Source organism: Serratia sp. CoH_122_TC_1 (genome assembly GCF_058191755.1).
The window spans coordinates 1-114,919 of the sequence record NZ_JBXWLA010000019.1 but is presented as its reverse complement, the minus strand read 5'-3'; the positions used below and the strand labels follow the sequence as shown (position 1 = coordinate 114,919).

The window sequence follows — 114,919 nt, the reverse complement described above, 5'->3', positions numbered from 1 at the left end:
AAAGCTGAAGCGAAACCTAAACCTCGTCTGTCGCCGGAAGAAGAATTGGCGAAGTTGGAAAATGATGAACGTCTGGATGCACTGCTGGATCGCATTGATGACGGTGAGACGCTGAATGCTGAAGATCAGTCCTACGTTGATCAGACACTGGACCGTATCGATGCCCTGATGGAGCAGCTGGGTATTGAGTTGGGCGACGACGATGAAGAAGAAGAAGAGAAGCGGGAAGATATCCTTAAACTGCTGAAAGGCGGTAACCCAAAAGACGTAATTTAACGCGTCATGTGGTTGATCCTGACAATAGCCCTACTCTTGATGTGTTATCTGCTGTGGTTATTCGGTAAACTATGGCGGCTGTCTAAACGTAAATCACGTTACCGCAGCGCTTCCGCGGCCAGACAGCGTAGACAACTGCCCATTTCCCGGCCCGGTAGGAAAAAATATCGGAAGGAGTGAGCATGTCAGAACAGGCAATTGTCTGGGATCTGGCCCTGATCCAGAAATATAACTATTCAGGGCCGCGTTACACCTCATACCCCACAGCGCTGGAGTTTAACCAGGACTACGACGAAGCGGCGTTTCAACGCGCCGCGGTGCGTTATCCTGAGCGCTCTCTGTCGCTGTATGTACATATCCCTTTCTGCCACAAGCTCTGCTATTTCTGTGGCTGTAATAAGCTGGTGACGCGTCAGACACACAAGGCGGATGAGTATCTGGCGGTGCTGGCACAGGAGATCGCCCAGCGCGCCCCCCTGTTTGCCGGGCGTAAGGTTGGCCAGTTACACTGGGGCGGCGGCACACCGACCTACCTAAGCAAAACGCAAATCAGCACGCTGGTAGCGCTGTTACGGCAACACTTTGATTTTCTCCCCGATCTTGAAATGTCGATCGAAGTCGATCCGCGTGAGATTGAGCTGGATGTGCTCGATCATTTACGCAGCGAGGGCTTTAACCGTCTGAGCATGGGTGTGCAGGACTTCAATAAAGACGTGCAGCGGTTGGTGAACCGCGAGCAGGATGAAGCCTTCATCTTTGCGCTGATTGCCCGCGCTAAAGCGCTAGGCTTTAATTCCACCAATATCGATCTGATCTATGGATTGCCAAAGCAGACACCAGAGAGCTTTGCTTACACCCTGCAGCGGGTGGCAGAGCTAAATCCGGATCGTCTGAGCGTATTTAACTACGCTCATATGCCGAATTTATTCGCGGCCCAGCGCAAAATCAAAGACGTGGATTTGCCGACGGCACAGCAGAAGCTGGATATCCTGCAACAGACCATCGCCTCCCTGACCGAATCGGGTTACCAGTTTATTGGCATGGACCACTTTGCACGCCCAGATGATGAACTGGCGGTGGCGCAACGTGAAGGAAAGCTACACCGTAATTTCCAGGGGTATACCACCCAGGGCGACAGTGATCTCTTGGGGCTGGGGGTTTCGGCCATCAGCATGCTGGGTGACAGCTATGCGCAGAACCAGAAAGAGCTGAAAACCTATTACAGCCGCGTTGAAGCGCAGGGCAATGCACTGTGGCGCGGCCTGGCTATGACGGAAGACGATTGTTTGCGGCGTGAGGTGATCAAAACGTTGATTTGTAACTTTAAGCTGGACTACCTGGCAATAGAACAGCCGTTCGGCATCAGTTTCGCCAGCTATTTTGCTGAAGATTTGCAACTGCTGGCACCGTTTGAACGTGACGGGTTGGTGGAACGCAACGAGCAGGGTATCCGTGTTACGCCACGTGGCCGGTTACTGATCCGCAATATCTGCATGTGCTTTGATATCTACCTGCGTCAGCAGGCGCGCACGCAGCAATTCTCTCGGGTTATTTGAGGAATAAAAAAACAGCCGCATTAGCGGCTGTTTTTTCGATTAACTATTTAACTCAAAAAATTAATCAGTGCTGCGCACAGCACCGCAGCCACGGCTGCCTGTGGCGTGTGGCTGGCAGCGGAGCCAAGCGCTGCACCTTGGGAAATGAATGCGACAAATGAGTCCAGCATCGAGAGCCTCCAGAGTGTGCGCTTCGATCATACTGCTGCCTTACTGGCTGTAAAGCCTGACATAGCGGTTTTTTTGTGCGCCAGATTGCGTTTTCTATAATCAATCACGCAAACTATTCCATTCCCAACTCTTTTAATTTACGCGTTAACGTATTGCGGCCCCAGCCCAGCAAACGTGCGGCCTCCTGCTTATGCCCTTGGGTATGACGCAGTGCCGTGGTGAGCAGCGTGCGTTCCATTTCAGGCTGTGCTTCTGACAGCAAGTTTTGATGACCGGAGCGCAGTGCGCGGTCGGCCCACTGTGCCAGCAATGTGGCCCAGCTGTCTGGCAGACTGTGGCTGGTGGTTTCTGGCGCAGAGGTCTCAAACAACTCACTCGGCAGATCCTGAATCAGCACCTCTTGCCCGGCGGCCATCACGGTTAACCAGCGGCAGGTGTTCTCCAATTGACGCACGTTGCCTGGCCACGGCAGACGAGTCAGAGCCGTTTCGGTCTCTGGATGCAAATTCTTCGCCTCAACGCCCAGCTCTTTTGCTGCCACCTGCAGGAAGTAGCGCGCCAGGCGCGGAATGTCCTCACGACGCTCACGCAACGGCGGCAGGTGTACACGTATCACATTGAGACGATGGAACAGATCCTCACGGAATTTGCCTTCTTGTACGCGTAATTCCAGGTTCTGGTGTGTCGCGGCGATGATACGAACGTCTACCTTAACCGGGGCATAACCGCCGACCCGATAGAATTGGCCATCTGCCAGTACCCGCAGCAAACGGGTTTGAACATCCAGCGGCATATCGCCGATTTCATCCAGGAACAAGGTTCCGCCGTCAGCCTGCTCAAAGCGGCCCTGACGGATCTGATTGGCACCGGTAAAGGCCCCCTTTTCGTGACCGAACAGTTCAGATTCGATCAGATCTTTGGGAATAGCGGCCATATTCAATGCGATAAAAGGCGATTTGACGCGCGGGCTGTGGCGGTGCAGAGCATGAGCCACCAGTTCTTTACCTGTGCCGGATTCACCGTTGATCAACACGCTGATCGACGAGCGTGATAGACGTCCGATAATACGGAACACATCCTGCATTGCCGGGGCTTCGCCGATAATATCCGCTACCGGATCGTTAGCTGGCTGGCTGCGCGCCGGCTGTTGTTGTTCCTGATAATGACTGATAGCACGTTCGACCAGTGCGACAGCTTCATCGATATCAAAAGGTTTTGGCAGGTAATCAAATGCCCCTTGTTGATATGCGCTGACAGCGGCGTCCAAATCCGAATGTGCCGTCATTATGATGACCGGAAGCATAGGGTGGCGCTGCTTTATCTGCTTGAGTAATGCAAGACCATCCATGCCGGGCATGCGGATGTCAGACAGCAACACGTCAGGTGTTTGCGTGGACAGGGCTTCCAACACCTCATTGCCACTCTCGAAGGTCACGCAGCTCACACCCGCCCCAGTGAGTGCGCGTTCAAGCACCCAGCGGATGGAGCTATCGTCATCGACGATCCAGACTATCCCTCGTTGCATAGAAAACCTCACTGACGAATAGGCAGGTACACCGAGAATTCGGTATGTCCTGGCCAACTGTTAAATTCAATTTTTCCGCAATGTTGATCAATAAGATTACGGGCGATGGATAAACCCAAGCCGGTTCCGCCTTCGCGGCCACTGACCATTGGGTAAAACAGCGTGTCTTGTAACTGCGCCGGCACGCCGGGGCCGTCATCCTCTATATCGATACGTGCTGCCAGCCGGTAACGACTGCCATGCAGGGTGATCTGGAACGCGGTGCGGGTACGCAGCGTGATGGTGCCGCCAGCCGGCCCCAGTGCCTGCAGAGCGTTACGGGTAATGTTCAGCAGAACCTGTTCGATTTGATCCGGATCGTGTGCCATTTCTGGCAGGCTGGGGTCGTAATCACGGACCAGCGTCACGTTATCGGGTTTCTCGAGAGCCACCAGTTGGCAAACGCGTTCTGCGACCTGATGAATACTTTGGGTAATGTGCTGGCCAGGCCGTTGTGGGCCCAGCAGGCGATCAACCAGGTTGCGCAGGCGGTCGGCCTGTTCAATGATGACCTTGGTGTATTCGGTCAGTGATGGATCAGGCAGCGCTTTGGCCAGCAACTGTGCCGCGCCCCGTAAACCACCCAATGGGTTTTTGATCTCGTGTGCGAGACCACGGACCAAATCACGCGCGGCAACTTGTTGTGCGTGTTGTAACTGTTCCTGACTCAGGCGGCGTTGGTTATCCATCGGCGCCAGCTCGACCAAGATGTAGCCTTCAGGCAGCGCCTGGGCGGTCAAAGAGAGGATGTGCGCACGCCCGTCAACCACCAGGGTCACTTCGTTATCGGTAAAGCCCTGACCGGCGTGCAGGCTCTCACGCATCAAATCGACGTTCAGTGAGAAGTAGCCGAGCAGATCGGGTAACGGCGTACCGAAAAGTTTACGGGAGCTCTGTGCCAGCAGTTGTTGTGCTGCCGGATTGGCGTAATGAACCGCCAGTGAGTCATCCAACAGCAGAATGCTGTTAATGAGCGAATTGAGGATCTGCCCTGCGTCGGGCAGCTTGCCAGTTGCCATATATGCCCTTCATCTTTCAAGACGCAGCGTTGTTGGCTGCTCTTACTCACACCAGTCACTTGGCAGACCAAGCTCCTGTCGGTTGGCTCGGTTGCCGCCTAGCTGCACCTTGAAATTCATTGGGCATAGCAGACGACTGCACCTTTTTAGTGCATTTATCCTACTCCATCCGTCATGTACGCGGTATGGAATAGTTTTGCAGAAAATATGGTGGAGAAAAAAACCCATCCGAAGATGGGCAGAAAGTTTCCACGGCAACAAAAAAGACAACTAAATCTGGGCGCCGTCCGCAGACGGCGCGGTAAAACTTAAACGCTGTAGTAGAGTTCGAATTCAACCGGGTGTGGCGTCATGCGAACACGATCCATTTCTTCTTTACGCAGGTCGATATAAGCGTCGATCGCGTCGTCGGTGAAGACGCCGCCACGGGTCAGGAACTCGCGGTCTTCGCTTAATGCAGCCAGCGCTTCATCCAGGGAGCCTGCAACTTTTGGAATTTCAGCTTCTTCTTCCGGTGGCAGGTCATACAGGTTTTTATCCATGGCATCGCCAGGGTGGATTTTATTAATCACACCGTCCAGGCCTGCCATCAGCAGAGCTGCGAAGCACAGGTATGGGTTAGCTGCTGGATCCGGGAAGCGAGCTTCGATACGACGCGCTTTCGGGCTAGCAACTACCGGAATACGGATAGAAGCGGAGCGGTTACGGGCTGAGTAAGCCAGCATGACCGGGGCTTCGTAGCCTGGGACCAGACGCTTGTAAGAGTTGGTGGTCGGGTTGGCCAGGGCATTGATTGCTTTAGCATGCTTGATGATACCGCCGATATAGAACAGGGCAGTTTCAGACAGGCCGCCGTATTTGTCGCCAGCGAACAGGTTCGTGCCGTTCTTGGACAGAGACATGTGGCAGTGCATACCAGAACCGTTATCACCGAACATTGGCTTCGGCATGAAGGTCGCTGTTTTACCAAATGCGTGAGCCACGTTGTGAACCACGTATTTGTAGATTTGGATTTCGTCAGCTTTTTTGGTCATGGTGTTGAAGCGGGTTGCCACTTCGTTCTGACCTGCAGTTGCCACTTCATGGTGGTGCGCTTCAACAACCAGACCCATTTCTTCCATGGTCAAACACATGGTAGAACGGATGTCTTGTGAAGAGTCGACCGGAGGAACTGGGAAGTAGCCGCCTTTCACTGCCGGACGGTGGCCTTTGTTGCCGCCATCGTATTGGGTGCCTGAGTTCCATGCGCCTTCGATATCGTCGATAGCCACGTGGGAACCACGGATGCTGCTGCCGAAACGAATGTCATCGAACAGGAAGAATTCTGGCTCTGGCCCGAACAATACGGTGTCCGCAATGCCGGATGAACGCAGGAAGTCTTCTGCACGCTTGGAAATGGAGCGTGGGTCACGGTCATAGCCTTGCATGGTGCCTGGCTCAAGGATGTCGCAACGAATAATCAGGGTAGATTCTTCGAAGAACGGGTCCAATACCGCCGTGCTGGCGTCTGGCATCAGCACCATGTCAGATTCGTTGATACCTTTCCAACCGCCGATCGAGGAGCCGTCAAACATTTTACCTTCTTCGAAGAAGTCGGCATTCACCTGGTGAGCAGGGATGGTGACGTGTTGTTCTTTACCCTTGGTGTCAGTGAAACGCAGGTCTACGAATTTCACTTCATGCTCATTCAGCATCGTCAAAACGTGTTCAGCGGACATACTTAACTCTCCCGGATTTATCATTGTCGTCGTCGTGGAACGAATCTGTGAAACTGGCTTTTTTTGCCTTGAAAAGACTAAAGCGAAAACTGTGCCAACTTTGCGAAAGCGTGTTAAACGCCTTTCTGTGCGGGTTTTGCACAGAATGAGTATGCACCATTAGTGACGTATTGCACTTAAATGGTGCAATCAGTGCGAGGTGGGGCACTGTAATGGTGCAAAAGTGCACCAGATGATGCTTTTTGCACCGTGAAAGGGATCACATACTGACCTGTACACAGTTGTTTATAAGAGACTGTTGTGATCTTGTTTAGTCCCTCGCTTAATACGTGTACAATAGCGCGCTATTTCTAATGCCTGAGGCAAAGCTGTGATCGAAAATTTGCGTAACATCGCCATTATTGCCCACGTTGACCATGGTAAAACCACCCTGGTTGATAAGCTGCTGCAACAATCCGGTACTTTCGGAGAGCGTGTAGAAGCCACCGAACGCGTAATGGACTCCAACGATTTGGAGAAAGAGCGTGGGATTACCATCCTCGCAAAAAACACCGCCATTAATTGGAAAGACTACCGCATCAACATCGTGGATACCCCAGGACACGCCGACTTCGGCGGTGAGGTTGAGCGTGTGATGTCAATGGTTGACTCGGTGCTGCTGGTTGTGGACGCAATGGATGGCCCAATGCCGCAAACCCGCTTTGTGACCAAAAAAGCGTTTGCTAATGGTCTGAAGCCGATCGTGGTAATCAACAAGGTTGACCGTCCAGGCGCACGTCCTGATTGGGTTGTTGATCAGGTCTTCGACCTGTTCGTTAACCTCGACGCGACCGACGAGCAGCTCGACTTCCCAATCATCTATGCTTCTGCACTGATGGGGATCGCGGGTACTGACCACAATGAGATGGCGGAAGACATGACCCCGCTGTATCAAGCGATCGTGGACCACGTGTCTGCACCGCAGGTTGAGCTCGAAGCACCGTTCCAGATGCAGATCTCTCAGCTGGACTACAACAACTACCTGGGCGTGATCGGCATCGGCCGTATCAAGCGCGGTAAAGTGAAGCCAAACCAGCAGGTCACTATCATCGATAGCGAAGGTAAAACTCGCAGCGGTAAAGTGGGCAAAGTGCTGGGCCACATGGGTCTGGAGCGTATCGAGTCGACCCTGGCTGAAGCGGGCGACATCATCGCTATCACCGGTCTGGGCGAGCTGAACATTTCCGACACCATCTGTGACACCTCTGCAGTGGAAGCACTGCCAGCGCTGTCTGTCGATGAGCCAACCGTAACCATGTTCTTCAACGTCAACACCTCACCTTTCTGCGGTAAAGAAGGTAAGTTCGTGACTTCACGTCAAATCCTTGAGCGTCTGAACAAGGAATTGGTGCACAACGTTGCGTTGCGTGTTGAAGAAACTGAAGATGCTGACGCATTCCGCGTATCTGGCCGTGGTGAACTTCACCTGTCGGTTCTGATCGAAAACATGCGTCGTGAAGGTTTCGAACTGGCGGTATCCCGTCCGAAAGTTATCTTCCGTGAAATCGATGGTCGTAAACAAGAGCCGTTTGAGAACGTGACCTTGGACATCGAAGAACAGCACCAGGGTTCAGTCATGCAAGCCATGGGTGAGCGTAAAGCTGACCTGAAAAACATGGATCCAGACGGTAAAGGCCGTGTGCGTCTCGACTACGTGATCCCAAGCCGTGGCTTGATTGGCTTCCGTAACGAGTTCATGACCATGACCTCTGGTACCGGTCTGCTGTACTCCACCTTCAGCCACTACGACGATGTGCGTCCGGGTGAAGTTGGCCAGCGCCAGAACGGCGTGCTGATCTCTAACGGCCAAGGCAAAGCGGTAGCATTCGCCCTGTTTGGTCTGCAAGATCGCGGCAAGTTGTTCCTGGGCCACGGTGCGGAAGTGTATGAAGGCCAGATCATCGGTATTCACTCACGTTCTAACGACCTGACAGTGAACTGCTTGACCGGTAAGAAGCTGACCAACATGCGTGCTTCTGGTACTGACGAAGCAACTACCCTGGTCCCAGCTATCAAGATGACCCTGGAGCAAGCTCTGGAGTTCATCGATGATGACGAACTGGTAGAAGTGACGCCAACCTCGATCCGTATCCGTAAGCGTCACCTGACGGAAAACGATCGTAAACGTGCAAGCCGCGGTCCTAAAGACGCTTAATCGCTGATTTAGTCTGCAACACTTAGGGCGCGTCCAGCGCCCTGAGTTTTTTCCTCTGTCTTTTCTCATTTCTGCCGCGTGCTATACGCTTTTCCTCCTGCTCTCTATTCAGCCTCTGTTTTTCCCGCTACAGTAAAATCTCACCGGCCCATCAGGAGAGGACTATGCTGTATATCTTTGATTTAGGTAATGTGATCGTCGATATCGATTTCAAACGTGTACTGGGTGTATGGAGCAATTTAAGTGGTACGCCGCTGGCCGTATTGTCTGAGCGTTTCACTATGGGCGAACTGTTCCAACAGCATGAGCGTGGTGAGATCAGCGACGAAGACTTTGCTGAACGGCTGAGTGATGAAATGGGTGTCGCCCTCAGTTTTGAACAATTTGCTACCGGCTGGCAGGCGGTGTTTGTTGCACTGCGCCCGGAAGTGATCGACATCATGAAGCGCCTGCGCAGTGAAGGCCATCGGGTCGTCGTCTTGTCAAATACCAACCGTTTGCACTGCAACTATTGGCCACAGCACTACCCTCAGGTTGCTGAAGCTGCCGATCATCTGTACTTGTCGCAGGACATCGGCATGCGTAAACCGGATGCCAACATCTATCTGCATGTACTCAACGCAGAAAATACTGCACCCGATCAGGCCGTATTTTTTGATGACGTGGAGGCGAATGTGGCAGCGGCTGAAGCGCTAGGGATTCAGGTCGTACACGTTACCGATCGTGACGTGGTGCCTGCGTATTTTGCCCAATGACCACGAAGCGTTAAGCTTAAGGCGTATATGCCTGTCGTCTTTCAAGCCGCAGTGTTGTTTGCTGCACGTACTTACCCCGGTGACTTATTAAGGTAAGGCTCTGGGGATCCCTACGCTTGCTGCCTGGCTGCAACTTGAAACCCATCGGGTAAAAAACTGACATCAAGGGGTACCCATGTCATTTTTCCGCCGTAAGAAGCTGCCTTCTGCGATCAAACCTAGCGTCACCTTTGGGCGGTTGTTGATTAAACGCATCGACAGTGATGGACTTACCATGCTGGCGGGTCACTTGGCTTACGTCTCTTTGTTGTCACTGGTACCCCTTGTGACGGTGGTGTTCGCGTTGTTTGCCGCATTCCCGATGTTCTCTGACATTAGCGTCCAACTGAAAAGCTTTATCTTCTCTAACTTTATGCCCGCTGCCGGCAATATCATTCAAAGTTATTTGGAGCAGTTTGTCGCCAATTCCAACAAGATGACGGCCGTCGGTACCTGTGGGCTGATTGTCACTGCATTGTTGCTGATTTCTTCGGTAGACAGCGTGCTGAACACCATCTGGCGCAGCAAGAACCAGCGGCCGATAGTCTTCTCCTTTGCTGTGTATTGGATGGTGCTAACCCTGGGGCCACTGTTGGTTGGCGCCAGCATGGCCATCAGTTCTTATCTGTTGTCACTCAACTGGTTGGCGCAGACCGGGGTCAACAGCCTGGTGGATCAGGTGCTGCGTATTTTCCCGTTGATCCTGTCGTGGATATCGTTCTGGCTGCTGTATTGCATCGTGCCGACGGTACGCGTGCCACCTAAAGATGCGCTGATTGGCGCGCTGGTCGCGGGGCTGCTGTTTGAGTTGGGCAAAAAGGGGTTTGCCCTGTATGTCACCATGTTCCCGTCTTATCAGTTGATCTATGGCGTGCTGGCCGTGATCCCCATTTTATTCCTGTGGGTCTACTGGAGCTGGTGTATCGTGTTACTTGGCGCGGAAATCACAGTGACAATAGGGGAATACCGCGACTACCGCCAACAGAAGGCGGAACAACAGGATCAGCCACCAGAAGGGCAGTTATGATTGCGTTAATTCAACGGGTGTTAAATGCCAGCGTTACGGTCGATGGACAGACGGTAGGCAACATAGGCCCCGGTTTGTTAGTGTTATTGGGCGTGGAGCAGGATGATAACGAACAGAAAGCCGTGCGCCTGTGTGAACGTGTGTTGGGGTACCGCATCTTTGGCGATGAGAACGACAAGATGAATCTCAATGTCCAACAGGCAGGAGGTAGCCTGTTGGTCGTGTCGCAGTTCACGTTGGTGGCGGACACGCAAAAGGGCATGCGTCCGAGCTTCTCACGCGGTGCGGTACCGCAGGAAGCCGATCGGTTATACCAATATTTTGTTGGCCAGTGCCGTGAGCGCGGTATAGAAACCCAAACCGGTGAATTTGCGGCCGACATGAAAGTCGCGCTGGTGAATGACGGGCCGGTGACGTTTTGGCTTCAAGTCTAAGAGTGTTGGGAGAGAAGGCGTCTATGTATCACCTACGAGTACCGGTAACAGAACAAGAACTGAAGGATTATTACCAGTTCCGCTGGGAAATGCTGCGCAAGCCGCTGCACCAGCCGGTGGGGTCGGAAAAGGATGCCTATGACGCCATGGCGCATCACCAAATGGTGGTGGACGAAGGCGGTAAAATTGTCGCTATCGGGCGGTTGTATATCAACGCCGATAATGAGGCAGCCATTCGTTTTCTGGCTGTCGATCCCACGGTGCAGGACAAAGGCTTGGGGACGCTGGTGGCCATGACCCTGGAGTCGGTTGCGCGCCAGGAAAGTGTGAAGCGTGTGGTCTGTAGCGCCCGTGAGGACGCGGTGGATTTCTTTGCCAAACTTGGCTTTGTTAATCAGGGTGAGATTACCGCACCGCAAACCACGCCGATTCGCCACTTTCTGATGATTAAACCCGTGGCGACGCTGGACGATATTTTGCATCGCCCGGATTGGTGCGGCCAGTTGCAGCAAGCCTGGTACGATCATATTCCGCTTAGCGAGAAGATGGGGGTGCGCATCAGTCAATATACTGGCCAGCGTTTTGTCACCACCATGCCAGAGATTGGCAACCAGAACCCGCACCATACGCTGTTTGCCGGCAGCCTGTTTTCCCTTGCTACGCTGACGGCCTGGGGGCTGATCTGGTTGTTACTGCGTGAACGCCATCTGGGTGGCACCATTATTCTGGCGGATGCTCATATCCGTTACAGCAAACCTATCACCGGCCGACCGCGAGCGGTGGCGGACCTTAGCTCATTGAGCGGTGATCTGGCGCGTTTGGCACGCGGTCGCCGTGCGCGCGTACAGGCAGAAGTTCATCTGTTTGGTGACGATGACCGAGGTGCGGTGTTTGAGGGTACTTACATGGTATTGCCTGCCGAACCCGAAGTGCCCCTGGATCAGGGGGGATGCGAGGCAATAGATAATTGATATTGTGGCCCTCTCAACGCAACCCAGAGAGGGCCAATCAACCATTAAGGCAGTTGCTGGTTCACCGTCTGGCCGTCGCGGGCGGTAGCTTGCAAATGGCCCTGCAATGAAGCCTTAAACGGTCCATCGCTGTTCAACAAGCCTTTCAACTGTAGTTGCAGATTACCGTCACCCTCCAGTGGAACAGGTTGCCATCCCCATTGCTGCAGAGTATTTACCGGTACTGAACGCCCATTCAGCGATAGCGCAAAGGGTTTGCCCGGTAGCTGTTCTATGGTGGCTTTGGCTTCCAGTAGCCCCTGCGGCATAAAAGCGCTGAGATCGGTAACGTTGATCTGCCCGTCATTGGCGTTCAGAGCCAGTGATGGACGGCGAACGTCGATCTTATTGAAGGTGGCTTCACTGCCGTTCAGGTTGAGTGTACCGGACCAGATGCCCCATTGGTGGTCGCGTGCCAACAGCAGATTGCTGCCGTAACCGTCCAGTGCGGTTACCTGGAATGGGAAGGCAGGGTTGATATCGATGATCAGATTGCGGTTGGTGGTCAACTTACTGACGTATACCTCTGCCAACCAGTGTGGCAGCGGTTGCAACCACAGTGCACGCCAGTTACTCGGTAAGGTGTACTCCAGTGCGGCGACAGCCACTTCATCCAGTTGCAGACGGTTGTTGGTACGCAGCCAATTGCCGGAGGTGCGCAACAGCCCGCCTTCCCAGCGGGTGGTGAACTGCTGAATAGCGATGCCAGCGGGTGAGAGTCGCATATTCATGATCGGATCAATCAGGTGGACGCCACCGTTGATCAGGTCACTGGCGTTGAAGTTGAGCGAGCCGTCCGGGCTGCTCCAGTCGCCTTGTTGGAAGGTGACGTTTTGCAGCGACAGGTCGAGATCGTTGAATGCCCACTCTTTTCCTTCCAGCCGCGCATCGATCAAATCAAAACGTTTAAGTGTGATTGGCGGCATGGCGGTGAAGCGCTGCCAGAACTGCTCCAGCGTGAGTGGCGTCTGTAAACGCACGCCGCTCAGACGCAGTCGTTCCACCTGCCAACTGCCGTCGGCACCCCGAGTGGCTACCCCCGTCAAATCACCTTGCGCCAGATCGGCACCGAAGTCGCTGAGCTGCAACTGATTCTGTTTAAGTTCGCCCTGCACCAAGACTTTTGAGGCGGGGATGCCGTTGAGTGTCATTGAGCCCGCACTGAACTGGAACTGATTATCTTCACCCAATGGGTGGCCCGCTTTGGGTTGCCATGGTGTGATGCCAGCATTGACTTGTTGCGCGTTGAGCTGCCAGGTTTCATCGTTGGATTGCAGCGCCATATTGCTCAGTTGCAATACATCGGCCCGTAGTGGCAATGCTGCATCTTGCTGTTGGAGGTTAAGCGTACCGTCGCGCAACGTGACGCTATGGAAATAACGGGGCTCGGTAATTTGGCGCAGGCTGAGACCGAGATCCAGACGTTTGGCGACCAGCGCTTGTGGTCCATTCTTTTTCGCCAACTGAACGTCTTCCAGGCTGATTTGGCCCGGTTGGTTCCATGAGTGGGAGAGCTTCGTCACCGAGAGGCGATATTCGCTGTGATCGCTGACCCAGCGGCTTAACCAGCTGGCAGCCCAGCGGGTTTGCCCGATGACGTACAGCAACGCAATGGCAAGCACTACCAGCAGTAGCAACGTCAGCAACAGTTTCCCGATAAATTTCATCGTCTACATCCGCGTCGGTCAAAAAAGATACCCTGTTTATGCCGTAATTAGCCGGGCATCTCAAGTGCAATGGTCTGATAGGCAATAAAAAACGGCCGCAAGCGGCCGTTTGATAAGCAATGTGGCGATTATTGCTTTTCGTGTTCGTGCGGGAATAACAGGTTCAGCACGATAGCGGTAATACCGCCAGCGGCAATGCCTGAAGAGAGCAGGGTTTTCAGCCAATCCGGTGCGAACTGTAAGATCAGCGGTTGCTGAGAAACGCCCATGCCAACGGCCAGGGAGAGTGCCATGATCATGATCGCGCGGCGGTTCAGTCGTTCACGCGACACGATGCGCACACCCGATGCGGCAATGGTGCCGAACATCACGAGGGTCGCACCGCCCAGTACCGGCTCAGGAATGTGTTGCACGAAACCGGCCACCGCCGGGAACAAGCCCAGCGCGATCAGCATCAATGCCACCACAAAACCCACATAGCGACTGGCAACACCCGTCAGTTGGATCACGCCATTGTTCTGACCAAAGCACGAGTTGGGGAACGTATTGAATACTGCGGACAGCATGGAGTTCAGGCCATTGGCGAGCACGCCACCCTTCAGGCGCTTCATATACAGCGGGCCGCTCACCGGTTGTTCCGATACGTCAGAGGTCGCGGTGATATCCCCGATGGTTTCCAATGACGTGACCATAAAGATCAGCATCAGCGGTAGCAGCAGGTTCCAGTCAAAGCCCAAACCGTAATACAGCGGCGTTGGGATGATAATTGCGGCTGTCTCGGTGGCCGGCTGAGTGTCTGGCAACATCCCCATGACCCAAGCCAAAAGGTAACCGACCGCCATGGCGATCACCAACGAGGCGACGCGAAGGTAGGGGTTACGCTGGCGGTTAAGCAGAATAATGACCAAGAGTACGGCCCCGGCCAACATCAGGTTTTTTGGCGCGCCAAAGCTGTGATCATTCATCGCGGCATAGCCGCCACCGATGGAGGTTAGCCCAACCTGGATCAGCGACAAACCGATAATCATCACCACAATGCCAGAAACCAGCGGGGTGATGATGCGACGCGCCAGATGCAGCACGCGCGATAACAGGATTTCGGTGCAGGAGGCGACCATCAGTGTGCCGAACAGTGCCGCCATCATTGTAGGGACATCGGCCCCCCCGTTTTTCAATGCCAGCCCACCCATAATCAGCGGTGAAACGAAGTTAAAGCTGGTGCCTTGAATCGAGAGCAAGCCAGAACCGACCGGTCCCCAGGTTTTAATTTGTAGGATGGAAGCCAAACCGGAAGCGAACAATGACATGCTGATGATGTGCTGGGTGTCTTGTGCCGGTAGACCTAATGCCTGGCAGATCAACAGAGCAGGGGTGATTACCGCAACAAACATCGCCAGCAGGTGCTGACCAGCGGCAAACAGGGTTTGCGGCAATGGCGGTCGGTCTTCCAGGCGATAAATGAGTTCGCTATTGCGCGGCGTTGAGGAGGCTTTTTGCTCTGCATCGAGCTCGGCGGATGGCATGGTCATGATGTGGCATTTCCGGAAACGGCAAAGCAGGCATTTTAATGATTTACCCCGCAAAAGCAAACGGTTGCGCGTTACTATTCTGTTAGCATTATCGGCGGTTATGTCGCATTTTCGTTCATTTTTTCTTGTGTTATCAGCGTTTTTTACTTCTAATCCTGCACTCATCAAGTTTTAAAAACTAAGCGGTTTTCTATAACTTATTATTTATTAATTGGATCTTTTCCCTTACATGGAGTACCTGGATGTTTCATCTTGATACTTATGGCACGTTAGTCGCGGCAACATTGGTTTTGCTCCTTGGGGGCAAATGCGTCACAAGCATCCCTCTGTTAAGAAAATACACCATTCCCGCACCTGTCGCCGGTGGCTTGCTGGTGGCTATCCTGTTATTAGCCCTGAAAAAATTCGCTAACTGGGAAATCAGCTTCGATATGTCGCTGAAAGACCCTTTGATGCTGGCCTTCTTTGCCACTATTGGTCTCAATGCCAACCTGGCGCGGCTGCGTGCGGGCGGTAAGGCATTGATGGTATTTCTGTTTGTCGTGCTGGGCTTGCTGCTGGTGCAGAACGCGATCGGCATCGGCATGGCAAAAATGCTGGGTCTGGACCCGTTGATGGGTCTGATCGCCGGTTCCATTACCCTGTCCGGCGGCCACGGCACCGGGGCGGCCTGGAGCAAGCTGTTCATTGAGCGTTACGGCTTTGAAAATGCCACGGAAGTTGCGATGGCCTGCGCCACCTTCGGGTTGGTTTTGGGCGGCCTGATCGGCGGTCCTGTGGCGCGTTATCTGGTGAAGCACTCTTCTACACCGGAAGGGTCTCCGGATGACAGCGTTCAGCCAAGCGGTTTTGAAAAACCGGAAAGCGGCCGTTTGATTACCTCGCTGGTCATGATTGAAACCATCGCGATGATTGCCATCTGTTTGAGCCTGGGTCAGTTTATTTCCGGCTTATTGAGTGGCACGGTGTTTGAACTGCCAAACTTTGTCTGTGTGCTGTTTGTTGGTGTGATCCTCAGTAACACACTGGCCTTCACCGGTTTCTATACTGTGTTTGAGCGTGCAGTATCGGTGCTGGGCAACGTTAGCCTGTCGCTGTTCCTGGCGATGGCGTTGATGAGCCTGCGCTTGTGGGAATTGGCTTCGTTGGCACTGCCAATGCTGGCGATCCTGGCAGTACAGACGTTGGTGATGGCACTGTACGCAATCTTTGTTACCTACCGGGTGATGGGTAAAAATTACGATGCCGCGGTACTGGCTGCGGGTCACTGTGGCTTTGGTATGGGTGCGACGCCGACGGCGATAGCCAATATGCAGGCGATTACCGATCGCTTCGGTCCATCGCACCTGGCGTTTCTGGTGGTGCCAATGGTGGGGGCGTTCTTTATTGATATCGCCAACGCGATTGTGATTAAACTGTATCTGCTGTTGCCGGTGTTCCCGGCGATTGGCTGATTCACCGGCCGTCATAACGAAAAAGGCGCCTGCGGGCGCCTTTTCTATGCCTGAATGTCAGGCGTTGGAGTAGCGAGCTTTCTCAGGTAACCAGCGCTCAACCAGCGCGCGGGCATGTTCCGGGTACTGTTGGTGGATATGGCGGGCTACGCGTTGTACTTCCGGGATCATCGCCTGGTCGCGCAGTAAGTCAGCCACTTTAAACTCTGCACTGCCGGTTTGGCGTGTGCCCAAGAGCTCGCCTGGCCCACGAATTTCCAGATCGCGCTGGGCAATAACAAAGCCGTCATTGCTGTCCCGCAGTACTTGCAGGCGCTGCTGAGCGGTTTTGCTTAACGGCGTCTTGTACAACAGAACACAGTGTGATGCCACAGCGCCACGGCCCACACGGCCACGTAACTGATGCAACTGTGCCAGCCCCAACCGCTCTGGGTTTTCGATGATCATCAGGCTGGCATTTGGCACGTCAACACCCACCTCGATCACCGTCGTAGCCACCAACAGTTGCAGTTCGCCTTGTTTAAAGGCCTGCATTACCGCCTGCTTCTCTTGTGCTTTCATGCGTCCGTGCACCAGCGCCACTTTCAGCTCTGGCAGCGCGGTTTTCAATTCTTCCCACGTGGCTTCCGCCGCCTGAGCTTCCAACAGCTCAGACTCTTCTATCAGTGTACAAACCCAGTACGCCTGCCGCCCTTCTTCCATACAGGCGCTTTTTACCCGTTGAATGATATCGGCACGCCGGGTGTCCGGAATGGCGACGGTCGTGACCGGCGTTCTGCCCGGTGGCAGTTCGTCTATGACCGATGTGTCGAGATCGGCATAGGCCGTCATCGCCAGCGTGCGAGGGATTGGCGTGGCAGTCATGATCAACTGGTGGGCATGGAAACCTTGCTCTTCGCCTTTCTCCCACAGCGCTAAGCGCTGGTGTACGCCAAACCGATGCTGCTCATCGATGATCACCAGCGCCAGGCCGGAAAATTGTACCTGTTCCTGGAAGATGGCGTGGGTACCAACCACCATGGAGACCTGCCCGCTGGCAATCGCTTCTTGTTGCGCGATGCGCGCCTTGCCTTTTTGCTTACCCGCCAGCCAGCCGACTTCTAATCCCAAGGGTTCAAACCACTGGCGGAAGTTGTTGGCGTGTTGTTCGGCCAGCAGTTCGGTAGGTGCCATTAATGCCACCTGCTTGCCGTGGGCGATAGCGCGCAGTGCCGCTAATGCCGCGACCAGCGTTTTGCCTGAGCCAACGTCGCCCTGCACCAGCCGCATCATCGGGAAGCTTTTTTGCAAATCGGCCTCGATGTCGGCCACCACGCGATCTTGCGCGCCGGTGGGGGCAAAGGGCAGTTGGGCGAGGAATTGTTTTTTAAGCCGGTCGTCCGGCATCAGGGGGAGCGCCTGATAGCTTTGCGCACCGGCGCGTACCGCCAGCATACTGAGGTTATGTGCCAGCAGCTCTTCCATGATCAGGCGTTTTTGTGCGGGGTGTTTACCCAGCTCCAAATCTGCCAATTGGATATCCGGCGGTGGGCGGTGCAGAGTATGCAACGCCTCCGGCAGGCTCATTAAGCCACCGCTCAACTCCGATGGCAGCAGCTCGGTAATCGCACAGGTATCCAGCAATTCCAGCGCTTGATCGGTCAGCTTGCGAAGCGTGGCCTGCCGTATGCCTTCGGTGGTTGGATAGACCGGGGTCAGTGATTCTTGCAGCTCAACCTCGCTGTTTTCCCCCTGAATACGGTATTCCGGGTGGATAATTTCTGCGCCATGATTACCGCGTTTAACTTCACCATAGGCGGTTACGCGACGGCCTGTTGCCAGGCTATTTTTCATCGCCGCATTGAAGTTAAAGAAGCGCATGGTGAGCAAGCCGGTGCCGTCACTGATCTGGCAAGTTAGCATGCGTCGACGACCAAAACTGATGTCAGTACGCAGAACTTCGCCTTCTACCGTGGCAAAAATGCCCGGCTGCAGGTCGTTAATTGGATAAAGCCGGGTGCGGTCTTCGTAGCGTAGCGGCAGGTGGAGCAGCAGATCCTGAATGGTTTCCAGGCCAATTTTGGCCAGTTTTCCCGCCTGGCTGGCACCAACCCCGGAAAGTGTGGTGAGTGGGACAGCATCCAGCAGGCGGCCTTTCATTTGCGTACCGTGGCTTGCATGGTTGCCCACCATTCGGCATCGGCGATCACTTGGCCTTGTTCGTCAATGTGCGGGCGCGGCAGTTTTTTACGTTTTGCCACGTTGGCCAGCACCGGGTAACCACCTTCAAACAACAGGCGCTGCTGTTCTTCCTCATCGAGCATGCTGTGCTCGCGGCGATACAGACCGGCATTTTGTCGCTGGCGTTGCGCTTCATACAGGATCAGTGCTGAGGCGACGGAGACGTTGAGTGATTGCACCATACCGATCATCGGGATAATGATGTCCTGATCGGCAAGCTGTAGGGCTTCTTCGGTAATACCGGTTTTTTCCTGGCCCAATAACACACAGGTAGGGCGGGTGTAATCCACCTCGCGGAAATCCACGGCACGATCTGACAGGTTAGTCGCCAGAATTTGCATACCTTGAGCTTTCAGGTGGGTCACCGCGTCGGCGATGGTGCGATGGGTTTTTACATTAACCCAGCTGTTACTGCCCGCTGCGGAGGAAACCAGGGTACGCATGCGTGTGGTTGGCCATACTGCATGCACCTGATGCACGCCGACGGCGTCGGCGGTGCGGATAATGGCGGAGACGTTATGCGGTTTATGCACCTGTTCCAGGCAGACCGTCAGATCCGGCTGCCGGGTAGCCAGCATTTCACAAATCCGCGCATAGCGTTCAGGGCTCATAGGCGCTAATTTCGGTTACGGTTAACTTTAATGACATCCGGCATGATACGGATTTTACGCATAATATTTGCCAGATGAATACGATTACGGGTGGTCAAGCGGATAAAGGCGCTGTAAACCCGACCGTCTTTTTCTTCGGTATTCAGGCTTTGAATATTGGACTCAGCCGCATTGATGGCCGCCGTCAGGTTGGCCAGCGCGCCCTGATGGTTAAACATGTCCACTTTGATTTCGGCGATAAATTCTTGCTCGATGTCTTTATCCCATTCTACCGCCATGAATTTCTCAGGCTCTTTTTGGTAGCCGCGGATATTCCGGCAGGATTCATGGTGGATCACCAAGCCTTTTCCTGGGCTGACATGGGCAATGATCGGGTCACCCGGAATCGGTCGACAGCATTTTGCGAAGGTGATCAGCACGCCATCGGCACCCTTGATCGCCAGGTTACGAACCCCGGAGGATGACCCCAGATTGGACTGGTCACCCTGCAAGTTTTTCGCTACCACAACGCTCATGGCGTTACCCAGGCCAATTTCTGCCAGCAGATCGTCCAGCGTCGCCAGCTTCATGCGATCCAACTCGTGTTGGATATTCTCTTGTGGGATCTCTGCCAGTTTGCGACTGCCGCCCAGTGCATGATTCAACAAACGACGGCCGAGGCCGACTGAGTCGTCGCGCTTGAGGTTTTTCAACATCTGGCGAATTTTGGCGCGTGCTTTTGAGCTGACAACAAAGTTGAGCCAGGCGGCGTTTGGTCGCGCACCCGGGGCCGTGATGATTTCGACCGTTTGGCCGCTGGTCAGTGACTGCGACAGCGGATACGGCTGGCGATCGACGCGTGCACCGACACAGGCATGGCCAATATCCGTGTGCACCGCATAGGCGAAATCGACCGGTGTGGCCCCTGCAGGCAATTCAACGATGCGCCCCTCTGGGGTGAAAACGTAAATCTCATCTGGGAACAGATCGGATTTGACGCTCTCGATAAATTCAAACGAGCTGCCGGCACTTTGTTGTAGTTCCAGCAAGCTTTGCATCCAGCGCTGAGCGCGGATTTGTGCCGTCGTGCCGGTTTCGCCCTGTTCTTTTTCTTTATAAGCCCAGTGCGCGGCAACCCCCATTTCGGCCATCTGATCCATATCTTCAGTACGGATCTGCACCTCTACCGGCACACCATGTGGGCCGATCAATGAAGTGTGCAGCGATTGATAACCGTTGGCCTTGGGAATGGCAATATAGTCTTTTACCCGACCCGGGCGTGGTTTATACAGGCTGTGAGCCTGGCCCAGTACGCGGTAGCAGGTATCGACTTCCTTCACGATTACACGGAACGCGTAAATATCCATAATTGAATGGAAACGCTGTTCTTTCAGGTGCATCTTGAGGTAGATGGAATACAGGTGTTTTTCCCGACCGCTGACGCGGCAAGGAATACCGGCTTCGGTCAACCGACCTTCGATCTCGGCGAGAATCTTCTGGATCATCTCTTTACGGTTACCGCGTGCGGCTTTCACCACTTCTTTGATGACGCGGTAGCGGTTTGGGTACAACGCTTCAAAGCCCAGCTCTTCCAGCTCGGTTTTAAGGTGGTGAATACCCAGACGATGGGCCAGAGGGCTGTAAATTTCCAGGGTTTCACGCGCGATACGCCGCCGTTTGTCGGGGCGTAGCGAACCGAGGGTGCGCATGTTGTGCGTACGGTCGGCCAGCTTGATCAACACGACGCGGATATCCTGCACCATCGCCATGATCATCTTGCGGAAGTTTTCCGCCTGAGCTTCTTTTTTATCCTGGAATTTCAGTTTGTCGAGCTTGGATACGCCTTCAACCAATTCGGCGACGCTTTTGCCGAATAGCTGTTCCATATCCTGATAGGTGGCCGGGGTGTCTTCGATGACGTCGTGCAGCAGGGCTGCCATCAGCGTCTCATGATCGAGACGCATTTCCGCCAGAATACAGGCCACGGCGACCGGGTGAGTAATGTAGGGCTCACCGCTGGAGCGTGTCTGTCCCTCGTGAGCATCACGTGCAACGAGGTATGCCTGTTTGAGGCGCTTAATCTGCTCCTCAGGCAAGTAACGTTGAATCAGCAGATTCAGGCTTTCAAACAGGTACAAAGGCAGACTCGCAGTCTAATTAACGACGACCTTCAGCAATCGCGGTAACCGCTTGAATTTCAGCGGCTTCTTGCTCTTGCTGTTCCTGACGATCACGAACATCGAGGATCTGGCTGGTGATCAGGCCTTCTTCGATTTCGCGCAGTGCGATAACGGTGTACTTGTCGTTTTCTTCAGGAACAAGTGCATCTTTACCGCCAGTCTGGATTTGACGTGCCCGACGAGCAGCGACCAACACCAGGTCAAAACGGTTACCAATTTTCTCTACAGCGTCTTGAACAGTTACGCGTGCCATATTTGTGCTACTCCACAGGTGACGAAAAGACTGGGCATAATACTGAAACTGTCTTCAGTCTGCCAATAGTTTGCTGATTAAAGCGTCATGCCGCAGTAATTGGCGGCCTAAACGCAGGCGTTCGGCGCGAATAATGGTTTTCAGATCGGACAGGGCCAGATCGAAATCATCGTTCACAATTAAATAATCATACTCCGCGTAGTGTGTCATCTCTGCCACAGCTTGCGCCATGCGCTTGGCGATCACTTCATCAGAGTCTTGTCCGCGGCCACGCAGGCGACGACCAAGTTCTTCCTTTGACGGCGGCAAAATAAAGATGCTGCGCGCTTGCGGCATTTTGGCGCGGATTTGCTGTGCGCCTTGCCAGTCTATGTCCAGGAAAACGTCTACGCCGGTCGACAGCACCTGTTCAATAGCCGCACGTGACGTACCGTAATAGTTACCGAACACTTCGGCGTGCTCAAGAAACGCATCCTGCTCAATCATTCGGCAGAATTCTTCTTTTGAGACGAAGAAATAATGATCGCCATGTTGTTCACCCGGGCGGCTGTCGCGCGTGGTGTGCGAAACCGAAACCTGTGTGTCGTACAGCGGTTGCGTCTTTAACAAAGCCTGAATCAGACTTGATTTCCCTGCGCCGCTAGGGGCAGAGACAATATAAAGCGTGCCTTGAGCCATGATGATGTTCGTTGATAGCGGTTGATATGCCAATAACAGCGGATGTGTATTTTCTCCGCACAGTATACACGGCTAACGCGTCGGGTGCAGCGTTAGCTCGCATTTTGCCCGTCTCTTTGTGCTGAAAAAACCTCAAACCGGCAGGTTTGCGCAGCGTATCGCTAAATTTCTTCGGTTTTCTGCAATGTGCCAAATCTTTCTCGAGCTGCTTTGTGGAACGGCTGATTGGGCATTGCCGCCTCCTGACGTTGTGGTTTTACTGCCGGTTATCAGGGAGGTGCACAATGTACAAAGGTGCCGGGCGTATCGGAATGACTCTGCTGTGCGGATTGGTATTCAGTGGAGACCTGTGGGCGGAAAACTGCCCAACGTGGCGGCCAGAGCGGCTGCAACTGGAGATTAGTACGCTAAAAAACCAGCTTGAGCGTTGGGATGTGGCGTATCACCAGCAGGGCAACAGTTTAATTGAAGATGAGGTGTATGACGGTCTGCAGAAAAAACTGCAGATATGGCGACGTTGTGCTGGGACAGCGCCAGCAGATGAGTTCACTCCGCTTTTGGTTCCGGGCAAGGTCCCGCATCCCGTTGCGCATACCGGGTTGCGCAAACTGCCGGATTCTGCGGCTGTGGCCCAGTGGGTAAATGGCCGTCGCGATCTCTGGGTTCAGCCAAAAGTGGACGGCGTCGCTATCACGCTGGTTTATCGTGACGGAAAATTAACGTCGGCGATTAGCCGGGGAAACGGACTGAAAGGCGAAAACTGGCTGGAAAAGGTGCGGGCTATACCGGCGGTGCCTGCCAGCATTAAGAATGCCCCACAGACGCTGGTGCTGCAGGGAGAGCTGTTTCTGATGATGAACGATCACCAACAAAAACTCAGTGGTGGTCTCAACGCCCGGGCCAAGGTCGCTGGAGCTCTGATGCAAAATAAGCTCTCGCCACTACTGCAGCAGATTGGTCTGTTTGTCTGGGCTTGGCCAGACGGTCCGCAGGACATGGCGCAGCGTTTAGGACAGCTTGCTGCAATGGGCTTTCCTCTGGCACTGGCTTACTCGCAGCCGGTGAACTCATTAGCCGAGGTGCAACAATGGCGCACACGTTGGTATCAAGCCGCGTTGCCGTTCGTCACCGATGGTGTGGTGATTCATCAGGCTAGCTCACCGAGTGGTCGTTACTGGCAAGCGAAACCCGGTGGTTGGGCCGTCGCCTGGAAGTATCCACCGACACAGCAGGTCGCGCGGGTCAATGGCGTTGATTTCAATATTGGCCGCACCGGAAAAATTGCCGTTGTGTTAAGGCTAAAGCCCCTCAGGATGGACGATAAATGGGTAACACGGGTGAACCTCGGTTCCTTACCCCGTTGGCGGCAGTTGGCGATTGTACCCGGCGATCAGGTCACGATCAGCCTGATGGGGCACGGCATTCCGCATCTTAATAACGTGGTCTGGCGGGGAACGGATAGGTCGGTGCCCAGTGCCCCATCCGCTGAACGTTACCATCCGTTGAGTTGTTTCAGCTGGCAGCCTGATTGCCGTCAGCAATTTCTTGCCCGGTTGGCGTGGTTAAGTGGCCCGCAGGGGCTGAATCTTCGAGGTGTCAGTGAATCTACCTGGCGGACGCTGATTGACCGGGGATTGGTACGACACCTGCTGGATTGGTTGGTGCTGACGCAGGAGCAACTGATGTTGACCCCCGGCATAGGCGACAAGCGCGGACAGAGTATTCACCGGCAATTTCAGCTGGCGCGGCAGCAGTCTTTCGCGCGTTGGCTGGTTGCTTTAGGTGCACCGCTGTCCCCGCAGCAAGCGATGACGCTGAAAAATTGGCATCAGACCCAGCAAATATCCCCTGATGCGTGGCGTAAAGTAGCGGGTATCGGCGCTAAAAGGGCACAACAAATTGTCGAGTTTTTCCAGCATCCGCCAGTTCTGGATCTGATCGGTACGTTGGCATCCCAAGAAATTGAGGGCTTTGCCAATATCCAGTGATGTGACATTACTCTGCAGGTTCGTCGGCAATGGACTTCAACGTTGCCATCGGGGACGGTGAGGTATGGCGTAGAAAAACAAAAACGATGCCCCCGGATATGGCTGCCAACAGGGCTAGAATATACAGCAAGCTATGAAACGCAGCTTCGTAGCTCTGCTTTAACGCTACAGCATCTATCTTCAGCAGTGCCGCGGCCTGGGGCAGATCGCCCATCGCTAACCGGTGTGCCCCGGCGACAGTGTCGGCCAGTGGCATGACTGGCAGATGCCGTTCAACCAAGGTCGCCAGCAAGGCACCCACGACGGCCAGTGCGATGCCTTCGCCCGCGACCCGAATGGTGCTGAAAATACCGGTGGCCATGCCTGCGCGTTCCTTCGGCACCACGCTGACCGCCAGGCCATCCATCAGGCCCCAGGGCAGGCTGATGCCACAACCAATGATCAGTAACGGCAGGATCAGCCTATAAAATGGCTGTCCTGGTGCATATTGAGCCAACCCTACCAGCCCGAAGGCGCAGATCAGTAAGCCCACACTGGCAATGATGCCGGCGGAAAAGCGGTGCGCTAGTAAGCCAGCCAGCATCGGTAACACTAATAGCGGCGCAGAGAGTGCGAGCATAATGATGCCAGTATCCAGGGGGCTGTAGCCCTCGATGCCAATAAAGCGTAACGGGAGTAAAACCAGCAGCACAACATAAGAATAGGCAGGGGCGGCGGCCAGAAACTGCACGCCGACAAAGCGTGGATAGCGGAATAAAGACAGATCGAGCATCGGTCTGCGCACACGGCGTTCGATCAGAACAAAGGCCAGCATTGAAAGTAGCGCGCTACAGAACAGCGCGATGATCCCATGGCTATTCCAGCCGCTTTCGGGAGCCTGAATGATGGCGTAAGTCAACAGCGTCAAAGCCAGGGTGAAGGCCACCGCGCCGGGCCAATCAAGTTTGGCTGCCGCCGGATCGCGCGATTCATGCATATAGCGCGTGCCGGTCGCCAGGGCGATGGCGCTGAGTAACGACACGCTGGTAAAAATCGAGTGCCAGCCAAAGTGCTGTACCAAAAAACCGGCCATCACCGGGCCAAATGCCAGCCCGACGCCAAACGTAGTGCCCAGCAGGCTGAAGGCTTTGGTACGTTCAGCGCCATCAAATACCTGCGCCAGGCCTGCAGTTCCTCCGGCAAATGCTGCCGCTGCGGCAAAGCCTTGCAAGGCGCGGATCAGATCAAAGGCAATAATGTCCCGAACCGCCAGCATGATCAGTGAACTCAGCGTCAGTACCGCTAGGCCACTGACGAATATGCGTTTACGACCAAAGCGATCGGCGAGCGCACCGGCGATCATCAGACTGCAGCCGAAAGTTAGCATAAAGGCGTTAGTGACCCAGTTGAGGGCCACTGCACTGCCGCCCAGGCTGGTGGCGATAGCAGGTAGAGAAACTGCCGGCCCGGTAAAGTTAATCGGCATGATTAACCCCGCCAGGCAAACAGAGAACAGGATGATCCAGCGCTGGGGGTGAGCAGGCAGCGTTGGGTGGGGCTCTGGAAGGCTCAGAGGTTTAGTCATGGTTAGCTCCAGCTAAAGCATTGTTGGCTGGGTTGGATGATAGGGTGGATTTAATTGGCTAAAAATGGGGCTTTATTCCACTCTTTAAGGACAATAACTCTCTAATTGGAGCCTCTATGGACAGCCTCAGCGGTTTATTGGCGTTTGTTCGCGCTGCCGAGCTACGCAGCTTTGTTGCCGCTGGTGAACGGTTAGGCGTATCGGCTTCTGCGGTAGGGAAAAGCGTAGCCAGGCTGGAGGAGTCATTGGGCGTCAGGTTGTTTAACCGCAGCACCCGTCGCATCAATTTGACCGACGAAGGCGCCCTTTTTTTTGAACGTTGCCAGCGCATTGTTAGTGAAATTGAAAATGCCGAGGCTGAAATGGCCAGGATCTCTGATGCGCCACGTGGCAAGCTGCGGGTGAGTATGCCGGCGGTTGGCTATCGGATGCTGGTGCCGCTGCTTTCTGAGTTTACCGCGCTTTATCCCGAGGTGGAGTTGGATGTGGACTTTAATGACCGGATAGTAGATCTGATCGCTGAAGGCATTGATGTGGCGGTGCGCGGTGGCGAGCTGGCGGACTCTCGGCTGATGGCTCGCAGATTGGGGCCGTTCCGGCTGATACTGACGGGGGCACCGGAGTACTTCCAGCGCCGTGGCATGCCCCAGAGGCCTGAAGACTTGCTTAACCATGCCTGCTTACGTTACCGCTACCCGGGTGGCCAGCAACTGCAGGCGTGGAACCTGTCAGAGGGTGAGCCTGTTTCCCTTCGAATACCGGTGACGCTGAGTTTTAACAGCATTGAAGCGCTGATTCATGCCGCCCAAGAAGGGTTGGGCATCGCTTATCTGCCGGATTTTACGCTATGTCAGCCAGTTGATGCACGGCGGCTGGTTCCCGTGTTGGAGCAACACACGCAGGAACAGGGGTTTTTCTCCGCGCTATGGCCGTCAAACCGACATATGCTGCCCAAGGTTCGAGTCTTCGTCGACTACCTGGCACAGCATATGTTGCCGCTGCGCTGAACCCGGTTAATGGTCCGGGTGCTGATAATTAAATACCGGCAGACCCAGACGAAAACGCAGGGCGATCAACCGGGCGCTGAGACCAGCAACCAGGGTGATGATTACCACCATATTATGCGGCAGACTCAAGTGTTGCAGGCCGATGTATAGCCAGGCTGCGGCAAAGGAAATACCGGCGTAGATTTCTTTCTGGAATACCAACGGAATACGGTTGCAGAGCATATCACGCAGTACACCGCCGAATACGCCGGTGATCACGGCGGCAATGGCCGCGATGATGGCGCCGTGGCCCATATCCAGAGCAACTTGCGCACCGATGATTGAAAATACAATCAGGCCAACGGCATCCAGCACCAGAAACAACCGACGCAGGTGCCGCATTAACGGTGCAAACCAGGTGGTCACAATCGCAGCAATCGCAACGATAACGATATATTCAGGATGTTTTACCCATCCCAGCGGGAAATGCCCGAGCAGCATATCGCGCACTGAACCGCCGCCGATTGCCGTGGCCGAAGCGATAATGATTACGCCAAACATATCCATTTGACGACGGCCAGCAGCCAATGCGCCGGTCATGGCTTCGGCAGTGATGCCGATGATATAAAGAATGCTCAATAACATAAGGTATTCACAGGATGGGCGGGAATGAGTGTCATGGTGAAAGGGTAATCGCCTGCGGGGTCTGTCGCTACTGAGTTTTTCTAACTGATGACATTTCGGATTACTTTAATTAATCCTTTCGCGTTTTACTTTACTGGTTTATCGCCTTTAATCAGCTTTATTTATTCATAGAAGCATTAGGTATTTCGCGTTAGTTTCTGTTGCTAACTATGCTTCTTGCATGTGATCACGCAGCGGTGTGCTGATGGTGCATCTCCAGGTTAATGATACTCAATAATGAGGAACATGAAGATAAAATGAAAAGAACCCCCCTGCTAATGACGGCCGTAGCGACGCTCTTCTTCTTGAACGGTTGTGTTGCTCCGGTTCAGCACAGTGCGCCGCAAAAAGTGGCGAGCTGCCGTGTGGGCGATCCCATGACGCAGACGACGCTTTATTTCGGCCTGAATCGCCCGACCGGGCCGGCGATTGGTGCTGCAGAGTGGCAGAGTTTTGTTGATCGGCAGGTGACGCCACGCTTTAAAGACGGGCTGTCGGTATTTGACGCTAAAGGGCAATGGTTGGGTCATGACGGCAAGTTGGCACGTGAAAACAGCAAAGCGCTGATGCTGATTCATGCGTCGGGTAATGAAAGTGAAACCAATATAGAGGCGCTGCGAAGCAGCTATAAGCAACAGTTTGCGCAGGATTCCGTGATGCGCGTGGACGCGCCAGTGTGCGTAGCGTTCTGATTGCCCCCCGGCCCGCAGGCCGGGAGGTTTGTTTACAGCACCAGCCCGGCGATGGCCGCTGAAAGCAGGCTAACCAGCGTTGAACCGTAAACCAGCTTCAGACCAAAACGAGACACCACGTTGCCCTGTCGCTCGTTAAGCCCTTTGATCGCCCCGGCGACAATGCCGATTGAAGCAAAGTTGGCGAAGGACACCAGGAATACCGACAAGATACCCAGGCCCCGCGGTGACATTTCCGCTGCAATTTTCTTCAGCTCGATCATTGCCACAAATTCATTGGCTACCAGTTTCGTCGCCATAATGCTGCCAGCACGCAGCGCATCAGGTGCTGGAATGCCGATCAGCCAAGCTAATGGGTAGAATATGTAGCCCAGAATTTGCTGGAAGCTGATGCCGAACACGGCGGAGAATAAAGCATTTACCGCAGAAATAAGCGCAATAAAGCCAATCAGCATGGCAGCGATAATCATCGCGATCTTGAAGCCCGCTAAAATGTATTCACCCAGCATTTCGAAGAAGCTCTGATCCTCATGCAGCTTGTTCAGTTTTAGCTCAGGTTCATCGTCCAACTGATAAGGGTTGATGATCGACAGAATAATAAAGGTACTGAACATGTTGAGGATCAGTGCCGCGACCACATATTGCGCATCGATCATCGACATATAGGCACCCACGATAGACATGGATACCGTCGACATGGCGGTTGCTGCCATGGTGTACATGCGGCGTGGCGAAATATCACCGATGATGCCTTTGTAGGCGATAAAGTTTTCCGACTGCCCAAGCACCAGCGTGCTGACGGCGTTGAACGACTCCAGCTTGCCCATGCCGTTAACCTTGGACAGCAAGGTGCCGACCAGGCGGATGATCAGCGGCAAAATGCGGAAATGCTGCAAAATACCGATGAGCGCGGAAATAAAGATAATCGGGCACAAAACACCAAGGAAGATAAATGCCAGTCCGTCTTTGCTCATACCGCCAAACACAAAATCAGAGCCTTGCGCGGCATATGTCAGCAGTGTTTCAAAGAAGCCAGCGACGTGCTTGATGACGCCGAGACCGCTTTCGGAATGCAGAAAGAAATAGGCGAGTGCGCCTTCAATGACCAGAAGCTGAATAATATAACGCAGGCGTATTTTTTTACGGTCGTTGCTGACCAGCAGCGCCAGGGCGATGATCACCACCAGGGCAAAAATAAATTGCAGAATTTGTGGCATAAAGAGTCCGTACGGCTAAACGGGCAGGAAAAAACACATTTAGCCACAGCTTGGCCCGCCTTTCATTACCTTGGGTGATAATTGGAATAAAATACTTTCAGCCAGCGAGATACGTTGCCAATGACCCTCCATGGCCTCTTAGTCACAGTTTTTCATAAACAATGCCAATCCCCACGTAGCATCCGGCGTGCATTTCTTTATGGTTCGCGATGTTGGCCGGCTTAACGTCGGGGAATAAACATTGGGAATGCCGCGCTACCCAGAACATAGTCGTAAAAAAGCCCGCGAATGCGGGCTTATACGAATGAAGGAACGTATCACTCGATGTTTTGGATCTGCTCGCGCATCTGCTCGATCAGCACTTTCAGCTCGATAGCGGAAGTGGTGACTTCGGCATTGATCGACTTGGACGCCAAGGTATTAGATTCGCGGTTGAATTCCTGCATCATAAAGTCGAGGCGGCGGCCCACGGCTTCTTTTTTCTTCAGGATGTTGTGCGTTTCTTTTACGTGGGCTTCCAGGCGGTCCAGTTCTTCGGCGACGTCAATACGTTGCGCCATCAGCACCAGCTCTTGCTCCAGGCGGGTGTTTTCCAACTGCACCTGAGCCTCTTCCAGTTTGCTGACCAGACGCTCACGCTGCCATTGCAGGATGTTGGGCATTTGGGCGCGTACCTTGACCACTTCGGCGCTGACGCCGTCCAAACGCTGTTCGATCAGCAATTTTAGTGCAGTACCTTCGCTTTCACGCGCAACGATGAAGTCATCCAGTGCGCCATCCAGTGCCTGCATCAGCTGTGCGCTGATAGCGTCCAGATCCTGCTCTTGGGCGGACATCACACCAGGCCAGCGCAGTACGTCGATAGGGTCAATTTCACCTTCGTCGCTCTGCATTTTGACCCAGTTAGCAGCCTCAACCAGCTGCTTTGCCAGTTTTTCGTTCAGGATCATTGAGCTTTGCGCGCTCGGATCCAGTTCGAAACGCAGGTTGCACTCCACTTTACCGCGGGTCAGGCGACCACGGATACGTTCGCGGATCACCGGCTCCAGGCTGCGGAATTGTTCCGGCAGACGGATGTAGGTTTCTAGATAGCGTTGGTTCACGGAACGCAGCTCCCAAGCTGCGCTGCCCCATTCACCCTTGATTTCACGCCGGGCGTAGGCGGTCATGCTGCGGATCATTGATGCGTACCCGTAATAGGAAAAGATGAACCGATTATAGCGTTGGACCTGCGGGCAGGATAGGCATTACGTCACGAAGCCCGTATAATGCGCAGCCAAACGTTGATTAGAAGCCGGAGAGAGCCCATGCGTCCTGCAGGCAGAGCACCACAACAAGTTCGCCCACTGACACTGACCCGTCACTATACCAAACACGCTGAAGGCTCAGTGCTGGTTGAGTTTGGCGATACCAAAGTTTTGTGCACCGCCACAGTAGAAGAGGGCGTTCCGCGCTTCCTGAAGGGTCAGGGGCAAGGGTGGATCACCGCTGAGTACGGCATGCTGCCGCGCTCTACCCACAGCCGTAACGCCCGCGAAGCGGCCAAAGGCAAGCAGGGCGGCCGCACGCTGGAGATTCAGCGTTTGATCGCCCGTTCGTTACGTGCGGCGGTTGATCTGAAAAAACTCGGTGAATTCACCATCACGCTCGACTGCGACGTATTGCAGGCTGACGGCGGTACCCGCACCGCGTCTATTTCCGGTGCCTGCGTTGCGCTGGCTGATGCGCTAAATGCGCTGGTGGCCAATGGCAAGCTGAAAGCCAACCCAATGAAAGGGTTGGTTGCGGCGGTCTCCGTCGGTATCGTTAACGGCGAAGCGCTGTGTGATTTGGAGTACGTCGAGGACTCCGCAGCAGAAACGGATATGAATGTAGTGATGATGGAAGATGGTCGCATGATCGAGGTGCAAGGCACCGCCGAGGGTGAGCCGTTTAGTCACGACGAGCTATTGGCGCTATTGGCGCTGGCCCGAGGGGGCATTGAAACCATCTTCCAGGCGCAGAAAGCGGCGCTGGCAGATTAATTTTTAAGGCGACTCAAGAGTCGCCTTTTTTACGCCCGACGTTCGGGTGGCAGTATTCACAGATCTAACCGACCAGATGAGGAGAAGCAGTAATGAAAGCCTATCAGCGCCAGTTTATCGAGTTCGCGCTTAACAAGCAGGTATTGAAATTCGGCGAGTTCACCCTGAAATCCGGCCGTACCAGCCCGTATTTTTTTAATGCCGGTTTGTTTAATACTGGGCGTGATCTTGCGCTGTTAGGGCGCTTCTACGCCGAAGCATTGATTGATTCTGGCATCGAATTCGATTTGCTGTTTGGCCCGGCTTACAAAGGGATTCCTATCGCCACGACCACGGCTGTTGCACTGGCGGAACATCATGACCGTGATGTCCCTTACTGCTTTAACCGCAAAGAAGCCAAAACTCACGGTGAAGGCGGGACGCTGGTGGGCAGTCCGCTGCAGGGCCGTGTCATGCTGGTAGACGATGTGATCACTGCCGGAACGGCGATCCGTGAATCGATGGAAATCATTGGCGCGGGCGGTGCAACGTTGGCCGGGGTACTGATCTCGCTTGACCGTCAGGAACGGGGTCGTGCGGATATCTCTGCTATTCAGGAAGTTGAGCGCGATTATCACTGTAAGGTGATTTCCATCGTGACGCTGAAGGATTTGATTGTTTATCTGGAAGAAAAACCGGAAATGGCCGATCACCTGGCGGCGGTGCGTGCTTATCGCGAGCAGTACGGCGTTTAACGCACGCTTTATTCAGCCGGGCGCGCAAAACGCGCCCGGCGTAAGGTTTATTGCAGCTGTGCCGCCAGCAGTGGCCAACGCCCTTCGAACTCTTGTGTTGGGCGGTAGCGGAATTCGGAACGAACGTAGCGTGATAGCATACCTTCGCAGAAGGCCAGCAGTTGGCTGGCCAACAGCGTCTCATCTACAATAAAACCTTTACCTTCACGTAGCTTGCGTTCTTTCAGCACCTGGCGCAGCTGTGCCTCAATGCGTTCAAACAGCTGATTGATTCTCCCCTGCAGCCGATCCTGTTCAAACATAAGTGCGTGACCGGTCATAATACGCGTCAGGCCAGGGTTGCGTTCGGCGAATCCCAGTACCAACAGCAAAATCAGACGCAGGCGGTTAAAGGTCTCTTTTTCGTCCTGCAGGATCAGGTTGATGCGCGTTATCAGGCTGTCTTCAATAAATTCGATCAGACTGTCGAACATCCGTGTCTTGCTTGGAAAGTGCCGGTAGAGTGCAGCTTCGGAGACGCCAACGTTAGCGGCAAGTTTAGCGGTGGTAATACGCTGGTTGCCGTCGCTGGACTCCAGCATCTGGGCTAATGCCTGCAGTATTTCCTCGCGCCGGTTCCTTTTGGTATTTTCTTTTTCTGCCATGTCTGATTAGACCCTTGCTAAAACTGCTTAGACTTTCGGAAACCCGGGCACCGGCCGTTACAGAGCGTTCTCTGTAGGGCTTATGTGATAGCTTTTTTACGATGCTGGGGTCAGCGGCCTTAACGACCTGTACTCTCCATGCGCCCTGGTGTGCGCTGTAATCGTTGTCAGCCAAACCTTGCCGTAGAGATGTCCTTCTCTCTGAGGTGGCAAGGTTTCAGGCGACGTTTCCTTGTCGGTACTTAGGTATTGAGCAGCGCTTACTGGCGACCGGAATGGCCAAAGCCGCCTTCGCCACGTTCACTGCTGTCGAACTCTTCAACCAGATTGAATTCGGCTTGTACAACAGGCACAAATACCATCTGTGCGATGCGTTCACCGGGTTCAATCGTGAAGGATTTCTGGCCACGGTTCCAGACGGAAACCATCAGTTGGCCCTGGTAATCAGAGTCGATCAGGCCGACCAGATTGCCCAGTACCACACCGTGCTTATGACCTAAACCTGAACGCGGCAGGATCACCGCAGCCAGACTCGTGTCGGCGATGTGGATAGCCAAACCGGTAGGTAACAACGTGGTTTCACCCGGTGCCAGTTCTTCGGCGTTGTCCAGGCAGGCACGCAGATCGAGACCTGCCGAGCCTGGGGTTGCGTAGGTCGGTAAAGGGAAATCCTTTCCAATACGCGGGTCGAGGATTTTAACGTCGATTTTTTTCATCATAACGGCTGACTATCTCGTCTATTAAACGTTGGCCAAGGAGTGCTTTGTCGCTCAGCGCCAGGCGCTTTTCTCCATCCTGCCAAAAAAGGTGCAAGGCATTGGTGTCGCTGTTAAACCCATGCTCTGCAAGCGATACATCATTGGCGCAAATTAAATCCAATTTCTTACGCGCCAGTTTTTGTCGCGCGTATTCTTCCACATTCTGGGTTTCGGCGGCAAACCCCACGACAAAGGGGCGTTTTTTCGTCATCGCTGCGACGCCTGCAACGATATCGGGGTTTTTTACCATTTTGAGGATGATTTCATCACCCTGTTTTTTTATTTTTTCATCGGAAATTTGTTCGGCACGGTAATCGGCCACGGCTGCACAGGAAATAAAAATATCCTGCTGAGCGGCGCGTTGCTGCACTGCCTGCTCCATTTCCAACGCGCTGATGACATCTACCCGGGTGACATGTGGTGGTGTCGGTTGGTTAACCGGCCCGGCAATCAACGTGACCTGCGCACCGCGTGCTGCGGCGGCCCGGGCGATGGCAAAGCCCATTTTACCTGAACTGTGGTTGCTGATAAAACGCACCGGGTCCAGCGCTTCACGGGTTGGACCGGCGGTGAGCATAATCTTCAAATGTTGCAGATCTTGCGGTGCGGAGAAATGATTGTTTGCCAGTTCAACGATATCCAGCGGATCAATCATGCGGCCTGGGCCGACGTCGCCACAGGCTTGACTACCGCTATCTGGCCCCCACAGCAGCATACCGCGAGCCTGCAGGGTTTGCAGATTGGCCTGGGTAGCGGCGGCGCGGTACATCTGTTGGTTCATGGCAGGTGCTGCGGCGATCGGTGCAGCGGTGGCTAGACAAACCGTTGTCAGCAGGTCGTTGGCCATGCCCGCGGCGACGCGTGCCAGCAGATCGGCGGTGGCCGGTGCCAGTATGACCAGGTCTGCCCATTTGCCGAGCTCGATATGCCCCATCGCGGCTTCGGCTGCGGGATCCAGCAGATCATCTGAGACCGGATAACCGGACACGGCCTGTAGCGTCAACGGCGTAATAAAGGCCTTCGCCGCATGGGTCATTATCACACGCACTTCCGCGCCTCTGTCACGCAGGCGACGTACCAGTTCCGGGCATTTGTAAGCGGCGATACCGCCACTGATACCCAGTACAATATGTTTGCCGGAGAGTCCCGTCATCATGATTGTCCGATTGAATCCGAAAGATGTGCCATTTTAGCATAACCGCCAGACGGGTGAGCGATTCCACTGTATCTGCATCCCGTTACATCATAGGTTGCGCAGCACTTCGCAATGTTATCAAGCACCTGTCGTCGGCTTCTTTGTCACATGGCATGCTGTGGCATTTTCGGGAGGCGATGATGAGCAGTCAGGTAATCACCTTGTGGCCAGATACGCTGGCACCACGGGAAAAATTGTTGCACTACGGCGCGTCGGCGCTGTCCGATGCAGAGCTGTTGGCCATTTTTTTACGCACGGGGTTTCCTGGCGTGCATGTTATGCAGTTGGCGGAAGAGTTACTGGTGCAGTTTGGCTCGCTTTATCATCTGATGTCAGCGGATCATTCGGTTTTTTGCAGCTACAAGGGGTTGGGTAATGCCAGCTATACCCAACTTCAGGCCATTTCAGAGTTGGCGTTCCGCTTCTTTTCCAGCCATCTGGCAAAGGAAAATGCCATGCTTAACCCCAAAATGACCCAGCATTATTTGCAAAGCCTGCTGGCCCATCATGAGCGAGAAGTGTTTTTGGTATTGTTTTTAGACAATCAGCACCGTGTTATTCGCCATCAGGAGATGTTTGCTGGTACCATCAGCAGCGTTGTCGTATACCCGAGAGAAATTGTGCGCGAAGCGTTGAAGGCTAATGCGGCCGCCATTATTCTGGCGCATAATCATCCTTCGGGTAAGGCTGAACCCAGTCATGCCGACCGTTTAATAACAGAGCAAGTGGTAAGTGCCTGCCTGTTATTGGAGATCCGAGTGCTCGATCATTTGGTGATAGGTCGGGGTGAATGCGTCTCTTTTGCCGAGCGCGGATGGCTTTAAGCGATTTTTTCGCGATCCTTGTGGGATCTTTAGCTGTTCGGGACTTGAGCACTTACGCTTCAGAGCGTATACTACGCCACCTTTGAGAATCTTGGGTTTGGCGTAAGAGCCTATCTCAGCAGGTTTCTAACCTGATGTGTGGTTTCTGACCTGATGACGAGAGTCTCCTCAGTATGAAGTTTGCTGAGATGGGCTCTAAAAGCCTGACGAGGCGGCCATACCCTATACGAAGCTCGAGCTGATTTGATTTTTGGAGAATAGACATGTCCCGAGTCTGCCAAGTTACTGGCAAGCGCCCGGTGAGCGGTAACAACCGTTCCCACGCAATGAACGCGACCAAACGCCGTTTTCTGCCGAACCTGCACTCACACCGTTTTTGGGTTGAGGCTGAGAAGCGCTTTGTAACGCTGCGTGTATCTGCTAAAGGTATGCGTGTTATCGATAAGAAGGGTATTGAGACGGTCTTGGCCGATCTGCGTGCCCGTGGTGAGAAGTATTAAGGAACTGCATCATGGCTAAAGGTGTTCGCGAGAAGATCAAGCTGGTTTCTTCTGCTGGTACTGGTCACTTCTATACCACCACGAAGAACAAGCGTACTAAGCCGGAAAAATTGGAACTGAAGAAATTCGATCCAGTTGTCCGCCAGCACGTGATCTACAAAGAAGCTAAAATTAAATAATTTTAGTGGATTAATAAAAACCCGGCCTTGGCCGGGTTTTTTGCGTTATAAGGGATACCCATTGCCTGTTACTTACATAAATGAGCTACAGGGGATGTGAAGCTACATAAGCTGTGCTGCTTGGAATCATAGGGTAGAGAAAAGCAAAGGGGAGCGTGGAATGCCTGAATTACCAGAAGTTGAGACCAGCCGTCGCGGTATTGAACCTTATCTTGTCGGTCATAGCATTCAATATGCCGTGGTGCGCAATGCACGTCTGCGCTGGCCCGTTTCCGAGCAAATTCTGGCGCTGAGCGACCAGCCAGTACTCAGTGTCCAGCGACGCGCCAAGTATCTTCTCATTGAACTGGCGAGCGGCTGGATTATCGTTCATCTGGGGATGTCTGGCAGCCTGCGCATGTTGGCCGAAGAGACAGAAGCGGGTAAACACGACCACGTTGACCTGGTTATCAGCAATGGTATGACGCTGCGTTATACCGATCCGCGCCGCTTTGGTGCCTGGCTATGGTGTGACGATCTGGCGGCAAGCAACGTCTTGGCCCATCTCGGACCGGAACCCTTGAGTGATGCGTTTAACGGCGCCTACCTGTTCGAGAAATCTCGCAACAAGCGTACGCTGATCAAACCCTGGCTAATGGATAACAAGCTGGTGGTGGGGGTTGGCAACATCTACGCCAGCGAATCGTTGTTTACCGCAAGGATCCTCCCAGACCGCCCGGCAGGCTCGTTAAGCAAAGTGGAGGCTGACGTGTTGGTGGAAACCATTAAGGCTGTCTTGCTGCGTTCTATTGAGCAGGGAGGCACGACGTTACGTGATTTCCTGCAGTCGGACGGCAAGCCTGGCTATTTCGCGCAGGAATTGCAGGTATATGGTCGGGCTGGTGAACCTTGCCGCGTATGCGGTACACCAATTGAATCGGCCAAGCACGGGCAACGCAGTACTTTCTTCTGTCGGCGTTGCCAGCGTTGATTATTGTTTGGCGAGTTTCTCGAATAATGCCTGAGTGACCACGTCCGGCAAGAAAGGGGCGATATCGCCGCCGTGACGTGCCACTTCTTTTACCAGAGAAGAAGAGATAAACGACCACTCTTCGGAAGGCATCAGGAATACGCTTTCCAGCGTGGGCATCAAATGGCGGTTCATATTCGCCAACTGCAACTCATATTCAAAGTCAGAGACTGCACGCAGGCCGCGAACCAGAATATTGGCATTCTGATGAGCGGCAAAATGTGCCATCAGTTCACTGAACCCCAATACTTCCACATTATCCAGGTGTGACGTCACTTGAGTGGCTAAGTCTACGCGCTCTTCCAGCGTGAACAGTGGCTTTTTGCTCGGACTGGCCGCGATAGCCAGGATGACGTGATCGAATATTTTTGACGCACGCGTCACCAAATCCAGGTGGCCGTTGGTCATGGGATCGAAAGTACCGGGGTAGATGGCTTTACGGGTCATGATTCACTTCTCTGAATAGTTGCGGCCCAATGCCCAGAGTGCGGCATATTTATTGAAAGTATATTGCGCGTTGACCACCGCTAACAGCAACCCCTGTTTACCGTCCAGGAAGCCAGCCCGCAGCAGCCAGGTTTTGCAGAACGCACCCAGGGTGTGGGTGATTATCGAAACATAGCTGCAGCGCTTACCGGCCAGATGGCGCTGATTGGCCCATTCTTCGGCATAACGCAGTTGTTTACGCTGAAAGGCAAAGAAATCACGGCAGGTCAGATGGAGCAGATCGCCGCTCAGCGGCACGACTTTCGCCCCGTTGATATGAAGTGATTCGTGTACCAGATCGTCGTTATAGCGGTAGCGTTGGTTGGCATACAGACGGTTGACACGATCTGGGTACCAGCCGCTGTGGCGCATAAAACGCCCGAGGAACAGGTTACGGCGCGCGCAGCTGTAGACGTGGTTATCGTCCGGTGCGGCGAGTGTCTGTTCAATGGATTGGCGAAGTTCGGGCGTAACACGCTCATCGGCGTCGATCATCAAAATATAGTCGTTGCAGGCGTAACTCTGTGCCAACTGACGCTGTTTGCCGAAACCTTGCCAGTCGGTATGAGTGAATACTTTGGCACCCAGATCTTCGGCAATGGCGACACTGTTATCTTCGCTACCTGAGTCGAGCAGAATGATTTCATCTGCCCATGCTACGGAGCGAAGACAATCCGGCAGCAGCCCGGCTTCGTTCTTGGCGATAATCACCACCGACAGGCTTTTGCGGTTGCTCATTTAATGGCTCCGTGGCGGCAGGTGCGGTTCCAACAGTTGCAGCAGGCGCTGCAGCGCTCCCTGATTTTGATACAGCACTTCTACCGCGTGACGGCCGTAATAGCGACGATAGTCTTCGTCGGTAAGTAGCGTAGTCACTTCCTTGACCAACGATTCTTCATCGGCCACGGTGATCAATCCCCCGGCTTGCGACAGCTTGGCGCAGATATCCTTAAAATTGAAAGTATGGGGGCCCATCAGCACGGGGATGGCGTGTGCGGCGGCTTCCAGTGGGTTATGCCCACCGCGCTCCACCAGGCTGCCACCCACAAAGGCCAGATCGGCAATGCCATACAGTAGCATCAGTTCACCCATGGTATCGCCGATTACTACCTGGGTTCCTCCGGAAGGGATTTCGCCGCTGCTGCGCAGGGTGTAACTGAAACCGGCTTTTTGCACCAGCTCTTTGGCGGTAGAGAAGCGTTCTGGATGACGTGGTACCAGGATCAGCAGCAAGTCAGGGTGTTTTTCCAGCAGTTTTCGGTGTGCAGCCAGCAGAATACTTTCTTCACCTTCATGGGTACTGGTGGCGATCCACACTGGGCGGCGCGGTGCCCATTGACGACGCAACGTGACGGCTCGGGCTGCCAGCTCTGGAGTCACGGAAATATCGAACTTCAGGCTACCGGTCACGGTGAGTTGTGAGCGCTTAAGGCCAAGTTCAACAAAGCGCTCACCGTCTTCCTGGTTTTGTGCGGCGATCAGCGTAATGCGGCGCAGCATATCACGGACAAAACCGCCGATTTTTTTATAACCGGCGGCAGAACGGGCGGAAAGGCGGGCATTGGCGATCACCAAAGGGATCTGACGCTGGTGTAGTTCGTTGATCAGATTCGGCCACAGCTCGGTTTCCATAATGATGACCAGTTTTGGATTCACTTGATCCAGGAAGCGGCGCATCGAACCGGGCAGGTCATAAGGCAGATAAACATGGTGAACGTCTTTACCGAAGGCGGATTGCACACGCTCTGAACCTGTCGGCGTCATCGTGGTCACAGTAATCGGTAAATAAGGGTAGCGGTGGCGGAGCGCGCGGACCAATGGAATAGCGGCCAGCGTTTCACCTACGGAGACGGAATGTAGCATGATGCCGCCCGGAACGACTTTCCCGGCGCAGAAGCCATAGCGTTCTGCCCAGCGTTTACGGTAGGCTGGAGCTTTGCGGCTGCGCAACAGTAAGCGAAGCCAGATCAGGGGTTGGATGAGGTAGAGTAGTACCTGATATAAACGCAGCAACATTCTATCAATTTCATTTATATGGGTTATTCAGAATAGTACCATAACTGGAAGGGAAAGGCGCTAATTTGGTAACCTTGGGTGTCAGTTTCAGACAACAGGCGAGAGATTTCGCTGATAGGCTTGGAATGAAGAATATTTTAATTATTCGCCGTGACAACATTGGCGATCTTGTTTGTACTACCCCGCTAATCGAAGGGGTGAAAATTGCCTATCCGGATGCCAAACTTTATCTGTTAATCAATAAAGTCAGCCAGGATGTTGTAAAAAATAACCCCCATCTTGAAAACGTGTTTGTCTATAAAAAGGCAAAGCACAAGGCGAAGAATGAAACCACATTAGGGGTTTATTTTGAGCGACTGATGATTTTTTTGAAACTGCGAAAAATAAAATTCGATGCGGCGATCTTGGCTAACCCCGTTCCCTGTAAGTACAGCCTGCGATTGGCAAAAATGGCGGGTGTCAGTAATATTATTGGCGCAGATTTGGGGACGTCTGATATTCATCATCCTTTCCGCAAAGAAAATTTTAGTGGCAAGCACCAGGTAGAACATACTTACAGTTACCTCTCGGCCATTACTGAACAACATATTCCGATTCCCCCGGTACGGGTGTTTTTGACCCAGGAAGAGCGCCAACAGGCCGCGAAGCGTTTGCAAGAATACCTGCCACCGGTCGATCGATTGTGCGCTGTTCACATCAGCAGTCGTAGCCCTAAACGACGTTGGCCTATAGAGCGCTATGCCGAAATTATCAACCGCTTACTTGCTGAGAAGAACACGGGCGTCTTGATTTTCTGGTCCCCGCAGGGGACATTGACGCCGGACGATATCGGCGATCAAAAACGCGCAGAGCAACTGTTGGCGCTGTGTAAAAATGAGCGTGTAGCACTGTATCCAACGGCGTCAGTACGTGAATTACTGGCCGGTTTCGATTTATGCGACAGAGTGCTGTGCAGTGACGGTGGACAAATGCACCTGGCTGCGGCACTGAATAAAGATATGGTTGTATTCTTTGGCGATACGGATAAAGAATCTTGGCACCCCTGGTCTGGGCGTTATCATATTCTGCAAACTGAATCGGGCGACTGTATTGATGTGCCCGTTGATGATGTCTGGGATAAAATACAGGCATTAAATTAATTATAAATAAGGCAGGGTTTCCCCTGCCTTTAATTTATTTTTTGAGGCCCAGGTACTGCTGGCAAATAGGGGTTAATCCATAGCTCAGCAATTGGTCATGATTGATTTTGGGTGGTTTGGCGTAAATTTCTGCCATTTTTTCTGCCAATGATTTTTCATTGAGCTCCGCCAGTGCGTTATCCATTCCCGCTTTTTCCAGAATTTCCGCAGGCCCACCCGGACAGCGAGTGCTGACTACCGGCGTATCGCACAGCAGGGCTTCCACCAGCACGTTGCCAAAGCCTTCACTGTCAGAGCTGAGCACCAACAATGATGCATGGCGAATAAACGGATAGGGGTTAGCCTGGAATCCGAGGAAGAGCACACGCTCTGCGATACCTAATTGTTTTGCCAGCTGTTTCGCTTCTTCTATGTTAGCTTCGCTGCCGGTTCCAACCAGGGCCAATGGCGCCTGTATGCCCGACAGCGCATAGGCTTTCAACAAGCGATCGTGCCGTTTGTGTGGATGAAAGCGCCCAACGTGCACCAGGTAATCCTGGCCAGCCAGCTCGCAGGGGGCTGCTGCTTGCTGTGCGATAGCATCAATATCGAACGGGTTGTTGATCACGGCTAACCGGCTTGGGTGGATCGGCAAGTTTTGCTGTAAATCGTTCCCTACGGCCTGTGAGACGGCAACTATATTTCTGCCTTGGTAAACCGCAGCGATTTTCCGCTGTTTCAACCAACGATCCAGCCCTTTGCGGTGACCGAGATAGGACGTCGACAGGATGCCATGAATGCAGAACCACAGGCGGTCTGAGGAGAGCAACTTGCTGCGGCTGACGATGCGATCTGTTTTATGCAGGTTGGAGAACACCAAATCATAGATGCCATGTTGGCGCTCAACGTCGGCTATCGCGCGATCCAGTGCGGCAGCACGGCGTGATAGCTCCGTCACTTTACGCCAGGGTGAGCGATTGTGATCGGCGACGACCTGATAGTGAATACCGGAGGGGATCGGGTAGTTACAGACATCGCGTAATGAAATCAGGCTAACGTCATGGCCCATTTGCTGCATGCCCTGGCACAGTGTTAGCACCACTTTTTCCGCGCCTCCACCGGGTAGGCCGTCGATAATCATCAGAATACGCATAGTTAATCCAGCAGCCGGTTATAAAGGGATATCAGCTGTTCCGACAGGTGAGCCGGGGTGGCCGACATGATACGCAATCTTGCGGCCTCACCCATGGCGGAGCCTAAAGCCTGACGCGGTAACGCCGCGATCGCCTCAATCAGCGCGGGGACGTCGAGAGCATCGGTGACAAAGCCATTATACCCTTGGGTGATAAACTCAGCACCGCCGCAGGTGGTACTGGTTATGACCGGTAAGCCGCAGGACATGGCTTCCAGAATCACGTTGGGGAAAGGATCATACAGCGTGGGTAGCAACAGCGCATCGGCAGCTTGATAAAACGGCAGCGTCTGTTTTTGTACACCCATAAACCGCACGCGATCGCTGCAACCCAGTGATTGCGCCAACGCCTGATAGCGTTTTTCGGCCTTGTCTTTGCCGACCACCAGAAGATAGCTGTCGGTGGCTGCAACGGCACGGATGGCGGCGGCTAAGCCTTTACGTTCAAAACCGGAGCCGACAAAGATCAGGCAATGCGCCTGTTGTGGGATCTGGTACTGCGCGCGAAGCTGCTGGCGCTGCTCAGCCGTTGCAGGCAGGAACTTTTGATTATCAATGGCGTTGTAGATCACCGTAATTTTATCGGCGGGTACGCCAAAATCATCGATGATTTCCTGTTTAATCATTTCGGCGTTGCAGATGACGGCTTTCAATTCTGGGGCGGCGTACATTGCGCGCTCTGCACACATCACATAACGGTGATAACGATTTGAGAACAGCCATTTACGGCGCCATTCCGGCAGCAAACGGGCGCGTTGTAACAACCAGCGGCGGTGTACGCCATCGCCGGCGCGGTAAATATCACAGCCGGGGATACGCTCATGGCTCTGTACCAGATCGAATTCTTCTTTCTGCCACAGTGCTCTGGCCGCTTCGGCAAAGCCGCGCTCACGGCTAATACGGCCGAATTTCAGCGGATTGCACAGGTGGATGTGCCAATCAGGATTGGCATCACCCTGCCATTCGCGGGTGATAACGTTCAGGTCGAGGTCTTGTTGTTCCAGTGCCTCGAGGGCGCGCGAAACGAAACGCTCAGCCCCACCGTCTGGGCGGTACTTTTGGCGAACGATCGCCAAACGAAATGCTTTCATACCAACGTGCTCCGCGCGGCTGCAATCACCACGTCTGTAGGAATAAGGTCCAGATACCGTTCATCGGTGCCGGTATTGATGGCGTCTGGATCGGGCAAGGTGCCGTAGTCTCCGGCCCAGATCACGCTGCCAATCACCTGCCATGGGCGCCAAAACACCAGCTTGGAAGGGCCAAACAGCGCGATGCAGGGGGTTTGCAGTGCGGCGGCCATGTGCATAGGCACTGAATCTACGCCGATAAACAGTTTGGCGTGATCGATCAGAGCTGCCAGTTGCCGCAGCGTCAGTTGGCCAGCCAATGAAACCACACCTTGTGCCGGGCAGAGCGCCAGAATACGCTCCACCATGGCCTGCTCTTTTGCATCTGGTCCGGAAGTGATCACCAACCGGTGGCCGTCAGCCTGCAATGCACTTATCGTGGCGGCCATTTTTTCTTCACTCCAGCACTTGAAGAACCAGCGTGAGGTCGGCTGTATCACGATAAAGTCATCGGTAATGCCCTGTTGTTGTAACAGTTGCTGGCAGGTTTGCCAGTCCTCGGGCGGATAACTCATGGTCACCTGTTGGCTGACGGTTGGCAGGCCTAAGGGGTGTAACAGCGACAGGTTTTGTTCGACGGTATGGAGGTGGGCGTGATCAGTAACCGGCACCAAATGTGTGTGGCAATGACGCCATAAAAAACCCTGCCGCTTGGGGAAGTCGAACCCCAACCGGATGCGTGCCCCGGTCAGCCGGGTGAGAAGGGCACTGCGCCACTGATCGGCCAGATTGACCACCAGATCGTAACGCTGCGCCTTGAGCTGCCGGATCAGATTAAGCTCATGATTCAGATGTGCTTTTGCCCCCTGTTTTTTCCACTGGCGATCGATAACGAAGACATTCGACAGTGCGGGGTTGCTGGCCAGCATATCCTGGGTTTCTTTATACAGCAGTACGTCAATCTGCGCTTGCGGGTAGTTTTGCCGCAGAGTATTGATGACCGGAGTTGTCAGCAACATGTCGCCGTGGTGGCGAAGTTTAACGATCAGAATACGCTGTATCGAGGTATCAGGAGCTAAGGCTGGCGCGTCGTTCATCATGAGTCGCTTTCTGGGAAACCAATGTTTGATTCTAAATGACCCGATCGCATGTGGCTACTGTTGCACAGTTTTCTTGCCGTGAAGTGAAAAAATAACGCGCGAGGGAGACAAAAGGCCTTCAACGTTGTCCAAACCAGGCAGTAAAGTCGTTTGCCCTGGCGAAACGCCCTGCGTAACATAATGCATTCTGTTGATATCAGGCTCGATATTTATGACTAAACCGGCGTTTCTCATCACCATTGATACCGAAGGCGATAATCTGTGGCAAAACCACGATCGCATTTCGACCGAAAACACGCGATTTTTGCCGCGCTTTCAGGCGCTGTGTGAGAAATATGGCTTTAAGCCAGTGTACCTCACTAATTATGAAATGGCGGTGGATGCAGAATATGTCGAGTTTGCTCGCGATGTCATTGCACGTGGCTGTGGGGAAGTGGGTATGCACCTGCATGCCTGGAACAGCCCGCCGTTAACGCCCTTGACCAATGACGACTGGCGCCATAAGCCTTATCTGATCGAGTATCCGGCCGATCAAATCCGTGCAAAAGTCGATCATATGACCAAGCTGTTGGAAGATAGCTTTCAGACCAAGATGCTCAGCCATCGTGCCGGCCGTTGGGCGTTTAATGAATATTATGCTGCTTTGCTGTTGGAATATGGCTATCAGGTAGATTGTTCGGTTACCCCGCGTGTTAACTGGCAATACTCCCCGGGTAACCCACAAGGCAATGGCGGTACCGACTACCGCCATTTCCCATCACACGCCTATTTTATCGATCCTGACAATATCGCCAGGGCGGGTTCCTCATCACTGCTGGAAGTACCGATGAGCATCCAGTATAAACATTCGGCGCTGATGAATGCGCTGAAACAAGGTTACGATCGCTTACGTGGCAAGCAGCGCTCGCCGTCGGCGAATTGGTTGCGGCCAAGCGGCGGTAATCTGGAGAAAATGAAGTCGGTGGTGGAGCGTTGTCTGGCTCAAGGCAATGACTACGTTGAATTTATGCTTCACTCTTCCGAGTTTATGCCGGGCGGCAGCCCGACATTTAAAACGCAGCAGGATATTGACGTGTTGTACCGTGATTTGGAGCAGCTGTTTGCCTGGTTGCAGCAGCGTACGGTGGGCATGACGCTGGCCGAGTATTATCAACTTAAAGTGAACTGACATGTCGAAAAAATGGAAGATTAAGCTCGCGGATTGGTTTTTGCGCCGTTATACCGCTAAGTCCGGCCGTTTCCAGGATAAGACGACTTTCGACAGTCGGCTTCAGTTTGACAACATCGTCATCTATTCCACCACGGCGCTGGGCGACTTTATGTTTAATACGCCTGCGTTACGTGCAATGCGGGAGCGCTATCCCGACGCGCACATCACGCTGGTGGTGCATAAAAAGAATCAGGAGTTGGTTGAGAACGGTCGCTACTATGATCGTGTGGTGTATTGGGACAGTAAAATAAAAACCATGCGCCCGCTGTTGAAGTCATTACGTGAGCATCAGCCGGATTTGGCGCTTATCCTGCATTCACATCTGCCGTATGACATTATCAGCGCCGTATTATCCGGGGCCAAATACATTATCAGGGATAATTACAGTTCCGGTATTTGTGGGCTTGAACCCTGGTTGACCAATTACATCTTCCATTACTACGGCCACTTTATTCGTCGTAAGCTGGAGCTGATTTCTATCCTGGGTTGCCGCAGTGATGATCCAACAATGGAAATTCCAGCGCCTTACCAGCCGGGTGTAAAAAGCCGCGATCGCTGTACGATTGGGTTTCAGCTGGGGGCTTCAACCGAGTCACGTTGCTGGCCTGTATCACATTTCGTCCGGCTTGCCGACGAACTGGTGGCTAAGCAGGCCAACGTGCGTATTGTGCTGATTGGTGGGCCTTTTGATGACGGGAAGGCACAGCAGTTCCTGAATCAGGTCAATCCTGAAACCCGAGCTTGCGTGGACAATAGGATTGGGAAAACGGGGTTACAGGCGTTGTTGACGTTGATCGACAGCTTCCACGTCCTGATCACCGGCGATACCGGGCCACTGCATCTGGCGGTCGCGTTGAAGGTAAAAACCATCAGTCTGTTTGTGACTGCCGACTCACGTTCTACCGGACCCATTCAGGATTTGGAGCTTCATCGAATTATTCAGGTATCTCGCACTGGCTATACCATGCCGCTTGAGGCGGAAAGCCCAATGGGCGTGATCCAGCCACAGCGGATTTACGATGAGATAGTGGATCACCTGTCGTTGGATAAGGCGTGAATTTAGCGCTTTTTTAATCGCCAGCGGATTTTTGACAAACAGGTATCTACCCACGCGTAATGCATTTGCCGGATTTTTTTACGTGGGACCGCGCTATTACGGCATACGTCGGCCAGGCGTTTAAAGATATGCAGCGCCTCAGCTGGGTAATAGTAGTAGCTATACAATACCTTCGACATGCTTTTCACCTCAGAGAAACAGTTGGCGAGCATTAACGCCGCCAACTGTCGCAACGGTTCATCCCCCGGGTGCTGGTCAATAAAGAGCAGCATCTTGTCGATAGCAAACAGCATATCTTCAATGTCTTTGGCTTTAACATTACGGGTAATCCCGTGGCTGTTGTCGCGATAAAAATAAAGCACGTGATCGAGATGAGCAATTTTCTGGGTTTTGAAATACTGGAAAGGCGTGAAGATCACGTCTTCATAACGCCGACCGTTTTCAAATGACTCACCCTCAAGCAGACTTCGTCTATAGACCCGGCTCCAGAGGTGCCACATCGAGTTGGCAAACAAAGGGGTGAGGCAGGCAAGGCCGTGATTAGCAAAATCATAAACGCTACGCTGTATGGTCGTAACGGCGGGTTGCACTGGCGGAATGTCGGTAAACTTCTGGTAATTGAAATCGATCAGATCATCTTCATCGGCAATCAGCAGTGGACGCAGGATGCTCAGATAGTCGTCACTCAATAAATCATCGCCATCAAGGAAGGTAATATAGCGCCCTTGAGCATGATGCAGCCCGACGTTGCGGGCGTTGGCGATACCCCCATTTTTTTGCGAGATAAAGGTGACATGCGGATGCTGCCATTTGGCCAGCAGTTCGCTGACTCGCCCAGCGGATGCGTCTGTTGAACCGTCATCAATGATGACCACTTCAATATCATCGCCAATCTGGTTGAACAGCGAACTCAGGCAGGCGACCACGAAGTCTTCGTTATTGTAAAATGGTACAATAACGCTGAGCAGAGGCGATGAAGAGTACATGGTTTTAATCCTGCGCGGGTGGCGTTTTCTTCACTGACAGTACGCTGGCAATAATCGCCAGGCAAAAAATCGCCGTACCTTCAGTACTAAATAATATGACGTCGCTGAGCCCGTAAACAAACAGGCTGAATGTCACACCCAGCAATAACGCATTACGGTAGGGCTTAAGTGAAGAAACAAATAGGCCAACGTAGAGCGCCAGTAAAAACAGTAGGCCCCAGACCCCTTTGAGTGAGTAGGTCTCTAGCAATTCGTTGTGCAGATGCACATTGATATAAGGCATGACGCCGGACAAATGGGGTTCGTGCGCGACAATTGCACGGATTTCTGCCCCGCGCTGTTCTGCTGATTGCCCAAATGGCGCTGCTGAGCCAGTGCGTAATGCAATAATCTGCATAGAGACTCTGGAAATAATCGAGTTTTCAGTCTCAGGTTGGTCAATGAGGCGTAGATCCGTCTGAAACGCCGCAATACGTTGTTCTATCTGTGATTTGAAAACAAAACCACTGGCGAGTAATAACAGTGGCACTGAAGTGACCAACAGTATCTTATGCTTATGGGAGATCAGGTTCTTCGTCGCCAATATCGACAGGGCAACCGCAACCGGATACACCAGCATTGCCGCCCGCGTTCCGGTGAGCACCAGCGTTGAGAAGGTGAATAAGAAACCGATAATGTACAACGGGATGCGGTATTTTGTCCGAAGCATCAATATTGCCTGCATCATCACCAAATTGATGGCGGTAATCAGATAAGCGGCAACGGTAGCGCGGTCAAAGTTGATTTCGATACGTGGAATATCTAGCCACAAGCCCTGATAGAGGGAATAACCGTTGACCGCAATGCCCGCCAGCAACGCAATTACAATGAATGCGCGTTGCATACAAAGGCGTTCATTTACCGCAATCAGCAGAATGAAAGCGGTGGCGATCAGCAGTTTTCCGGTCGACATATAAGAGCGGTAAATATTGATGTACTCGCCTGGCTGTTTGAAATGCTGCAACCAGAAAATACTGCCCATGCCTACGCAGAAGAACAGAACGGGCACGATAAGGTTTCTTTTGTTTTTAACGTAATATTTTAGGTTTAAACATACGGCGATGAACGAGATATAACTGGAAATATAAAAGATATTGCGCCCGGTGTCGGAGCCGAAGGGGATAGTGCAAAACGCGATAGCGCATCCCAAATAGATCAGATAACTGAAGGCTGGGTGCGGTGTGGTTTCTTTGAGTAGCATGGGGCTTGGTTTCCGGCTCACATTACGGTTGGGCAATAAATGATTTCAGCGCGTCATCAAACTCGGTTTTGAACAAAGCATAGCTGAAATGTTCGATGGGATAGCGCTGTGCGTGTCGGCTCATGTTTTGATAGTCTGCGGGATTCATCAGTTTTTCCACCGCATCTGCGCACTCAAGGTGCGACAGCAGCTTAGGCATTACCAACGTATCGCTAACCGGGTCATAAACATCGTGAGGGAAATCCACCTTGATGCCCGTTAGCTGTTGGTGCTCTTCAATCGTTACCGAGGGAATCAAGCCAATGCCACATAGCCCGTCTTTAATCACTTCAGGCTGGCCATCGACCTGCGGGAAAATTACCGGTACGCCAAAATACAGCGATTCCATACAGGATAAGCCGAAGGGCTCGGTGATTGGCGTACTCATATAGATATGCGTGCGGTTGAAGAAATCCGCTACGTTATCCTGGAAACCGCTGAAGGTGACTCGGTCGCCCAGTTTGAGTTTTTCCGCCAAGGCTTCAAATTCAGCTCTGTCTGGCCCCTTGCCTGCAATTTCCAGGGTGACATCGTGCCCGCGGCGCAGCAGCTCCTGCATCATCAATAATGATACGCTGATGCCTTTCAGGCTGACCAACCGTGACGCAGTACCTATTCTGATCGGTTTGCTGAGCGGTTTCAGGCTATCGCTGATCCCTGAGGGCGTTTTCAGTCGATTGATCACCACGTGATTCGGGCAGGGCAGATTGAACCGCAGCGCCATCACCCGTTTAGAGGCGTAGGACGCCGAGATACAACCGTCCAGCATGGCCAGAAAACGTAATGTCTTGTGGTTTTTCGGATAGCGCCATGAACAGCCATGGTCGTAATAAATCATTTTGCCGCGTTTAGGCTTAGCGGCCAGACCGGGCACCAAATCCCAAACGATGACCACGTCGGCGTTGGCCTTCTCGATTTTTCTTTTGAGCAGGTATTTGCGCAAGAATTGTGGGCAACGCAGCGGCAGTGAATTAATCAGCCGGTTGGCAAATGTGACTTTCTGGTCAGGCATTTGACGGCGGATCTCTTCGCCGATCTCACTGCTGATACAAATCACCTCGTTACTGCCGTCGGTTGTGTCGTTGATATACTGCAGGAACAGGCGTTCAACACCGCCCATTTTCCCTAAGTTGATAATGTGCAGCTTTTTCATCCAATAACCTTTTGCAGCTCGTCCCAGACGGAATCGGCGGTGATGGTCGCCATGTTTTTTTCCGGAGATATCAGGGAATGTTGATTCTGCCCGTAACCACCGATCAAGCCTGGATCTGTGGGCCCAAACAGCGTGATGTTCGGCCTGTCGAGCGCGGCGGTCAGGTGGCTGAGGCCGGTATCGACCGAAACCACGCCTTTTGCGCCGGCCAGCACTTCGGCAACCTGCTGCAGGCTAAGCTTTGGCAAAACTTCCACATGCGGGAAGCCTTCCGCCAAACGCAGTGCACGCAGGCGTTCGTGTTCCGCACCCCACGGCAATTTGATCTTCAGCCCGCTTGGCGCCATCAGTTTAATCAGATCGCGCCAATGAGATTCCGGCCAGTGTTTATCATCGCGGGTGGTGGCGTGCAGAAACACCAGATATTGCCCGGCGTCGGCCGGTAGATGATTGAGAAAGCGGGCGGCAATGGCGTAATCGCCGACGCTGTCGGGTTTTTCGTAGCCCAGACTTTTGGCGAACAACTCACGCGTACGTTCGACGGCATGTTGCCGCTTGTCGATGTCATGGCGAAAGTTGTAGAACCAACTGGCAAAGGGTTCGCGGGCGCTTTTGCTGTCCTGGCCATGCTTGCTGCCTTTGGCGATACGGGTGATCAGCGCCGCGCTTTTGATTAGCCCCTGGGCGTCTATCACCGCATCGTAGTCGCGCTCTTGCACCACACGTTTGAAGTCACAACGTTGCTGGCGGGTTTCACTGCCAAACCAATTTTTGCGCCAACGGCGGATTGCCACCGGGATCACACGGTCCACCGCCGGGTGCCAAGTGGGAATTTGGCTAAACCCCTCCTCTACCACCCAGTCAAAACGGATGCCGGGAATGGCCTGCATGGCATCCGTTAACGCCGGTAGCGTATGGAGTACATCCCCCATGGAGGACGTTTTTACAATCAACACCTGCATGCTTATTCCTCGCTGGCGGCAAGTAACGGCGTCAGCGCGTCCAACACCTGCTGTGGCTGTATATCGATCAGGCTTTGATGGTAACCCTGATCGGCATCGCCTTTGCGTATCTTATGGTAACCACTGATTAAGCGGATCACTTTGGCCTTGTCGGACAGCGGTGGGGTGAAGTCCGGGCTACTTGGGCCATACAAGGCTATCAGCGGTTTGTTCAATGCGGCTGCAACGTGCATCAGGCCGGAATCATTGCTGACCACAGCCGAACAGGAAGCGAGCAGGATCACCGCTTGTTCAAGCTGGGTTTCCCCAGCCAGGTTCATGCAAAAACCGCGTGCGTCGTCATCCAACGCCGCGCGAATTTGCTCGCCCGCCTCATTATCTTTGGCAGAGCCAAACAGGGCGATTTGATAGCCTTGGTCGATCAACTTCTGCGCCAGAGAGGCATAGTGATAATGTGGCCAGCGTTTGGCCGGGCCAAATTCGGCACCTGGGCAAAAACCGATAATCGGTCGGTGATCGGTCAGATTGAAGGCGGCGGTGGTTTCCGCAATTTCTTCGTCGCTGACCTGCAGTTGCGGCCACAATAGCGGCTGCGGCAGATCTTCTGCGCGTTGAATGCGCTGTTTGTCGTAGGCCAGCGCCACATAACGTTGCACCATCAGCGGGAAGGCGGCCTTGTCCAGCACGCGAACATCATTCAGCAGGCCGTAGCGCATTTCCCCGCGCCAGCCGGTGCGCTGCGGCACGTTGGCAAAGAATGGCACGAGTGCGGATTTGAATGAGTTTGGTAACACGTAAGCGCGATCGTATCCGTTAGCGCGCAGGGCATGCCCCAAACGACGACGCTCACCGAGTGCCAATGCGCCGTGGCCTAACGGCATCGACAGCGCTTGATTGACTTCCGGCATACGCGCCAGTAATGGACGGCACCAGGCCGGTGCCATCACATCAATTTCTGCCGTCGGGTGCTCGGCCTTCAGGGTGCGGTAGAGACTTTGCGACATCATCATATCGCCAACCCATGAAGGGCCGATAACCAGTATTTTCATACCTGGGGTGATTCCCTTCAGCTTAAGCGGTGCGGTTTAACCAAGCCATGTACTCTTTCACGCCTTCGGCGACCGTTTTGAACGGTGCGTCATAGCCGGCAGCGCGCAGCTTGGTCAGATCGGCCTGGGTAAACGCCTGATAGCGGCCCTTTAGCTTTTCTGGGAACGGGATATTTTCTACCGTACCTTTCTGATGGAAGTCGACGACTGCGTCGGCCACGGCCTGGAAGGTTTCCGCCCGGCCAGTGCCGCAGTTGAAGATGCCGGAGACGCCGCTTTTCCAGAACCACAGGTTCACGGCTGCCACGTCGCCAACGTAGATAAAGTCACGCTTGAAGTCTTGGCTGCCGTCGAACAGTTTTGGATTCTCACCGCGGTTGATCTGGTTGTTCAGGTGGAATGCGACGCTGGCCATACCGCCTTTGTGGCCTTCACGTGGGCCGTAAACGTTAAAGTACCGGAAGCCGCAAATTTGTGAGTCGGCTTGCGGTAGGATTTCGCGTACATACTGGTCGAACAGGAATTTGGAATAGCCATAGACGTTCAGCGGCTCTTCGAATTGACGCTCTTCGATAAACTCTTCACGGCCGCCGTAGGTGGCTGCAGACGAGGCGTACAGGAACGGAATCTCACGATCCAGGCAGTAATGCAGCACATCTTTGGAGTACTGATAGTTGTTGTCCATCATGTACTTGCCGTCCCACTCGGTGGTGGACGAACAGGCACCTTCGTGGAAGATTGCATCGATTTCGCCCAGATCGTCACCGGCCACGATATTGGCGATGAAATCTTCTTTGTCGATATAGTCGGCGATGTCGAGATCCACCAGATTGGCGAATTTGGTGCCGTCTTTCAGGTTATCGACCACCAGGATATCGCGATACCCTGTGTCATTCAGCGCTTTAATGATGTTGCTGCCGATCATGCCGGCGCCACCAGTAACGATAATCATTGGGTTACCCCTGTTATTCTGCCCGGTGGGACACGGTGCCCCACGCTCAATGCCGCTTATAATAGCATTTCATGTCGCCGCAAACATCGGACGGGCTCCGAATATCCCGCGATGTCGAGTCCGGCAGCACTTTGCCGTGATATCTGCTGCAATTTTCATATTCTCTCCCGCAGTTTCTCGTCAGTTTGGTTACAAATCAGTAAAATATGTTGAAAACAGACCAATCCTGGAGATAACCGAATGTCCGCGTCTTTTTATCAGCAGTTGGAACAACAACTTGCAACCACCCGTAGCGAAGGGCTGTTCAAAGAAGAGCGCATTATCACCACTGCTCAGCAGGCGGATATTGCCGTTGCTGATGGCCGTCATGTGATTAACTTTTGCGCTAACAACTATCTGGGTTTGGCTAACCACCCGGCGATGATTGCCGCGGCCAAGGCCGGCATGGACAGCCACGGTTTCGGTATGGCATCGGTGCGCTTTATTTGCGGGACTCAGGACAGCCATAAACAGTTGGAGCAAAAGCTGGCTGATTTCCTCGGGATGGAAGACGCTATCTTGTACTCCTCCTGCTTCGATGCTAACGGTGGGTTGTTCGAAACCCTGCTGGGCCCGGAGGATGCCATTATCTCTGATGCGCTGAACCATGCGTCGATCATTGACGGTGTCCGGTTGTGTAAGGCAAAACGTTATCGTTACGCTAATAACGATATGAGCGAATTGGCCGCACAGCTGAAGCAAGCCAAGGCTGACGGTGCACGCCACATCATGATCGCCACCGACGGTGTGTTCTCAATGGACGGCGTGATTGCCAACCTGAAAGGGGTTTGCGATCTGGCGGATCAATACCAGGCGTTGGTGATGGTTGATGATTCCCACGCGGTGGGTTTTGTTGGTGCTCATGGGCGTGGTACTCACGAATATTGCGACGTGATGGGGCGTGTTGACATCATTACCGGCACGTTGGGCAAGGCGCTGGGCGGGGCTTCTGGCGGTTATACCGCGGCGAAGAAAGAGGTGGTGGAATGGCTGCGTCAGCGTTCGCGTCCTTATCTGTTCTCCAACTCGCTGGCGCCGGCGATCGTTGCCGCTTCGATTAAAGTGCTGGAACTGCTGGAGCAGGGCGACGCATTGCGTGATCGTCTGTGGGCCAATGCGAGCCTGTTCCGTGAAAAAATGACCGCGGCAGGCTTTGAGCTGGCCGGGGCCGATCACGCCATCATCCCCGTGATGTTGGGTGAAGCAAAACTGGCGCAGGATTTCGCCAATGCGCTGCTCAAGGAAGGCATTTATGTGACGGGTTTCTTCTATCCGGTGGTGCCGAAAGGCCAGGCGCGCATCCGTACCCAGATGTCCGCCGATCATACCCCGGAGCAAATTGAACGTGCGATTGCGGCGTTCATTCGTATCGGTAAAGATCTTGGCGTTATTGCATAAGGTAAAACCATGAAAGCATTGTCAAAATTGAAAGCGGAAGAAGGGATTTGGATGACCGATGTGCCTCAGCCGGAGCTGGGCCATAACGACATCATGATTAAAATCCGTAAAACTGCGATCTGCGGTACCGATGTTCATATTTATAACTGGGATGAATGGTCGCAGAAAACCATCCCGGTACCTATGGTGGTCGGCCACGAATACGTGGGTGAGGTGGTTGCCATCGGTCAGGAAGTCAAAGGGTTCAACGTCGGTGACCGTGTTTCCGGTGAAGGCCATATCACCTGCGGCCATTGCCGTAACTGCCGTGGCGGCCGTACGCATCTGTGCCGCAACACGACGGGTGTCGGTGTGAACCGTCCCGGTTCGTTTGCTGAATATCTGGTGATCCCGGCGTTTAACGCGTTCAAGATCCCAGACAATATCTCCGATGAGCTGGCGTCTATTTTTGACCCCTTCGGCAATGCGGTGCACACTGCACTGTCATTTGATCTGGTTGGCGAAGATGTGCTGGTTTCCGGTGCTGGGCCGATCGGCATCATGGCCGCAGCCGTGTGTAAACACGTTGGTGCTCGCCATGTGGTGATCACCGATGTTAACGAATACCGTCTGGATTTGGCGCGCAAAATGGGTGTGACCCGTGCGGTAAACGTCAGCAAAGAAAATCTGAACGACGTGATGGCTGAATTGGGCATGACTGAAGGGTTCGACGTGGGGTTGGAAATGTCCGGCGCACCACCGGCATTCCGTTCACTGCTCAACGCGATGAATCACGGTGGCCGCATTGCCATGCTGGGGATTCCGCCGTCTGACATGTCGATCGACTGGAATCAGGTGATCTTCAAAGGGCTGTTTATCAAAGGGATTTATGGCCGCGAGATGTTTGAAACCTGGTACAAGATGGCTGCACTGATCCAGTCTGGTTTGGATCTGACGCCGATTATTACCCATCGTTTCTCTATCGACCAGTTCCAAGAGGGCTTTGACGCCATGCGTTCCGGTCAATCCGGGAAAGTGGTGTTGAGCTGGGATTGATTGTAAAAAAGGCCGGAATCCCGGCCTTTTTTTATGCTTTTGGTTTCGCTGGTGCAGTGTCCGTCCAGCGTTGCCACTGGCGTTTGATGAATGTCCCCGCTGGCGATTGCGCCACGCTTTCACCGATCACGTTAATCACCGTGCTCGCGTTGACTTTTTCTTTCGGCAACTTGACCTTACACTGCTTGATGCCACCGGTGAACGGGTTCTTCGGCTGTGGTTTCGGCTGTTTGACCGGCGGTGGAACATAATTATTGCCGCCGCTGCTGTTGCCCTGTGGTTCGTTGAGCAATGCGCTGGGTTTTACCAGCACGATATCCGCTGGTAGCGTTGGTAGCATTTGCTGCAGCACCTTCACGGTGGCTGGACGCGGGTGACCAATCGCGATGGCCGATCCCGTACGGCGTGCCAAGTCTACCGCACGGTTGAATTGACGTCGGATATCGGCTTCGTTGGCAGTATCGTCCAGGAACACCTTACGCTTGATGACCTTCACGTGCGTTCCGGCCGCCGCTCGGGTAGCTTGGCTGTTACCGATGGTCATGCTGTCGAGGAAATAAAGCTGATAACTGTCGAGTGCCTGCATGACTTTTTGCATGCCTGGCAGGCTAGACGTCATGGCGCTGCCCATATGGTTATTCATACCCACCGCATAGGGCACATTATTAACCGCATTGCGGATAATGCGCTGAATCTCTTCGCTACTCATGGAAGGCTGCAATGTATCACGTTCCAACGGTTGCTTGCTGAGCGGTGCCATTGGCATATGAATCAGCACTTCGCGGCCCTGACTGTGGGCGCGGGTGGCCATCAAACGGGCATGGGGGGCATTAGGCAATACGGCGACTGATATCGCCGTTGGCATTTGCAGTACAGCGCCTTCTTCATGCGGACGATAACCCACGTCGTCGATGACGATGGACAGTTTCCCTGCCTGTGCAGTGCAGACCTGCAACAGACAGCCAATCAGTACGACAGTACGGGTTTTGATATAGCGCAAATCTATCTTCCCAACCACGGTAGTGGGTTAACGGCCTGACCTTGGCGACGAATTTCGAAATAAAGCGATGGTGTGCCCTGACCCCCGCTGGTGCCGACTAAGGCTATCGGTTGACCTGCTCGCACCTGCGCACCGACGTTGACCAGTGCACTTTGGTTATAGCCATACAGGCTCATGTCACCCTTACCGTGTTCGATGACGACAACCAGTCCATAACCTTGCAGCCAGTCGGCCAGCAATACGCGGCCATCGGCGATCGCTTTTACTTCGCTGCCTTCTCTGGCCTCAATGACCATACCTTTCCAGCGTAACTCACCTTGCAGTTGTTCGCCAAAACCGTGCAGGGTGCGGCCGCGTACTGGCCATATTGCTTGCCCGTTTGGTCGGCCCAGGCCGCCGGTTCGGGCCATCAGCGAGCGGTCGGCTTCGCTTGGTTTATAGCTGGTGCCGGTTTTTTTCGCTTGCTGCTCTTTAACACGAACCTGTTCACGTACCTTGGCCGCTTCACGTGCTTCGCGTTCAGCACGAGCACGGGCTTCACGTTCGGCACGCGCAATCTGGTCTCGCATGCGGGTTTCGTTCTGGCGTAGTTCCACCAGACGTTGCTGATCTTTTTCCAGCGAGGCTTCGAGTGCGGTTAGCGTTTTCTTACGTGCGCCGCGTGCCTGCTCCAGCTTTTGCTGCTGTGTTTGTTGCTCGCCTAACAGCGATTTTTGCTGGCCTTGCTTGGCCACTAGCGTTGTTTTCTGCTTCGCCAGTTCGGCACGGGTTTGCTTGAGTTCTTCAATCGTTTTTTGCCGTGCTTCGTTCAGGTAGCCGAAGTAGGCCAAAATACGCTCGCTGCGCTGGCTCTCTTCACCACTAAGAACCAATTGCACTGCGCTGTGCTGGCCTTGTCGGAAGGCGGCATCAAGCTGTTTTGCGAGGATATTCTGCTGGGTGGATTGCTGTTTTTGCAGCTTGGCAATTGAAGCGTTCAAACCGGAAATGTCTTTCCCCAGCTGGTTCAATGTGCCTTGCGTGTCGCGTAACAGGCGGCTTGCCTGTGCGATAGTTTTTTCTTGCTGCTTCAGTTGATCCTGCAAAGAGCTGCGCTGTTGTTGCTGCTGCTTAACCGCCTTTTCTTTCTCGGCGATACTTTGCTGGATGTCTTTGAGTTGGGATTTGTTGTCTTCCGCAGCCTGGCTGGCGAGCGGCAACAACAAGACGCCAGCGTAAAATACGCTGGCGCACATGGTGGTTAACTTCCTTGGCGCAGTGCGTTCAGGCAGCGATTGGCTGCCTGTGTTTGCGCTTCGGGTTACCCTTGATAGTGCAAAAAACGCCTTTTCCCTCATAGGGAAGGATTATTCCACGATGAACAGCGGCTTACCAGTCATCTCTTGCGGGATTTCCATTCCCATCAGTGTCAGCATGGTTGGTGCGATGTCGGAAAGCTTACCCCCATTGACTGCGCTGGCAGGCTTGCCGATGTAAATCAACGGCACGGGCAAGCTGGTGTGGGCGGTATGAGCCTGACCGGTTGCCGGATCACGCATTTGTTCGGCGTTGCCGTGATCGGCGGTGATCAACAGCTGCCCATCGGCGGCCTTAACCGCCTCGACAACCTGAGCGATGCAGTTATCCAGCGTTTCTACCGCTTTCACTGCCGCGTCATAGACGCCGGTGTGCCCCACCATGTCACCATTAGGGTAATTACAGATGATGGCGTCGTATTTGCCGCTGCCAATGGCGCTCAGCAGTTTGTCGGTCAGCTCTGCGGCACTCATTTCAGGTTGCAAATCATAGGTAGCGACCTTCGGTGAATTGACCAGAACCCGATCTTCCCCAGCGAAAGGTTCTTCAACGCCACCGTTATAGAAGAAAGTCACGTGCGCGTATTTTTCGGTTTCCGAGATACGCAGTTGCGTTTTGTCATGCTTCATCAACCATTCGCCGAAGGTGTTGTTCAGCGATGCCGGTGGATAGGCGCAGGGGGTTTTGATATCGGCGGCGTATTCGGTCAGCATGACGAAATCACCAAAGTTGATGACGTTGTCGCGCGGGAACCCGTCGAAATCTGTATTGACGAAGGCGCGAACGATCTGACGTGCGCGATCGGCGCGGAAGTTCATGAAAATCAGTGCGTCGCCGTCATTGAGCTCGGCGGCCGCTTCCCCCGCAGCCTGGAGTACAGTCGGCTTCACGAATTCGTCGTTTTCACCGCGCTGATAGGCCGCCTGCAGGGCAGCAATCGCGTTGTCGGCAACGTATTCGCCCTTGGCCTGAGTCAGCAGGTCATAGGCCAGTTGCACGCGGTCCCAGCGGTTATCACGGTCCATGGCGTAATAGCGGCCAATCAGCGACGCAATGCGCCCGGTACCCAATTTGGCAAAGGCGTCGCTAAAGCGTTGCAGGGAGGTTTCAGCACTGCGTGGCGGGGTATCACGGCCATCCAGGAAAGCGTGCAGATAAACGGCTTTTGCACCGCGCTGTGAGGCCAGTTCAATCATCGCCATAATATGGTCTTCGTGGCTGTGTACACCGCCCGGTGACAATAGCCCCATGATATGCACCGCTTTGCCTGCTTGAACGGCTTTATCGACCGCGGCCGTCAGCGTTGCGTTGGTGAAGAAATCACCTTCTTTTATTTCCTTGTCCAGTCGCGTCAGGTCCTGATAAACAATGCGCCCGGCGCCCAAGTTGACATGACCAACTTCAGAGTTGCCCATTTGGCCGTCAGGCAGGCCGACATCCAGTCCAGACGCGGCGATCAGTGTGTGCGGCTGCTGTTGCCACAGACGATCCATCACCGGTGTTTTTGCGTTCAGAATGGCGTTGTCCTGTTGCTCCTCGCGGTGGCCATAACCGTCCAGAATCACCAGTACCATCGGCTTTTTGTTACTCGACATTGCATTAACCTCGTTATGAACTTCTAAGTTGTGAATAGCCATCAATCCGCGATCGGGTTGATGGCTATTCACCCTCGAAAACTGCCTGATTTTACAACGTGGCCGCTTAAAAAGAGCCCAGAGAGATCAAAGTTGCAGTGAACAAGGCGGCCTTTTATGCTCTGACACCGAGAATTTCTCAGCGTGGCCCGCAGTTTCTGCAATAGCGCTTGCTTATTGGCTGTATTTGCTGCACTCGGCAGGTATACTCTGGAACCTTGAGTTATTTTTTCCCTTAACTGACGGGAGTTGTTATACCCCATGCTGCAAGAAATTATGCAATTCGTTAGCAAGCATCCCATACTGAGCCTGGCCTGGATTGCCCTGCTGGTTGCGGTGATCGTCATGACGTTCAAGAGCCGTTTCTCAAAGGTGAAAGAGATCACCCGTGGTGAAGCCACTCGCCTGATTAATAAAGAAGATGCCGTTGTGGTAGATACCCGCAGCCGTGATGATTTCCGCAGAGGCCACCTGGCCAACGCCATCAACCTGACCGCCAGCGAAATCAAAAGCGGCAGCCTGGGCGAGCTGGAAAAACACAAGGCCCAGCCAATCATCGTGGTTTGTGCCAATGGCACGACCTCCCGTGAACCTGCAGAAAATCTGAGCAAAGCCGGTTTCGAAAACGTCACTACGCTGAAAGACGGCATTGCCGGCTGGAGCGGGGAAAACCTGCCACTGGTGCGCGGTAAGTAATTGTTTAACGTATTTGAGGTGGTAATTCATGGCTAACATTGATATCTACACCAAAGCGACCTGCCCGTTCTGCCATCGCGCCAAAGCGTTGCTGAACAGTAAGGGCGCTGCGTTTAACGAAATCGCCATTGATGGCGATAATGAAAAACGCGAAGCGATGATTGCGCGCAGTGGGCGCACCACCGTGCCTCAGATTTTCATCGATGGCCAACATATCGGCGGCTGCGATGATTTATATGAACTCGATACTCGTGGTGGTCTGGATCCGCTGCTTTAAGCGGGCGGCTGCCGGTTACTGAGTGTCAATAAGGACGTTTAACCAAGGGTATTACACACATGTCAGAACAAAACAGCACAGAGATGGCTTTCCAGATTCAGCGCATTTACACCAAGGATATCTCCTTCGAAGCGCCAAACGCTCCGCAGGTTTTCCAGCAAGAATGGCAGCCGGAAGTTAAACTGGATCTAGATACAGCTTCCAGCCAGTTGGCTGACGAAGTGTATGAAGTTGTACTGCGCGTAACCGTGACTGCATCTCTGGGTGAAGAAACTGCGTTCCTGTGTGAAGTGCAGCAGGCGGGCATCTTCTCCGTAGCGGGCATCGATGGTACGCAGCTGGCGCATTGCCTGGGTGCATACTGCCCGAACATTCTGTTCCCGTATGCACGTGAGTGCATCACCAGCCTGGTTTCTCGCGGTACATTCCCGCAGTTGAACCTGGCACCGGTTAACTTTGACGCGCTGTTCATGAACTATCTGCAACAGCAGGCGGAAGGCGAAGGTGCCGCACCACATCAGGATGCCTGATGAACACCGTCAATGCTTCAATGACCGTTATCGGTGCCGGCTCGTACGGCACCGCATTAGCCATTACGCTGGCGCGTAATGGCCACTCTGTGGTGCTGTGGGGCCATAATCCCGAGCAGATTCAAAAAATGCAGCGCGATCGCTGCAACCAGGCATTTCTTCCCGACGTCGCTTTCCCCGACACGTTATTGCTCGAAGCCGATCTGGCGCACGCGCTGGCTGCCAGCCGCGATGTGCTGGTGGTGGTACCCAGCCATGTGTTCGGCGATGTGCTGCGTCAGTTAAAACCCCATCTGCGCCCGGATGCCCGCATCGTGTGGGCGACCAAGGGGCTGGAAGCGGAAACGGGCCGGTTGTTGCAGGACGTAGCGCGTGAAGCGCTAGGTGATGCTATCCCGCTGGCGGTGGTCTCAGGGCCGACGTTCGCCAAAGAACTGGCTGCGGGTTTGCCGACCGCGATTGCATTGGCCTCCACAGATGCGCAGTTTGCCGAAGATCTGCAACTGTTGCTGCACTGTGGCAAAAGCTTCCGCGTTTACAGCAATCCCGATTTTATCGGTGTACAGCTGGGCGGGGCCGTGAAGAACGTGATTGCCATCGGCGCCGGCATGTCAGACGGCATCGGTTTTGGTGCTAACGCACGTACTGCATTGATTACTCGCGGCCTGACGGAAATGAGCCGCCTCGGCTCGGCTCTGGGGGCTGATCCTTCGACCTTTATGGGCATGGCTGGTCTGGGCGATTTGGTGTTAACCTGCACCGATAATCAATCGCGCAACCGTCGCTTCGGTATTATGCTGGGGCAGGGGAAAGGCGTGCAAGAAGCGCAGGACAGCATCGGCCAGGTTGTCGAAGGCTATCGCAATACCAAAGAGGTATTGGCGTTGGCACAACGCTACGGCGTGGAAATGCCGATTACCGAACAGATTTACCAGGTGTTGTATTGCCATAAAAATGCCCGGGAAGCCGCTCTGAGCCTGTTAGGGCGCACCAGAAAAGATGAAAAGCACAGCGGGTAATTTATAACCCTGTGGCTTAACATTTGACGGGTATAAACCGATATGCTGGGCGGCATGCCGACCCAGCAATTGTTTTGGGCCACTTGATCGCGATGCGATGCGGTGGCCTGTTTTGCAAGGCGGAGAGGAACCCGATGTCGTCAGAAGAGTTAGAGCAGGTCTGGAATAGCATCAAATCAGAGGCGAGAGGGCTGGCTGAATGTGAACCGATGCTGGCTAGCTTTTACCATGCGACGCTGCTCAAGCACGACAATCTGGGGGGCGCACTCAGCTATATTCTGGCAAATAAGCTGGCGAATCCAATTATGCCGGCCATTGCGGTGCGCGAAGTGGTGGAAGACGCCTATTTTGCCGATCAGCAAATGATCGCTTCGGCAGCTCGCGATATTCTGGCGGTGCGCCTACGCGACCCGGCCGTCGATAAATATTCTACCCCTCTGCTGTATCTGAAAGGCTTCCATGCACTGCAAGCCTATCGCATTGGCCACTGGCTCTGGTTGCAAGGGCGACAGGCGCTGGCTATTTATCTACAAAACCAGATTTCGGTCGCCTTTGGCGTGGATATCCATCCGGCCGCCACTATTGGCTGCGGCATCATGCTCGACCACGCTACCGGCATTGTAATCGGTGAAACGGCCGTGGTAGAAAATAACGTGTCTATTCTGCAGTCTGTCACCCTTGGCGGTACCGGGAAAACCAGTGGCGATCGCCATCCGAAGATCCGTGAAGGTGTGATGATTGGCGCCGGTGCTAAAATTCTCGGCAATATCGAAGTGGGTAAAGGCGCAAAAATTGGCGCTGGCTCGGTAGTGCTGCAATCGGTGCCGCCGCATACGACGGCGGCTGGTGTACCAGCACGTCTTGTCGGTCGACCGGAAAGCGATACGCCATCCATGGATATGGATCAGTACTTCAACGGTAACAACCATGGATTTGAGTACGGCGACGGTATTTAACCCTTTCGCATAACACATCAAACAGGGGGAGCTTTGGCTCCCCCTGTGCTTTATTTCTGCGAAGGAAGCTTAGCCCTGTTTCGGGAACGCGACCGTGTCGGCGACCATTTCATCGATTGCGGCTTTGACTTCTTCTTCCGTCACGGGTGCACTGTCATTGCTGACAGTTCTGCCGTAACTCTTGCGTACGACTTCCAGTACGGTCTTGCCGGTATCCTGATCGATCAACTCAGCTTCGAGGAACAGCGTCGTGTTTTGCGTCCGGTGGCCCGTTGCGGCCATGGTGCTGGCAACCACTGCGGCAACCGGCACCACTTCATAGAATTTCATATCTTCATTTTCGGCAGAGACAGCCGTAATCGCCACTTTGGCGATCAATACGCGAGGCCCCGCCGGGCTATTGAGTATGGTTGTGCGCTCGGCTACCGCTTTTCTCAAACTTTTGTCGGTGTAGTGCCTAATTTTGTCTAGCGTCTGTTGGCTGATGCGGGCGTTAGGTTTCGCCTCTGGGTAATAGACTATGGGGGTAAAATAGACACCCCGATAGTTGGATTCTTTAAAGTTAGGATCGATCCAGCGTAGCGTTTTATGGCCGCTTGGTGAGCTGGTTTCCTGCAATTTACTGTAATCAGACAGGAATCCTGAGTACTGCTCTGTTGTTGTTACTTTTGATGCACAACCTGCCAGCAACAGGCCTGCTGCCAGGACCGCTGCGGCAACGCACAAGCGTTGTTTTTTCATACGATTTCCTATGGTGAGTGTCGATAACCCTTACAAAACATAGTTCATTATCTTCGGGCGCAGTGGATGTTTTCAGCGCCGTGTGTGCGATGTTTCAGGCCAGTTTGTTGGGATTGTGATATTTGGCGTGTTTTTTATCTGTGGTACTCAGTGTTTGCGACAGTAAAAGCAATGCTGCCTCTGCATTTTCCTGTGCGATCACAATGGCTGATTGCCATTGTGGCAGTAGCGGCCAGAGATCTTGCTGATGTTCTGCCATCTGGTACCAGACAACATGATCGTGCCAATGGCCGAGGGTGCTTTGCGCCGTTTTCAGGTGGGCGATAGCGTCAGGCGTGATGAGGCGAAATTGGGGGTAGGCATCCACGACATAGCGCAGGTGCTTAACCAAGAGACGTAATCTATGCCGATCGTAATACGAGTCGGCAAGCGCCAGGCGCACTTGTTTTACCTGTTGGGTTATCTGATGGGCTATACGGTGTTTTGTATGCCGATGCTTGGTTATGAGGAACATGTTTAGCCAGGCATGCAGCAGTGTGGGGAGGCGGATAAGTAGCGGTAACGATGTTAAAGCGAGCTTGCGGCTTTGCAGTTCGGTCTTGCGCGTATTGGCCTGCCACGTTAACTGATGCTGATCCAGTTCGGTAATCAGCACTTCCAGATCGCGCATTGGCGTGGTGATTTTCCCCAGCTTGGCAGCGGCATCGTCGAGCTGCGCAACACCCGGAGTGCCGCGCAATGGTCTCAGCAGGCTCCTGAGACGCCGCAGGTTGATACGTACGTCGTGCAGAGCCTCGTGGTCTGTTGCGTCAGGTAAACGCAGCAGCGCTTGATTCAACGCGCTCTCGAGCTTGCGCGCTTGCGTGATAATACTCTTGACCAACACCATGTTGTGTCCCCAGAGAAGTCATCTTTAAAGATTATCCTCCCTGAAGTAGACACTGTCATTGGTTAAGATTTGATCACGGCGCCTGCGTAGTCCAGCTGCCGCCAGGCTTCGTACACCACGACCGCAACGGCGTTAGACAAATTCATGCTGCGACTTTGCGCTTGCATGGGAATGCGAATTTTTTGTTGTGCGGGTAGCGCGTTCAGGATATCAGCAGGCAATCCACGGGTTTCCGGGCCGAATAGCAGGTAGTCGCCGGCTTGATAGCTGACCGCGCTGTGCGCCGGGGTGCCTTTGGTGGTCAGGGCAAACAGCCGTTGAGGATTTTCGCTGGCAATAAAAGCGGCATAGTCGGCATGTCGTCGGATGTTGGCAAATTCATGGTAATCCAGCCCGGCACGACGCAGACGTTTATCATCCCACGGGAAACCCATCGGCTCTATCAGATGCAGTTGAAAGCCGGTATTGGCACACAGGCGGATAATATTGCCCGTGTTAGGTGGAATCTCAGGTTCGAATAAAACAATGTTCAGCATGTAAAAAGCCCCTCATGACGAGGGGCGCAGAATAGCAAAATCTGACCGAGCTGTCTTAGCCGATCAGCGTTGGTGCAGGGGTAACCACAGCACCAGTCGCAACCCGCCGAGCGGGCTGTCTTCCGCTTTCACCCAGCCGCGGTGCTGATTGACTGCCGCTTCTACGATCGCCAAACCCAATCCTGTCCCACCGGATGCGCGATCGCGTGCTTCGTCGGTACGATAAAATGGCCGGAATATTTGCTCGCGATCTTCCGTACTGACACCAGGACCATCGTCGTCAACCACAATGGTGATGCCCTGGTTGTCCGCGCTGAAGGCTACCGCAATGTGAGTGTTTGAGTAGCGCAGGGCGTTACGCACGATGTTTTCCAGCGCGCTGTCGAGCGCACCCGCATTGCCGAACAGCGTCCACGGGCCGGGAGGGGAAGTGACCTCCAGCTGTTTACCCATTTGTTCAGCTTCAAAACCAGCATCATCCAGTACGTCAGCCCAAAGCTCGTTGGCCAGCAACCGCTCACGCACCAGCTCGCTTTTCTGTTGCCCGCGCGACAGCACCAACAGATCGTTGATCATCGAGTCGAGGCGCTGTGCTTCGGTTTCGATACGTGCCAGCTCATGCCCTTCGCCGTGGCGGCGGCGCATCAATGCGGTAGCTAACTGTAGGCGGGTCAGCGGTGTGCGCAGCTCATGTGAGATGTCAGAGATAAGCCGTTGCTGCGCGGTCATCATCCGTTCCAGTGCACTGACCATTTGGTTGAAGCTGGCACCGGTTGCCAGAAATTCTTGCGGCCCGGCCTCCAGTTCTGGGTGCTGTTTCAGGTTGCCTCGTGCAACATCATCGGCAGCATTCTTCAGCTTACGTGCCGGCTTTGCCAGGCTCCAGGCTAGCCACAGCAGCAGTGGGGCGCTGATTAACATGGTGACGATCAGCAGCAGCAGCGGCCGGTCGAACATCAGGTTGATAAAATCGGATTGCGGGCTGTTGGCGGGGCGGATCAGGTACAGCTGGTAATTGTCTTCACCGTCGCGAACGGAAAACGGACCAACCAGCTCAACGCGGCCGTATTTTTTCTTCTTGGGATGATCGGAATTATCAGACTGGCCAATAAAATTACGCACCAACTGCATTTCGTTGCGCTGCATGTTGCCAATCACCCGGCCTTCGCTGGTAACCAGAATGAGGCGCTGCCCAGGTGGGGCCCATTTTTCAATGGCACGGAATAAGCGGCGCCACCACATCAGATCGTTGGCCGGATCGTTTTGCAACTCGGCCTCGACATGTTGTTCCAGCATTAGCCCCTGCCGCTGCTCGCTGTCCAGCAGCGAGGTCATTTGGCGGGAGTCGAGCTTGGGCACCATCAACACCAACATCAGCACCAGAGCTAATGTGAACCAAAAAATGGCGAAGATGCGTGCCGTCAAACTGTTGATCATGTTGCTGATACCATTAAATAACCCCGTCCGCGCAAGGTTTTGAACCACGGATGGCCATCTTTGCGGTTCGGGAGTTTACGTCGCAAGTTGGAGATATGCATGTCGATGGCGCGGTCGAAAGGCGTCAGTCGTTTGCCCAATACTTCCTGGCTCAGCAGTTCACGAGAGACCACCTGGCCGAGATGCTGTGCCAGCAGGTACAACAGGGTAAATTCGGTGCCGGTAAGATCCAGCGTTTGACCGTCAAAGCTGGCTTCCTGGCGGCCTGGGTTGAGCTGCAAACCGTCAACGTCCAGCGTGGGTGCGCCGGTATCGACATTTTGCTGCTGTTCGCTCCAGTTGGATCGGCGCAGAATCGCACGAATACGCGCGACCAGCTCACGATCGTTAAACGGTTTTGGCAAGTAGTCATCGGCACCCAGTTCCAGACCCAACACGCGGTCCAATTCGCTGCCGCGTGCGGTCAGCATAATGACGGGTGTCTGGTGGTGCTGACGCAACTCTTTTAACGTATCGATACCGTTCTTCTTTGGCATCATGATGTCGAGCAACAGCAGATCAATGGAGCTGTCCAGAAGCGACAACGCCTGTTCACCATCGTAGGCTACGACGATAGTAAAACCTTCCATTTCAAGAAGTTCTTTTAACAGCGAGGTCAACTCGCGGTCGTCGTCAACTAACAGAATTTTGTTCATTGTATTTTTTCCTCCTGACGCAAAATACGTCATCAACTGTTGGCATTCCATGACTTTACGTAGTTTTACATGCACTGACGCATGTTTGCAGGTGCAGCAGTACACTGCTCCTCGTTGATTCGCAAAGTGAGAAAGCACGAGGAGTTAAAATGCGTAAGGTGACCGCATTAGTTATGGCATCAATGCTGGCAATAGGTTCTACCGCTGCGTTCGCTGCTGACACTACATCGGAAACTGTACCGACTCCCGGAAACGACGCGATGACCAGAGCGCCTGGCCAGCACCACATGTTTGACGGTGTTAGCCTGACTGAACAGCAGCGGCAGCAAATGCGCGATTTAATGCGCCAAGCGCGCCACGATCTGCCTGGTGTCAATGTAGCTGAAATGGAAGCTATGCATAAACTGGTAACCGCAGACAAATTTGATGAAGCCGCCGTGTATGCCCAGGCGGAAGAGATGGCTCAGCAACAGGTTAAGCGCCAGGTCGAAATGGCCAGAGTACGCAACCAAATGTATAACCTACTGACGCCACAGCAAAAAAGTGTTTTAGACCAGAAGCATCAGCAGCGTATGCAGCAGATGGAGCAACAAATTTCTGGTTTGCAGCAAACTTCTGCCCAGAAGTTAAGTATGACTGAGTAGTCCCCTGTTTTTCCTTGCCATAGACACCATCCCTGTCTTCCCCCGCCATGATGGCGGGGTTTTTTTTGTCCATCATTTCGCTATATTGACCCTCTCAACGTTCAACCGGGATGGGTTATGGAACCGCAATATGCGCGTTTGGTGAAGTCTGCCGCGCTAGCTGCCACCGCGTTGGCCTCAATACTGTTGCTGATCAAAATTATTGCCTGGTACCACACCGGTTCGGTGAGTCTGTTAGCGGCTTTGGTGGACTCGCTGGTGGATATTGCCGCGTCATTGACCAACTTGTTGGTGGTGCGCTACTCGCTGCAGCCGGCCGATGAAGAACATACCTTCGGGCACGGCAAGGCAGAATCATTGGCCGCGCTGGCACAAAGCATGTTTATTTCTGGCTCGGCGCTGTTCCTGTTTCTGACGGGCTTCCAGCATCTTTATTCACCTGAAACGCTGCGCGACCCTGGCATAGGTATTGTGGTTACGGTTGTTGCGTTGTTTAGCACTCTGTTGCTGGTCACCTATCAGCGTTGGGTGGTCAGAAAAACGCGCAGTCAGGCTGTGCGAGCAGATATGCTTCATTATCAGTCAGATGTCATGATGAATGGTGCTATTCTTATCGCGCTTGCGCTAAGCTGGTATGGTTTCCAACGGGCGGATGCATTGTTTGCATTGGGAATTGGCGTTTACATTCTTTACAGCGCGCTGCGGATGGGTAATGAGGCTGTGCAATCGCTGCTGGACAGGGCATTGCCGGACGAAGAACGCCAGGCCATTATTGAGGTGGTTTCCTCTTGGCCAGGGGTGAAAGGCGCACACGATTTACGCACCCGCCAATCCGGCCCGACACGTTTTATTCAGTTGCACCTGGAGATGGACGATGGGCTGCCGCTGATGCAGGCGCATATCCTGGCCGAGCAAGTAGAGCAGGCGTTGCTGCATCGTTTCCCAGGGGCGGATATTCTCATCCACCAGGATCCTTGTTCTGTGGTGCCAGCGGGCCAGCAGGGGCGTTGGGAGCTATAATCAGTACAGGGACGGTGAGATTGCATTGCGCGCAAAGAGTGGCGTTAGCTCAGCGTGCCATGACAGTTTTTTACCGCAATATTGCGTGACTTGAATCAATTCAGCTGGGTGTTTTTGCTATAATATCCAGCAATAAAGCCGTAAAGCTGGTTTTCTGTAGCCTGAGTGGTTCCAAGACAATCGGCGAATACAGAATTCTTAAGAAATTGCATCTACAGTTCAGAGGTAGTCATGATCAAGAAAATCGGTGTACTGACGAGTGGCGGTGATTCGCCGGGTATGAACGCTGCGATCCGTGGCGTTGTGCGTGCTGCACTTTCGGAAGGTCTGGAAGTTTTTGGTATTTACGATGGCTACCTTGGCTTGTACGAAGACCGCATGGAACAATTGGACCGTTATAGCGTGTCCGATATGATCAATCGCGGCGGCACTTTCCTCGGCTCAGCCCGCTTCCCTGAATTCAGAGACGACAGCGTACGCGCCAAGGCGATTGAAAACCTGCAAAACCGCGGCATTGATGCGCTGGTGGTTATTGGCGGTGACGGTTCCTATATGGGTGCCAAACGCCTGACGGAAGAAGGGTTCCCTTGTATCGGCTTGCCAGGCACCATCGATAACGACGTGGCCGGTACCGACTACACCATCGGTTTCTTCACCGCGCTTGAAACCGTCGTGGAAGCCATTGACCGCCTGCGCGACACCTCGTCTTCTCATCAGCGTATCTCCATCGTTGAAGTGATGGGCCGCTACTGCGGCGATCTGACCCTGGCGGCAGCCATCGCCGGTGGTTGTGAATTTATCGTGTTGCCTGAAACTGAATTCAACCGTGAAGACCTGGTTTGCGAAATCAAGGCCGGGATCGCCAAAGGTAAGAAACACGCGATCGTGGCGATCACGGAGCACATTTGCGATATCGATGAGCTGGCTCGCCATATCGAACAGGAAACCAAACGTGAAACCCGTGCCACGGTGCTGGGCCATATTCAGCGTGGCGGTTCTCCCGTTGCTTACGACCGTATTCTTGCCTCTCGCATGGGCGCTTACGCTATCGAACTGCTGCTGCAGGGCTACGGCGGGCGTTGTGTCGGTATCCAAAACGAGAAGATGGTGCACCATGACATCATCGATGCGATCGAAAATATGAAGCGTCCATTCAAGGGCGACTGGCTGGAAACAGCGAAAAAACTGTATTGATCCCGTCTTAATCCGGGCAATAGAAGCCTCCGCATGCGGAGGCTTTTTTTATGTCTTTGCGGTTATATTCCAGAATCGTATAGCCCAACATTTTTTATTCTTTAATTGGTGGGAAAGTTTCTGGCAGGCTCTGATGCTAAATCAACCGATTGAGGTTGCGATTATTTTCCTGGGAGAGCGAGTCAATGCGTAAATGGGGTGTAGGTCTGACAATCATGTTACTGGCGTCCGGTGCCATGGCGAAAGATATCCAATTGCTGAACGTTTCATATGACCCGACACGTGAGTTTTATCAGGAATATAACACCGCATTCGGCAAATATTGGCAGCAGCAGACTGGGGATAACGTGACGGTGCGGCAGTCGCACGGCGGCTCAGGTAAGCAAGCGACGTCGGTGATCAACGGCATTGAGGCCGACGTAGTGACACTGGCGTTGGCCTACGATGTGGATGCTATCGCTGAGCGAGGCCGCATCGATAAAGAGTGGATCAAACGCCTGCCAGACAACTCGGCACCTTATACCTCGACCATTGTGTTTCTGGTGCGCAAAGGAAACCCAAAACAAATTCATGACTGGCCGGATTTGATCAAACCAGGCGTGTCGGTGATTACACCGAACCCGAAAACCTCCGGCGGGGCGCGCTGGAATTACCTGGCAGCCTGGGGTTATGCGTTGCATCAAAACAATAACGATCAGGCCAAGGCACAGGCGTTCGTTAAGGATCTGTATAAAAACGTTGAAGTACTGGATTCCGGTGCGCGTGGCTCAACCAATACCTTCGTGGAACGCGGAATCGGTGATGTGCTGATCGCTTGGGAAAATGAAGCGTTGTTGGCAGAAAAAGAGCTGGGTAAAGACAAATTTGAAATTATCACCCCGAGTGAATCGATTTTGGCCGAGCCAACCGTGTCGGTGGTAGATAAGGTGGTTGATAAGCGTGGTACCCGCGATGTGGCTACTGCTTATCTGAAATATCTGTATACGCCGGAAGGGCAGACTATTGCGGCGAAAAACTACTATCGCCCACGTGATGCGGCAGTGGCCGCCAAGTTTGCCGAGCAATTCCCGAAACTGAAGCTTTTCACCGTGGATGACACTTTTGGCGGTTGGACACAGGCGCAGAAGGTGCATTTCGCGACGGGTGGCGTGTTTGATGAAATCAGCAAACGCTAAGTATGAATGAGCCACAATAAATAAACCCCGGCAAGCCGGGGTTTTGTCATTTATCAGCCGAGTGAACTCAGGCTTTTTTAGCGGCAGCAGCGGCTTTGACGATCACAGCGAAAGCATCGGCTTTCAGTGATGCGCCGCCAACCAGCGCGCCATCGATGTCTGGCTGGGTGAACAGCTCGGCGGCATTCTTATCGTTCACGGAACCACCGTACTGGATGATCACTTCTGCAGCGACGGCAGCGTCCTGTTTAGCGATGTGATCACGGATAAATTTGTGTACGGCTTGTGCCTGCGCTGGGGTAGCAGACTTGCCGGTACCGATGGCCCAAATAGGTTCGTAAGCGATAACTGCGCCTTTGAACGCTTCAGCACCCTGGGTTTTCAGCACGGCGTCAATCTGGCGTGCGCAAACCTCTTCGGTTTTACCCGCTTCGTTTTCTGCGTCAGTTTCACCGATGCACAGTACAGGGATCAGACCGGCAGTTTTCAGTACGGCAAATTTCTCGGCGATCGCAGCATCGGTTTCTTTGTGGTAAGTGCGACGCTCAGAGTGGCCGATGATGATGTATTGCGCGCCAATATCTTTCAGCATGTCAGCGGAAACTTCACCGGTGAATGCGCCGGACAGGTTGACGTCAACGTTTTGTGCGCCCAGAGCAATGCGGCTACCAGCCAGCGCGTGTTTGGCTTGGTCCAGGTACATGACTGGCGGTGCGATAGCAACGCCACAACCGTCAACGCTGCTCAGTTCATTGCGCAGAGCGGCAATCAGTTCGTTAACCATGTGAGTGCTGCCGTTGAGCTTCCAGTTACCCATAACTAATGGATGACGCATGTTTTTTCCTCCAACAAGGGAACGCGAGAGTCGAAATAACCACTGCCGGACCGGCAGTTTACCTGCCCAACAGTATAGAGATGATTAAGCACGAAGGCTTTGCTTTTCGTCATTAAATAGCCCGCTGTTATGGCTCGGATAACGTCAGCTTAACCGGTTCAACAGCGAAAGTTACCCCTTTATCGCCGTTGTCTGACACAACATAACGGATCGCACCGACCTGCTGTTGGTAAAAGCGTGAACCTTTGCCTTTTTCCAGCAGGGTGGCCACTTTGCCCAAGCTTTGATCCACCGTGAGTGCCGTTTCAAACTGGCGCATCAGCGCGGCCATGTAGCTAATAGCAATGGTGCGAGCGGCTTTTTCTTCGCCGGCCTGTTGCAGCGGCAGGTGGGTAATTTGTAGCGTTTTGATTTTGCCGGTGCCTTTTTCCAGTGCGGTAGAGGCGTAGAGATTTTCGTTCAACTTGCTGGCGGCGCGCGTCAGCAGCGGGGTGTCGTCTTCGCCCGTTGCGATAGCGCGAAACTCACCGATCGGTAATTTCGGGTTGTCGCGATTATACTTTTCGCGGAATTCCACCACCGTCAGATCAAACGTCGGCGCCCCGGCGAGCAGGTACGGCGCGGTAGGCGACGCACTGACGGCGGCATCCGGCGGATCGGCCCAGGCGCTGTTGATACTCAATAACAGGCAGGCGATGGCGATGGTTTTTCTCAACATGGTATACACGGCATCAAGAACAAAGATGGCTCCGATTAAAGCGATAACCGAGGGGGATTGTCAAAGATCCCGTGCCATTATCGCTTGCTGACAGGAAAGCTGTGCGTTACTCCGCGTAATGCAGGGCGGAAACCTTCGCCATGCCGCGCCTATGTTACACTGCACGGCAGATTATGGGCAGGCTAACAACGCAGGATTCAATGACAATACAACAGTGGTGCTTTTCGTTTAAAGGCCGAATTGGGCGGCGTGACTTCTGGATTTGGATGGTGCTGTGGCTGGTACTGATGGCGGTGGCTTTTTCTCTTGCCAGCCGTGAGCTCGTGGATATCCAAACCATTGCCTTCTTTATCGTCGGGCTGCTATGGCCAACGGCGGCGGTGTTGGTGAAGCGGCTGCATGACCGTAATAAAGCCGGTTGGTGGGCGCTGTTGCTGATCGTCGCCTGGTTGCTGGCGGCCGGAAACTGGCAGATGCTGGCACCGGTTTGGCAGTGGGGGGTAGGGCGTTTTATCCCGACGTTGATCATTGTGATGATGATGATCGATTTGGGCGCGTTTGTCGGCACGCCCGAGGATAACCGTTTTGGCCCACCGGCCAAGCCAGTGAAGTTCAGCGCAGACTGAGGATACGGGTTACCAGTAATGTTCGCTGGTGATATGGCCTGGCTTGCGGCGCAGATGCTTGCGCATCTGCCGCTGATCTTTCAGCGTCTGCTGGGTATCCCGCACCATTTGCGGGTTACCGCACAACATGACGTGGTCCGTTTCAGCATTGATCGTTAACCCTACCGCGGCTTCCAGTCGGCCATCCTCAATCAACGCCGGCACACGGCCCGTCAGTGAGCCGGCAACCTCCTCACGGCTTACGACAGTCTGAATGCGCAGTTTGCCGTTGTAGCGCTGTTGCAGCTGTTGCATCAGCGGCAGGTAACTGAGATCGCGTGCAAAGCGGGTGGCATGCACCAGTACCAGATTCTTGAAACGTTCCAGGTCTTTACCCTCCTGCAGAATGGATAGGTATGGGCCGATAGCCGTACCCGTTGCCAGCATCCACAGGGTGTCGCATTCCGGCACTTCGTCCAGCACGAAAAATCCGGCAGCGTCTTTGGTGACCATCACTTCCGACCCCGGCTGTAGCTGATTGAGACGTGGGCTCAGTTTGCCTTCCGGCACGGTGACCAGGTAAAACTCCAGGTTCGGATCGCTGGGGGCGTTGACATAGGAATAGGCGCGTTGCACGCGCTCGCCGTCAATTTCTAGCGCCAATTTGGCAAATTGCCCTGCGATGAAGGGGGCAATGGGGGCGCGGACGGTAATACTGAACAACCCGTCGGTCCACTGCGTGACTTGCGTAACCTTGCCATTAACCCAGTCAGCCATACTCTAAAGCTCCAATGGTCGAATCAAATAAGCGCAATGTCGTGAGCCGGAAATGGCATGTGCGGTACGCTCTATGCGATAGCTGTGACCGAACAGGCGGTGAAACAACTGTAGTTCCGAGTCGCATAGGCTGCTGCAAGCGGTGGCTGCTACGCCAATAGGGCAGTGGTTTTCTACCAGTAGCATACCCTGCGGATGTTCAAACAGTTCTGCCATATAACCATCGTGTTGCCGCAGGCGCACGAGCCGGTTGAGTTTAGCCTGATGGCAAGCCTCCTCGGACAGTTCTTCGGCATAACGTTGATAAAGCTTATCTTCACGTACACTGAGTAACTGTTCTACCCCTTCAGCGCCAAACAGCTGATTCGCAGAATCCAGTAGCGCCGCCGCCAATGTATTGTGGCAATCGGCGAACTGGGCATGACCCTGATGGGTCAGCGACCAGTAGCGCGTAGGGCGACCCACTTTAGTGCGTGCCTCTTCGTAGCAAACCAACTCACGTTTTTCCAGGGATTGCAGATGCTGACGGATGCCCATGGGGGTGATATCCAGACGCTCAGCCAACATTTTGGCGGAATGCGGCCCCAAGGTTTTTAACTGCAATAAAATCAGCTCTGGTGTCTTCATTAACCCAATCCCTATGGCGTTATTTTATTTCAAGATGATGAAAATAATTATCGATTAAATGCTAAAGGTAAACTACTGAAAGTTTGCCATTGTTAACTCTTAAGCGTTAGACGTACAGTTTAATTTACGTGGCTGGTTGCCTTTGCTGCCACTGTGACCAAGATCAATATTTGCCTGAAACTCGCTAAAAAAATTAAATTTGTTAGCTTATGCCGCCATAGAGGGCTGCTCGCCGTTCTGGCCGAATTTCGAGCCAGAACGGGACGCTGTGACGAGTTAATACGTTAACGAAGATAATGAGAAAAATAGAAAACTTTCACCTGCTGGTGATGCTTACCCTGTTGGTGGCTGTCGGTCAGATGGCACAAACCATTTATGTTCCCGTTGTTGCTGATATTGCCAAAGATCTGTCGGTGCGTTCAGGTGCAGTACAGCGCGTGATGGCGGCATATCTGATGACCTATGGCTTCTCGCAACTGATTTACGGCCCGCTGTCTGACCGTATTGGCCGCCGCCCGGTGATCCTGGCTGGGATGATGATTTTCATGATCGGTGCCCTGGGCGCATTGTTGTCCAACAGCCTGACGATGCTGGTTGCTGCCAGTGCTATTCAGGGGATGGGTACCGGCGTGGCTGGAGTGATGGCACGTACCATGCCACGTGACCTGTATGCTGGCACATCACTGCGATACGCCAACAGCCTGCTTAACATGGGTATCCTGGTGAGCCCACTGCTGGCGCCGATCATCGGTGGGGCATTGGCGATGGTCTTTGGTTGGCGTGCCTGTTATGCCTTCCTGCTGGTGCTGTGTACCGGTGTCGCTTTTGCCATGTTTCGCTGGCTGCCGGAAACTCGACCGCAGCAGACCGAAAAGCGGCGAATGCTGGCGAGTTTCCGCAAGTTGTTGGGCGATAGCACCTTCAGTTGTTATTTGGTGATGCTGATCGGTGCACTGGCGGGGATTGCCGTGTTTGAAGCCAGCTGTGGCGTGCTGATGGGGGGCGTGTTGGGCTTGAGCGGTCTGACCGTCAGTATTCTGTTTATCCTGCCTATACCGGCGGCATTTTTTGGTGCCTGGTACGCCGGTCGAGACGGCAAGACCTTCCACAGTCTGGTGTGGCACTCCGTCATCAGTTGCCTGTTGGCAGGTCTGATGATGTGGATCCCCGGGTGGTTTGGCGTGATGAATATCTGGACGCTGATTGTGCCGGCTGCATTGTTCTTTTTCGGTGCCGGCATGATGTTCCCGCTGGCCACGACGGGTGCGATGGAACCTTTCCCTTATCTGGCCGGGGCCGCAGGCGCGTTGGTCGGTGGCATGCAAAATATGGGTTCTGGCCTGGCGACCTGGCTTTCTGCCATGTTGCCACAGACCGGGCAGTTCAGCCTCGGTTTGCTGATGTTTGCCATGGCACTGTTGATTCTGCTTTGCTGGTGGCCGTTGTCGAACCGAATGCAGCACCAAGGTCATACCGCATAAAACGAGCAGGGCGCCATCGGCGCCCTGTTTCATTACAGCAGGAATTCGTGCAGTGCCGGGTCTTTGCGATCCAGATAATGGGTTGAACGAATGCGGCGAATGGTGCGTGATTTACCGCGGATTAACAGCGTTTCCGTGGTGGCCATATTACCTTGACGGCTGATCCCTTCCAGTAGGTCGCCTTTGGTGATACCCGTCGCGGAGAAAATGACGTTGTCGTTGCGCGCCATGTCATCGAGCATCAACACCTTACCGGCTTCAATCCCCATCTCTTTGCAGCGTGCCAGTTCTTCTTCGCCGATGCGGCGATTCTCGGCACTTTCCCCCTTCACCTGGTGGCGTGGTAACAGCCGTGCCTGCATATCACCGTCCAGTGCGCGGATGACCGCCGCGGAAATCACCCCTTCAGGTGCGCCGCCGATGCCATACATCACGTCGACTTCGCTGTCAGGCATACAGGTCAGGATAGAGGCCGCCACGTCGCCGTCAGGGATGGCAAAGACGCGGACCCCGAGCTGTTGCATGTGCGCGATAACGCCGTCGTGTCGCGGCTTGGCCAGCACGATCACTGTCAGCTGCGACAGAGGTTTGCCCAACCGTGCCGCTACATTCTGCAGGTTCTCTGCCAGCGGCAATGTGAGATCGATGGCGCCGCGTGCTGCCGGGCCGACCACCAGCTTCTCCATGTACATGTCCGGCGCGTGCAGGAAGGTACCGCGATCGCCTACCGCCAATACCGCCAGCGCGTTGGACTGGCCCATGGCGGTCATGCGGGTGCCTTCGATCGGATCGACTGCGATGTCTACCGCGTCACCTTGGCCACTGCCGACCTGCTCACCGATATACAGCATCGGTGCTTCATCAATCTCGCCTTCGCCGATCACGATGCGGCCATCGATATCCACTTTATTGAGCATAATACGCATGGCGTTGACCGCCGCGCCGTCAGCGGCATTCTTGTCGCCGCGTCCCAGCCATTTGTAACCCGCCAGTGCGGCGGCTTCGGTCACGCGGGAAAATTCGATGGCTAATTCACGTTTCATGGCAAAACCTGTCTGTGAGAAGGAAGAAAATATCGGCAAAGTTTATCACAGGGGCTACGGGGAGGGCGGTGCAAAAAAAAACGCGCCGCCCGAAGGCAGCGCGTGATAGGGGTTAACAACGCAGAGCGACGTTAATCGTGTTCTTCCCATGCTTGTGCACGGGCAACCGCTTTTTTCCAGCCGCTGTAACGGAAGTTACGTTCGGTGGTTTCAATGCTCGGACGGAATTCGCGCTCGATAACCGCCTTGCTCTTCACCTCATCCAGGTCATTCCAATAACCGATCGCCAGACCCGCCAGGAAGGCTGCGCCCAGTGCAGTCGACTCACGCACTTCAGGACGCTCTACACGGGTGCCGAGGATGTCAGACTGGAACTGCATCAGGAAGTTGTTAGCAACGGCGCCACCGTCCACACGCAGCGATTGCAGGCGGGTGTTGGAGTCAGCCTGCATGGCATCCAGCACGTCGCGCGTTTGGTAAGCGATAGACTCCAACGTTGCACGGATGATGTGGTTGCTGTTCGCGCCGCGAGTCAGACCGAAGATTGCACCACGGGCATACGGGTCCCAATAAGGGGCGCCCAAACCGGTGAAGGCTGGCACCACGTACACGCCATTACTGTCTTTCACCTTGGTGGCAAAGTATTCGGAGTCGGCTGCATCACTGATCAATTTCAGTTCATCACGCAACCATTGAATAGACGCGCCGCCGATGAATACTGCCCCTTCCAGCGCGTAGTTCACTTCGCCGCGTGGACCGCAAGCGATAGTGGTCAGCAGGCCGTGGTTAGAACGTACCGCTTCTTTGCCGGTGTTCATCAACAGGAAGCAACCGGTGCCGTAGGTGTTTTTCGCCATGCCCGGTTGAACGCACAGTTGGCCATACAGCGCCGCCTGTTGGTCACCCGCGATGCCGGCGATTGGAATACGTGTACCGCCTTTACCCCCGATGTTGGTCTGGCCGTACACTTCCGAGGAAGGGCGGACTTTTGGCAACATGGCACGCGGGATATCCAGCGCTTCCAACATGCGCTCATCCCAGTCCAGCTCATGGATATTGAACATCATGGTACGCGAGGCGTTGGTGTAATCGGTCACATGCACCCGCCCTTGGGTCATTTTCCACACCAGCCAGGTATCGACGGTACCGAACAGCAGCTCGCCGCGTTTGGCGCGTTCACGGGCGCCTTCTACGTTATCCAGGATCCATTTAACTTTGGTGCCGGAGAAGTACGGGTCAACCACCAGGCCGGTGTTGTGACGGATGTACTCTTCCATGCCATCGCGTTTGAGCTTCTCGCAAATGTCAGCGGTACGACGGCATTGCCAGACAATGGCGTTATAAATTGGCTTACCGGTCTCTTTCTCCCAGACGATGGTGGTTTCGCGCTGGTTGGTGATGCCGATACCGGCGATTTGATCGGAATTGATGTCGGCCTTCGCCAGCACTTCTACCAGCGTTGAGCTCTGCGATGACCAAATCTCCATCGGGTCATGCTCAACCCAGCCCGCTTTCGGGTAAATCTGCGTGAACTCACGCTGGGATACCGCAACAATATTGGCATCGTGGTCTAGCACTACGGCACGTGAACTGGTGGTTCCCTGGTCGAGCGCGACAATGTATTTTTTTTCTACAGTCATGATTTTAGTCCTGCTGTTGTTAACCGTTTTAAACTGTGCCAATCACGCTTTACGCTGCTGAGCCTTGGCGGCGGGTTTTTCTTCTTCTACGCAAACGTCACACGGCAGATTGCGGCCAATGAGCATGCGGTAGCCGAAGGCACCCAGGCAGGCCCCGATGATTGGACCAAAAATTGGCACCAGGAAGTACGGAATATCACGTGCACCGGTGAAGGCCACTTTGCCCCAGCCCGCCAGATAAGCGAACATTTTAGGACCGAAGTCACGCGCCGGGTTCAGAGCAAAGCCAGTCAATGGTCCCATAGAGGCGCCGATCACGGCAATCAGAATACCAATTAACAGAGGGGCCAGTGGGCCACGCGGAATGCCGTTGCCGTCGTCGGTCAGCGCCAGGATCAGGCACATCAGAATTGCGGTAATCACGGTCTCTACCAGGAAGGCCTGGCCGACAGAAATGTGCGCGTTAGGATAAGTGGAGAAGATGCCAGCCAGGGCAAGGCTTGCATCACTGCCGCGAACCATATGATTGGCTGCTTCAAAGTCGTAGAACAGGTTGTAATACAACCCGTAGACCAAGGCTGCTGCGCAGAAGGCTCCGGCGATCTGCGCGACAATGTAAGGAAGTACTTTGCGTCCGTCAAAGCAGGCGAACAGCCACAGTGCGATGGTGACTGCCGGGTTGAGATGCGCACCGGAGATGGCAGCGGTCAGATAGATAGCCATGGCAACGCCGAGGCCCCAAATGATACTGATTTCCCATTGGCCGAAGCTGGCGCCAGCCAGTTTCAGCGCGGCAACGCAGCCTACGCCAAAGAATATCAACAGGCCGGTGCCGAGGAACTCAGCGATGCACTGGCCTTTTAGGGTCGGACTGGTGGTTTGGCTCATAATGTTGTTGTCCTGCAAAACGGCGGTTATAGGTTTATAGGCTCAGCGAGCGTATCGATTTGGCCTATGGGTACAGTTTTTTCATCTCGTCCAATTATTAATTGAGGACGTGATGTAAATTTATCGTTAACGAACATAAACGAGAAATAGCGAAATCAAAATGTGTGTGCTTCGTCATAAAATTGAGCGAATTCGCGTCGTTCTGTGTTCTTTCTGCGCCATAAAAGTGTGATCTGACCAGTGCTTTCGCCACCGATTGTTAACAAACCGATTTTGCGGGCTGCGGGTATTTTCAGTTTTTGCTGATGGCGAAGGCAGGAAAATTGCAACAGACTGCGCGATGAGCCGGATGTTGCTAGACAGTCGGGGACAGGCTACTTACAATCGTTTTTATCGAAAGAAGCGTTTTATCGGGACAGGCGCGTTATTTTCAATAAAAGCGTGTGTCACTTGGCGCGATGCATATTCGCAGCAGTTGCAACCTGAGTTGCGGCCGTTACCTATAGATGTACGCCTTGCTATCATGAGGGGACTGAAGCATGTCATTTGAAGTATTTGAGAAATTGGAATCAAAAGTTCAGCAGGCGATCGATACCATCACCCTGCTGCAGATGGAAATTGAAGAGCTGAAAGACAAAAACAATACTCTGTCTCAGGAAGTTCAGGCTGCCTCTGGCAACCACGAATCGCTGGTACGTGAAAACCAGCAACTGAAAGAAGAGCAGCACGTATGGCAAGATCGCTTGCGCGCGCTGTTGGGCAAAATGGAAGAAGTCTGATTCCGTATTGCACGATCGAAAAGGGCGCCTTAGGCGCCCTTTTTCATATCTGAAGATTACTCGATGTCGAGCGGGTCTTCAGACAGAATAATACCGGTATTGTCGGCGTACAAATGGTCACCGGAGAAGAACGTCACACCGCCAAAGTTAACGCGGATGTCGCTTTCACCAATGCTTTCACTGGCGGCGCCGACAGGAATGGCTGCCATCGCCTGAATGCCGATATCCAGTTCTTCCAAATCGTCCACCTGACGCACGGCACCGTAGACCACGATGCCTTCCCATTCGTTCTGGGTTGCCAGACGCGCCAATTCTGCATTGATCAGAGCACGGCGTACTGAGCCGCCACCGTCAATCACCAGAACGCGACCGCGCCCGTTTTCTTCAAGTAGCTCGAATAACAGGCCGTTATCCTCAAAGCATTTCACCGTAGTGATTTGCCCGCCAAATGAAGTACGCCCGCCAAAATTGGAGAATAGAGGCTCAACTACGTTCACCTCTTCATGATAGATGTCGCAAAGTTCGGAAGTATCGTATTTCATAGGATTTTACGTCTGTTTGCCGCTGGAATAACCAGTATATCCCTTTATTCGCCCTGTTGGCAAAATCATCAGTTCGATGTCTAACTGAGCACCACGCCGATAGCGAACAGCACATTGGCCAGAAGAGCTGCCTTGACCATGTGTTCCAGCATCGGCCGCATACCGGCTGGTGTTGGATCGCGCAGCACGCGCAGGCCATGGCGTACCAAGAGGGGGATCGCCAGCACAAACAGCCAGCCCCACAGGCTATGCAAATTAAGCAGTGTGAACAGCGCGAAGCAGGCTACGGCCCCGATCAGCAACGCGACGTGGTAATAGCGCGCATTCTGTGGCCCAAGGCGTACCGCCAGGGTATTTTTACCGTTGGCACGATCGCTTTCGATATCGCGCAAATTGTTGATGTTGAGCACTGCGGTTGCCAGCAGGCCGCATGCGGTGGCTGGTAGCATCACAATACTGTCAAACGTGTGGGTTTGCAGGTAGTAGGTACCCGCTACGCTCAGCCAACCGAAGAATACCAGCACCGAGATGTCGCCTAGCCCCAGATAGCCATAGGGTTTGGTACCGACGGTATAGGTAATGGCTGCGACGATAGAAAGCCCACCCAGTACCAGGAAGCCCACGACGTCGCTGGGTTGTTCACAGGCGACGGCGATCAGTGAACAGCCTGCGATGGCGATCAACACCACCGTCACCACCAGAGCGCGTTTCATCTGCGCTTGGGTGATCATGCCTTTTTGCATACCGCGTAGCGGCCCGATGCGGTCTTCTTTGTCGCTGCCTTTTACCGCATCGCCATAGTCGTTCGCCAGGTTGGAGAGAATTTGCAGTAGGCCGGCGGTCAACAAGGCCAGCAGTGCGACGCCAGGTTTCAGGCTGCCTTGCCAGGCGGCAATGGCGGAACCGACGACGATAGATGCAAAGGCCAGCGGCAAGGTGCGTGGCCGTAAACTTTCAAGCCAGGCTCTGGCCGGTGAGGTGGTTGTTGATGAGCTCATTTTTCGCTTCAGAGTAAGTGGCTGTGTCCGTTAGAAATAATTGTGGGAGGCAATGCCTCCCACAGATGACTGACTGGACATGATTGAGCGATTATAGGATAAAACGACTCAAATCTTCATCTGCTACCAGTTCATCCAGATGATTACGTACGTAATCCGCATCAATTGTAATGGATTGACCGTTAATTTCACTCGCATCATAGGAAATATCTTCCATCAGACGCTCAAGCACGGTGTGTAAGCGACGTGCACCGATGTTTTCGGTCGTTTCGTTAACCTGCCATGCGGCTTCAGCGATACGGCGGATGCCTTCAGCGGTGAATTCGATATTCACGCCTTCAGTACCCATCAGCGCTTTGTATTGCTCAGTCAACGACGCGCTTGGTTCGGTCAGGATACGCTCGAAATCTTCAGTGGTCAGCGCTTGCAGCTCAACGCGGATTGGCAGGCGGCCCTGCAGTTCCGGAATCAAGTCTGATGGGCTGGCGGTCTGGAACGCACCGGAAGCGATAAACAGAATGTGATCGGTTTTCACCATGCCGTGCTTGGTAGAGACAGTGCAGCCTTCCACCAGTGGCAGCAGGTCACGCTGCACGCCTTCACGAGACACGTCAGGACCGGAGCTTTGGCCACCACGCTTACAGATTTTGTCGATTTCGTCGATGAACACGATGCCGTGTTGCTCAACCGCTTCAATTGCTTGCTCTTTCAGCTCTTCCGGGTTAACCAGTTTGGCGGCTTCTTCTTCTACCAGCAGCTTGAAGGCTTCTTTGATCTTCAACTTACGTGGCTTCTGTTTTTGACCACCGAGGTTTTGGAACATTGATTGCAGCTGGTTGGTCATCTCTTCCATGCCGGGAGGTGCCATGATTTCTACACCCATCGGCGCAGCAGCCAGATCGATCTCAATTTCTTTGTCGTCCAACTGGCCTTCACGCAGTTTCTTGCGGAATGCCTGGCGAGCAGCAGACGGCTCTTGATGTTCTTCCGCCTGGCCCCAGTTGTTCTTGGCCGGTGGGATCAGCACGTCGAGAATGCGTTCTTCCGCCAGTTCTTCGGCACGGGTACGGTTCTTATCGATCGACTGCAAGCGCACCATTTTGATCGCGGCATCGGTCAGATCGCGGATAATCGAATCCACTTCTTTGCCGACGTAGCCCACTTCGGTGAACTTGGTGGCTTCAACCTTGATGAACGGGGCGTTAGCCAGTTTTGCCAGACGACGGGCAATTTCAGTTTTACCGACACCGGTCGGGCCGATCATAAGAATATTCTTTGGCGTGACTTCATGGCGCAGCATCTCGTTAAGCTGCATCCGGCGCCAGCGGTTACGCAGGGCAATGGCAACGGCACGCTTGGCTTTGTTCTGGCCAATGATGTAGCTGTCCAGTTCGCTGACGATCTCGCGCGGGGTCATTTCAGACATAGTATTCGATCCTTACGCTTTGGAAGGCAATTCTTCAATGGTGTGGAAATGGTTGGTGTAAATACAGATATCACCGGCGATGTTGAGGGACTTATCAACAATTTCGCGGGCGCTCAGTTCGGTATTTTCCAACATCGCACGAGCGGCTGCCTGGGCGTACGGGCCGCCGGAGCCAATCGCAATCAAATCGTTTTCAGGCTGGATCACGTCACCGTTGCCGGTGATGATCAGCGAAGAGTGTTCATCTGCGACAGCCAGCAGGGCTTCGAGTTTGCGCAGCATGCGGTCAGTACGCCAGTCTTTCGCCAGTTCAACGGCGGCTTTCACCAGGTGACCTTGGTGCATTTCCAGCTTGCGCTCGAACAGCTCAAACAGCGTAAAGGCATCCGCTGTACCACCGGCAAAACCAGCAATCACTTTGTCGTTATACAGGCGACGTACTTTCTTGACGTTGCCCTTCATTACCGTATTGCCCAAGGTGGCCTGGCCATCGCCACCGATCACTACCTGGCCGTTGCGGCGTACGCTTACAATTGTTGTCACGAGCAGACCCTCGTTGAAGACGGAAAGAAGCCCTCGCAGCATCTGCTTGCGCAGACACTACGAGGCATATTGAGAGTATAGATGGGGGGGGATTGACGCTTTTCAACCCCCAACGGAGAGGGGAATGCAACTTGACATGCCTACGCCCTTCAGGCGCGACAGGGTTTTGTCCGCAACAGCCCGGCTGCTGTAAGGGCCGAGCACCACGCGATTCCAGCCACCACCCGCCGTAATGCGGCTTTCGATGCCTTCAAACGCCAGGCGTGCACGCACAGACTCTGCCTGATCGGTCGCACGGAATGAACCGCACTGCACCATCCACTTCTGCTTCGATTCTGGCTTGGTTTCCTGCTTGGCCGTTTCCTGACTGACTTCCGGCTTGGCCTCAGGTTTCGGCTGCGGTTTTGGTTCAGGGTGCTTAACCTGCACCGGCGGTTGTGTGACCGGTTGCGGCTTAGGTTTCGGCTGGGCCTGTTGCTGCACAGGTTGCGTCGTCGCGCCGTTGTTGAACGGATTACGCGGCTGCGTTACCTGTGGTTGCTGCTGTATGGGTTGTTGCTGTACCTGCTGTTGTTGCATTTGCTGCTGACGGTTATTACGCGCTGCGGCTTGTGAAGGATCGTTATACGGCACTTCATTGAGCTGCGTTGGGCGCTGTTGCATATCCGCCTGCATCTGATCCAGCAGTTGGCGCTGTTCAGCCGTCAGCTGTGTTTTGGAACTGGCTTCGCCGCCGGCCGTAGGTTCGGTCGGGGTTTGTACGCCAATCTGACGATTTTCCAGCTCTTTGATGTAGCGCCAACGCTCTTCCGGTTTCGGCGGTAGGCCGTTACCCGGACGCGTGTTGTGCACAGGCAGCAGCGGCGCGTCATCCGGCTTGTTGTGCGTAATGAAATAGAGGCCACCGATAAAAATCACCAGCAGTGCGACGGCCAACGCCAACACGGTTTTGGAGACCTTCGGAGAACTGCGTTTTTTACGGCTGGGGGGTTTACGCTTAGCTCCTGCTGCGCGCCCACGGCTTACATAGTCTTTTTGTGCCACTATTATTCCGCTGTGTCCTGATGAGGGGATAAGTCCGTCATGTTACTGAACCCTAAAATATTTGACTAGCGTTTAGGGGCAGCGGTGCTGCCTCTGATAATCAATTCACTGTCCAAAAGCCGGGAGCCGCTTGCCACGGTCTGTCCGTGCAACTGCTCCAACAGCAACAGCATTGCTTGCTGGCCAATCTGGTAGCGCGGTTGAGCCACTGTGGTTAACGGTGGATCGCAATATTGCGCCAATTTGATGTCATCAAAGCCGACGATGGAAAGGTCTTGCGGTACGCGCAGCCCCATTTTTTTCGCCTGCGACAACACGCCGATCGCCATGACGTCACTGTGGCAGAAAATTGCCGTCGGTGGTTTTGGCTGTGCCATCAGCGCCGCCAGCGCCTGAGCGCCAGCTTCGTAGGTGAAATCACCCCGGGTAATATAGCTGCTTTCGACGCTAATGCCATTACGACGTAGCGCCTGAATGTAACCTTGCAACCGATAATGGCTGAGCGGCATCTGTTCAGGCCCGGCGACACAGGCGATTTGTTTGTGTCCGAGCTGATGTAAATAATGTACGGCTTCGAAGGCGGCCGTCAGATTATCGATGTGTACCGTCGGCAGTTCCAGTTCCGGAGCAAACTCGTTGGCCATCACCATCGGTGGCAGATTACGTTGTTCTTCTTTACTGGCATCGAAGGGTAAGTTTGAGCCGAGCAGCAGCATGCCGTCGATTTGTTTGGTAATAATCAGATTAACAAAGGTGCGTTCCTGCTGATTTTGCTGCGCACAGTCGCCAATGAGCACCAGATAGCCCTGTTGTGCCGCTGTTTGCTCGATCCCTTGGATCACGTCGGCAAAAAACGGATCGCAAATGTCGGGGACGATCACCAGGATGGTGCGGGATTCGTTGCGTTTGATATTACGGGAGAGGGCGTGGGGAGAATAGCCAACGGCCAGCACGGCCTGTTCCACTTTCTGACGCGTCGGCGTTGACACCTTTTCCGGATTCATCAACGCACGCGATACGGTTGCCGTTGAAACGCCCGCCATTTCGGCAACGTCTTTCATGGTTGCCATGGATAATTCTTTCTTGTGTTCCAACGCCTTTCTCCTTGCGTTAGCCCCATGCCAACGCGACTGCTTCAGTTTGCTCACAAATTCTGGCGTGCGGTGGTGTTGTTATGATTTAGCGCCATCCGCGCGTAAACATTCGGTCACGGTGCTGCAATCGGTGACAAAATTGCCTTCACAGACATTCTAAACAGAATATGTCCTGCCTTTGTTACCTAATTTGCATAAAAAGTGTGACCCAGGAAGGTTTTTTAGCGTTCGCTCGCAATTTCAAGGGTAAGCGTTTGCATTGCATGAACTGAATCAGACTTTTCTGGGTTCAGCTGTCTATCGGATCGATGTCTAGCGTCCATTTCACCTTACGTGCCTGTGGCAGAGTGCCGACCAGTGGCAAGGAACTCTTCATCAACTGTTGTAACACCCGCCGTGAAGGGTGTTGCAGCAAGAGCTGCCAGCGGAAGCGCCCACCGCGTTTCGATTGCAGTGCAGGAACTGGCCCCATCACCCAGAGCGAATCATCTTTTAGTGGGCTGGCTTCCAACAGATTACGCAGTTGCTGCAGGAATTGCGGCGCCTGCTGGTTATCGTGATCTTCCGAGCGCACGATGATATGACTGGTATACGGCGGAAGGAACACACTATTGCGTTCTGCCAGTGTCTGTTTGGCAAAGGCATCGTAGCCCTGTTGAAGCAGTATTTGCAGTAACGGGTGTTCCGGGTGGTGTGTTTGCAACAACACCTCACCCGGTTTCCCCGCGCGGCCTGCTCGGCCTGAAACCTGGGTATACAGCTGGGCAAAGCGCTCGGCGGACCGGAAGTCAGCGGAGAACAGTGCACCGTCAACGTCCAGAAGTGCCACTAACGTTACATCTGGGAAATGGTGGCCTTTTGCCAACATTTGAGTGCCGATCAAAATGCGTGAACCGCCACGGTGGATATCTGCCAGGTGCTGTTCGAGCGAGCCTTTACGGCTGGTGGTATCGCGATCGATACGGGTGATTGGCGTTTCCGGGAACAGTGGCGCCAGCTCATTTTCCAACTGCTCGGTGCCGACACCGACTGACACCAGATGCGTTGATCCACACTGTGGGCACTGATGGGGCACGGGGCGTTGGCTGTCACAGTGGTGGCAGCGCAGTTGCCGCTGGTTCTGGTGAAAGGTGTAGTAATGATCGCAGCGTTGGCATTCGGCGATCCAGCCGCATTCATGGCACAACAGCGCCGGTGCGTAGCCGCGTCGATTAAGGAACAGCATCACCTGATTGCCGGCTTTCAAATGGTGTTGCATGCTTTTCAGCAACGGCTGCGACAGACCCACTTTTAGAGGCAGGCCTTTCAGATCGATCAGGTGCTGCGTCGCGGGTTTGGCGTTGCCGGCGCGCTGGGTGAGTTTAAGCTGGCGATATTTGCCCAGTTGCACATTGTGCAAGGTTTCCAGCGCCGGCGTGGCGGTGCCCATCACCATGGGGATGTTTTCCTCACGGGCACGGAATACCGCCAGGTCGCGAGCGTGATAACGCCACCCTTCTTGCTGTTTATAAGAACTGTCGTGTTCTTCGTCGATGATGATCACGCCCAGGTTTGAAAACGGGGTAAACAGCGCCGAACGGGTGCCGATGACAATCGCTGCCTCGCCACTGCGGGCGCGCAGCCATACCGCCAGTCGCTCGCTGTCGTTGAGGCCGGAGTGCAGTACCTCCACCGGGGCGTTAAAGCGCTCGCGAAAGCGGGCAATGGTCTGCGGCGTCAGGCCGATTTCCGGCACCAGTACCAGCGCTTGCTTACCCTTGGCCAGAATGTTTTCCAGCACGCTGAGATAGACTTCAGTCTTGCCGGAACCCGTGACCCCGGCCAACAACCAGGTGGCGAACCGATCGTCTTCGCTGCGGATGGCGCCTACGGCCGTGGCCTGTTCGGTGTTGAGCCGCAGCCGTTCACCCAGTACTTCAAAGCCTGGCCGCCAGTCCTGAGTTGCGACTGTCTGGGCGCGTAAGTCGACTAATCCCTTAGCGCGTAACGCTTGCAACGCGCTTTCGGTTAACTCCAGCTCACTGACCTGATGACGATAGACAGGACGCTGCAGCAGCGCGGCGAGGGCCTGTTGCTGTTTAGGCGCACGCTTCAGGCTTTCCGGTAGGGTGGCACGGCCCTGCTCGGTGGCAAACCACTGCCATAATGGTGCGGTTTCGGCGGGCTTTCCCTGGCGCAGCAGGATCGGCAGTGCGTGAAACAGCACTTCGCCGATGGGGTAATGATAATAGTCACTGGCCCAGCATAGAATGCGCCACAGGCTGGGTGAGAACAGGGACGCATTGTCGATCACGCTGTCGATCGGCTTGAGTTTATCCAGCGGTAATTCGCTGGTCTCGCTACAGCCGGTGACGATACCTATTGCCCGTTGTTTGCCCCAGGGAACGCTCACGCGTGCGCCAACTACCGGCTGCAGATCTTGCGGCAGCAGATAGTCGAAAGTGCGGGCGAGGGGTACCGGCAAAGCAACGTGAACAACAGGCATGAGGTCATCCAGAGTAAAAAAACAGTCCATCAGTTTACACGGCGCATCGGCAAATGTACGGATCCGATTGCGCGGCACTTTTAATTCTGTATAATTTGCCGCCTTTGGTATAATTCGATACCAAATTTATTATCAACCACGTGTGGTGTCTGGCGAAACAGGGCTGGATAGCGACACGGCCTTAACTGAGGTTTCCCATGAAACAAGGTATCCACCCAAAATACGAATTAGTTACTGCTAACTGCTCTTGCGGTAACGTGATCAAAATCCGCTCTACCGTGGGTCACGATCTGAACCTGGACGTTTGTGGCGAATGCCACCCGTTCTACACTGGCAAGCAGCGTGACGTTGCTACCGGTGGCCGCGTTGACCGCTTCAACAAGCGTTTCAGCGTACCAGGCGCTAAGAAATAAGATTTCTTATCGTCAGATGAAAAAGGCGCCTTCGGCGCCTTTTTTCGTTTCTACCCTCTGCATTCGCAGACCGGCACTTAATATTCCCAGGTATCGGGATCCACACCCAATTCACGCATCAGCAGTTTCGCGGCTTCCGGGATTTCATCGCTGCGTTCTTTGCGCAGGTCTTCGTCGTTCGGCAGCGGCTGGCCGGTAAAGGCGTGCAGAAATGCTTCGCACAGCAATTCGCTGTTGGTGGCATGACGCAGGTTATTGACCTGGCGACGCGTCCGTTCATCGGTGAGGATTTTCAGAACCTTCAGCGGAATGGATACCGTGATTTTTTTTACTTGCTCGCTTTTTTTACCGTGTTCAGCGTAAGGGCTGACATACTCGCCGTTCCACTCAGCCATGGGACACCTTAAATTTGTCAGAAAAATTACAAAATTCTAAAAACCGGCCAATTATGCCCGATCTTCACTGTTCTCACTAAATAAATGTCAATTTTACGCGACCAGGGTCACTGAATGCTGACGATCAATAGGTGTCGCCTATGCATTCCGGGTTAACATCGTATCGTCATATCAAACTGGCATAATTTTAGCGGGTATTATGGCTTTGCTCAATCTATACGCAAAGAAGTTTAGATGTCCAGATGTATTGACGTCTATCGTTGCTGCGATTAATCTTTAGGCCTCATTCATCCGAATCCCGAGAGCCGAGAGACCCTATGACGCGTAAACCTGCCACGATTGCCGTACGTAGCGGCCTGAACGATGACGAACAGTACGGTTGCGTTGTTCCGCCGATCCACCTGTCCAGTACCTATAATTTTACTGACTTCAATCAGCCTCGTGCTCATGACTATTCACGCCGCGGTAACCCGACACGCGATGTGGTGCAGCGTGCACTGGCCGAGTTGGAAGGGGGGGCTGGGGCCGTGATGACCAGTAGCGGGATGTCGGCGATCCATCTGGTGACGACCGTGTTCCTGCAACCCGGCGATCTTCTGGTGGCTCCGCATGACTGTTATGGCGGTAGCTATCGTCTGTTCGACAGCCTGAGTAAGCGTGGTGCTTACCGCGTGCTGTTTGTCGATCAGGGGAATGAAACGGCATTACAGCAGGCGTTGGCGCAAAAGCCCAAGTTGGTACTGATTGAAAGCCCAAGTAATCCGCTATTGCGGGTGGTGGATATCGCCGCTATTTGTGACGCTGCCCATGCAGCAGGTGCGATGACGGTGGTGGACAATACCTTCCTCAGCCCGGCATTGCAGCAGCCTATCAGCCTGGGGGCGGATTTGGTGGTGCACTCCTGCACCAAGTATCTCAATGGTCATTCTGACGTTGTGGCCGGAGCGGTCATCGCCAAAGATAAAGATCTGGCGGTTGAGCTGGCCTGGTGGGCCAATAATATCGGCGTGACGGGTGGTGCGTTCGACAGCTATTTACTGCTGCGTGGCATGCGTACGCTGTCACCACGCATTAAGGCAGCGCAACAAAACGCCGAAGCGATTGTCAGTTATTTACAGCAGCAACCCTTAGTGAAAAAGCTGTATCATCCTTCTCTGCCACAGAACCCTGGGCACGAGATTGCACGTCGTCAGCAACGCGGCTTTGGCGCGATGCTCAGCTTTGAACTGGACGGTGACGAAGCGCTATTGCGCCGTTTTCTGTCTGCCCTTGAGTTGTTTACTCTGGCAGAATCGTTGGGCGGCGTAGAAAGCCTGATCTCGCATGCAGCGACCATGACCCATGCAGGTATGGCGGCGGAAGCCCGTGCGGCGGCCGGTATTTCCGAAAGCCTGCTGCGTATCTCCGTGGGTATTGAAGACAGTGAAGATTTGATTGCCGATCTGGAACGAGCCTTCCAGGCGGCGGCAACGAGGTAAGCATGAATGCAATTGCGGTAGCAGGGCCGGTGAGCGGGCGTCAACTGCACAAGTTTGGCGGCAGTAGCCTGGCGGATGTGAAGTGTTATCTGCGGGTGGCCGGGATCATGGCCGAATACAGCCAGCCGGGCGACATGATGGTGGTGTCGGCGGCCGGCAGTACCACCAACCAACTGATCAGCTGGCTGAAGCTCAGCCAGAGCGATCGCCTTTCTGCACATCAGGTTCAGCAGACGTTACGCCGTTATCACAGCGAATTAATAAGCGGTCTGTTACCGCCGGAAACCGCTGAGCCATTGATCGCCGAATTTATTCAGGATCTGGAGCGTCTGGCAGTCTTGCTGGACGATAAGCTCGACGACGTCATCTACGCTGAGGTGGTTGGCCATGGCGAGATCTGGTCGGCACGCTTGATGGCAGCGGTACTGAACAAGCTGGACATGCAGGCGGCCTGGCTGGATGCGCGCGATTTCCTGCGTGCGGAACGCGCCGCTCAGCCGCAAGTTGATGAAGGCCGTTCTTATCCGTTGTTGCAACAGTTGTTGGCCCAACACCCGGGTAAACGTTTGGTGGTGACCGGCTTTATTTCACGCAACGACGCCGGTGAAACCGTGCTGTTGGGGCGTAACGGCAGTGACTATTCTGCAACCCAGGTCGGTGCGCTGGCCGGGGCGGAACGCGTGACCATTTGGAGTGACGTGGCAGGGGTTTACAGCGCCGACCCGCGCAAGGTAAAAGACGCTTGCCTGCTGCCACTGCTGCGTTTGGACGAAGCCAGTGAACTGGCGCGTTTGGCGGCACCTGTGCTGCACACCCGCACCCTGCAGCCGGTATCCGGTAGCGATATCGATCTTCAACTGCGTTGCAGTTATCAGCCGGAACAAGGCTCAACGCGTATCGAACGTGTACTCGCTTCTGGCACGGGGGCGAAGATTGTCACCAGTCATGATGATGTGTGCCTGATTGAGCTGAATGTTGCCAGCCAACATGATTTTAAGCTGGCACAGAAAGAACTGGATCTGGTGCTCAAGCGTGCGCAGATCAAACCGCTGGCGGTAGGTATTCATCCGGACCGTAACTTGATACAGCTATGCTACACCTCGGAAGTGGTGAACAGCGTACTGCGTACGTTGCAGGATACGGCGCTGCCGGGTGAACTGCAGCTGCGTGAAGGGTTGGCGCTGGTGGCGCTGGTGGGGGCCGGTGTGTGTAAGAACCCGCTGCACAGCCATCGTTTTTATCAACAGCTGAAAGACCAACCGGTAGAGTTTATTTGGCAGTCCGAAGATGGCATCAGTATGGTGGCGGTGCTGCGCAAGGGGCCTACCGGGTTACTGATTCAGGGCCTGCACCAAAGCCTGTTCCGTGCCGAGAAACGTATTGGTCTGGTGCTGTTCGGCAAAGGCAATATCGGTGCACGTTGGCTGGAGCTGTTTGCCCGCGAGCAGAAAAATATTTCCGCCCGCAGCGGGTTTGAGTTCAGCCTGGCTGGTGTGGTGGACAGTCGCCGCAGCTTGCTGAACTACGATGGCCTGGACGCCAGCCGCGCATTGGCATTCTTTGAAGACGAAGCGCAAGAACTGGACGAAGAGTCACTGTTCCTGTGGATGCGTGCGCACCCGTTTGACGATTTGGTGGTGCTTGATGTCACCGCCAGTGAAAGTCTGGCTGAGCAGTATCTGGATTTCGCCAGCTATGGTTTCCATGTGATCAGTGCCAATAAGCTTGCGGGGGCATCCTGTAGCGACAACTATCGCCAAATTCGCGATGCCTTCGCCAAAACGGGCCGCCATTGGTTGTATAACGCCACGGTTGGTGCGGGCCTGCCTGTCAATCATACGGTACGAGACCTGCGCGACAGCGGTGACAGCATTCTGGCGATAAGCGGCATCTTCTCGGGTACGCTTTCCTGGTTGTTCCTGCAGTTCGACGGCACGGTGCCGTTCACCGAGCTGGTGGATCAGGCGTGGCAGCAGGGGCTGACAGAACCGGATCCACGGGTTGACCTCTCTGGTCAGGACGTGATGCGTAAGTTGGTGATCCTGGCGCGTGAGGCGGGTTACGATATTGAACCGAACCAGGTCCGCGTCGAATCGCTGGTGCCTGCAGGGGCTGAACAGGGCTCTGTCGATCAGTTCTTCGAAAACGGCGATGCGCTGAATCAGCAAATGCTGCAACGTTTTGAGGCCGCCAATGAAATGGGGCTGGTGCTGCGACACGTGGCGCGCTTCGATGCCAATGGCAAGGCGCGTGTCGGCGTGGAGGCAGTGCGTCCTGAGCACCCGCTGGCGTCGCTGTTGCCGTGTGATAACGTGTTTGCCATCGAAAGCCGTTGGTACCGAGACAATCCACTGGTGATCCGCGGTCCGGGTGCGGGTCGTGATGTCACCGCCGGTGCGATCCAGTCAGACCTTAACCGTTTGGCGCAACTGCTTTAATTTCCTTGTGGGTGCGGATCCTCCGCACCCCGCGTTTTTCCTGCCATAATTATCCTTGTTTTGAATATGAAATTCTTTCTCTTAACGGGTGAGGATTAATCACCTTATTTCCCTCATTTTCCTGTTGACTCTTTAGCCAACATACGGCATTTTCTATCTAGACGTCTAAACGTATAGACGCTTATTAAAATAAAGCAGAACAGTGATCGATAAGAGGCGGACAGGGTATGAGTTTTTTTCACGCAAACCAGCGGGAAGCGCTGAATCAGAGTCTGGCGGAGTTAAACGGTCAGATTAACGTATCATTCGAGTTCTTCCCGCCGCGCACCAGCGAGATGGAAGACACCCTGTGGCAGTCCATCGATCGTCTGAGCAGCCTGAAACCTAAATTTGTCTCTGTGACTTATGGCGCAAACTCCGGTGAGCGTGATCGTACCCATAGCATTATCAAAGGGATTAAGGATCGTACAGGCCTGGATGCGGCTCCCCACCTGACCTGTATCGACGCCAGCCCAGATCAGCTGCGTGAGATTGCGACCGACTATTGGAACAGCGGTATTCGCCATATTGTGGCCCTGCGTGGTGACTTGCCACCGGGCGGCGGAAAGCCCGACATGTATGCTACCGATTTGGTGGCTTTGCTTAAAGATGTCGGCGATTTCGACATTTCGGTTGCGGCTTATCCTGAAGTGCATCCAGAAGCCAAAAGCCCGCAGGCGGACCTGATTAACCTGAAGCGTAAAATCGATGCTGGTGCGAACCGTGCGATTACCCAGTTCTTTTTCGATGTGGAAAGCTACCTGCGGTTTCGTGACCGTTGCGTTGCGACCGGCATTGACGTGGAAATTGTGCCGGGCATTCTGCCGGTGTCCAACTTCAAGCAATTACAGCGTTTTGCCACCATGACCAACGTGCGGGTGCCGAGCTGGATGACCAGCATGTTTGAAGGGCTGGATGACGATGCCGAAACCCGCAAAATGGTCGGTGCCAATATCGCGATGGACATGGTGAAGATCCTCAGCCGCGAAGGGGTGAAAGACTTCCATTTCTATACGCTGAACCGCGCCGAGATGAGTTATGCCATTTGCCACACGCTGGGTGTGCGTCCGGCGGCTATTGCCTAATTTTATTGATGAATGATGAAAAGGGCGCTGTGTAATGACAGCGCCCTTTTTATTGGAAAAAAACGGCCCCTGAAAGCAGGGGCCGTACTTTGTCGCTTAACCTAGCCGGTATTACGCATCCCGGCGGCAACGCCGGCAATGGTGACCATTAGCGCTTGCTCAACGCGGGCATCTGGCTGTTCTTGCTGGCGTGAACGGTGTAACAGTTCAGCCTGCAGTACGTTCAGCGGATCGGTATACACGTTACGCAGCGCGATGGATTCGGCGATCCACGGCAGATCCTCCATCAGGTGTGCATCATTGGCAATTGTCAGCACCACTTTGATGTCGCTCGCCAATTGGTCGCGTAACTGTTTGCCAAGTGGCCACAGTGACTTATCGACCAGACGTTGATCGTAGTATTCCGCTAACCACAGGTCTGCTTTGGCGAAGACCATTTCCAGCATCGCGATGCGGGTAGAGAAGAACGGCCAGTCGCGGCACATCGCTTCCAATTGATCCTGCTTGCCGGCTTTTACCGCTTCTTGCAAGCCGGCACCGGCACCCAGCCAGGCGGGCAGCATCAGCCGGTTCTGAGTCCAGGCGAAGATCCACGGGATAGCGCGTAGGCTCTCTACGCCGCCGTTTGGCTTGCGCTTGGCCGGACGTGAGCCCAGAGGCAGTTTTCCCAACTCCAATTCCGGCGTTGCTGCGCGGAAATATGGCACAAACTCCGGATTCTCGCGTACGTAGCCGCGGTACATGTTGCATGAGGTGTCTGACAACTCATCCATCAGCGTGCGCCACTCTTTCTTCGGTTCTGGCGGCGGCAACAGGTTGGCCTCCAAAATTGCGCCAGTGTAAAGCGCCAGGCTGCTGATGGTGACTTCCGGCAGACCAAATTTGAAGCGGATCATCTCACCCTGTTCGGTGACGCGCAGGCCGCCTTTCAGGCTGCCCGGCGGTTGCGACAGCAATGCCGCATGCGCCGGTGCACCGCCACGGCCAATTGAGCCTCCGCGGCCGTGGAACAGCGTCAGTGCCACGCCAGCCTTCTCACAGGTTTTGATCAGTGCATCTTGCGCGCGGTACTGCGCCCACGATGCTGCCATTACCCCGGCGTCTTTCGCCGAATCAGAATAGCCAATCATCACCATCTGTTTGCCCTGGATAAAGCCGCGGTACCAGTCAATATTCAGCAACTGGGTCATTACGTCGTCGGCGTTATTCAGGTCATCGAGGGTTTCGAACAGCGGTGCGACTGGCAGCGCGAATGGGCAGCCGGCTTCTTTCAGCAACAGATGCACCGCCAGCACGTCAGAGGGGGTGCGAGCCATGGAAATCACGTAGGCGGCGATTGATCCCTGGGGGGCTTCGGCGATCACCCGACAGGTTTCCAGCACTTCCTGGGTGTCGGCGCTCGGTTCCCACTTCAGCGGTACCAGCGGGCGTTTGGAGTTCAGTTCGCGGATCAGGAATGCCTGTTTATCGGCTTCCGACCAGCTTTCGTAATCACCCAGGCCGAGATAGCGCGTCAGTTCGGCGATGGCTTCAGTGTGGCGTGTGCTTTCCTGGCGAACATCGATACGCACCAGGGGGACACCAAAGCAGCGTACGCGGCGTAAGGTATCGAGCAACTGGCCATTGGCGATGATGCTCATACCACAAGCCTGCAGTGACTGGTAACAGGCGAACAGCGGTTCCCACAGTTGCTCGTTATTGACCAACAGGTCATGCGGTTTCAGTACACGCTCGCCTTTAAGGCGGCCTTCCAGATAAGCCTGAGAACTCATCAGTTGGCTGCGCAACTGCTTCATGATCTCGCGGTACGGCTCCTGCACTTCGTCACCACCGGCACGTGCACGCAGTTCTGGCGTACATTCGGTCATCGACAGCTCAGATACCAGCACCTGAATATCACGGGTGAACAAGTCGCAGGCCTTCCAGCGGCTCAGCAGCAGCACGTGTCGGGTAATTTCGGCAGTGACATTGGGGTTGCCATCGCGGTCACCGCCCATCCAGGAGGTGAAGCGTACCGGTACGGCTTCTGCCGGCAGGCTGTAATCGATGGAGTTTTCCAACTGTTCGTTGAATTCACGCAGGAAGGCAGGCACACCTTCCCACAGGCTGTTTTCGACTACCGCAAAGCCCCATTTCGCTTCATCGATAGGTGATGGGCGATGCTTACGGATCTCGTCGGTATGCCATGACTGGGCGACCAATTGACGCAGGCGGCGCATGATCTTGTTGCGCTCGTAATCGGCCAGATCGTTATGGTCCAGTTGGCTGAGGCACGTGTTAACTTCAACCAGCTTGTGGATCAGGGTGCGGCGGGTAATTTCCGTCGGGTGCGCGGTCAGCACCAGCTCGATGGAAAGCTGAGATACCGCATTTTGCAGCTCTTTGGTGCTGAGCTTTTTGTCTTTCAGACGAGTGAATAACTGGGCCAGCGCCTCTGGGTTGCTGGCCGCCTCGCCATTGGGCGAAATGCTGTGGTACTGCTCGGCGACGTTCGTCAGATTGAGAAACTGACTGAATGCACGCGCAACGGGCAGCAACTCGTCGTTGGACAGGTTTTGTAAGGTAGAAAGCAGCTCTTGGCGATGCGCTTCGTTACCTGCACGTGAAGATTTGGAAAGCTTACGGATAGTTTCAACGCGATCGAGAATATGCTCGCCCAGCGCTTCTTTGATGGTATCGCCGAGCAATTTGCCGAGCATACTGACATTACTTCGCATTGCCGAATATTGTTCGTTCATATAACCCCTGACCCAGTTCTGTATTTACCCTTCATCTTTCAAGCCGCAGCAGCGTTGGCTTCACGCTCCCATCTCTGTCACTGGGTTGATCCAGGCTCCAGGGGATTTACGTGTTAGCCGCGTGACTGTGTCCTGAAATCTATTGGGTAGATGATTTTTATCTTGTAAGTAAATTTCACGTGCCAGGCGAAGAGCGCCTGTTTCATCTCGCCACGTTCCTGTCCAATCGTCAATTGACACTATTTTTAGCAAAAAAACATCAAAATCGGCGCATTTTCTGAAATTTAATTACGGCGCACCGGTTATCAGTCTGGCTTATTTCATTATTTTTCTACTTCTTAAGTGGTAGGGCGATGATAAATCATCAACCCTGGCCTACGTAAGGTTTATTGGCGGCAGAAGTGATCAACCAACTGACCCAGCAGTTTGCGCGTGGGTTCGATAAAGCCGGTATCAATGTATTCATCTGGCTGATGCGCTTGGTCGATAGAGCCGGGGCCCAGCACCAGCGTCGGGCAGACCTGTTGGACGAAGGGGGCCTCGGTGCAATAGTTGACCACTTGCGTGCGGGTACCCAGCAGTTTCTCGATCACCGCCACCATATGATGGTCGGTTGGGCACTCGTAACCCGGTACCGACGCATGGAGCTCTTCAATGCTTAGGCGCCCCGGCCAACGCTGGCTCACCGGCTCCAGTGTCTGATGCATCAATTCATTGATGTTGTCGAGCGTCATACCTGGCAATGGGCGGATGTCCAGATGCAGTTCACAGCAGGCGCAAATGCGGTTGGCTGCGTCACCGCCGCTGATATGACCGAAGTTCATGGTTGGATAAGGTACGGCGAAGGCTGGGTTGTTGTAGCGCTCCTGCAGTGTTTTACGCAGTTCCATCAGGCGGCCAATAGTGTCATGCATCAGATCGATGGCATTCACGCCGCGTGCGGGATCGCTTGAGTGGCCAGACTGGCCGACGATACGGATAGCATTGGCCATATGGCCTTTATGCGCGCGCACCGGTTGCAGCGAGGTCGGTTCACCGATAATAGCGAAATCTGGACGGATGCTGGTTGAGGCCGCGAAATAACGTGCTCCGGCCATCGTCGTTTCTTCATCTGCGGTGGCTAGAATGTATAACGGCTTGGTCAGCTGGCTGGCGTCGATGTCACGTACCGCATCCAGAATAAAGGCAAAGAAGCCTTTCATGTCGGCGGTGCCCAGCCCGTAAAGCTTATTGTCGTGCTCGGTCAACGTGAAGGGATCGCGCGTCCAGCGGCCTTCGTCGTAAGGCACGGTATCGGTATGACCCGCGAGCAGCAGGCCGCCGCTGCCTTCACCAATGCTCGCCAGCAGATTGAATTTTTTGCGACTATCCGGCACTGGCTGCACGTCGACACGGAAGCCTAAATCGGCAAACCATCCGGCCAGCAAGTTGATTAATGCTTCATTACTTTGATCGAGGGCGCCATCAGTGGCGCTGATCGACGGAGTGGCGATCAACGCCCGGTACAGCTCAATAAATGGAGGTAATTTCATCTTCACTGTTGACAGCCTTTGGTTAGGTTGGTATCAATATTCATGCATTTATTGTGAATAAAAATACAGTAAGCTGGAGCGTAAGGGAACCCGATTCCCGGATGATTATAAAAACATCAACGCTCGACCTCGTGGGTGAACGGCGAAACAACGCTGGTGAGCCTGGAAACCTGGGTCGAATACGACCCTACGCACGTCAAGAAGGTGAAAGGCCCCATGTTGAATACGCTGATTGTCGGTGCCAGCGGTTATGCCGGAGCAGAGCTCACGGCGTACCTCAATCGTCACCCACACATGAACATAACCGCTTTAGCGGTTTCAGCGCAAAGTGCAGATGCAGGAAAATTGCTTTCCGATTTGCACCCCCAGTTAAAAGGGATTGTCGATCTGCCATTACAGCCGCTGGTTGACGTTGCCAAAGCCGCCGAAGGTATCGACGTGGTGTTTTTGGCCACGGCACACGAGGTGAGTCACGATATTGCGCCAGCTTTCCTGGCCGCAGGTTGCGTGGTGTTCGATCTGTCGGGTGCATTCCGTGTGAAAGATGCCGCGTTCTACAGCCAATATTACGGTTTTGAACATCAGCACGCTGATTTGCTGAACCAGGCTGTCTATGGCTTGGCTGAGTGGCAGAGCGAAAAAATTAAACAGGCACAGCTGATTGCCGTACCGGGTTGCTACCCGACGGCGGCGCAATTGGCGTTGAAGCCGCTGATCGATCAAGGTTTGCTGAACCTTGAGCAGTGGCCAGTGATCAACGCGACCAGTGGCGTCAGCGGTGCCGGCAGAAAGGCCAGCGTCACGACCAGCTTCTGTGAAGTGAGCCTGCAGCCCTACGGTATTTTCAACCACCGTCATCATCCAGAAATCGTCGCGCACTTGGGCGTGCCGGTCATCTTTACGCCACATTTGGGTAATTTCCCGCGTGGTATTCTCGAAACCATCACTTGCCGCCTTAACGCCGGTGTGACCGCGCAGGACGTGGCCGCCGTGTATCACGCTGCTTACGACGATAAACCGCTGGTGCGGTTGTACGACCAGGGCGTGCCGGCGCTGAAGTCGGTGGTCGGGCTGCCATTCTGTGATATCGGCTTTGCCGTGCAAGGCGAGCATCTGATTGCTGTGGCGGCGGAAGACAACCTGTTGAAAGGCGCTGCCGCTCAGGCGGTGCAATGCTTGAATATCCGTTTTGGGTTCCCGGAAACCCAGTCATTACTTTAATGAATCACCAGCGTGGGATGTAAACAGCGATGAATCCGTTAATTATCAAGTTAGGTGGCGTGTTATTAGACAGTGAAGAGGCGCTGGAGCGTTTGTTTACTGCGTTGGACAGCTACCGCCAGCGGCATCAGCGCCCGCTGGTGATTGTCCACGGCGGCGGTTGTGTGGTGGATGAGCTGATGAAACAGCTTTCTTTACCGGTGGTGAAAAAAAATGGCCTGCGTGTGACCCCGGCCGATCAAATCGGCATTATCACTGGCGCGCTGGCGGGCACTGCCAACAAAACCTTGCTGGCATGGGCGGTCAAGCACCAGATTAATGCCGTGGGCCTGAGCCTGGCAGATGGCGGCAGCGTCACCGTGACCCCGCTTGATCCGGCGCTGGGACACGTTGGTAACGCGCAACCGGGCTCCCCGGCGCTGCTCAATACCCTGCTGGGCGCCGGTTATTTGCCGGTGATCAGCTCCATCGGTATTACTGCCGATGGGCAGTTAATGAATGTAAACGCCGATCAGGCGGCGACGGCTTTAGCCGCGACGCTGGGTGCGGATTTGATCCTGCTGTCGGATGTCAGTGGCATCCTCGACGGTAAAGGGCAACGCATCGCAGAAATGACGGCGCAAAAAGCGGAACAACTGATTGCCCAGGGCATCATCACTGATGGTATGGTGGTGAAGGTGAATGCGGCGCTCGATGCGGCCCGCACCCTCGGTCGCCCGGTAGATATCGCCAGTTGGCGCCATGCCGATCAGCTTCCTGCACTGTTTAACGGCGTGTCAATTGGCACCCGGATCCTCGCTTAAATTTAGAATTAAAAAGGAAAAGACCATGCAAAACAAAGGCATCAAAAAAATCGTTCTGGCGTACTCTGGCGGTCTGGATACTTCAGCCATCATTCCATGGCTGAAAGAGAACTACGGCGGTTGCGAAGTCGTCGCGTTCGTAGCAGATATCGGTCAGGAGCGCGGCGATCTGGAAGGTGTGGAGCAAAAAGCCCTGCAATCCGGTGCCTCTGAGTGTCACGTGGTTGACCTGCGTGAAGAATTCATTCGTGATTATGTTTACCCTGTGCTGCAAACCGGTGCCTTGTATGAAGGCAGCTACCTGCTAGGTACTTCAATGGCACGCCCGATTATTGCTAAAGCGCAGGTTGAGCTGGCGCTGAAAGTCGGTGCTGACGCGTTGTGTCACGGTGCAACCGGCAAAGGTAACGACCAGGTCCGTTTCGAAACGACTTACACCGCGCTGGCGCCACACCTGAAAGTCGTCGCACCTTGGCGTGAGTGGAACCTGCGTTCCCGTGAAGCGCTGTTGGACTACCTGAAAGAACGTAATATTCCGACGACTGCGTCGCTGGAGAAAATTTACAGCCGTGATGAAAACGCCTGGCATATCTCGACGGAAGGCGGCGTGCTGGAAAGCCCATGGAATGCACCGAACAAAGACTGCTGGGTCTGGACCGTAGACCCGCAGGAAGCGCCGGATCAGCCTGAACACGTGACCATCACCGTAGAGAAAGGCTGTGTGGTGGCGGTGAATGGCGAAGCATTGAGCCCGTATAAATGTCTGGAAACCCTGAACGTGTTGGGCGCCAAGCATGGCGTGGGCCGTATCGATATCGTAGAGAACCGTCTGGTCGGTATCAAATCCCGTGGCTGCTACGAAACCCCGGGCGGCACCATCATGGTTGCTGCACTTCGTGGTGTCGAGCAACTGGTTCTGGATCGCGATAGCTTCAAATGGCGTGAGCAACTGGGCCTGGAAATGTCCTACGTGGTTTACGATGGGCGTTGGTTTGCCCCACTGCGTCGCTCACTGCAGGCTTCTGCCGAGGCACTGGCCGAAGAAGTTAACGGAGAAGTTGTGCTGCAGCTGTACAAGGGCCAGGTGACGGCGATTCAGAAAAAATCTGCCAACAGCCTGTACTCGGAAGAGTTTGCTACCTTCGGTGAAGACGAAGTTTACGATCACAGCCACGCGGGCGGCTTTATCCGTCTGTTCTCACTCTCTTCACGTATTCGTGCGCTGAACGAGAAAAAGAATAAATAATCGATTGGCGTGACTCTGCAAGGGCGCAGCATGCTGCGCCCTTTCGTATAAAATTTATACCCTAAATAATTCGAGTTGCAGGAAGGCGGCAAGAGCGTGAGTCCCGATGAGCTTACATCGGTAAGTGATTCGGGCGAACGCGCGCAGCCAACACATCTGTAGCTCGAAGTATGACGGGTACAGGAGTAAAGGTATGGCACTTTGGGGCGGACGGTTCACTCAGGCGGCAGATCAGCGGTTCAAACAATTAAACGATTCTCTGCGCTTTGATTATCGTTTGGCGGAACAGGACATTGTGGGCTCCGTGGCCTGGTCGAAAGCGCTGGTTACCGTCAACGTATTGACGGCAACCGAGCAGCAACAGCTTGAGCAGGCATTGAACGGACTGTTGGCAGAAGTGCAGGCCGATCCGCAGGCGATTGTCAGCAGCGATGCTGAAGATATTCACAGCTGGGTGGAGCAGAAGCTGATCGACAAAGTCGGCGATCTGGGCAAGAAATTGCACACCGGGCGTAGCCGTAACGATCAGGTCGCGACCGATCTGAAGCTGTGGTGTAAAGAGCAGATTGGCGATTTGCATCAGGCCATCGTGCAGTTGCAACAGGCGCTGGTGGAAACGGCCGAAGCCAACCAGGATGCCGTGATGCCGGGCTATACCCACCTGCAGCGTGCTCAGCCGGTGACCTTTGCCCATTGGTGTTTGGCCTATGTGGAAATGCTGGCGCGTGACGAAAGCCGCTTGCAGGATACGTTGAAGCGTCTGGACGTCAGCCCGTTGGGCAGTGGCGCATTAGCAGGTACCGCCTACCCGATTGACCGCGAGCAACTGGCCGGCTGGCTGGGTTTTGCCTCGGCAACCCGTAACAGCCTGGACAGCGTTTCCGACCGCGACCACGTGCTGGAACTGTTATCCAATGCCTCCATTAGCATGGTGCACCTGTCGCGCTTTGCCGAAGACCTGATCTTCTTCAATAGTGGCGAAGCGGCCTTTGTCGATCTGTCTGATCGTGTGACGTCGGGCTCCTCGCTGATGCCGCAAAAGAAAAACCCGGATGCGCTGGAGCTGATCCGCGGTAAATGTGGCCGTGTACAGGGCGCATTGACCGGCATGATGATGACGTTGAAAGGCCTACCACTGGCGTACAACAAAGACATGCAGGAAGACAAGGAAGGGCTGTTCGACGCGTTGGATACCTGGATGGATTGCCTGCAAATGGCGGCACTGGTGCTGGATGGCATTCAAGTGAAGCGTCCGCGTTGTAAAGAAGCGGCAGAACAGGGCTATGCCAACTCGACCGAACTGGCGGATTATCTGGTCGCGAAAGGCGTGCCGTTCCGTGAGGCGCACCATATCGTTGGCGAAGCGGTAGTGGAAGCCATCCGTCAGGGTAAGGCGCTGGAAGCCCTGCCGTTGACCGATTTGCAGAAATTCAGCGCGGTGATTGGTGACGACGTGTACCCGATTCTGGCACTGCAGTCTTGTCTGGACAAACGTTCGGCCAAGGGGGGCGTTTCTCCTCAGCAGGTCGCCAGTGCGATCGCCGCAGCGAAACAGCGTTTGGCTTAAGTAGCGAAAGGGCAGCCCAGCGCTGCCCTTATCGATTATTCCGCCAACCGAGCACACAGATAGCGGTTCAGGCTGACGCCTTCTTCTATAGCGCTAATCGCCAGACGGCGATGTTGTTCCGATGTCATACGCAGTACCAGCTTGCCGCTGAAGTTTTTTTCTGCCAGTGGCTGAGGCGGTATTTCCCCCTGCGTGAGCATGTCGTTGATCACCTCGCGAACCAGCTTCTCAATGCCATCCAGCGCTGCGGTGCGGGTTGTGGCTAGCCATGACAGGGACGGAAATTCGGTACAGAGCCCGACATACTCGTTGTCCGCCACCGACCAGGTGATGCGATAAGTGTAATGCTCATACTTTTCCATGCTCTTCCTCCATTCTGGTCAATGCGGCAATAACCTGTTTAACCTGATACACCTTTGCCATGCCGCTGTTTCCGCGTTGTATATTGATCCGGGGACCTCCCGGCCAGGGCATGCGGTAAACTCGGTGACTACCACTCCCCAAGCGCGGTTCACCAAACCAGTGCGTACATATTTTCACTAACTCGGTAAACCTGATGCTGCTTTGTCGTCGTTGTCGATCGACAATGACACACCTGATTCCTTTCATGTTTGCATCTCATTTTAGTACTGTTATTGATATCACTTCAATGTTTAAGTATAAAAAATGACCGGGCGGGTGCGGAGTCGCAAGTAGGTGGGAAATAGAATGTAATAGGGTGCACAATAAAACCGGGCACGATGGCCCGGCGGGTATTGATGGGGAAGGAAAAGATTACTCGCCCGGGCAGCGTTGGCAGCGCTCCACCTCGGCCTCGCCCAGCTTGAGTTTTGCCTGCAGATCGCGCAGTGCGGTGCGCAGCCCTTCTTCTATCACTGGGTGATAGAACGGCATGTCCAGCATCTGGTTAATGGTCATTTGCTGTTGGTGCGCCCAAGCCAGCAGGTGAGCGATATGCTCAACGTCTGGCCCCATCATTTCTGCGCCGAGGAAACGCCCTGTGCCTTGTTCGCCGTAGACGTGCAGAATGCCCTTGTTACGCAGCATCACCCGTGAACGTCCTTGGTTTTCGAACGAGACTTCACCGATTTCAAAACAGCCGCAGGCGCTGAATTTCTCGTTAAGTTCGCGGAAGGTGGAGCCCACCATGGCGATCTGCGGATCGGAAAATACCACCGAGATCGCGCTGCGGCGCAGGCCTGGAGTGACTTCCGGGAAGCTACCGGCATTGCTTCCGGCAATGCGTGCCTGATCGCTGGCTTCGTGCAGCAGCGGCAGTTGGTTGCTGGCGTCACCCGCGATAAAGATATGCGGCACGTTGGTTTGCATCGTCAGACGGTCGGCCTGTGGCACTCCCCGGCTATCGAGTAGCAGGCGGGTGTTTTCCAGGCCCAGATTATCGACGTTCGGTCGGCGACCGGTGGCGGCCAGGACGTAATCCACCATGATATCCTGCGGGTTACCCTGCAGATCACGATAGCGGATAAATACCTTGTCGCCTTCGCGTTGCATCATCTCCACTTTCACGTCGGCATCGAGATAGAACTCTTCACCCAAGGCGTTGGCGGCGTAATTGCGTACGGCGCTGTCAGTTAATGGACCGACGGCGCCGCCAACGCCAAATACCTTGGTTTCTACTCCGAACCGATGCAGCGCCTGGCCCAGTTCCAAACCAATTACGCCTGGCCCGAACACGGCCACAGATTGTGGCAGGTCATCCCAATTGAAGACGTCGTCATTGACGATCAGCTTGTCACCCAGACCATTCCAGGCTGCTGGCCAGCTTGGGCGGGAACCGGTGGCGATAACGATGCGTTGGGCTACGATGCGAGTGTGTTCATCCACCTGCAGAGTGTTATCGTCGATAAAGCGGGCGTAACCCTGAATTTTGTCGACGGCCGGGATCTCGTCTACACCCTCCAGTACAAAGCCGACGAAGCGATCGCGCTCGCGTTTAACGCGGTCCATGACCTCGCGGCCGTTAACGGTGGGTTTACCGGCAGGATAAACGCCAAAGCCCGGAGCACGTTCGATTTGATGCACTGCCTCAGCGGCAGCAATCAGTAATTTGGATGGCATGCAGCCAACGCGTGCGCAGGTGGTGCCATAAGCTCCGCCCTCGATCATCACTACGCTTGGGGTGGCAAGCTTGGCGGCGCGATAGGCACCCAGACCGGCGGTACCGCCGCCGATGACCGCGACGTCAACATTCAACTGTTTCATATCCGCTCCTGAAAGCTAAAAAAAGGGCGGGCCGGAGCCCGCCAAAGTTCACGTTGGCTTTGTTATTACTTATAAATCAGGCTGACAGGAAAGTTTCCAGGTCATCGCTGCCGCCAATATGGCGACCGCCGATAAACACCTGCGGTACGGTGGCACGACCGGTGACGGCGCGCAGGCTCACCGTTGTGGCGTCCTGACCCAGTACGATCTCTTCATACTGGATGCCACGTTCTTGCAGCATTTGTTTGGCCTTGGCGCAGAATGGGCAGCCCGGTTTGGTAAACAGGGAGACCGACTCTTGTACTTTGAATTCCGGTGCCAAATATTTCAGCATGGTGTCGGCATCGGACACTTCAAACGGGTCGCCCGGCTTGTTAGGTTCGACGAACATTTTTTCTACTACGCCATTGCGCACCAGCATCGAATAACGCCATGAGCGTGGGCCAAAGCCCAAATCGGCTTTCTCGACCAGCATGTTCATGCCTTTGGTGAACTCACCGTTGCCGTCTGGCACGAAGGTGATGTTTTCAGCATGTTGATCGGCTTTCCAGGCATTCATCACAAAGGTGTCGTTTACCGAGACGCACAGGATGCTGTCAACGCCGTGTTGTTTGAATACGCTGGACAGCTCGTTGTAGCGCGGCAAGTGGCTGGAAGAGCAGGTTGGGGTGAATGCACCCGGCAGCGAAAAGACGATGACAGTTTTATCTTTGAACAGGTCATCGGTGGTGACGTCAATCCATTGGTCGCCCTGACGGGTATGGAAGGTAACCTGAGGAACTTTTTTGCCTTCTTGACTGGTAAACATGAATTAACCCCTTAATTAGGAAAAATAATTTTTAGCTATTAGCGTGGTATCGCTTCGTTGGGTGACATTATTGACGTCGGGGCTTGATAGATCTAATCGCTCATTGCTATCTTATCTATCGCCATGAGCTATCGTGGTCTGGAGGGAAACAATGAATATTCGTGATTTAGAGTACCTGGTCGCCTTGGCCGAGCACCGGCATTTCCGCCGTGCCGCCGATTCATGCCATGTAAGCCAACCCACACTCAGTGGGCAGATCCGCAAGTTGGAAGACGAACTGGGTGTGATGCTGCTTGAACGCACCAGCCGTAAGGTGTTATTCACCCAAGCGGGCTTGTTGCTGGTGGAGCAGGCGCGTACCGTGCTGCGCGAAGTCAAAGTTCTGAAAGAGATGGCCAGCCAGCAGGGCGAAGCTATGTCCGGGCCGCTACACATTGGTTTGATCCCTACCGTCGGGCCTTATCTGCTGCCGCAAATTATACCTACGCTGCACAAAACCTTTCCCAAACTGGAAATGTATCTGCATGAAGCGCAAACCCAACAGCTGCTGGCGCAACTCGACAGCGGTAAACTGGACTGTGCCATTCTGGCGTTGGTGAAGGAAACAGAAGCCTTTATTGAAGTGCCGCTGTTTGATGAACCGATGAAGCTGGCAGTCTACTCCGATCACCCATGGTCACAGCGCGACCGTGTGGCGATGCCCGATCTGGCGGGGGAAAAGCTATTGATGCTGGAAGATGGCCATTGCTTACGCGATCAGGCAATGGGTTTTTGCTTCCAGGCAGGGGCGGACGAGGATACCCACTTCCGGGCGACCAGCTTGGAAACGCTGCGCAATATGGTGGCGGCCGGCAGCGGCATTACCTTGTTGCCTTCACTGGCAGTACCGCCACAGCGTGAGCGTGATGGCGTTTGCTATCTCGACTGCTATAAACCGGAGCCGAAGCGCACTATTGCATTGGTGTACCGCCCCGGCTCCCCATTGCGCAGTCGTTATGAGCAATTGGCCGAGGCGATTCGTGAACACATGCAAAACTACCTGGGCGCTACGCTAAAACAGGCGGTTTAAGCCGTTCAGTGCTGCGACACGGTAGGCTTCAGCCATGGTCGGATAGTTGAAGGTCGTATTAACGAAATATTCGATAGTATTGCCTTCACCTTTCTGTTCCATGATCGCCTGACCGATGTGGATGATCTCTGCCGCACGTTCACCGAAGCAGTGGATCCCGAGGATCTGCAGGGTGTCGCGATGGAACAAGATCTTCAGGCTGCCGACATTCATCCCGGCAATCTGCGCACGTGCCAGGTGCTTGAACTGTGCACGGCCCACTTCATACGGCACTTTCATCGCCGTCAGTTCCTGTTCGGTTTTACCGACAGAGCTGATTTCCGGAATGGTGTAGATACCCGTCGGAATATCTTCGATCAGATGCCCGCTGGCTTCACCGGAAGAAATTGCCTGCGCGGCAATACGCCCCTGATCGTAAGCGGCGGATGCCAGGCTCGGATAGCCAATCACGTCACCCACGGCATAAATGTGCGGCAACGCGGTTTGGTACATGCTGTTTACTTTCAACAGGCCACGGCTGTCCGATTCCAGGCCCACGTTTTCCAGGCCCAGTGAATCGGTATTCCCCGTGCGGCCGTTGGCGTACAGCAGGCAATCTGCTTTCACTTTTTTGCCGGACTTCAGGTGAACAATGACGCCGTCATCGGTGCCTTCGATCTTCTCGAACTCCTCGTTGTGACGGATCACGACGCCGTTGTTCCAGAAGTGGTAGGACAGTGAGTCTGACATTTCCTGATCGAGGAACGCCAGCAGGCGATCGCGGGTGTTGATCAGATCTACCTTCACGTTCAGACCGCGGAAGATCGACGCGTACTCACAACCGATCACCCCGGCACCGTAAATGATGACGTGGCGCGGTTCGTGATTCAGTTCGAGAATAGAGTCGCTGTTATAGATACGTGGATGATTAAAATCCACGCTCGACGGGTTGTACGGACGTGAACCGCAGGCGATGACAATATGATCGGCGCGGATGGTGTCTTGAGTGCCATCCATATAGCTAACGCTGACGGTATTGGCGTCGATAAAACGCGCATCGCCGGCAAACAACTTGCATTGGTTACGCTCATAGAAACCTTGGCGCATCCGGGTTTGCTGGTTAATGACGTTATCTGCGTGGCGTAAAATATCAGGGAATGTCGCGCTGAGTGTGCGTGAATTGTTGTAAAGCGGGTTCTGGTTGAATTCGATAATGCGGCTAACGGCGTGGCGGAGAGCTTTGGATGGGATAGTACCCCAATGAGTACATCCACCGCCTACGTTATTGTACCGTTCTATCACGGCCACGCGGGCGCCCTGCTTCACCAACCCCATAGCGGCACCTTCACCACCTGGGCCCGAGCCAATGACTATGGCATCAAATTGATAGTGCTGTTGCATAGGGGAGAGACCTGTTCTTATACAAAATTACAACGGTATCTTAACATCATAGCGCTGAGTGCCCAATCACCATTAGGCTTTTTGAGGCAAAGCACAAATGGTGCAGGCTGAAACTGTGACAGGGCGCGTTTGTATAAATGCTGTTGCAATAAAATTTGCTATATTGCCGAGTCTACGGCGTTAGACTGAGAAAATGGATCTTATCTGGATATGCATATGGGCGTCAGAGCACAACAAAAAGAACGGACTCGTCGTTCCCTCATCGAGGCGGCCTTCAGCCAGCTAAGCGCCGAACGCAGCTTTGCCAGCCTGAGCCTGCGTGAAGTCTCGCGTGAAGCCGGTATCGCACCAACGTCATTCTACCGCCACTTTCGTGACGTGGATGAGCTTGGGCTAACCATGGTTGATGAGAGCGGGTTGATGCTGCGTCAACTGATGCGACAGGCCCGTCAGCGTATTGCCAAGGGCGGCAGTGTGATCCGCACCTCTGTTTCGACCTTTATGGAGTTTATCGGCAATAACCCCAACGCCTTCCGTTTGTTGCTGCGTGAGCGCTCCGGTACATCGGCGGCTTTCCGTGCGGCAGTGGCGCGTGAGATCCAACATTTTATCGCCGAACTGGCGGATTACCTCGAGCTGGAAAACCATATGCCGCGGAGTTTTACCGAAGCGCAGGCAGAGGCTATGGTGACCATCGTATTTAGCGCCGGTGCTGAAGCGCTGGATATCGACATTGATCAACGTCGTCGGCTTGAAGAGCGTTTAGTGTTGCAACTGCGGATGATTTCCAAAGGTGCTTATTATTGGTATCGCCGCGAACAAGAAAAAACTTCTGTATCCCACGTATAAAAAGGTAGAAAGCGATGGAAAAACCAGGCCGTGAGAATGGCACCTTACTGCTGGCGTTGATTGCCGGCCTTTCAATTAACGGTTCGTTCGCCGCGCTGTTCAGTTCGGTGGTGCCGTTTTCGATTTTCCCCATCATTGCTTTGGTATTGGCAGTGTATTGCCTGCATCAACGTTATCTGCATCGTGCGATGCCGGACGGTATGCCGAAGCTGGCCGCCGCCACCTTCTTGCTGGGGGTGCTGTTGTACAGTGCGATAGTCCGGGCCGAATACCCGCAGATAGGTTCTAACTTCCTGCCGGCGATTGTTTCTGTGGCGCTGGTGTTCTGGATTGGTATGAAGCTGAAGGCGCGCAAGACGCTGGATGAAAACACCCCGGCTTAATGGGCGTAAGCAGGGGCGCAGCAAGCACGGCGCCCCTGTCTGATTAAACGCGTTTTTCCAACAGTACGCCGCATTCCATATGATGGGTGTACGGGAACTGATCGAACAGCGCAAGGCGGCTGACCTTATGCGTTTCCTGCAGCGTCTCCAGATTAGCGCACAGCGTTTCCGGGTTGCATGAGATATACAAAATACGCGGATAAGCCTGCACCATTTTCACCGTTTCGTCATCCAGCCCGCTGCGCGGTGGATCGACAAAAATGGTTTCGCAGTTATAGCTGCTCAAATCGATGCCTTTCAACCGATTAAACTCGCGAACTCCGTTCATGGCTTGGGTAAAGTCTTCCGCCGCCATGCGGATAATCTGCACGTTATCGATATGATTGGCTGCAATGTTGTATTGCGCCGCCGCGACCGAGGGTTTGGCAATTTCGGTCGCCAGCACCCGTTCAAAGTTCCGCGCCAGTGCCAATGAGAAGTTACCGTTGCCGCAATACAGCTCCAGCAGATCGCCTTTAGAACCGGCGGTCACGTCCAGCGCCCATTCCAGCATCTGTATGTTCATCGCAGCATTCGGCTGGGTGAAGCTGTTTTCCACCTGGCGGTAAATCATGTCGCGGCCGGCAACAGGCAGAACTTCGTCTACGTAATCCTGATCCAGCATGATTTTCATTTTTGACGCACGGCCAATCAGTTGCAGGTCAAAACCCTGGGCGCGAAGACTGTCACGCAGCTTTTCCGCTTGCTGTTGCCAGTCATCGTCCAATTTACGGTGATACAGCAATGAGGCAATGATTTTGCCGCTGCGGGTCGACAGGTAGTCAATCTGGAACAGTTTGCGGCGCAGAATAGGGTCCGGTTTGATGGCGGCAATCAGCGCGGTCATCAGACGGTTAATTAATTCGCTGGCAGCAGGGAACTGCTCGACGCGAATACGCTGCTTGGTCTGCTGGTCAAACATGATGTGGTACATCTCGTCTTCATCATGCCAGATGCGGAATTCGGCGCGCATACGGTAGTGGCTCACTGGCGAGCGGAACACTTCCGGCTCGGGTGCCGTGAACGGTGACATCAGCGTCTTCAGCCGGGCAGTTTTCTCCGCCAGTTGGTCATCGTAACGTTCAATAGGCAAATTCTCGGGCGTCATGTTTCTTCTCGTCAGGCAAATTTGATCAGCGGGGATTGTAGGGAATCAGCCCGTGAAGTCCAGTTTTGTCGTGTTTATTATTTGTAACATTGGTAGCAGTCTAGACATCTATTTACATTGATCGTAGCATTGTCGTCCGGCCTCAAGCAGCGAGTGAAAAGGGAATCCGGTGTGAATCCGGAGCTGACGCGCAGCGGTAAGGGGAAGTCACGGCGATAGCGTTTTACGCAGACACTGTCCATTGCAGGATGGGAAGTCATCGCCCGGTGTAGGTAGCTCAAGCGCCACCTGCAACTCCCAAGCCCGAAGACCTGCCGGTGTTACGTCGCAATGCCCGTGGTCGTCGCGAAATACCGGCCATGATCCTGCGGCATCCGCCAATTAAGTTTGGATGCTTTTTCATGACAATTACAAAAAATACACTGCTGGCGGTGGTTTCCTCCGTTACGGCTTTTTCTGGATGGGCGCAAGACAGCACTACAGCTAATAACAGCGAGAACCTGGTGGTTTCCGCTAACCGCTTCCCACAGCCCGTCTCTTCAGTGTTGGCACCCACTTCCGTCGTCACCCGCGATGAAATCGACCGTTGGCAGGCAAAAAGCCTGACTGACGTAATGCGCCGCTTGCCGGGAGTCGATGTGGGGCAAAATGGTGGCTTGGGACAAAAAAGCTCGCTGTTTATCCGTGGGACCAACTCCAGTCACGTTCTGGTGCTGATTGACGGCATCCGTCTTAATCAAGCCGGCGTCAGTGGCTCTTCCGACCTTAGCCAGATCCCGATCTCGCTGGTGCAGAAAGTTGAATTTATCCGTGGGCCGCGTTCGGCCGTTTATGGCTCAGATGCCATCGGTGGCGTGATCAACATTATTACTACCCGCGAAAAGAACGGCAGCACGCTTTCCGCCGGGATGGGTTCAAACGGCTATCAGGCCTATGACGCGTCCACTCAGCAGCAACTGGGTGACAGCACGGTTGCAACCCTCGCCGGTAACTACACTTATACCAAAGGTTATGATGTCGTGGCCTATGGCAGTACGGGTATGCAAAGCCAGCAAGACCGCGATGGCTTTATGAGCAAATCACTGTACGGTGCCGTTGACCATCAGTTCAACGAGGCCATCAGCGGTTTTGTTCGTGGTTTTGGTTATGACAACCGTACGGCTTACGACGCTTATTATTCCTCACCAACCAGCCCGCTTATCGATACCCGCAAGCTGTATAGCCAAACCTGGGATACTGGGCTGCGCTATAAGGAAGGCGTTTACGCGACACAGCTGATTGGTAGCTATAGCCACAGCAAGGATTATGATTACGATCCACGTCTGGGTATGCATGACAGTTCGGCCAGTTTGGTGGACTCCGAGCAGTACAACCTGCAGTGGGGAAACACTCTCCAGGTGGGCCAGGGGACGGTCAGTTCGGGGATTGACTGGCAACACCAGCAAATCAAACCTGACTCCACCACGGTTAACGGTGAGAAGACTCAACGCAATACCGGTATCTACCTTACTGCGCAGCAGTTAGTTGGTCCGGTAACTCTGGAAGGGGCAGTGCGTGGCGACGATCATTCCGAATTCGGTTGGCATGGTACCTGGCAAACCAGCGCGGCCTGGGAATTTGTTGAAGGATACCGTTTTATCGCTTCCTATGGGACGGCATTCAAAGCCCCTAATATGAGCCAGCTGTACGGTAACTTTGGTAATAACACCAATCTGAAGCCGGAAGAAAGTAAACAGTGGGAAGGCGGCTTTGAAGGTTTGACTGGCCCGGTGACCTGGCGTGTGTCCGGCTACCGTAACGACATTGATAACCTGATTGATTCCACCGGAGAGACCAATTACGTTTATTACAATGTCGGTAAGGCTACGATTAAAGGTATTGAAGCGACAGCCTCATTCGATACGGGTCCGTTAAGCCATCATATTGGTTACGATTATGTCGATCCGCGCAACGCCAAAACCAATGAAGTGCTGCTGCGCCGCGCCAAACAGCAGGTGAAATATGAGTTGGACTGGCAGGTCTATGATTTTGACTGGGCTGTCACCTATCAATACTTGGGTGAGCGTTATGACAAAGACTACAGCACCTACCCAGAGCAAAGCGTTAAACTTGGCGGTGTCAGCCTGTGGGATCTCGCAGTTTCGTATCCGGTCACATCTCATCTGACAGTTCGTGGTAGAATTGCCAACCTGTTTGATAAAGATTATGAGACGGCTTATGGCTACGCTACTCCAGGAAGAGAATACTACCTCACTGGAAGCTATACCTTCTAACACCACCGCGAAGGCCCGTCCGACGGTGCTGGTATTTGATTCCGGTGTCGGCGGGTTATCGGTGTATCAAGAGGTTCGGCAACTGCTGCCGGACCTCCACTATATATATGCCTTCGATAATGTGGCATTCCCCTACGGCGAGAAATCCGAAGAGTTTATTGTTGAGCGCGTGCTGGAAATTGTCAGCGCGGTGCAGCAACGGCATCCTCTGGCGATTGTCATCATCGCGTGTAACACCGCCAGTACCGTATCTTTGCCAGCCTTGCGTGAACGCTTTACCTTCCCTGTCGTCGGCGTAGTGCCTGCCATCAAACCCGCTGCTCGCTTAACCGCCAATGGCGTGGTTGGCCTATTGGCTACCCGCGGCACCGTGCAGCGCACTTATACCCATGAGTTGATTGCCCGCTTCGCGACTGATTGCAAGATAGAGCTATTAGGGTCTTCAGAACTGGTGGAACTGGCGGAAGCCAAACTGCATGGCGAAGCTGTATCGCTGCCGACGTTGAAGAAGATTCTTCATCCATGGCTGAGTATGCGTGAACCACCAGATACTGTCGTGCTCGGTTGTACCCACTTCCCTCTATTAGCGGAAGAGTTAATGCAGGTGCTACCAGAAGGAACGCGGCTGATTGATTCCGGTGCAGCTATTGCCCGTCGTACCGCCTGGCTGATTTCGACGCAGGAAAATTTGGTGTCGACGCAAGAAGAGAACCTGGCGTATTGCATGGCGTTAAATGAGGACACTGACGCTTTATTGCCCGTTCTGCAGGGTTATGGCTTTAAATCGTTGAAAAAACTGCCTGTTTAAGGCCGTTTTGGTTAAATGTTCAACGGTCGGAAAAAATATTGAAATTAGGGGTTGCGGCCTTCTGAGAACTCCCTATAATGCGCCTCCACTGACCGGGAACAACGACTCCTCTAACGAGAACCAGTCGCCCAGCCAGGAAGAATCAAGCCGGTGAAAACACCGTTTCTTAATAAGAAAAAAGCTTGACTCTTCAGCGGGAAAGCGTAATATGCACCTCCCGCGTTACCGAGAGTTATCTCAGTAACGAACGCTCTTTAACAATTTATCAGACAATCTGTGTGGGCACTCCACAAGACGATATCCAGAACCCTCGGGTTCGAAAAAAT

General features: G+C 53.9%; 107 protein-coding genes and 1 riboswitch (1 of these 108 cut by a window edge). Of the genes, 47 read left to right on the top strand and 60 right to left on the bottom strand.

Annotated features, from left to right (window positions below):
• Both yihI and hemN read left to right on the top strand, forming a co-directional pair.
• Positions 1-276, top strand: partial view of a Der GTPase-activating protein YihI gene (gene yihI / locus AC2FC2_RS22010; RefSeq protein ID WP_490659905.1) — the end only. It extends 276 nt beyond the left edge of the window; 276 of the gene's 552 nt are visible here — the last part of the coding sequence; its start codon lies beyond the left edge, outside the window; its stop codon occupies positions 274-276.
• A gap of 182 nt (positions 277-458) precedes the next feature.
• On the top strand, positions 459-1,832 hold the full coding sequence (gene hemN, locus AC2FC2_RS22005; RefSeq protein ID WP_402322230.1) for an oxygen-independent coproporphyrinogen III oxidase: 1,374 nt from the start codon (positions 459-461) through the stop codon (positions 1,830-1,832).
• Between the two features lie 47 nt (positions 1,833-1,879).
• Here the strand turns inward: hemN and AC2FC2_RS22000 are convergent, their stop codons facing one another.
• The 4 genes from AC2FC2_RS22000 to glnA form a co-directional block, all read right to left on the bottom strand.
• A complete protein-coding gene (locus AC2FC2_RS22000) occupies positions 1,880-2,002 on the bottom strand; it encodes a YshB family small membrane protein (RefSeq protein ID WP_209640194.1) in 123 nt (40 codons plus the stop codon).
• Between the two features lie 113 nt (positions 2,003-2,115).
• Positions 2,116-3,528 (bottom strand): nitrogen regulation protein NR(I), encoded by a 1,413-nt coding sequence (glnG, locus tag AC2FC2_RS21995; protein ID WP_265556780.1) that lies wholly within the window; start codon positions 3,526-3,528, stop codon positions 2,116-2,118.
• Between the two features lie 8 nt (positions 3,529-3,536).
• Complete coding sequence (gene glnL, locus AC2FC2_RS21990) at positions 3,537-4,586, bottom strand: nitrogen regulation protein NR(II) (protein WP_265556779.1); 1,050 nt, start codon at positions 4,584-4,586, stop codon at positions 3,537-3,539.
• Positions 4,587-4,894: 308 nt separating this feature from the next.
• Positions 4,895-6,304, bottom strand: a complete 1,410-nt coding sequence (gene glnA / locus AC2FC2_RS21985; protein ID WP_020837667.1) for a glutamate--ammonia ligase — start codon at positions 6,302-6,304, stop codon at positions 4,895-4,897.
• Between the two features lie 370 nt (positions 6,305-6,674).
• Here glnA and typA point away from each other — a divergent pair, with 370 nt between their 5' ends.
• The 5 genes from typA to fabY all read left to right on the top strand — a co-directional run bounded on the left by typA (position 6,675) and on the right by fabY (position 11,724).
• Positions 6,675-8,498, top strand: coding sequence for a ribosome-dependent GTPase TypA (gene typA / locus AC2FC2_RS21980; protein WP_037421790.1), 1,824 nt, complete (start codon positions 6,675-6,677; stop codon positions 8,496-8,498).
• A 164-nt stretch (positions 8,499-8,662) separates the two neighbouring features.
• On the top strand, positions 8,663-9,253 hold the full coding sequence (gene yihX / locus AC2FC2_RS21975; RefSeq protein ID WP_490659904.1) for a glucose-1-phosphatase: 591 nt from the start codon (positions 8,663-8,665) through the stop codon (positions 9,251-9,253).
• Between the two features lie 175 nt (positions 9,254-9,428).
• On the top strand, positions 9,429-10,319 hold the full coding sequence (locus tag AC2FC2_RS21970) for a virulence factor BrkB family protein (RefSeq protein WP_490659903.1): 891 nt from the start codon (positions 9,429-9,431) through the stop codon (positions 10,317-10,319).
• Positions 10,316-10,753 carry a D-aminoacyl-tRNA deacylase gene (gene dtd / locus AC2FC2_RS21965; RefSeq protein ID WP_209640179.1) on the top strand — a complete coding sequence of 146 codons (438 nt, stop codon included), beginning with the start codon at positions 10,316-10,318 and terminating at the stop codon, positions 10,751-10,753. The genes AC2FC2_RS21970 and dtd overlap by 4 nt, the downstream gene beginning before the upstream one ends.
• A 23-nt stretch (positions 10,754-10,776) precedes the next feature.
• Positions 10,777-11,724 carry a fatty acid biosynthesis protein FabY gene (fabY, locus tag AC2FC2_RS21960; RefSeq protein ID WP_209640176.1) on the top strand — a complete coding sequence of 316 codons (948 nt, stop codon included), beginning with the start codon at positions 10,777-10,779 and terminating at the stop codon, positions 11,722-11,724.
• A gap of 44 nt (positions 11,725-11,768) precedes the next feature.
• On the opposite strand, the gene AC2FC2_RS21955 is transcribed toward fabY, so the two are convergent.
• Both AC2FC2_RS21955 and AC2FC2_RS21950 read right to left on the bottom strand, forming a co-directional pair.
• A complete protein-coding gene (locus AC2FC2_RS21955; protein ID WP_209640173.1) occupies positions 11,769-13,430 on the bottom strand; it encodes an AsmA family protein in 1,662 nt (553 codons plus the stop codon).
• Positions 13,431-13,558: 128 nt separating this feature from the next.
• On the bottom strand, positions 13,559-14,959 hold the full coding sequence (locus AC2FC2_RS21950; RefSeq protein WP_209640170.1) for a nucleobase:cation symporter-2 family protein: 1,401 nt from the start codon (positions 14,957-14,959) through the stop codon (positions 13,559-13,561).
• A 242-nt stretch (positions 14,960-15,201) separates the two neighbouring features.
• Here AC2FC2_RS21950 and gltS point away from each other — a divergent pair, with 242 nt between their 5' ends.
• Positions 15,202-16,413 (top strand): sodium/glutamate symporter, encoded by a 1,212-nt coding sequence (gene gltS / locus AC2FC2_RS21945; protein WP_209640167.1) that lies wholly within the window; start codon positions 15,202-15,204, stop codon positions 16,411-16,413.
• 57 nt (positions 16,414-16,470) lie between these two features.
• On the opposite strand, the gene recG is transcribed toward gltS, so the two are convergent.
• The 5 genes from recG to gmk are packed head-to-tail and all read right to left on the bottom strand — an operon-like array spanning position 16,471 to position 22,334.
• Entirely contained in the window at positions 16,471-18,552 is a 2,082-nt protein-coding gene (gene recG, locus AC2FC2_RS21940; RefSeq protein WP_490659902.1) for an ATP-dependent DNA helicase RecG, read from the bottom strand.
• Positions 18,549-19,244, bottom strand: coding sequence for a tRNA (guanosine(18)-2'-O)-methyltransferase TrmH (gene trmH / locus AC2FC2_RS21935; protein ID WP_209640160.1), 696 nt, complete (start codon positions 19,242-19,244; stop codon positions 18,549-18,551). Before trmH ends, recG begins: the two co-directional genes overlap by 4 nt.
• 5 nt (positions 19,245-19,249) lie before the next feature.
• Entirely contained in the window at positions 19,250-21,361 is a 2,112-nt protein-coding gene (gene spoT / locus AC2FC2_RS21930) for a bifunctional GTP diphosphokinase/guanosine-3',5'-bis pyrophosphate 3'-pyrophosphohydrolase (RefSeq protein WP_209640156.1), read from the bottom strand.
• Between the two features lie 19 nt (positions 21,362-21,380).
• Positions 21,381-21,656 (bottom strand): DNA-directed RNA polymerase subunit omega, encoded by a 276-nt coding sequence (gene rpoZ / locus AC2FC2_RS21925; protein ID WP_004953385.1) that lies wholly within the window; start codon positions 21,654-21,656, stop codon positions 21,381-21,383.
• A 54-nt stretch (positions 21,657-21,710) separates the two neighbouring features.
• Positions 21,711-22,334 (bottom strand): guanylate kinase, encoded by a 624-nt coding sequence (gene gmk, locus AC2FC2_RS21920; protein ID WP_041415115.1) that lies wholly within the window; start codon positions 22,332-22,334, stop codon positions 21,711-21,713.
• Between the two features lie 284 nt (positions 22,335-22,618).
• Here gmk and ligB point away from each other — a divergent pair, with 284 nt between their 5' ends.
• Positions 22,619-24,322: an NAD-dependent DNA ligase LigB gene (gene ligB / locus AC2FC2_RS21915; RefSeq protein WP_490659901.1), complete on the top strand. Its 1,704-nt coding sequence runs from the start codon at positions 22,619-22,621 to the stop codon at positions 24,320-24,322.
• Positions 24,323-24,329: 7 nt separating this feature from the next.
• Here ligB and AC2FC2_RS21910 read toward each other — a convergent pair whose 3' ends face one another.
• Positions 24,330-25,886, bottom strand: coding sequence for an MFS transporter (locus AC2FC2_RS21910; RefSeq protein ID WP_490659900.1), 1,557 nt, complete (start codon positions 25,884-25,886; stop codon positions 24,330-24,332).
• Positions 25,887-26,002: 116 nt separating this feature from the next.
• Here AC2FC2_RS21910 and AC2FC2_RS21905 point away from each other — a divergent pair, with 116 nt between their 5' ends.
• Positions 26,003-26,893 carry a LysR family transcriptional regulator gene (locus AC2FC2_RS21905; protein WP_265556772.1) on the top strand — a complete coding sequence of 297 codons (891 nt, stop codon included), beginning with the start codon at positions 26,003-26,005 and terminating at the stop codon, positions 26,891-26,893.
• 6 nt (positions 26,894-26,899) lie between these two features.
• Here the strand turns inward: AC2FC2_RS21905 and AC2FC2_RS21900 are convergent, their stop codons facing one another.
• Positions 26,900-27,517 carry a trimeric intracellular cation channel family protein gene (locus AC2FC2_RS21900; RefSeq protein WP_209640147.1) on the bottom strand — a complete coding sequence of 206 codons (618 nt, stop codon included), beginning with the start codon at positions 27,515-27,517 and terminating at the stop codon, positions 26,900-26,902.
• Between the two features lie 296 nt (positions 27,518-27,813).
• On the opposite strand from AC2FC2_RS21900, the gene AC2FC2_RS21895 reads away from it, so the two are divergent.
• Positions 27,814-28,248, top strand: coding sequence for a DUF3574 domain-containing protein (locus tag AC2FC2_RS21895; RefSeq protein ID WP_209640144.1), 435 nt, complete (start codon positions 27,814-27,816; stop codon positions 28,246-28,248).
• A 32-nt stretch (positions 28,249-28,280) separates the two neighbouring features.
• Here AC2FC2_RS21895 and AC2FC2_RS21890 read toward each other — a convergent pair whose 3' ends face one another.
• Complete coding sequence (locus AC2FC2_RS21890) at positions 28,281-29,465, bottom strand: NupC/NupG family nucleoside CNT transporter (RefSeq protein WP_209640141.1); 1,185 nt, start codon at positions 29,463-29,465, stop codon at positions 28,281-28,283.
• A 317-nt stretch (positions 29,466-29,782) separates the two neighbouring features.
• Positions 29,783-30,646 carry a YicC/YloC family endoribonuclease gene (locus AC2FC2_RS21885; protein ID WP_265556771.1) on the bottom strand — a complete coding sequence of 288 codons (864 nt, stop codon included), beginning with the start codon at positions 30,644-30,646 and terminating at the stop codon, positions 29,783-29,785.
• Positions 30,647-30,772: 126 nt separating this feature from the next.
• On the opposite strand from AC2FC2_RS21885, the gene rph reads away from it, so the two are divergent.
• Both rph and pyrE read left to right on the top strand, forming a co-directional pair.
• Positions 30,773-31,489, top strand: a complete 717-nt coding sequence (gene rph / locus AC2FC2_RS21880) for a ribonuclease PH (RefSeq protein WP_209640135.1) — start codon at positions 30,773-30,775, stop codon at positions 31,487-31,489.
• Between the two features lie 92 nt (positions 31,490-31,581).
• A complete protein-coding gene (pyrE, locus tag AC2FC2_RS21875) occupies positions 31,582-32,223 on the top strand; it encodes an orotate phosphoribosyltransferase (RefSeq protein ID WP_037421748.1) in 642 nt (213 codons plus the stop codon).
• A gap of 47 nt (positions 32,224-32,270) precedes the next feature.
• Here pyrE and slmA read toward each other — a convergent pair whose 3' ends face one another.
• The 3 genes from slmA to coaBC form a co-directional block, all read right to left on the bottom strand.
• The gene (gene slmA / locus AC2FC2_RS21870; protein WP_037421744.1) at positions 32,271-32,867 is read right to left on the bottom strand and encodes a nucleoid occlusion factor SlmA; all 597 of its coding nucleotides are present in this window, start codon (positions 32,865-32,867) and stop codon (positions 32,271-32,273) included.
• Positions 32,868-33,127: 260 nt separating this feature from the next.
• The gene (gene dut / locus AC2FC2_RS21865) at positions 33,128-33,586 is read right to left on the bottom strand and encodes a dUTP diphosphatase (RefSeq protein ID WP_209640132.1); all 459 of its coding nucleotides are present in this window, start codon (positions 33,584-33,586) and stop codon (positions 33,128-33,130) included.
• A complete protein-coding gene (gene coaBC / locus AC2FC2_RS21860) occupies positions 33,564-34,781 on the bottom strand; it encodes a bifunctional phosphopantothenoylcysteine decarboxylase/phosphopantothenate--cysteine ligase CoaBC (protein ID WP_209640129.1) in 1,218 nt (405 codons plus the stop codon). Before coaBC ends, dut begins: the two co-directional genes overlap by 23 nt.
• A gap of 179 nt (positions 34,782-34,960) precedes the next feature.
• On the opposite strand from coaBC, the gene radC reads away from it, so the two are divergent.
• The 4 genes from radC to mutM all read left to right on the top strand — a co-directional run bounded on the left by radC (position 34,961) and on the right by mutM (position 37,293).
• The gene (radC, locus tag AC2FC2_RS21855) at positions 34,961-35,644 is read left to right on the top strand and encodes a RadC family protein (protein ID WP_209640126.1); all 684 of its coding nucleotides are present in this window, start codon (positions 34,961-34,963) and stop codon (positions 35,642-35,644) included.
• A 263-nt stretch (positions 35,645-35,907) separates the two neighbouring features.
• The gene (gene rpmB / locus AC2FC2_RS21850; protein WP_004931195.1) at positions 35,908-36,144 is read left to right on the top strand and encodes a 50S ribosomal protein L28; all 237 of its coding nucleotides are present in this window, start codon (positions 35,908-35,910) and stop codon (positions 36,142-36,144) included.
• Positions 36,145-36,155: 11 nt separating this feature from the next.
• Complete coding sequence (gene rpmG, locus AC2FC2_RS21845; protein ID WP_004392084.1) at positions 36,156-36,323, top strand: 50S ribosomal protein L33; 168 nt, start codon at positions 36,156-36,158, stop codon at positions 36,321-36,323.
• A 160-nt stretch (positions 36,324-36,483) separates the two neighbouring features.
• The gene (gene mutM, locus AC2FC2_RS21840; RefSeq protein ID WP_209640123.1) at positions 36,484-37,293 is read left to right on the top strand and encodes a bifunctional DNA-formamidopyrimidine glycosylase/DNA-(apurinic or apyrimidinic site) lyase; all 810 of its coding nucleotides are present in this window, start codon (positions 36,484-36,486) and stop codon (positions 37,291-37,293) included.
• Here mutM and coaD read toward each other — a convergent pair whose 3' ends face one another.
• Genes coaD through waaA form a run of 3 tightly spaced genes read right to left on the bottom strand, consistent with a single transcriptional unit; the run spans position 37,294 to position 39,834 of the window.
• Positions 37,294-37,779 (bottom strand): pantetheine-phosphate adenylyltransferase, encoded by a 486-nt coding sequence (coaD, locus tag AC2FC2_RS21835; protein ID WP_037421730.1) that lies wholly within the window; start codon positions 37,777-37,779, stop codon positions 37,294-37,296. It abuts the gene before it with no gap.
• A 3-nt stretch (positions 37,780-37,782) separates the two neighbouring features.
• Positions 37,783-38,556 (bottom strand): glycosyltransferase family 2 protein, encoded by a 774-nt coding sequence (locus AC2FC2_RS21830; protein ID WP_209640121.1) that lies wholly within the window; start codon positions 38,554-38,556, stop codon positions 37,783-37,785.
• The gene (waaA, locus tag AC2FC2_RS21825; protein WP_265556761.1) at positions 38,557-39,834 is read right to left on the bottom strand and encodes a lipid IV(A) 3-deoxy-D-manno-octulosonic acid transferase; all 1,278 of its coding nucleotides are present in this window, start codon (positions 39,832-39,834) and stop codon (positions 38,557-38,559) included.
• A 125-nt stretch (positions 39,835-39,959) separates the two neighbouring features.
• Between waaA and AC2FC2_RS21820 the strand changes: the two genes are divergently transcribed.
• Entirely contained in the window at positions 39,960-40,973 is a 1,014-nt protein-coding gene (locus AC2FC2_RS21820; RefSeq protein ID WP_265556789.1) for a glycosyltransferase family 9 protein, read from the top strand.
• Positions 40,974-41,007: 34 nt separating this feature from the next.
• Here AC2FC2_RS21820 and AC2FC2_RS21815 read toward each other — a convergent pair whose 3' ends face one another.
• Genes AC2FC2_RS21815 through rfaQ form a run of 3 tightly spaced genes read right to left on the bottom strand, consistent with a single transcriptional unit; the run spans position 41,008 to position 44,314 of the window.
• On the bottom strand, positions 41,008-42,105 hold the full coding sequence (locus tag AC2FC2_RS21815) for a glycosyltransferase (RefSeq protein WP_265556760.1): 1,098 nt from the start codon (positions 42,103-42,105) through the stop codon (positions 41,008-41,010).
• A 2-nt stretch (positions 42,106-42,107) separates the two neighbouring features.
• The gene (locus AC2FC2_RS21810) at positions 42,108-43,235 is read right to left on the bottom strand and encodes a glycosyltransferase family 4 protein (RefSeq protein ID WP_265556759.1); all 1,128 of its coding nucleotides are present in this window, start codon (positions 43,233-43,235) and stop codon (positions 42,108-42,110) included.
• Entirely contained in the window at positions 43,232-44,314 is a 1,083-nt protein-coding gene (gene rfaQ, locus AC2FC2_RS21805; protein ID WP_265556758.1) for a putative lipopolysaccharide heptosyltransferase III, read from the bottom strand. Before rfaQ ends, AC2FC2_RS21810 begins: the two co-directional genes overlap by 4 nt.
• A 211-nt stretch (positions 44,315-44,525) precedes the next feature.
• Between rfaQ and AC2FC2_RS21800 the strand changes: the two genes are divergently transcribed.
• Positions 44,526-45,482, top strand: a complete 957-nt coding sequence (locus AC2FC2_RS21800) for a polysaccharide deacetylase family protein (protein ID WP_209640105.1) — start codon at positions 44,526-44,528, stop codon at positions 45,480-45,482.
• A 1-nt stretch (position 45,483) separates the two neighbouring features.
• Positions 45,484-46,581 carry a glycosyltransferase family 9 protein gene (locus AC2FC2_RS21795; protein ID WP_490308894.1) on the top strand — a complete coding sequence of 366 codons (1,098 nt, stop codon included), beginning with the start codon at positions 45,484-45,486 and terminating at the stop codon, positions 46,579-46,581.
• 2 nt (positions 46,582-46,583) lie between these two features.
• Here the strand turns inward: AC2FC2_RS21795 and AC2FC2_RS21790 are convergent, their stop codons facing one another.
• Genes AC2FC2_RS21790 through rfaD form a run of 6 tightly spaced genes read right to left on the bottom strand, consistent with a single transcriptional unit; the run spans position 46,584 to position 52,962 of the window.
• Positions 46,584-47,567 (bottom strand): glycosyltransferase, encoded by a 984-nt coding sequence (locus AC2FC2_RS21790; protein ID WP_490659899.1) that lies wholly within the window; start codon positions 47,565-47,567, stop codon positions 46,584-46,586.
• 4 nt (positions 47,568-47,571) lie between these two features.
• Entirely contained in the window at positions 47,572-48,807 is a 1,236-nt protein-coding gene (locus AC2FC2_RS21785; RefSeq protein WP_404760931.1) for an O-antigen ligase family protein, read from the bottom strand.
• Positions 48,808-48,829: 22 nt separating this feature from the next.
• Positions 48,830-49,999, bottom strand: a complete 1,170-nt coding sequence (locus AC2FC2_RS21780) for a glycosyltransferase (protein WP_490659898.1) — start codon at positions 49,997-49,999, stop codon at positions 48,830-48,832.
• Complete coding sequence (gene rfaC, locus AC2FC2_RS21775; RefSeq protein ID WP_209640090.1) at positions 49,996-50,961, bottom strand: lipopolysaccharide heptosyltransferase RfaC; 966 nt, start codon at positions 50,959-50,961, stop codon at positions 49,996-49,998. Before rfaC ends, AC2FC2_RS21780 begins: the two co-directional genes overlap by 4 nt.
• A 2-nt stretch (positions 50,962-50,963) precedes the next feature.
• The gene (gene rfaF, locus AC2FC2_RS21770) at positions 50,964-52,010 is read right to left on the bottom strand and encodes an ADP-heptose--LPS heptosyltransferase RfaF (protein ID WP_490308895.1); all 1,047 of its coding nucleotides are present in this window, start codon (positions 52,008-52,010) and stop codon (positions 50,964-50,966) included.
• Between the two features lie 22 nt (positions 52,011-52,032).
• Positions 52,033-52,962, bottom strand: a complete 930-nt coding sequence (gene rfaD / locus AC2FC2_RS21765; RefSeq protein WP_209640085.1) for an ADP-glyceromanno-heptose 6-epimerase — start codon at positions 52,960-52,962, stop codon at positions 52,033-52,035.
• Positions 52,963-53,202: 240 nt separating this feature from the next.
• Between rfaD and kbl the strand changes: the two genes are divergently transcribed.
• The gene (kbl, locus tag AC2FC2_RS21760) at positions 53,203-54,399 is read left to right on the top strand and encodes a glycine C-acetyltransferase (RefSeq protein ID WP_490659897.1); all 1,197 of its coding nucleotides are present in this window, start codon (positions 53,203-53,205) and stop codon (positions 54,397-54,399) included.
• A gap of 9 nt (positions 54,400-54,408) precedes the next feature.
• Positions 54,409-55,434 (top strand): L-threonine 3-dehydrogenase, encoded by a 1,026-nt coding sequence (gene tdh, locus AC2FC2_RS21755; protein ID WP_037421692.1) that lies wholly within the window; start codon positions 54,409-54,411, stop codon positions 55,432-55,434.
• A gap of 31 nt (positions 55,435-55,465) precedes the next feature.
• Here the strand turns inward: tdh and AC2FC2_RS21750 are convergent, their stop codons facing one another.
• From AC2FC2_RS21750 to gpmM, 3 genes are read right to left on the bottom strand one after another with little or no spacing between them, the layout of a single operon-like run.
• Positions 55,466-56,434 (bottom strand): divergent polysaccharide deacetylase family protein, encoded by a 969-nt coding sequence (locus tag AC2FC2_RS21750; RefSeq protein ID WP_209640080.1) that lies wholly within the window; start codon positions 56,432-56,434, stop codon positions 55,466-55,468.
• A gap of 2 nt (positions 56,435-56,436) precedes the next feature.
• Complete coding sequence (gene envC / locus AC2FC2_RS21745; protein ID WP_209640077.1) at positions 56,437-57,771, bottom strand: murein hydrolase activator EnvC; 1,335 nt, start codon at positions 57,769-57,771, stop codon at positions 56,437-56,439.
• 9 nt (positions 57,772-57,780) lie between these two features.
• The gene (gpmM, locus tag AC2FC2_RS21740) at positions 57,781-59,325 is read right to left on the bottom strand and encodes a 2,3-bisphosphoglycerate-independent phosphoglycerate mutase (RefSeq protein ID WP_490659896.1); all 1,545 of its coding nucleotides are present in this window, start codon (positions 59,323-59,325) and stop codon (positions 57,781-57,783) included.
• Positions 59,326-59,625: 300 nt separating this feature from the next.
• Between gpmM and AC2FC2_RS21735 the strand changes: the two genes are divergently transcribed.
• The 5 genes from AC2FC2_RS21735 to cysE all read left to right on the top strand — a co-directional run bounded on the left by AC2FC2_RS21735 (position 59,626) and on the right by cysE (position 62,842).
• Entirely contained in the window at positions 59,626-60,060 is a 435-nt protein-coding gene (locus AC2FC2_RS21735) for a rhodanese-like domain-containing protein (RefSeq protein WP_209640071.1), read from the top strand.
• A gap of 28 nt (positions 60,061-60,088) precedes the next feature.
• Positions 60,089-60,337 (top strand): glutaredoxin 3, encoded by a 249-nt coding sequence (gene grxC / locus AC2FC2_RS21730; protein WP_037421687.1) that lies wholly within the window; start codon positions 60,089-60,091, stop codon positions 60,335-60,337.
• A gap of 59 nt (positions 60,338-60,396) precedes the next feature.
• Positions 60,397-60,867 carry a protein-export chaperone SecB gene (secB, locus tag AC2FC2_RS21725; RefSeq protein ID WP_004953255.1) on the top strand — a complete coding sequence of 157 codons (471 nt, stop codon included), beginning with the start codon at positions 60,397-60,399 and terminating at the stop codon, positions 60,865-60,867.
• Positions 60,867-61,886, top strand: coding sequence for an NAD(P)H-dependent glycerol-3-phosphate dehydrogenase (gpsA, locus tag AC2FC2_RS21720; protein WP_265556750.1), 1,020 nt, complete (start codon positions 60,867-60,869; stop codon positions 61,884-61,886). Before secB ends, gpsA begins: the two co-directional genes overlap by 1 nt.
• Before the next feature lie 134 nt (positions 61,887-62,020).
• The gene (gene cysE / locus AC2FC2_RS21715; RefSeq protein ID WP_209640065.1) at positions 62,021-62,842 is read left to right on the top strand and encodes a serine O-acetyltransferase; all 822 of its coding nucleotides are present in this window, start codon (positions 62,021-62,023) and stop codon (positions 62,840-62,842) included.
• Between the two features lie 69 nt (positions 62,843-62,911).
• On the opposite strand, the gene AC2FC2_RS21710 is transcribed toward cysE, so the two are convergent.
• The 5 genes from AC2FC2_RS21710 to cpxR form a co-directional block, all read right to left on the bottom strand.
• Positions 62,912-63,583 carry a DUF3313 domain-containing protein gene (locus tag AC2FC2_RS21710; protein WP_209640062.1) on the bottom strand — a complete coding sequence of 224 codons (672 nt, stop codon included), beginning with the start codon at positions 63,581-63,583 and terminating at the stop codon, positions 62,912-62,914.
• Between the two features lie 94 nt (positions 63,584-63,677).
• Entirely contained in the window at positions 63,678-64,472 is a 795-nt protein-coding gene (locus tag AC2FC2_RS21705; protein WP_265556749.1) for a CHAD domain-containing protein, read from the bottom strand.
• A gap of 62 nt (positions 64,473-64,534) precedes the next feature.
• Entirely contained in the window at positions 64,535-65,008 is a 474-nt protein-coding gene (gene trmL / locus AC2FC2_RS21700) for a tRNA (uridine(34)/cytosine(34)/5-carboxymethylaminomethyluridine(34)-2'-O)-methyltransferase TrmL (RefSeq protein ID WP_209640056.1), read from the bottom strand.
• A 63-nt stretch (positions 65,009-65,071) separates the two neighbouring features.
• The gene (gene cpxA, locus AC2FC2_RS21695) at positions 65,072-66,445 is read right to left on the bottom strand and encodes an envelope stress sensor histidine kinase CpxA (protein WP_209640053.1); all 1,374 of its coding nucleotides are present in this window, start codon (positions 66,443-66,445) and stop codon (positions 65,072-65,074) included.
• A complete protein-coding gene (gene cpxR / locus AC2FC2_RS21690; RefSeq protein ID WP_004953234.1) occupies positions 66,442-67,140 on the bottom strand; it encodes an envelope stress response regulator transcription factor CpxR in 699 nt (232 codons plus the stop codon). The genes cpxA and cpxR overlap by 4 nt, the downstream gene beginning before the upstream one ends.
• A gap of 149 nt (positions 67,141-67,289) precedes the next feature.
• Between cpxR and cpxP the strand changes: the two genes are divergently transcribed.
• From cpxP to AC2FC2_RS21670, 4 genes are all read left to right on the top strand, one after another.
• Entirely contained in the window at positions 67,290-67,784 is a 495-nt protein-coding gene (gene cpxP / locus AC2FC2_RS21685) for a cell-envelope stress modulator CpxP (RefSeq protein WP_037421671.1), read from the top strand.
• A gap of 117 nt (positions 67,785-67,901) precedes the next feature.
• Positions 67,902-68,804 (top strand): CDF family cation-efflux transporter FieF, encoded by a 903-nt coding sequence (gene fieF / locus AC2FC2_RS21680; RefSeq protein ID WP_209640049.1) that lies wholly within the window; start codon positions 67,902-67,904, stop codon positions 68,802-68,804.
• A gap of 231 nt (positions 68,805-69,035) precedes the next feature.
• Entirely contained in the window at positions 69,036-69,998 is a 963-nt protein-coding gene (pfkA, locus tag AC2FC2_RS21675; RefSeq protein ID WP_209640046.1) for a 6-phosphofructokinase, read from the top strand.
• A gap of 185 nt (positions 69,999-70,183) precedes the next feature.
• A complete protein-coding gene (locus AC2FC2_RS21670; RefSeq protein WP_490659895.1) occupies positions 70,184-71,173 on the top strand; it encodes a sulfate ABC transporter substrate-binding protein in 990 nt (329 codons plus the stop codon).
• Positions 71,174-71,240: 67 nt separating this feature from the next.
• On the opposite strand, the gene tpiA is transcribed toward AC2FC2_RS21670, so the two are convergent.
• Both tpiA and AC2FC2_RS21660 read right to left on the bottom strand, forming a co-directional pair.
• Positions 71,241-72,008, bottom strand: a complete 768-nt coding sequence (tpiA, locus tag AC2FC2_RS21665; RefSeq protein WP_012147479.1) for a triose-phosphate isomerase — start codon at positions 72,006-72,008, stop codon at positions 71,241-71,243.
• Between the two features lie 127 nt (positions 72,009-72,135).
• Complete coding sequence (locus AC2FC2_RS21660) at positions 72,136-72,726, bottom strand: DUF1454 family protein (protein ID WP_490659894.1); 591 nt, start codon at positions 72,724-72,726, stop codon at positions 72,136-72,138.
• A gap of 200 nt (positions 72,727-72,926) precedes the next feature.
• Between AC2FC2_RS21660 and AC2FC2_RS21655 the strand changes: the two genes are divergently transcribed.
• A complete protein-coding gene (locus tag AC2FC2_RS21655) occupies positions 72,927-73,352 on the top strand; it encodes a DUF805 domain-containing protein (RefSeq protein ID WP_037425588.1) in 426 nt (141 codons plus the stop codon).
• 9 nt (positions 73,353-73,361) lie between these two features.
• On the opposite strand, the gene fpr is transcribed toward AC2FC2_RS21655, so the two are convergent.
• Both fpr and AC2FC2_RS21645 read right to left on the bottom strand, forming a co-directional pair.
• Positions 73,362-74,108 carry a ferredoxin--NADP(+) reductase gene (fpr, locus tag AC2FC2_RS21650; RefSeq protein WP_265556745.1) on the bottom strand — a complete coding sequence of 249 codons (747 nt, stop codon included), beginning with the start codon at positions 74,106-74,108 and terminating at the stop codon, positions 73,362-73,364.
• Between the two features lie 3 nt (positions 74,109-74,111).
• Positions 74,112-74,735, bottom strand: a complete 624-nt coding sequence (locus AC2FC2_RS21645; RefSeq protein ID WP_209640036.1) for a helix-turn-helix transcriptional regulator — start codon at positions 74,733-74,735, stop codon at positions 74,112-74,114.
• 296 nt (positions 74,736-75,031) lie between these two features.
• On the opposite strand from AC2FC2_RS21645, the gene emrD reads away from it, so the two are divergent.
• Positions 75,032-76,216, top strand: coding sequence for a multidrug efflux MFS transporter EmrD (emrD, locus tag AC2FC2_RS21640; protein WP_209640034.1), 1,185 nt, complete (start codon positions 75,032-75,034; stop codon positions 76,214-76,216).
• A 32-nt stretch (positions 76,217-76,248) separates the two neighbouring features.
• On the opposite strand, the gene glpX is transcribed toward emrD, so the two are convergent.
• The 3 genes from glpX to AC2FC2_RS21625 all read right to left on the bottom strand — a co-directional run bounded on the left by glpX (position 76,249) and on the right by AC2FC2_RS21625 (position 79,787).
• Positions 76,249-77,259: a class II fructose-bisphosphatase gene (gene glpX, locus AC2FC2_RS21635; protein ID WP_265556744.1), complete on the bottom strand. Its 1,011-nt coding sequence runs from the start codon at positions 77,257-77,259 to the stop codon at positions 76,249-76,251.
• Positions 77,260-77,390: 131 nt separating this feature from the next.
• On the bottom strand, positions 77,391-78,899 hold the full coding sequence (glpK, locus tag AC2FC2_RS21630) for a glycerol kinase GlpK (protein ID WP_209640029.1): 1,509 nt from the start codon (positions 78,897-78,899) through the stop codon (positions 77,391-77,393).
• A 42-nt stretch (positions 78,900-78,941) separates the two neighbouring features.
• Entirely contained in the window at positions 78,942-79,787 is an 846-nt protein-coding gene (locus tag AC2FC2_RS21625; RefSeq protein WP_037425575.1) for an MIP/aquaporin family protein, read from the bottom strand.
• A gap of 539 nt (positions 79,788-80,326) precedes the next feature.
• On the opposite strand from AC2FC2_RS21625, the gene zapB reads away from it, so the two are divergent.
• Positions 80,327-80,566 carry a septal ring assembly protein ZapB gene (zapB, locus tag AC2FC2_RS21620; protein WP_012147470.1) on the top strand — a complete coding sequence of 80 codons (240 nt, stop codon included), beginning with the start codon at positions 80,327-80,329 and terminating at the stop codon, positions 80,564-80,566.
• A gap of 56 nt (positions 80,567-80,622) precedes the next feature.
• On the opposite strand, the gene rraA is transcribed toward zapB, so the two are convergent.
• The 7 genes from rraA to priA all read right to left on the bottom strand — a co-directional run bounded on the left by rraA (position 80,623) and on the right by priA (position 88,698).
• Complete coding sequence (gene rraA / locus AC2FC2_RS21615; protein WP_020837546.1) at positions 80,623-81,108, bottom strand: ribonuclease E activity regulator RraA; 486 nt, start codon at positions 81,106-81,108, stop codon at positions 80,623-80,625.
• A gap of 80 nt (positions 81,109-81,188) precedes the next feature.
• Positions 81,189-82,106, bottom strand: a complete 918-nt coding sequence (locus AC2FC2_RS21610; protein WP_265556743.1) for a 1,4-dihydroxy-2-naphthoate polyprenyltransferase — start codon at positions 82,104-82,106, stop codon at positions 81,189-81,191.
• A gap of 91 nt (positions 82,107-82,197) precedes the next feature.
• Positions 82,198-83,532: an ATP-dependent protease ATPase subunit HslU gene (gene hslU / locus AC2FC2_RS21605; protein ID WP_209640023.1), complete on the bottom strand. Its 1,335-nt coding sequence runs from the start codon at positions 83,530-83,532 to the stop codon at positions 82,198-82,200.
• Between the two features lie 12 nt (positions 83,533-83,544).
• The gene (hslV, locus tag AC2FC2_RS21600; protein WP_004953184.1) at positions 83,545-84,075 is read right to left on the bottom strand and encodes an ATP-dependent protease subunit HslV; all 531 of its coding nucleotides are present in this window, start codon (positions 84,073-84,075) and stop codon (positions 83,545-83,547) included.
• Between the two features lie 102 nt (positions 84,076-84,177).
• Positions 84,178-85,119 carry a cell division protein FtsN gene (ftsN, locus tag AC2FC2_RS21595; protein WP_490308901.1) on the bottom strand — a complete coding sequence of 314 codons (942 nt, stop codon included), beginning with the start codon at positions 85,117-85,119 and terminating at the stop codon, positions 84,178-84,180.
• 65 nt (positions 85,120-85,184) lie between these two features.
• Positions 85,185-86,213 carry a DNA-binding transcriptional regulator CytR gene (gene cytR, locus AC2FC2_RS21590; RefSeq protein ID WP_209640016.1) on the bottom strand — a complete coding sequence of 343 codons (1,029 nt, stop codon included), beginning with the start codon at positions 86,211-86,213 and terminating at the stop codon, positions 85,185-85,187.
• A gap of 289 nt (positions 86,214-86,502) precedes the next feature.
• Entirely contained in the window at positions 86,503-88,698 is a 2,196-nt protein-coding gene (gene priA / locus AC2FC2_RS21585; protein ID WP_490659893.1) for a primosomal protein N', read from the bottom strand.
• A 197-nt stretch (positions 88,699-88,895) separates the two neighbouring features.
• On the opposite strand from priA, the gene rpmE reads away from it, so the two are divergent.
• A complete protein-coding gene (gene rpmE, locus AC2FC2_RS21580) occupies positions 88,896-89,111 on the top strand; it encodes a 50S ribosomal protein L31 (protein ID WP_209640010.1) in 216 nt (71 codons plus the stop codon).
• Between the two features lie 77 nt (positions 89,112-89,188).
• Here the strand turns inward: rpmE and metJ are convergent, their stop codons facing one another.
• On the bottom strand, positions 89,189-89,506 hold the full coding sequence (gene metJ, locus AC2FC2_RS21575; protein ID WP_012147461.1) for a met regulon transcriptional regulator MetJ: 318 nt from the start codon (positions 89,504-89,506) through the stop codon (positions 89,189-89,191).
• Positions 89,507-89,823: 317 nt separating this feature from the next.
• On the opposite strand from metJ, the gene metB reads away from it, so the two are divergent.
• The 3 genes from metB (at position 89,824) to metF (ending at position 94,546) form a co-directional block, all read left to right on the top strand.
• Positions 89,824-90,984, top strand: coding sequence for a cystathionine gamma-synthase (metB, locus tag AC2FC2_RS21570; RefSeq protein ID WP_490659892.1), 1,161 nt, complete (start codon positions 89,824-89,826; stop codon positions 90,982-90,984).
• Positions 90,985-90,986: 2 nt separating this feature from the next.
• Complete coding sequence (locus AC2FC2_RS21565; protein ID WP_209640004.1) at positions 90,987-93,422, top strand: bifunctional aspartate kinase/homoserine dehydrogenase II; 2,436 nt, start codon at positions 90,987-90,989, stop codon at positions 93,420-93,422.
• A gap of 227 nt (positions 93,423-93,649) precedes the next feature.
• Positions 93,650-94,546, top strand: a complete 897-nt coding sequence (gene metF / locus AC2FC2_RS21560) for a methylenetetrahydrofolate reductase (RefSeq protein ID WP_265556737.1) — start codon at positions 93,650-93,652, stop codon at positions 94,544-94,546.
• A 101-nt stretch (positions 94,547-94,647) separates the two neighbouring features.
• On the opposite strand, the gene ppc is transcribed toward metF, so the two are convergent.
• Entirely contained in the window at positions 94,648-97,284 is a 2,637-nt protein-coding gene (gene ppc, locus AC2FC2_RS21555) for a phosphoenolpyruvate carboxylase (RefSeq protein WP_209639998.1), read from the bottom strand.
• 386 nt (positions 97,285-97,670) lie between these two features.
• A complete protein-coding gene (gene argE / locus AC2FC2_RS21550) occupies positions 97,671-98,816 on the bottom strand; it encodes an acetylornithine deacetylase (protein WP_209639995.1) in 1,146 nt (381 codons plus the stop codon).
• A 216-nt stretch (positions 98,817-99,032) separates the two neighbouring features.
• On the opposite strand from argE, the gene argC reads away from it, so the two are divergent.
• The 4 genes from argC (at position 99,033) to argH (ending at position 103,653) form a co-directional block, all read left to right on the top strand.
• Positions 99,033-100,037, top strand: a complete 1,005-nt coding sequence (argC, locus tag AC2FC2_RS21545; protein ID WP_490659909.1) for an N-acetyl-gamma-glutamyl-phosphate reductase — start codon at positions 99,033-99,035, stop codon at positions 100,035-100,037.
• Between the two features lie 29 nt (positions 100,038-100,066).
• Complete coding sequence (argB, locus tag AC2FC2_RS21540) at positions 100,067-100,840, top strand: acetylglutamate kinase (protein ID WP_490659891.1); 774 nt, start codon at positions 100,067-100,069, stop codon at positions 100,838-100,840.
• Between the two features lie 25 nt (positions 100,841-100,865).
• Positions 100,866-102,086, top strand: a complete 1,221-nt coding sequence (locus AC2FC2_RS21535; protein ID WP_209639989.1) for an argininosuccinate synthase — start codon at positions 100,866-100,868, stop codon at positions 102,084-102,086.
• A 193-nt stretch (positions 102,087-102,279) separates the two neighbouring features.
• A complete protein-coding gene (gene argH / locus AC2FC2_RS21530) occupies positions 102,280-103,653 on the top strand; it encodes an argininosuccinate lyase (RefSeq protein ID WP_209639986.1) in 1,374 nt (457 codons plus the stop codon).
• A gap of 35 nt (positions 103,654-103,688) precedes the next feature.
• Here argH and AC2FC2_RS21525 read toward each other — a convergent pair whose 3' ends face one another.
• The 3 genes from AC2FC2_RS21525 to AC2FC2_RS21515 all read right to left on the bottom strand — a co-directional run bounded on the left by AC2FC2_RS21525 (position 103,689) and on the right by AC2FC2_RS21515 (position 106,684).
• Positions 103,689-104,015, bottom strand: coding sequence for a type II toxin-antitoxin system HicB family antitoxin (locus AC2FC2_RS21525; RefSeq protein ID WP_209639983.1), 327 nt, complete (start codon positions 104,013-104,015; stop codon positions 103,689-103,691).
• 412 nt (positions 104,016-104,427) lie between these two features.
• Complete coding sequence (locus AC2FC2_RS21520; protein WP_404760943.1) at positions 104,428-105,876, bottom strand: dihydrolipoyl dehydrogenase; 1,449 nt, start codon at positions 105,874-105,876, stop codon at positions 104,428-104,430.
• A 76-nt stretch (positions 105,877-105,952) separates the two neighbouring features.
• The gene (locus tag AC2FC2_RS21515) at positions 105,953-106,684 is read right to left on the bottom strand and encodes a glutathione peroxidase (RefSeq protein ID WP_209639977.1); all 732 of its coding nucleotides are present in this window, start codon (positions 106,682-106,684) and stop codon (positions 105,953-105,955) included.
• A 151-nt stretch (positions 106,685-106,835) separates the two neighbouring features.
• Between AC2FC2_RS21515 and oxyR the strand changes: the two genes are divergently transcribed.
• A complete protein-coding gene (gene oxyR, locus AC2FC2_RS21510; protein ID WP_209639974.1) occupies positions 106,836-107,753 on the top strand; it encodes a DNA-binding transcriptional regulator OxyR in 918 nt (305 codons plus the stop codon).
• Here the strand turns inward: oxyR and sthA are convergent.
• The gene (sthA, locus tag AC2FC2_RS21505) at positions 107,736-109,133 is read right to left on the bottom strand and encodes a Si-specific NAD(P)(+) transhydrogenase (RefSeq protein WP_209639971.1); all 1,398 of its coding nucleotides are present in this window, start codon (positions 109,131-109,133) and stop codon (positions 107,736-107,738) included. The genes oxyR and sthA overlap by 18 nt on opposite strands.
• A 216-nt stretch (positions 109,134-109,349) precedes the next feature.
• Between sthA and fabR the strand changes: the two genes are divergently transcribed.
• A complete protein-coding gene (fabR, locus tag AC2FC2_RS21500) occupies positions 109,350-109,982 on the top strand; it encodes an HTH-type transcriptional repressor FabR (protein ID WP_020837514.1) in 633 nt (210 codons plus the stop codon).
• A 14-nt stretch (positions 109,983-109,996) separates the two neighbouring features.
• Positions 109,997-110,365: a YijD family membrane protein gene (locus tag AC2FC2_RS21495; RefSeq protein ID WP_265556730.1), complete on the top strand. Its 369-nt coding sequence runs from the start codon at positions 109,997-109,999 to the stop codon at positions 110,363-110,365.
• A gap of 43 nt (positions 110,366-110,408) precedes the next feature.
• Here the strand turns inward: AC2FC2_RS21495 and trmA are convergent, their stop codons facing one another.
• Positions 110,409-111,512: a tRNA (uridine(54)-C5)-methyltransferase TrmA gene (gene trmA, locus AC2FC2_RS21490; protein WP_404760944.1), complete on the bottom strand. Its 1,104-nt coding sequence runs from the start codon at positions 111,510-111,512 to the stop codon at positions 110,409-110,411.
• Positions 111,513-111,636: 124 nt separating this feature from the next.
• Positions 111,637-111,845: riboswitch (cobalamin riboswitch) on the top strand.
• A 68-nt stretch (positions 111,846-111,913) separates the two neighbouring features.
• On the opposite strand from trmA, the gene btuB reads away from it, so the two are divergent.
• Both btuB and murI read left to right on the top strand, forming a co-directional pair.
• Positions 111,914-113,785: a TonB-dependent vitamin B12 receptor BtuB gene (btuB, locus tag AC2FC2_RS21485; protein WP_490659890.1), complete on the top strand. Its 1,872-nt coding sequence runs from the start codon at positions 111,914-111,916 to the stop codon at positions 113,783-113,785.
• Complete coding sequence (gene murI, locus AC2FC2_RS21480) at positions 113,730-114,593, top strand: glutamate racemase (protein WP_265556727.1); 864 nt, start codon at positions 113,730-113,732, stop codon at positions 114,591-114,593. The genes btuB and murI overlap by 56 nt, the downstream gene beginning before the upstream one ends.
• Positions 114,594-114,919 lie beyond the last annotated feature (326 nt).

Bases quoted from the DNA above. Each gene is read 5' to 3' on its own strand.
- hemN (WP_402322230.1), top strand. From the start codon at position 459: ATGTCAGAACAGGCAATTGTCTGGGATCTGGCCCTGATCCAGAAATAT.
- AC2FC2_RS22000 (WP_209640194.1), bottom strand. From the start codon at position 2,002: ATGCTGGACTCATTTGTCGCATTCATTTCCCAAGGTGCAGCGCTTGGC.
- glnG (WP_265556780.1), bottom strand. From the start codon at position 3,528: ATGCAACGAGGGATAGTCTGGATCGTCGATGACGATAGCTCCATCCGC.
- glnL (WP_265556779.1), bottom strand. From the start codon at position 4,586: ATGGCAACTGGCAAGCTGCCCGACGCAGGGCAGATCCTCAATTCGCTC.
- glnA (WP_020837667.1), bottom strand. From the start codon at position 6,304: ATGTCCGCTGAACACGTTTTGACGATGCTGAATGAGCATGAAGTGAAA.
- yihX (WP_490659904.1), top strand. From the start codon at position 8,663: ATGCTGTATATCTTTGATTTAGGTAATGTGATCGTCGATATCGATTTC.
- AC2FC2_RS21970 (WP_490659903.1), top strand. From the start codon at position 9,429: ATGTCATTTTTCCGCCGTAAGAAGCTGCCTTCTGCGATCAAACCTAGC.
- dtd (WP_209640179.1), top strand. From the start codon at position 10,316: ATGATTGCGTTAATTCAACGGGTGTTAAATGCCAGCGTTACGGTCGAT.
- fabY (WP_209640176.1), top strand. From the start codon at position 10,777: ATGTATCACCTACGAGTACCGGTAACAGAACAAGAACTGAAGGATTAT.
- AC2FC2_RS21955 (WP_209640173.1), bottom strand. From the start codon at position 13,430: ATGAAATTTATCGGGAAACTGTTGCTGACGTTGCTACTGCTGGTAGTG.
- AC2FC2_RS21950 (WP_209640170.1), bottom strand. From the start codon at position 14,959: ATGACCATGCCATCCGCCGAGCTCGATGCAGAGCAAAAAGCCTCCTCA.
- gltS (WP_209640167.1), top strand. From the start codon at position 15,202: ATGTTTCATCTTGATACTTATGGCACGTTAGTCGCGGCAACATTGGTT.
- recG (WP_490659902.1), bottom strand. From the start codon at position 18,552: ATGAAAGGCCGCCTGCTGGATGCTGTCCCACTCACCACACTTTCCGGG.
- trmH (WP_209640160.1), bottom strand. From the start codon at position 19,244: ATGAGCCCTGAACGCTATGCGCGGATTTGTGAAATGCTGGCTACCCGG.
- rpoZ (WP_004953385.1), bottom strand. From the start codon at position 21,656: ATGGCACGCGTAACTGTTCAAGACGCTGTAGAGAAAATTGGTAACCGT.
- gmk (WP_041415115.1), bottom strand. From the start codon at position 22,334: ATGGCTCAAGGCACGCTTTATATTGTCTCTGCCCCTAGCGGCGCAGGG.
- ligB (WP_490659901.1), top strand. From the start codon at position 22,619: ATGTACAAAGGTGCCGGGCGTATCGGAATGACTCTGCTGTGCGGATTG.
- AC2FC2_RS21910 (WP_490659900.1), bottom strand. From the start codon at position 25,886: ATGACTAAACCTCTGAGCCTTCCAGAGCCCCACCCAACGCTGCCTGCT.
- AC2FC2_RS21905 (WP_265556772.1), top strand. From the start codon at position 26,003: ATGGACAGCCTCAGCGGTTTATTGGCGTTTGTTCGCGCTGCCGAGCTA.
- AC2FC2_RS21900 (WP_209640147.1), bottom strand. From the start codon at position 27,517: ATGTTATTGAGCATTCTTTATATCATCGGCATCACTGCCGAAGCCATG.
- AC2FC2_RS21895 (WP_209640144.1), top strand. From the start codon at position 27,814: ATGAAAAGAACCCCCCTGCTAATGACGGCCGTAGCGACGCTCTTCTTC.
- AC2FC2_RS21890 (WP_209640141.1), bottom strand. From the start codon at position 29,465: ATGCCACAAATTCTGCAATTTATTTTTGCCCTGGTGGTGATCATCGCC.
- AC2FC2_RS21885 (WP_265556771.1), bottom strand. From the start codon at position 30,646: ATGATCCGCAGCATGACCGCCTACGCCCGGCGTGAAATCAAGGGTGAA.
- rph (WP_209640135.1), top strand. From the start codon at position 30,773: ATGCGTCCTGCAGGCAGAGCACCACAACAAGTTCGCCCACTGACACTG.
- pyrE (WP_037421748.1), top strand. From the start codon at position 31,582: ATGAAAGCCTATCAGCGCCAGTTTATCGAGTTCGCGCTTAACAAGCAG.
- slmA (WP_037421744.1), bottom strand. From the start codon at position 32,867: ATGGCAGAAAAAGAAAATACCAAAAGGAACCGGCGCGAGGAAATACTG.
- dut (WP_209640132.1), bottom strand. From the start codon at position 33,586: ATGATGAAAAAAATCGACGTTAAAATCCTCGACCCGCGTATTGGAAAG.
- coaBC (WP_209640129.1), bottom strand. From the start codon at position 34,781: ATGATGACGGGACTCTCCGGCAAACATATTGTACTGGGTATCAGTGGC.
- radC (WP_209640126.1), top strand. From the start codon at position 34,961: ATGAGCAGTCAGGTAATCACCTTGTGGCCAGATACGCTGGCACCACGG.
- rpmB (WP_004931195.1), top strand. From the start codon at position 35,908: ATGTCCCGAGTCTGCCAAGTTACTGGCAAGCGCCCGGTGAGCGGTAAC.
- rpmG (WP_004392084.1), top strand. From the start codon at position 36,156: ATGGCTAAAGGTGTTCGCGAGAAGATCAAGCTGGTTTCTTCTGCTGGT.
- mutM (WP_209640123.1), top strand. From the start codon at position 36,484: ATGCCTGAATTACCAGAAGTTGAGACCAGCCGTCGCGGTATTGAACCT.
- coaD (WP_037421730.1), bottom strand. From the start codon at position 37,779: ATGACCCGTAAAGCCATCTACCCCGGTACTTTCGATCCCATGACCAAC.
- AC2FC2_RS21830 (WP_209640121.1), bottom strand. From the start codon at position 38,556: ATGAGCAACCGCAAAAGCCTGTCGGTGGTGATTATCGCCAAGAACGAA.
- waaA (WP_265556761.1), bottom strand. From the start codon at position 39,834: ATGTTGCTGCGTTTATATCAGGTACTACTCTACCTCATCCAACCCCTG.
- AC2FC2_RS21820 (WP_265556789.1), top strand. From the start codon at position 39,960: ATGAAGAATATTTTAATTATTCGCCGTGACAACATTGGCGATCTTGTT.
- AC2FC2_RS21815 (WP_265556760.1), bottom strand. From the start codon at position 42,105: ATGCGTATTCTGATGATTATCGACGGCCTACCCGGTGGAGGCGCGGAA.
- AC2FC2_RS21810 (WP_265556759.1), bottom strand. From the start codon at position 43,235: ATGAAAGCATTTCGTTTGGCGATCGTTCGCCAAAAGTACCGCCCAGAC.
- rfaQ (WP_265556758.1), bottom strand. From the start codon at position 44,314: ATGATGAACGACGCGCCAGCCTTAGCTCCTGATACCTCGATACAGCGT.
- AC2FC2_RS21800 (WP_209640105.1), top strand. From the start codon at position 44,526: ATGACTAAACCGGCGTTTCTCATCACCATTGATACCGAAGGCGATAAT.
- AC2FC2_RS21795 (WP_490308894.1), top strand. From the start codon at position 45,484: ATGTCGAAAAAATGGAAGATTAAGCTCGCGGATTGGTTTTTGCGCCGT.
- AC2FC2_RS21790 (WP_490659899.1), bottom strand. From the start codon at position 47,567: ATGTACTCTTCATCGCCTCTGCTCAGCGTTATTGTACCATTTTACAAT.
- AC2FC2_RS21785 (WP_404760931.1), bottom strand. From the start codon at position 48,807: ATGCTACTCAAAGAAACCACACCGCACCCAGCCTTCAGTTATCTGATC.
- AC2FC2_RS21780 (WP_490659898.1), bottom strand. From the start codon at position 49,999: ATGAAAAAGCTGCACATTATCAACTTAGGGAAAATGGGCGGTGTTGAA.
- rfaC (WP_209640090.1), bottom strand. From the start codon at position 50,961: ATGCAGGTGTTGATTGTAAAAACGTCCTCCATGGGGGATGTACTCCAT.
- rfaF (WP_490308895.1), bottom strand. From the start codon at position 52,010: ATGAAAATACTGGTTATCGGCCCTTCATGGGTTGGCGATATGATGATG.
- rfaD (WP_209640085.1), bottom strand. From the start codon at position 52,962: ATGATTATCGTTACTGGTGGCGCCGGCATGATCGGCAGCAACATCATT.
- kbl (WP_490659897.1), top strand. From the start codon at position 53,203: ATGTCCGCGTCTTTTTATCAGCAGTTGGAACAACAACTTGCAACCACC.
- tdh (WP_037421692.1), top strand. From the start codon at position 54,409: ATGAAAGCATTGTCAAAATTGAAAGCGGAAGAAGGGATTTGGATGACC.
- envC (WP_209640077.1), bottom strand. From the start codon at position 57,771: ATGAGGGAAAAGGCGTTTTTTGCACTATCAAGGGTAACCCGAAGCGCA.
- gpmM (WP_490659896.1), bottom strand. From the start codon at position 59,325: ATGTCGAGTAACAAAAAGCCGATGGTACTGGTGATTCTGGACGGTTAT.
- AC2FC2_RS21735 (WP_209640071.1), top strand. From the start codon at position 59,626: ATGCTGCAAGAAATTATGCAATTCGTTAGCAAGCATCCCATACTGAGC.
- grxC (WP_037421687.1), top strand. From the start codon at position 60,089: ATGGCTAACATTGATATCTACACCAAAGCGACCTGCCCGTTCTGCCAT.
- secB (WP_004953255.1), top strand. From the start codon at position 60,397: ATGTCAGAACAAAACAGCACAGAGATGGCTTTCCAGATTCAGCGCATT.
- gpsA (WP_265556750.1), top strand. From the start codon at position 60,867: ATGAACACCGTCAATGCTTCAATGACCGTTATCGGTGCCGGCTCGTAC.
- cysE (WP_209640065.1), top strand. From the start codon at position 62,021: ATGTCGTCAGAAGAGTTAGAGCAGGTCTGGAATAGCATCAAATCAGAG.
- AC2FC2_RS21710 (WP_209640062.1), bottom strand. From the start codon at position 63,583: ATGAAAAAACAACGCTTGTGCGTTGCCGCAGCGGTCCTGGCAGCAGGC.
- AC2FC2_RS21705 (WP_265556749.1), bottom strand. From the start codon at position 64,472: ATGGTGTTGGTCAAGAGTATTATCACGCAAGCGCGCAAGCTCGAGAGC.
- trmL (WP_209640056.1), bottom strand. From the start codon at position 65,008: ATGCTGAACATTGTTTTATTCGAACCTGAGATTCCACCTAACACGGGC.
- cpxA (WP_209640053.1), bottom strand. From the start codon at position 66,445: ATGATCAACAGTTTGACGGCACGCATCTTCGCCATTTTTTGGTTCACA.
- cpxR (WP_004953234.1), bottom strand. From the start codon at position 67,140: ATGAACAAAATTCTGTTAGTTGACGACGACCGCGAGTTGACCTCGCTG.
- cpxP (WP_037421671.1), top strand. From the start codon at position 67,290: ATGCGTAAGGTGACCGCATTAGTTATGGCATCAATGCTGGCAATAGGT.
- fieF (WP_209640049.1), top strand. From the start codon at position 67,902: ATGGAACCGCAATATGCGCGTTTGGTGAAGTCTGCCGCGCTAGCTGCC.
- pfkA (WP_209640046.1), top strand. From the start codon at position 69,036: ATGATCAAGAAAATCGGTGTACTGACGAGTGGCGGTGATTCGCCGGGT.
- AC2FC2_RS21670 (WP_490659895.1), top strand. From the start codon at position 70,184: ATGCGTAAATGGGGTGTAGGTCTGACAATCATGTTACTGGCGTCCGGT.
- tpiA (WP_012147479.1), bottom strand. From the start codon at position 72,008: ATGCGTCATCCATTAGTTATGGGTAACTGGAAGCTCAACGGCAGCACT.
- AC2FC2_RS21660 (WP_490659894.1), bottom strand. From the start codon at position 72,726: ATGTTGAGAAAAACCATCGCCATCGCCTGCCTGTTATTGAGTATCAAC.
- AC2FC2_RS21655 (WP_037425588.1), top strand. From the start codon at position 72,927: ATGACAATACAACAGTGGTGCTTTTCGTTTAAAGGCCGAATTGGGCGG.
- fpr (WP_265556745.1), bottom strand. From the start codon at position 74,108: ATGGCTGACTGGGTTAATGGCAAGGTTACGCAAGTCACGCAGTGGACC.
- AC2FC2_RS21645 (WP_209640036.1), bottom strand. From the start codon at position 74,735: ATGAAGACACCAGAGCTGATTTTATTGCAGTTAAAAACCTTGGGGCCG.
- emrD (WP_209640034.1), top strand. From the start codon at position 75,032: ATGAGAAAAATAGAAAACTTTCACCTGCTGGTGATGCTTACCCTGTTG.
- glpX (WP_265556744.1), bottom strand. From the start codon at position 77,259: ATGAAACGTGAATTAGCCATCGAATTTTCCCGCGTGACCGAAGCCGCC.
- glpK (WP_209640029.1), bottom strand. From the start codon at position 78,899: ATGACTGTAGAAAAAAAATACATTGTCGCGCTCGACCAGGGAACCACC.
- AC2FC2_RS21625 (WP_037425575.1), bottom strand. From the start codon at position 79,787: ATGAGCCAAACCACCAGTCCGACCCTAAAAGGCCAGTGCATCGCTGAG.
- zapB (WP_012147470.1), top strand. From the start codon at position 80,327: ATGTCATTTGAAGTATTTGAGAAATTGGAATCAAAAGTTCAGCAGGCG.
- rraA (WP_020837546.1), bottom strand. From the start codon at position 81,108: ATGAAATACGATACTTCCGAACTTTGCGACATCTATCATGAAGAGGTG.
- AC2FC2_RS21610 (WP_265556743.1), bottom strand. From the start codon at position 82,106: ATGAGCTCATCAACAACCACCTCACCGGCCAGAGCCTGGCTTGAAAGT.
- hslU (WP_209640023.1), bottom strand. From the start codon at position 83,532: ATGTCTGAAATGACCCCGCGCGAGATCGTCAGCGAACTGGACAGCTAC.
- priA (WP_490659893.1), bottom strand. From the start codon at position 88,698: ATGCCTGTTGTTCACGTTGCTTTGCCGGTACCCCTCGCCCGCACTTTC.
- rpmE (WP_209640010.1), top strand. From the start codon at position 88,896: ATGAAACAAGGTATCCACCCAAAATACGAATTAGTTACTGCTAACTGC.
- metJ (WP_012147461.1), bottom strand. From the start codon at position 89,506: ATGGCTGAGTGGAACGGCGAGTATGTCAGCCCTTACGCTGAACACGGT.
- metB (WP_490659892.1), top strand. From the start codon at position 89,824: ATGACGCGTAAACCTGCCACGATTGCCGTACGTAGCGGCCTGAACGAT.
- AC2FC2_RS21565 (WP_209640004.1), top strand. From the start codon at position 90,987: ATGAATGCAATTGCGGTAGCAGGGCCGGTGAGCGGGCGTCAACTGCAC.
- metF (WP_265556737.1), top strand. From the start codon at position 93,650: ATGAGTTTTTTTCACGCAAACCAGCGGGAAGCGCTGAATCAGAGTCTG.
- ppc (WP_209639998.1), bottom strand. From the start codon at position 97,284: ATGAACGAACAATATTCGGCAATGCGAAGTAATGTCAGTATGCTCGGC.
- argE (WP_209639995.1), bottom strand. From the start codon at position 98,816: ATGAAATTACCTCCATTTATTGAGCTGTACCGGGCGTTGATCGCCACT.
- argC (WP_490659909.1), top strand. From the start codon at position 99,033: ATGTTGAATACGCTGATTGTCGGTGCCAGCGGTTATGCCGGAGCAGAG.
- argB (WP_490659891.1), top strand. From the start codon at position 100,067: ATGAATCCGTTAATTATCAAGTTAGGTGGCGTGTTATTAGACAGTGAA.
- AC2FC2_RS21535 (WP_209639989.1), top strand. From the start codon at position 100,866: ATGCAAAACAAAGGCATCAAAAAAATCGTTCTGGCGTACTCTGGCGGT.
- argH (WP_209639986.1), top strand. From the start codon at position 102,280: ATGGCACTTTGGGGCGGACGGTTCACTCAGGCGGCAGATCAGCGGTTC.
- AC2FC2_RS21525 (WP_209639983.1), bottom strand. From the start codon at position 104,015: ATGGAAAAGTATGAGCATTACACTTATCGCATCACCTGGTCGGTGGCG.
- AC2FC2_RS21520 (WP_404760943.1), bottom strand. From the start codon at position 105,876: ATGAAACAGTTGAATGTTGACGTCGCGGTCATCGGCGGCGGTACCGCC.
- AC2FC2_RS21515 (WP_209639977.1), bottom strand. From the start codon at position 106,684: ATGTTTACCAGTCAAGAAGGCAAAAAAGTTCCTCAGGTTACCTTCCAT.
- oxyR (WP_209639974.1), top strand. From the start codon at position 106,836: ATGAATATTCGTGATTTAGAGTACCTGGTCGCCTTGGCCGAGCACCGG.
- sthA (WP_209639971.1), bottom strand. From the start codon at position 109,133: ATGCAACAGCACTATCAATTTGATGCCATAGTCATTGGCTCGGGCCCA.
- fabR (WP_020837514.1), top strand. From the start codon at position 109,350: ATGGGCGTCAGAGCACAACAAAAAGAACGGACTCGTCGTTCCCTCATC.
- AC2FC2_RS21495 (WP_265556730.1), top strand. From the start codon at position 109,997: ATGGAAAAACCAGGCCGTGAGAATGGCACCTTACTGCTGGCGTTGATT.
- trmA (WP_404760944.1), bottom strand. From the start codon at position 111,512: ATGACGCCCGAGAATTTGCCTATTGAACGTTACGATGACCAACTGGCG.
- btuB (WP_490659890.1), top strand. From the start codon at position 111,914: ATGACAATTACAAAAAATACACTGCTGGCGGTGGTTTCCTCCGTTACG.
- murI (WP_265556727.1), top strand. From the start codon at position 113,730: ATGGCTACGCTACTCCAGGAAGAGAATACTACCTCACTGGAAGCTATA.